Here is a 115,343-nt window from a genome sequence, read left to right on the forward strand (position 1 = left end):
TGCACCAATTTTGGCTCAATTGTCATCGAGGCCTTGTGCGTATCCACCACGACCAGCAGGCTGTGCTCGGTCATCAACTGGAGCGACTGCTCCGGTGTCATGAGCGCTGCCGACAGATTCTCGTCCTTGTTCACCTGCTCCATCATCCGGTCGATGGACGGATTGGATTTATCCAGCACGATGTGCGCCTCTACGTTGTAGAGCGCTGCCGCCTTCCACACCCCGATGGCTGCTCCCAGTGCATCCATGTCCGGTATTTTGTGCCCCATGATCAGCACGCGGTCGCTCTCCTGCATCAGGTCACGCAGCGCATGCGCAATGACCCGCGCGCGCACCCGTGTACGCTTTTCGACAGCATTGGACTTGCCGCCGTAAAAAGATAGACGCTGTCCGGCCTTCACCGCCGCCTGGTCGCCACCCCGTCCGAGCGCCATATCCAGACTGGACTGAGCCAGCTCACCCAGCTCCTTGATGCTCTCCGCGCCGAAGGACAAACCGATGCTCAGTGTCATCGGCACTTTCAAATCGGCAGTCATTTCCCGCACCGTATCCAGAATGACGAATCGACTTTGCTCCAGCTCCTGAAGCGCCTTGTGATTCAGCATGATGAGATAGCGCTCGGATGACAAACGACGCAAATAAATATTGTACTGGTTCGCCCATGCTGTAATCTCGCTCGACACCTTCGCAATAAGCGCGGTACGTTGCTGATCGTCCATTCCCTGAGCAGCTTCATCCATATTATCAAGCATAACGATGCCGAGCGCCAGCCGCTCGTTCTCATACTGCTTGCGCAGCACCGCCAACTCCGTTACTTCATACAAATAAATCAGACGCTCATCCAGCACGATGAGGAACTGATAATAGCGCTCATCATGCTGTAGCTCTACCTTTAGCTCACGCACAGGCTCCTTCGTTTCCTTTTTGGCACCCAAAGCTCCTGCCAGCTGGGGAAAAAGGTCCTGGAGCGGCTCGCCTATCAGTGACTGGTCCTCGAACATTTCCCCAGCGAACCGATTGTGCCATTCTACCGTTCGATTTTCGCTGTATAAAATGATGCCAAACGGCAGTGAGCTGACCGCTTCCCCTTCCACCCGCTTGATGCGAAAGGAAAGGCCGCTGATATATTGATTCAGTTCCCGACGGAAATCCAATTCCGTCTTCAGCATCAGCCCGCCGAGCAAGAATGACAGCACCAGTCCCATCACACCCAGTTCCCAGTTATACATGGAAATACATATGACAAGCACCAGCAGCAGTAAAAACGCCCAGACAGTCTGATAGCCGTGCCAGCGTTTTTGTAGAAATTTAGGCATGACTGTTCACCCTATTTCTTTGATCTTGTAATAGCTTCACGCAGCGGAAAGGCCAAATCAATAATACCGATAATGCGGAGTGGCTGGAACACCAGAACGACGAGCGATAGCAGCACCGCGATCACAGGGCTCATGTTACGGCTATGCGTCCAGAAGTAAATAAATCCGATCGTCTGGATAATAAAGCACGCATGAATCAGCGGCAACATACTAACAGAAACCGCCTGAACCCAACTGCTGTCAGAGGACATGGCCACCCACTCAAACACAATCGCCAGCAGGTAATACCAGATGAGCGCGCGTGGCAGTCTCCATTCTCGGGCAGGCTTCATTTTGCGTACAGGCACATCAAGGCTACTCAATGCCGGACGCGTCAGAGCGTGCGTGATCACAGCCAGTAAAAACGAGGTCAGGATCAGCACATATGGAACTTTGCCGATCATCATCGTACCGAGTCTCTGTGTATCTTCTGCTGTCCAATTCATGCCAGGAAGCATCGGATTGCCATTTAGGATTTGCTGTACCAGATTTGCCGATATAGCAGCCTGATCACGAAGATACTGCGAAAGATCAAACCCGAAGGTATACGTAGCGATGAGCAATACAACCAACAACTCGGCTAAAATCACACCCGTTCCGGTCATCAACGCCTGAAAAGCAGGTGCTCCCTTTTTATATACCCGTCCCATTAACAAGGCGGGGATCAGAAAATAAATCGCGGGAAGCAGCAAATATACATCTTGTAGCGCTATAATCAACAGCACCGGTATGACATGAATCAGAAATCCCTTGAAAGGCAGCGATGAAAACAATACAACGCCAGGCACAATCAGCAAAAATACGGTAAAGATTCTTAAGGGTGTCAATAGAGACAGCAGCAGAAGCAAATAAATAACGCTCCATGCTACAGTTGCCAAGCGGAATTTCAAAGTTTTCACCTCTTACGCATATGTTCTTCCAGTGCGGATATGTCCTGATACCAATCCTCCAGCTGGTGTCCTTCTTTTCTGTGCTTTCTTAGCTTGTCGATGAGGAGATCATCCAATTCACGGTAAGGCACCCCAAGACGTCTTCCCAAAATATAACTGCTCATCATCAGACTCGCCAGACAATCGCCAATGCGGGCTGTACTGCCCTCCCACATCGCTTTAAACAGACGGGAAACCTGATCAAGTACCTCTGTTTTGAGCCATTCAATCACCTTGGCCCGTTTAACTACATCCATTTCTTTAGGCATATGATGAAGAGTCACACCCCTCTGAAAAAGCTTTATTCTCCATTATAGCATATCCTATTTTGAAAATAACTGTTACCCCATAGGATAAATAGTTATTTTCAAAGCAGCTATGCTGCTTGCTTTAGGATGACGAGTTAAGCGATTCTCTCGACACGAATTTTTCACAATATTCAATAATCTGGCTACGGCGGACAATGCCAATAAACCGTTCCATATCATCCACCACAGGTACAAAGTTCTGCACCTTAGCCAAATTAATTAAATCCTCCATATTGGCATCAATGGACACCGGCTTTATCGAAACCCGAAGCGGGACGTCCTTGAGCATAAACTTCGAAGCGTTTTCAAAGGTTATTTTCCCCTCAGATTCCTTCATATGCCACAGCAGATCACCCTCTGTAACCGTGCCGGTATATCTACCTTCCTTATCCAAAATCGGAACCGCCGTGAAGCGGTGATGCTCCATTCGCTCCAACGTTTGCCGTAAAGTTGCATCCGCCGTGACAAAAGCAACCTCTTGTTTGGGAAGCAAGAAAAAAGCGATATTCATGAGAAAAGAATCCCCCTCAAAATCAATTGTAAAATCAAATGATTACTCACTGAATGTCCTGCTTGTCGGGAAGCTTCAGCGTCTGCGGGGTTGTGCCAGAATCCAGCCAGTTTGCGATCATAAGTCTGGCGTATTCGAGTTCCTGTTCATTGGCCCGGTCATAATACAGGCCCTTTTTCTTGAAACCTTCCCCTGTAATCGTAAAGCTCGAAATTTGTGGTTGCCCCTGCGAAATGGCCTGCTTGCCAAGTCCTGTAATAAAAGTAGGCTCCATGTCCGTCTTGAAATTGGCTCCCATAATATCGAGCAGCTCCGGAATCTTGGAGATTCCGTTGATATTCAGCAGCTTATCCGCCATTGCATTCAGAAAAATTTGCTGCCGTTTGGTACGGTTAAAGTCGCTGTCTTCCCTATATCTAACATAATACATCGCTTCTTCGCCATTATAAAGCGGCTTGCCCGCCTCGATGCGGAACTTGATATGCAGCGGATTTTTATTCTCAATCGGCTTATCGATGGGAAGCTCAACCCCGCCCACCGCATTTACAGCATCCTGAATACCCTGGAAATTAATCGTAGCATAATAATCGGCCTTATGCTCCATCAGCTTCTCTACCGTAGCTATGGACATATCCTCGCCTCCGAACGCATAAGCATGCCCCAACTTATCAAAATCATCCTCACCGTCATGATTTGGATCATGTCCGACAATCTGGACATACGTATCCCTTGGAAGGGAAACCAGAAGCACACGCGATTCCGCAGGCCGTACAGCCGCATAAATAACCGTATCCGAGCGGCCACGCGCCTTCTCGTTCGGCCTTTGGTCCGTACCGAGCAGCAGCACCGAAAACGGCTCTTTCCGATAAGCAACCGGCTCCGACTGCTTCTGTCCCTCCGATTGGCGCGGCTGAAAGGACTTCTCCAGCTTGCTCTCCAACGTCGGAGATACGAACCAGTCAAAGGCCACCAGCGTCAGCTGTTTACGGAACAGATATCCTCCCACCGCAATCAGAAACAAAACAATACATGAAATATATAGAGCGGTAAACCTTTTTTTATTCTTAGGCTTGCCGCCTGTCCTTCTCCTATGTCTTCTCTCCATAACAGGTTCCTTCCTTCTTTACTTCGATAAATCCCATCTCTTCATTAAACCGAATTTGGCTCTTATGAAGCGGAAACTTCCCCCCACAGCATAAAAGGTCTGCTACCTTGTTGTCAAAAAGCGTAACATACTGAAAAGTACACATACAGAAAAACCATCTATCGCTCCTCTTGAACTGTGACCCTATTTGTGGACACATAAAAGAAAAGAGTTAGATTATGCTGTTAATAGATGGTTCCTGTATTCATCAGGAGTCATCTTTTTTAATGTCCATTGATACCGATCGGTGTTGTAGTAATCCATGTATTCATTAATGCGTGCCCGTAATTCCTGGAGAGTAACGCTGTCCCTATACTCGAGTTCATCCTTCATATGACCGAAGAAAGACTCCATGGAGGCATTGTCCCAGCAGTTACTCTTTCGCGACATGGACTGCTGGAAGCCTATCTCTTTAACTCGAGCTTGGAACCTCGGATTCGTGTAGTGAAAACCTTGGTCAGAATGGATGGTGGCTTCGGGGTGAATGTTGCCATCCAGTCGTTGAATCAACCTGTCCAAGGTTCGATCTACGATCGTCATTTCTAAGGACGAGGATACATAATGAGCAAGAATCTGTTTGCTTGCACCGTCCTTTACACAGGACAAATACGCACATTGCCCCTGACCATAGTGCAGGTATGTGATGTCTGTGAGAAAGACTTTCTCCGGCTCGCCCTGGTCAAACTGACGCTTAAGGTGATTAGGGAGTGTCTGGTGCTCTTGTGTGGCCTTTACAAGCTTACGGTACGGATTGGCCTGGCGTATCTTGGCCACCAACCCGTATTTACGCATGATACGGCGAATTTTCTTATGGTTCATGATGACGCCACTCTTATGCTCCAAGCACATTTTTAAAACAAGTGCTCCCACTTTCCCATTACGTTTTTCAAAATGTTCCCTGATGAGTAACAGATCCTGTTCGTCTGCTTCTTCTCTCAGCTGTCGTGCTTGTTCAGCGGCTAACCACCGGTAGTACCCGCTTTTACTGACATTCGCCATTTTACAAAGATGATGAGTCATCTTCTCAAGTTGATGCTTACGGATGGTACGATGGATGAGTTCGAAGCGCTCAGAGGGTGTCAGCGTTGGTTCTGCTGGGCTTGTCTCTCGAGCGCCTCGAGCTTTTTTAGGAAGTCGTTCTCCGCTTCCAGGAGCTTTATCCGTGCCTCAGCTTGTGCAAGCTTCTTCTCCATCGACTGTTCTGCTGCGGGCCTTCCCGTGCTGCCTTTTCCTCGTTGCTCTTCCAGAAGACCTGCTTCACCTTGAGAAGCAAAGGTTCTTCTCCAACGTTTTAAGCATCTATTCGGATTCTCCCGTCCGATCATATCTAAGTTGAATCCTGCCTCCCTGAAGATTTCCGCAGGAGTTTTCCCCTCCTGATAGGCCTTTAGAGCTGCCAACTTGAATGTGGGTTGGTAAGCAATAGAACGCTCTGTAATATGCAATACGTTAGTATTATCCTCCATCTGGCGGATCTGACTTTCACTAAACCTTTGCTCACCGGTAGACCAACGGTTCCCCATTTTGTATCCCCAACCTTTCGTGTATACCGATTATAAACGCAAAGAGACCCGAGAGAGGTCACTTTTTTTCAAAGTGTCCATCTTTCGGGTCACAGTTCATCTAAAGGGGTAGATGGTTTTTCTGTATGTGTATAATTAAATGGAGCCTGCGCCTAATCCGAGTACCTTGTCCAGATAACGCAGTGCTGCTTCTTTATTGCCGGACACTTCTGTCTCCCGCCGCTGGTCCTGAGCATATTTCAGCCTCGCTTCTTCAGCCACCTGCTGCTCCATCCCCTGTGGAACAACCACGACGCCGTCAATATCCCCGACAATCCAGTCTCCGGGTTGGATACTTACTCCGCCAACCGATACGGGTACATTCGTTTTGCCTCCACCATATTTATTGCCCGAGGCAATCGTAGTCCCTCTGGAAAAAATGGGAAAGTTCAGCGTTCGGACCCCCTCAATATCGCGAATCACGCCGTCCACTACAATCCCCTGCAACCCCAGTGTCTGCGCTAATCCTGCCACAAAATCACCCGCCACCGCACGGCTGGTATCTCCCTTGGCGTCAATAACCAACACATCGTCGGGGTTAGCTTCCCGAATGGCCCGAAGCACGGCCAAATTATCTCCCGCAGGTATAGTCACGGTAAATGCTCTGCCTGCAATCTTGCAGTGCCCGTGTATCGGCTTAATATCATAATCCAGATTGGTTAATCCGCCCAGAACATCTGAAATACTGGTTGTCGGAAGCTCCTTAAATGGTTGGTCTATGCTCGACATATCGTTCTCTCCTCTTGGTTGCTTTTGGTTGTTTATGGTGAAGCCACGCGTGTATGGCGGTTTACCGGGACAGGTAAGCCCAGATGCTCCCGCAGCGTGCTGCCCTCGTACTCTGTCCTGAACAACCCGCGATTCTGAAGTTCAGGGATTACACCGCCCACAAATTCATCCAATCCACCCGGTACATAAGGCGGCATAATATTAAACCCATCGGCGGCATATCCCACGAACCATTGCTGGATGTGATCTGCAATTTGCAGAGGCGTGCCCGTCACAATGCGGTGCCCACGCGCTCCGGCAACCTCCTTGTACAGCTGGCGCAACGTGTACCCCTTATCGCGTGCAAGCTTGAGCAGCAGTTGAGGACGACTCTTTCGCCCGTCCGCTTCCGGAATATCCGGAACCGGTTCATCCAAAGAATAAGCCCTCATATCATACTGAAATCTCTCTGACAAGGAGTCGTAAGCGAAGGAGTCATCAATAAAGCTTTGCAAATATTCATATTTTTCATGAGCTTCCTTCTCTGTGGCACCGATAACCGGAAGCAATCCTGGCATGATGTGTAGATGCTCAGCGGTACGACCGTATTTGGGCAGTTGTGCTTTCAGATGACTGTAGAACTGCTGTGCATCCTCCAAGGATTGCTGTGCCGTAAACACCACTTCACCAATCCGGGCAGCGAGATCCTGGCCCGGGCCAGATGATCCTGCCTGAATAATGACTGGATGGCCTTGAGGACTTTGCGTGACATTAAGCGGCCCTTTTACGGAGAAAAATGTGCCTTCATGATTCAGCTCATGCAGCTTGCTCTTGTCGATGTACTCTCCCGTTTCTTTATTCACAATGTAGGGCTGCTGTTCCCAGCTATCCCACAGCCCTTTGACGACCTCGACAAACTCCGCAGCGCGTTCATACCGCAAATGATGATCCGGGTGATCTTCCCGCGAAAAGTTTTTGGCCGCTTCAGGTGATGAGGTTGTGACAACATTCCATGCTGCTCGCCCCTGGCTCAGTTGGTCCACAGATGCTAACAAGCGGGCGATATTAAAAGGATCGTAATATGTCGTTGAGGCTGTGACAGCAAGACCGATCCGGCTGGTGACCGTAGATAAGGCAGCCAGCAATGTAATCGGCTCAAAACGGGCGATGACGGATGCCGCAGCATCGGGAGACGTGATCAGACCATCAGCGAGAAAAACCATATCCAGTTTGGCCCGCTCGGCTGTTTGAGCCAGTTGCTTGATTAATTCAAAATTTTCACTTCCCGATTGGGCATCTTTGTGCCGCCAGCCCGATGTATGGTGACCGGCAGCCTGAATGAACAATCCGAATTTCAGTTTTCTTCCTTCGCTCATGTATGAAGAACTCCTTTCCCCTTCTGTAACTTGGCAGCAAATTGATTCGTCGGCCGAGATAGACCGAGATTCTCACGCAGGGTTCTTCCCTCATACTCCGTATGGAATAATCCTCTGCGTTGGAGCTCAGGCACGACAAGGCGAGCAAAATCCTCCAGCCCGGTCGGCAACTGCTGCGGCCGGATTACAAAGCCGTCACAGGCTCCCTGACTGAACCATTCCTCCATCTCGTCGGCAATCTGGACAGCCGTCCCGGCAAAGGTACGGTGGCCATTGCCCCCCGGAAGCCCTTTCGATCAATTGGCGAATCGTCAGCTTTTCGGTTTCGATCATATTTTTCATTAATTCAAACCGACTCCGGTTCTCATTAATGGTGGCAGGGTCAGGCAACTGCGGAACCGGACCATCCAGCGGATAGGCGGACAAATCCACCTTCAGTCGGTTAGACAACCGCTGTAGCCCAAGCTCGGGTATAACCGACTCGCGCAGCTCAGCCTCCTTCTCTCTCGCCTCAGATTCGGTAGCTCCGACGATCAAGCTAAAGCCCGGTACGATTTTGACATCCTCCGGATTACGTCCGTATTTCTCCACTCTCGATTTCACGTCAGCATAGAACGCCTGTGCATCCTTTAACGTCTGCTGGGCCGTGTAGATCATTTCTCCCGTCCGGGCGGCCAGTTCCTTCCCATCCTCCGACGAACCCGCCTGTGCCAGCACCGGATAGCCCTGCGGAGGGCGTGGAAGATTCAGCGGACCTTCGACCGAGAAGCGCTCGCTTTTATGGCGAATCGCATGGATTTTGTCCGTATCGGCATATAGTCCCTCGTCTTTGTTAAACAGCAGCGCATCGTCTTCCCAGCTATCCCACAGCTTGGTCGTCAACTGTACAAATTCCAAGGCCCGTTCATAGCGCTCCGTATGCTCAAAATTCTGCTCTCTGCTGAAATTCAGATGCGTGTTGCCGATGCCTGTCGTCACAATGTTCCAGCCTGCACGCCCCTGACTCAAATGATCCAGCGAAGCAAACAGACGGGCTGTGTGAAAAGGTTCTGTATAAGAAGTAGATACCGTAGCCACCAATCCTATGCGCTCCGTTACCGCAGCTAAAGCCGCCAGCAGCGTATACGGCTCCAGACGGTTTAATGCCTGATGCTTGACTTTCTCGCCCAACTCGTAAGAATCTGCCAAAAATATCGTATGGAATTTGGCTTGTTCTGCAATAAGCGCCATCTTCTTATATAAAGAAAAATCTGTTACCCCCGCCGGCTCTGCCAGAGGATGCCTCCACGCGGTTTCATGAAAGCCTGTACTATTCATAAAAAAATTCAAAATCATTTGACGTTGATAACTCACTTTCCCTCACCTCACACTCTGGTTCATTTGAGTTTCCGCATTTGTTCCTGTATGTGTTGCTTACATCGTCACTCACATTGGAAAATGGCAGGCTACGCCATGCCTGTCTTTATGCTGCTCGAAGACTGGAATCTGACTTTTGCAAATATCCTGAGCCATTGGACAACGAGTATGAAAGCTACAACCGCTTGGCGGGTTGATCGGACTTGGAATGTCGCCCTTCAACAAAATCCTCTCCTTGGTTTTCCGTGGATGAGATACAGGAATGGACGACAGTAATGACTTCGTATACGGGTGCTTGGGGTGAGCAAACAGCTCATCCCTCTGCCCCATTTCAACGATCCTGCCCAAATACATGACAGCTATATGTTCACTGACGAATTTAACGGAGGCAAGACCGTGAGCAATGAAAATATACGTTAGCTGATATTCCTTTTGCAGCCTTTTCAATAGATTTAAAATCTGAGCCTGAATCGAAACATCGAGCGCCGAAACCGCCTCGTCACAAACAATCAGCTTTGGATTTAGCGATAATGCCCGGGCGATTCCGATCCGCTGCCGCTGTCCACCACTGAATTCGTGCGGATACCGATTCAGGTGATGCTCTCCCAAGCCGACAATTTCCATCAATTCGCTAATTCGCTTTCTTAACTGCAATCCTTCTGTTTCCCCGCGAATGATCAGCGGCTCTGCGATAATATCCTTAATTTTCATTCGTGGATTCAGAGAAGCGTAAGGGTCCTGAAAAATGAGCTGCAAATCGGCACGAACATGACGCAATGTCTTACCGCTCATCCCTGTCAATTTACGCTGGTCGAACCAGACTTCACCGCCTGTCGGCTCCTGCAATTGTAAAATCATCTGTCCCAGCGTCGTTTTCCCGCTACCTGATTCACCGACAATACCCAGCGTCTCCCCCCGGTTAACCGAAAAGCTAAGACCGTCCACCGCTCGAACATAACCGGTTTTGCGTGATAACCATCCTGTTTTTACTGGGTAATATTTTTTCAAGTCCTTGACCTCAAGCAAAGGCTTCTCTTCCGAAATGGCCAAGCTCATAGCACCTCCCCTTTAGCGCCGGGATAAAAGCAACGCACGACATGACCTGCCTCCACCTGTTCCAGCTCTGGCTTGTCCAACATACATCTGGTTGTCGCCACAGGACAACGTGATTGAAAGGCACACCCTTTCGGAAGCTGCGACAGTTGAGGTACTGTCCCGGGGATCGAATATAATTCCTCCTGATATCCATCCATTTGGGGTAGCGAATGCATCAGACCTATCGTATACGGATGAAGCGGACGGTCAAACAAATCAACTGCATACGCTTCCTCCACAATTTCACCGGCATACATTACCGCAACCCGGTCTGCCATTTCAGCCACCACGCCCAGATCATGAGTAATCCAGATGACGCCCATCTCCAGCGTGTCGCTCAGTTGTCCGATTAGATCCATGATTTGCGCCTGAATGGTTACATCCAGTGCCGTTGTAGGCTCATCCGCAATGAGCAGCTTGGGGTGGCAGGACAAGGCGCTCGCAATCATGACTCGTTGTCTCATACCGCCCGATAATTGATGAGGAAAATAATGAATGACCTTTTCGGGATGGGAAATGCCGACCAGTTTCAGCATCTCGATGCTTTTGAGCCTGGCCTCCTGTTTACTCAATCCCGTATGAGTTCGTAGTGATTCCGAAATTTGGCTGCCGATCGTAAACACGGGATTCAGCGAAGTCATAGGCTCCTGAAAAATCATCGAGATTTCGTTACCGCGAATTTTACGCATTTCTTTGGGCTTCAGCTCCAACAAATTACAGCCTTCCAGTACAATTTCGCCGCCTACGACCTTCCCCGGCCGATCTATCAATCCAATGATGGACAACGAGGTCACGCTTTTGCCGCTGCCTGATTCACCGACAATACACAGCGTTTCTCCCTTGGCTACATGGAACGATACCCGATTGACTGCCGGGACCACACCAGACTTCGTCATGAACGAGGTCTGTAAATCCTTGACCTCCAGCAACATTTCCGGCATTCTATCTCTCCTTTCCTGCCTATGCCGAACCATCAACTGACCTGCTATACATCCAGCTTGGGATCAAGCCAATCCCTTAGCCAATCTCCGACAAATATAATGGCGAGCACGGTAATCGTAATAGCAATACCCGGAAAAGTAGCCACCCACCAGCTTGTAGCCAAATACTGGCGCCCGTCACTCAACATTCCTCCCCACGATACGGCAGGCGACTGAATGCCCAATCCAAGGAAGCTCAAAGCCGCCTCGGAAATAATCACCCGGCCTATGCTAAGCGTAGAAATGATAATAAAAGAAGAAATCACATTAGGCAGCACATGTACTCGTATGATTCGGAAATCATCAGCACCGGCCACTCTTGCCGCGCGTACATAATCACGTTCGCGTACACTCAGAACCTCACTCCGTACCATTCTTGTATAGCTCACCCAGCCCGTTATCCCAATGACAAAAATCAGCGTTCCCACTCCCTGCCCGAGCACCAGCATGAACAACATCATAAACAGGATCGTGGGTATAGCCAGAAAGGCATCTACAATCCGCATAATGAACGCATCCACCCAGCGGCCGTAATATCCCGAGATCAGTCCTAGAGTAATGCCAATAGCACCCGAAATACCTACGGAACAGAAACCCACGATTAGCGAGACACGCGACCCGTACACGATTCGGCTCCAAATATCTCTGCCCAAACTATCTGTCCCCAGTAGAAATTCAGTCGTTCCTCCTGCTATCCATGCCGGTGGCAACAACTTCCGCGCGATGTTGGTCTGAGCCGGATCATGAGGGGCAATCACGGGTGCAGCCACAGAAATAGACACAATAATGACAAGAACAATCAGGCCCAGAATGCCTGTCTTGCTCTGAAACAGATAGCTCAGACCCCTCCTCAGCAATCCTTGTGTACCCACGCTTTGTACGGGCAAAGCAAGAGCAGCCTTGGATTGTACAGATTCAGACATACTCATACCACCCCATTTCCTTTTTATCCGACTATTCTTTCAGCTTAATATCATCTGCATAGAACATCTCGTCCACACGTGGAGTAAGCTCCACCCGGTTACTGACACCATAATTGAACTTGTTCTGGTACAAGAAAATTCGAGGGCGATCCACCGCCAGAATCTCCTGTGCTTTTTGGTACTGCTCTGCTCTCTTCTGATCATCCAGATTGGTAGCAGCGTCTTTCAGAAGCTTGTCGACCTCCGGGTTGCTATAATCGGTCTGGCCTTTGGCATTTTCCGTTGTAAATACTTCCAGCGGAAGTGGTGACTCAAACATGGAGTTGCCTTTACCCTGGAGCGCCAGTTCCTTAAAGGTATTGGAGTTATCCCGTTGTTTATATTGCGTCTGTTCCAGAATTTCAAGCTTCACCTTGAAGTTGACCTCTGTCAAATATGCAGCGATCGTCTCAGCGACCTCCTTCGTACTGGCCGGACTGCTCAACGTCAGCTCCACCCCATTCGGATATCCTGCTTCCACCAATAATTGCTTGGCACGTTCAGGATTATAGACATTCGTATTGAACAGCTTGGGTTCATGTCCCAGGATACCCGGGCCAATCGCCTCCTGTGTGGGAACTCCTGCCCCACCAAGTACATTGTCTACGAGTCCCTTCTTATCAATAGCCAGTTCAATAGCTTCCCGCACTTTGGGATTAGCGGTTACGACTCCGGGTGTCTGACGCACCAGCAAGCTTTGGACCCGCGCGCTATCCTTATCAGTATAGTAAGTTGATCCGCTATCCTGTACACGCTGGATATCCCCCGGCGGGATGATGACAGCAATATCAATAGCGCCTGTCAACAGCTCGGATATACGGGTCGTGGATTCAGGAATCGTACGGAACACCAGACGATCCCATTGGGGCTTGTCTCCGTAATAGTCTGTATTTTTGACCAACTCCACACGGTCGTCCTTAATCCATTTATCCAACTTGTACGGGCCTGTGCCCACCGGATTTCGGATGAATCCTTCTACACCCTGTTTTTGAAAATAAGCTGCTGGCAGGATCCCTGAGCTAATTCTGCTTAAGCGACCCAACAGAATCGGGTCAGGTCCTTTCGTAATGATGTCCACAGTATAATCATCAATAACGTTCACCTGCTGGATACCGGAATAAGATGAATAATCCACGAGCGATTTATCTTTGGCTACGCGCTCCAGTGTAAACTTCACATCTGCGGCGGTGAATGGATCTCCGTTATGAAACTTGACTCCCTTCCGCAGCTCGAATCTCCATGTCTTGTCATCCGTCCGCTTCCAGGATGTAGCGAGCCCCGGTAGTTTTTTTTGTGGATCATTGCCATCCTTCTTCACCAAATATTCAAATATATTGACATGAATTGATTCTGTCTGCGTATTTCCATGATCATGGATATCGAACGTTACGTTATCAATCGTGTTGCCGATCGTCAGCGTCTTTTCCTGTACCGAACCGTTCGTACTGGTGCATCCCGTCACCGCCAAAACTAACATCAGCCATACCCAAGCTATTTTCCGCATCCTCTTCTACCTGCCTCTTCTATTTTTCTTCGAGTTCCCCGAAAACTTATTTTTTCCACTTGTTTAGTTGGTTTAAAATTTAAAAAAATAGAGCCTTCGCTATTATTCATTGTACTTAATACGAGGATCCAGAACTTTATAGGCAATATCCGTAATGACCGTGATCAGAATGACCATAATGGCTACTACGAATACCGAAGCCTGAATGATCGCCATATCATGAGTATTAATTGCCTGCACAATCAGTTGCCCCATGCCGGGCCAGGAAAATATAGTCTCGGTCACCAGTGATCCACCCACCAAATTAGTGAATTGCAGCCCGGTTATCGTCACCACCGGAATTAATGCATTGCGGAGGGCATGCTTGTTAATCACGATCATTTCCCTAATTCCTTTGCTTCGAGCGGTTCGGATATAGTCCTGTCCGATGATTTCCAGCATACTGGAACGGATTAATCGGGTCATTTCCGCTGCTATCCCTGTCCCCAATGTAATCGCCGGTAAGATCAAATGAGACAAGCCCCCTCTTCCAGATACCGGAGTCCAGCCCCAATGAACAGCTACGACCAGAATCAGCATGATGCCTACCCAAAAATTCGGCATGGCTTTACCCAGTACGGATACACCCGAAATGAAGATATCAATGAAGGAATTACGCTTCACCGCAGACCATATCCCCAGAGGAATAGCGAGACAGCAAGCAATAATCATCGATGCAACCGCTAACTCAAAGCTGGCAGGCAACCTCTCCAGAACGATAGGCAACGCAGGTTCACTGTAACGGAAGGAAGTACCAAAATCCCCTTGTACCAAATTAGACAGAAAAATATAATACTGCACATACAGCGGCTGATCCAGACCAAGCGCCTCCGTCAATATCCTCCGATCCTCAGCTGTTGCCGTATCTGGTAGCATCATCGCCACCGGATCACCTGTTACATGCACAAGAATGAATACAATCAGTGTGATAATAAAAAGCACCGGTACCACTTGCAGCAACGTTTTTCCAATATACTTACTCACGGATTCACATCCTCTATCAACTAATTCCGGCCTTCCTTCTCATTCGCCTCCATCGAATATAAAAATATTAAATAAACTTTACTCATAGGTTTAATGAGATTTTAGATTAAAAATAACGCCCTATTCCAGCCGACTGTATAGACGGTCAAAATAGTGCTGCCTCCGTTATGCTTACTACTACTGTAATATAGAAACCATATCCGTTAAAATCGAATTTTCTGATGCCCCGCCATATCAAATAGCTATGACAGTTCTTATCCATCACCGTATGTTCTGAAAATCCAGATCTTTGACAAAGCTCACAAAAGCCTTCACCACGTTCAATTGCAACGACTCCCCATGGTAAAACATCCACGTATTGCGGTGGACAGGCTTCCCTTCCTGATTCTTCATTTCCACCTTCGTAATATCCTCTTCATCAAAATACATACTCGGCATAATCGCATAGCCCAGACCATTCATGACCATCTCCCGACAGGCGTCCACCTGATCTACTTCCATACCTACCAAGGGAGGCACCGAATAATTCTCAGCCCACCAGTTGTCTATGGATGCTTTCAATACATAATCCGTACCATAGTCAATTCGGGGTCGATTGGGCAGATCGCTCAGATCAATTTCACTTTTAGAAACAATGCACAGGGTGTCCTGAAATAAAAAATGCTTCTCATCTTTCCATGAATAACCCCCCCCGGATAAAGCCAATATGAATATCTTGATTAAAAATCAATTGATGGATTCTTTTACTCTGCCCCGCTATGACTTTGAATTCGACATCAGGATAACGCTCCTTGAACATTTTCAGAACCTTGGGCAGCTTATTTTTAGTGAAAAAGAAGCCCGCTCCCAGCCTTAACGTCCCGGTAACCTTCTCTTCCATATTGAGCAGATCATCTTTTATCTTTTGATATTTTTTCAACATTTCTTCGGCAGTCAGCGCCATATATTCCCCTTGGGGAGTGAAATTAACCCCCCGCCTTCCCCGCTGTACAATCGTAATGCCGAACTCCTTTTCAATATGCTGGAGCCGACTGGTCAAAGCAGGCTGTGACATAAACATGCTCTGGGCTGTTTTCGTAATATTTTTATGTGTATATAAAGCCTGTAATAGATGCCAATCCCGGTCTTCCATACCCATTCCCTCCTTCTCCCATTCTACTTCCAGTGCCCAATCGTATGTATTCTTCCTCCTCTGCGACATACGCTTTTTCCCCACACTATACCAAACCGTCATTCCGAAAAACAACAAAAAGACCCTCCTACACTGAATCTGCAAAAGGGGCTTCTACTCTAGTTTTCATTTTTGGGGTCATTGGGTGTGCAATCCCATCATCAATCCGAGGTTCCCCCTATGAAGCTTTTAAAGTCGTTCCTTACCTTAGCGCGAAGTCAGCTTAGCCAAATTTTGCAGTCGTACCGGGAAAGAGGTAGACAGAGCGAAACCATAGTCGAACAGCTTCCGTGTCTGCTCGAAGCGTTCCTCCTTGCTCGGTGCCCCCAGCACTACAGCAACCAGCCTTCTGCCATGCTGTTCGGCTGTACCGGTGAAGCAATATCCAGCATCGCTGGTGTATCCCGCTTTCAGTCCATCCGTTCCTGCGTAAGAGTAGGGTCCCGCCAAGGAAGGCAGCATCCAGTTCGTATTACTAATATAGATGCCCTTATCCTTCAATTCCATCTGCGTACGGCTGGACGTTCTCAAAATCTCCGGATGCGACGTAATAAGGTAGGAGGCCAGCTTCGCCGTATCGCTTGCCGTCATTTGCGTTTCTCCCCGAATATTCTCGGGATGGTTAGGACCCAACTCACTCTGCCCCGCTCCTGACGCATTGCTGAATTGGCTGTAGGACGTCAATCCAATCTTAGCCGCCTTATCGTTCATACGCTTCACAAAAGCCGGTTCACTGCCTGCTGAGCGCTCCGCCAGTGCCACAGCCGCGTCATTAGCCGAATACACAACCATGCTCTGGAACAGTTCGGACACCGTCAGCCTTTCACCATATCGGAGTGACAGATTTACACCACCTACTGTACTTGCGTAACGGCTGATTTTCACTTCATCATTCCAGCCCAACCGCCCGGCACGAATATCCTCCAGCACCAGCAGCTCGGTCATGAGCTTGGACATATTTGCGGAAGGCATAGGCGTATCGCCATTCACATCCATCAACAATTCTCCCGTCTGCATGTCCATCAGCACCGCAGCTCCTGCATCCACATCCGGCTTACCGACCAGCAGCCTTGGTCCAAGTGTAATAAAAATCAATATAATAAGTACCGGGACAACAATAGCCCAACGTAACCAGTATTTTTTCATCATCGTAATAACCCCCATACTTTATTAGACGATGAAAAATCCATTTTGTCTGCAACTTTTCGAAAAAAAGATACAATTTTTTTGTCTTTTACATTCCACAGCAAAAAACCCGCCAATTCCTGCTTGCAGGCTGACAGATTTTTATAAGTCAAATGATTCAAAAAGGCTTTCTACTATGTTTCTAGGCAAAATGACAGGCCACAAAATGCTGATCGCCCGCATCCCGATACGCTGGAATTTCCGTTTTACAACGGGCCTCCGCCATAGGACAACGTGTATGGAACTTGCAGCCTGACGGCGGATTCGCCGGGGAAGGAATGTCCCCTTTTAGCACAATCCGTTGTCTCTTGATCGTAGGATCGGGAATGGGAACCGCCGACAGCAGCGCCTTCGTATACGGATGAAGCGGATTGCGGAAGAGCTCCTCTTTGGAAGTTAACTCCACCATCGAGCCTAGATACATCACACCGATACGGCTGCATAGATGCTCGACCACACTCAGATCATGCGAGATGAACAGATAAGTCAACTGCCGTTCCTGCTGCAAATCACTTAACAAGTTAATGATCTGAGCCTGAATAGACACATCAAGTGCAGATACTGGCTCGTCAGCCACGATAAAATCAGGATTCAAAATCAAAGCCCGCGCAATCCCGATCCGCTGACGCTGACCGCCAGAGAACTCATGCGGATACCGATCATAGTGATAGGAGGATAGCCCGCAGATATCCAGCGTCTCGTTCACCTTTTTCCGCAGCTTGCTACGGTCAATCAATCCGTGATCCAGCAGTGCTTCCCCGATGGCTTCACCTACCTTAATTCTCGGATTCAATGAGCTAAAAGGGTCCTGAAAGACAATTTGCAGCTTCGGACGAAGCGCACGAATCTGCTCCTTGCTTAACGCATGCAAGTCCTCTCCCTTGTATCGCACTGATCCCTCTGTCTTATCCATCAGTCTGAGAATCGTACGCCCAATCGTGCTTTTGCCACAACCGGATTCTCCTACCAGACCGAAGGACTCTCCCTTATGGATGTTAAAAGACACATCATCGACCGCTTTCACATGTCCCACGGTACGCTGAAAAATCCCGCCTGTGATCGGGAAATATTTTTTCAGACCTTCCACTTGAATTAAAGGCTTGCTCATACCCGTTGCCCTCCTTCTTCCTCATATAGCCAGCAGGCAACCTTATGACCGTTCTTCTTTTCGTGCAGGGGAGGGGCCTGATCCTTACAGATTTGCATACAATGCGCACACCGATCATGAAAATGACAGTTTTCCTCCAGCTCAATCGGGTTGGGAACCTGACCAGGGATCGAATACAGCCGATCAATCTTCTGATTAATGACGGGCTTCGCCTTCAATAACCCTTGCGTATATGGATGCTGCGGATTCTTGAACAGCTCAATGACGGGGGCCTCTTCAATCACGTTCCCGGCATACATGACGACCACATAATCGGCCATTTCAGCCACTACACCTAGATCATGCGTAATCAGCATAATAGACGTTTTGAGTTTATCCTTCAAATCCCGCATCAGATCGAGAATTTGCGCCTGAATCGTAACGTCCAGTGCCGTTGTCGGTTCATCCGCAATGAGCAGCTTCGGATTACAACTCAGTGCGATAGCAATCATGATCCGCTGGCGCATACCACCACTCAGTTCATGCGGATACGAATGAAATATTTCCTTCGGACGCGAAATACCAACCAGATTGATCAGCTCAATCGCCCGGTTATGTGCTTCCTTTTTACTCATTAATGTATGCATCAGCAGCGGCTCGGTAATCTGTTCTCCAATGGTGAGCACTGGATTCAGCGAAGACATCGGCTCCTGAAAAATAATTGAAATGTCATTGCCGCGAATTTGTTGCATCTGACCTTTATTCAGCGTTAACAGGTTTTTGCCCTCAAACCAGATTTCACCGTCCGAGGTGTGTGGGGAATCAATCAGCCGCATCATCGTCATGGCTGTTACACTTTTGCCGCAGCCGGATTCGCCTACCACACAGAGCGTTTCACCCTCACGTATTTTAAAACTGACGTCATTGACCGCTTTGACAGTTCCGCTAGAGGTATGAAAGTGGGTTTTCAGGTTACGAAATTCAATCAAAGCATTTTCCATAAACGTTCGTCTCCTACTTCTTCATTTTAGGATCCAGTGCATCGCGCAAACCGTCGCCAATCAGGTTAATCGCTACAACCGTAATCAAAATACACATTCCTGGTGGAACCCATATCCAGGGCCGTTTGCGGAAGTCGATCAGATTGTTCGCAGCCGAAATCATATTTCCCCACGAAGGTGTGGGCGGCACAACGCCGATCCCCAGATAACTGAGCGCTGACTCCGTGATAATCGCCCCGGCCACCCCGAGCGTAGCTGTAACTATAATAGTAGGAATCGTATTCGGCAGCAGATGACGGAATATTTTGCGGCGGTCTCTCAAGCCGAGCGCTTCCGTCGCTTGCATGAACTCCTGTTCACGCAGCGTAAGAATCTGTCCCCTGACCAGACGGGACAAGCTCGTCCAGCTCAAGACCCCGATAATGAGCATCAGAAAATAAATCCGGTTCGCTGGATCAACCTTTAAATCGGACAGAACGGCACCTAAAATAATCAGCAGCGGCAATGTAGGCAATGCCATAAAAATATCGGCAATCCGCATAATGATCGTATCCACGCCTTTACGATAGAATCCTGCCAGTGCACCCAACGTCGCACCGATCACAACCGAAATAAACGTGGCCACCAACCCCACCGTCAAAGAAATACGGCCAGCCAGCATCGTACGCAGCAAAATATCTCTGCCAAACTTATCCGTACCGAGCCAGTATTGGGCATTCGGGGCTAAATTTTTGTCAGATAGCTTGTAATCATCCAGATGATAAGGTGAAATCATCGGCCCAAATATGCAAATGATCACCATAAGAATCAATATAATGAGTCCAGCTAAAGCCAAATGGTTCTGGTTAAAACGGCGAACGGCGATTCTCCATGGAGACGCTTCAGGACGGATCGCCGCCTTTTGATTGGTTTCAATCGTGACTGTTTCTGCGGGCAATAGTATCCCTCCTACTTCAAGCGAATTCTTGGATCTGCCATGCCATACAATACATCCGAGAGCAAATTACCAATGAGCGTAAGGACCGCCAGGAAAATAGTGAAGCCCAGCATAAACGGATAATCCCGCATACTGATCGACTCCAGATAAACCTGACCCACACCTGGCCACACAAACACCTTCTCCAAAATCATCGCCCCGCCAAATAAGGCGGGAAGCTCAAAGCCAAGCAGCGTGATAGCTGGAATCAGTGCGTTGCGCAGAGCATGCTTGAAAATAACCGTCCGTTCCTTCAAGCCCTTAGCGCGTGCGGTGCGAATATAATCCTGACGAATAACCTCCAGCATACCTGTACGGAAATACCGGGTTAGACTGCCTGTGCTCAGCATCGTAAGAACGAGCGTTGGCAGGAACATGTGCTTGAGAACATCCACGATATAAGCCCATGAGCCTGGCTCCATTCCTGCAGTTGTCATGCCGCCAACCGGAAGAATGCCCCATTCCAAAGCAAATATTTTGATCACCAAAAGACCGATAAAGAAGGACGGCAGCGACATACACAAAAATATGAATAGCGTGACAAACTTATCGAATAACGAGTATTGGAACTTGGCTGAAAATACCCCGGCAACAACTGCAATCAGCCAGCTAAAAATAAGACTGAAAAAAGCGATAATAAAAGAGTTCCATACATAATTGCCAATGACCTTCGTTACCGGCTGCTTATGCTGTAATGAATCCCCCATATTACCCTTCAGCATATTACCCGCCCATATAAAATAGCGTTGGTACTCCGGCTTATCCAACCCGTAGATATGTCGTAGCTGCTGTGCCTTTTCGGCGGTCATATTCGGGTTCTGCTTGGCTGTAATATAATCACCCGGCACCATGGCTGAAATCGCAAATACGATAATGGATATGCCAATGAGTGTGGGGATGAGTTGCAGCAGTCTTCGAATAATATACTGCTTCATAATCATTCCTCCAGACAAATAAAGAATTGATATGCCCAGCCCGTGAGAGCTGAGCATACGATTGGCAACCCTTATTGAGCGAGCTGAGCGTTATACAGACTGAATTCAAAATCTTTGTATGGTGTAATTTCTAAGCCAGATACACGCCCATTAACTGGCCACATATCTCTGCGCTGATACATAAAAATGGCAGGCAAATCTTTGTTCAGCTCTTGATACAGCTCCTTGTAAATCACTTTACGTTTCTCTTGATCCAATTCCTTTTTACCCGCAATCGTCAGCTCATCGACCTTTTTATTGGAGTAGCCAACATCATTTTGTGAGCCGTTGGTCAGGTAGACCGTTGTATCTGGATCAGGTGTCAATCCCCAGGCGGCAAAGAACATATCGAACTTGCCCGTATCTTTTTTATCCATAATCGCGTTAAAATCCAGTGTTTCAGAATTCAGCTTAATGCCTAGTTCCTTGTAGTTGTTGGACATAATCGGCAGCAAGGCCTCTACTACTGGATTATCCGCAGTCGCTGAGAAGTTAATGGTAAACTTTTCACCATCCTTCTCACGGATACCGTCCGCTCCAACCTTCCAGCCAGCCTCATCCAGCAGAGCCTTTGCTTTAGCGGTATCAAACTCATATTTGTTAATGCCTTCATTCGTATAAGACCAGGCTTCTGTAGACTGTGGAATGTTAATGACGTTCGCATACGGACCGTACACCCCTTCCACAATCTCCTTCCGGTTCAAACCAATGGTCAGAGCTTGGCGCACCTTAGGGTCCTGAAATTTCTTTTCTTTGTGATTAAATGCAATATATCCGTAGCCGTTGGTCGGCATAATATTCACGTCCAGGAAGCCCAGAGATTTCAATTCCTCTACGTTATCTTCTGTAACCGTAACATTGTCTATATCGGTCTCACCCGTTTGCAGCATAGACAAGTTGGTTTCGTCTGTCGTGGTTTTGAAAATAACCGATTTTACCTTCGGTGCGCCCTTGAAGTAGTTTGGATTGGCTTCAAGTACGACTTGTTGACCCGGGGAGAAGCTTTTCAACACATACTGCCCGGAGCCGATTGGCTTATTATTAAGCGCCTTGATGCTGTCCAGGTTGCCCTTTTTGAAACCTTTTCCGTAATAAGCTTCTGGCATGAAGTATTGCTCACCCAGAAAATCCTTTGTATAAGCTGTTGCTTCTGTAACGGTTACCTCTACCGTATTATCATCAATAACTTTAATACCGGAGATATCATTCGCCTTGCCATCATGATATTCCTTGCCGCCTTTAATTTTGAAGGACAGAATATCGGTTTCTCCATCGTAATTCGGATCATGCAGTACCTTCAGGACAAAAGCATAATCCTTCACCGTTACTGGTGTCCCGTCACTATACTTCACACCTGGCTTCAGGTGGAACGTGTAATTCAAGCCATCCTGAGATACATCAATCTTGTCAGCCAAGCTATTTTCGTATGTACCATCCGCTTTCACCTGTAAAAAGGAATCAAATAACGTTCTGACTACATATAGATCGTAAGTTGTTTGCCAGAACAACGGGTTAAATACCCCTTTAGGTGATACCATACCTACCACAATGTTATCCTTCCGGTTCGTAGCACCAGGCGGATTTTGCGTCAGATCACTTGCTTTAATAACACCCTCCGTGACTTGTGGGCTGCTTTCTTTACCCTCTGTTTTATTATCCGTATTGCCCGGCTGTGCTTCATTAGCACCTCCGCTACATCCTGCAAACAGAACACCAACGATCGTAAGCACCATAAGCAAAGAAACCCATTTCTTCGTTTGCACCATTCTATTCATCCCCCTTAGTCGGTTCTTTTATTTAACAGCCTGTCTCTTTCCTGCGTTGGTTCGTTAAAGCTTGAGGTTTGAAAATGATATCTGTGCATCCTCCTTACCGTTACCAATGATAGCGTAAACACGTGTTTTAGACCTTTGGTCAATTTAGGGTTCTGATAACCATTATATTTTTATTAAGGCTTATCTTAAGTGTAAATTAATATCACGTCAATATCTTTTTTTGTGTAATGTAAAAATGCAAACTATCTATTTTTGTAAAGTTTATGAATTTTATTTCAAAAAATTACCGATAATATTAGTTACCATGTAATATAAAATAACATTTCAGAAATCTAAATGTATACTCTGGCGAGTTGGGGGAACATGCGATCACAAATGCGACTAGAAAAGCCGAGCTAAGCATAATGGTTAAACATGGATTGTATTATTAGTAAGTTACAATACATGGGACTTGTTGTCAATAAGAAAAATCATAAAAGAGGCGCTCCCGAAATCGGGAGCGCCTCTTTTTCTCTTCCATGAAACTACTATTCAGTAGTGTAAGGAAGCAATGCGATTTGACGGGAACGTTTAACCGCGATTGTCAACATACGTTGATATTTCGCGCTTGTTCCAGTCACACGACGAGGAAGAATTTTTCCACGTTCGCTGATGAATTTTTTAAGCAGGTCTGTATCTTTATAGTCAATGTGAGTAATTTTGTTCACAGTGAAGAAACATACTTTACGACGTTTGTTGCGACCACCACGACGAGCTGGTCTTTTGTTATCGTCTCCGCCTTCTCTTTGTCTGAAGCCCATTCTTTGTCAGTCCTTTCCCAATTAAAATGGTAGATCATCATCCGAAATATCGATCGGTTTTCCGTCATCGGAAAAAGGATCCTGATTGTTTCGCGAGTTATTATTCCCGCGTCCACTATTGCTGTTACCGCCTCCGAAAGGAGACTCCTCACGCGCAGCTCCACCGCTATTGCCGCCACCGTTACCGCTATCGCGGTTAGATTCCAGGAAACGCACATTATCAGCTACAATTTCAGTCACGTATACACGCTTTCCTTCATTGTTCTCATAATTACGCACCTGAACACGGCCTTCAACAGCCGTTAAACGACCTTTGCGAAGATAGTTAGCGCATGTTTCAGCAAGCTGACGCCAGGTTACGATCGGCAAGAAATCCGCTTCCCGTTCGCCGCCTTGACTCGTAAACGGACGGTCTACAGCCAGGGTGAACTGGGTTACTGCTACACCAGACGGTGTATAGCGCAGCTCCGGATCTTTGGTCAAACGACCGATCAGAATGACACGGTTCAACAATCCAATCCCCTCCTTTGAGCGTTGTTCATTACATAATCACGTACAATAATTAAGCTACGTCGTTCGTAATGAGATAACGAATTACTTCGTCAGAAATTTTCATGATACGCTCAAGCTCAGCAACTACAGCAGGTTCTGCTGTGAAGTTTACCAGAACGAAAGAACCATCACGGAATTTCTTAATCTCATACGCAAGACGGCGTTTAGTTACATCGTGACTCGTAATTTCGCCACCGCCGTTGGAGATGATACCTTGGAATTTATCGACTGCCGCTTGAACAGCTTCTTGTTCAATGTCAGGACGAATAATGTACATCACTTCATATTTGCGCATTCTTTACACCTCCTTATGGACATAAGGCCCTCAATCTCGGTTGAGAGCAAGGAACGAGCCTAAACTCGCACTAAAACAGTTTACCAAATCGAGCAGCTGATTGCAACCTGCAATTGAGTTCATGTGTTGTACATCAGCTAAATCAGCTTCATACATTCCATTCTTCACGATTTTATATGTACAGTAAGATTTATCTATATATAGGAAAGAACTCGGTTTTTTTCTGACATTCAGTGTGCTTGTTCCCGGATGTTTCTGCTCATATCGGCGCACAATAACCGTTGCAGTTCAATCCAAGTAGTAAAGGAGGAACAACCTTATGGGTGAAAAAACCGAATTTGAGCCAGGTGACAAAGCACCAAATGACGGCGTGTATATGGAAGTGGGCGAGAAAAGCTTTCATACCGAAATTCAAAACCCGCAGCAAGTGACACTGGAAAGAGGCGAATCTTTTCCGGAGACGACCAACCATAATCGCAAATGGAAGAAAAAAACGAAAGCCCGCGTTCATTAATGTATATTTTCTCGACATTCGGGCCATATTATAATCAGGCGATACAACAGAGAGGTGTGGTTCCGTTGGATGACGTAGCCGAACAAACTGTTAGGAGATCCATTCCGGGCATTAGAAGCGTTAGGTTTGTGTAAAAGGACTCTGTCTTTTCAACACTGGTATTGCTTGTCAGTACACCGAGTTTCGTGATGTGATTGGACAGATCGTATCCTGTTAAAAATGTATCGCCTACGATGGAGGACCTTTGAGGTCCTCCTTTGTTGCATTATCGGACTTTTTGCATATACTGGTAAAATGCAGATTAATCCGGCTCCTTCTGCTAGAATATATCCAAGTACAAAGACCTACTTTTACGGAGGTTTTAAGATGAGTTATTCTCGAATATTAAAGTGGATATCAGGTATATTCGAATTGGTGCTTGCCGTACCGATTGTAGGAGGAGCTATTGTCATGGGGACCGGTTACTCGGCTCTGGGATTCATGCTTATCCTGCATGCAGTAACACTCATCCTGTCGTTACGCAATCAGGAAGCGATCTACGGCTCTGTATGGGGGATATTGACCTCTTTGCTGGCCTGGATCCCCGTAGTGGGCTGGATACTACATTTGATCGCAGCCATCCTACTGATGATCTCCGGCTCGAAAAAAACAAAACGCTATAACTACCCGCCAAACCAGCTATAACAACAAAATATGCTCCTGACGGTACTTATTTTCCTGCTGTCAGGGGTATTTTTTTGCTGTAATGACACCTCAGAAGAACATCCTAACCCTTGTCTTTTACAAGATTCAGTTGTATGTCTCCCCTTCCTTGTAGACACAGTAATTCATCGAACAGAAAAGTAAGCCCGCTCTTGTCCCTCCAGCTTCTGATGATGTCAGTTACTACCTCCATCAAATCACGCCGAATCCCCACTGCCAGTTGTAGTCCTGCACTATCTCCATCGATGAACAATTGTGTATGCTCCGGCTGACCTAACTTGCGAACCTGACGCAGGCATAGCACACCATTGTCCAGATAGAAGAAGTAGCATCCTTTATAAAGTACTCCCTCGAATATCTCATACATATGCGGCAAATCATACGGCCCGTATACCATCGAAGCCCATTCCAATCCCAACGATTTACTCATACATCCGTCCTCCTTTTCTTCCTCTAAACGCCTTAGCTCCTAAAATAATAGGGACTATTTTTTTAATTCGTACGCTTATACGTACAACATTTATCTTTATTATATTGTACGCTTATGAGTACAGTCAACGGGTTTTAAAATAAAATAGGAGTGTGTGGAATGAAGGTAAAGATAATGCTCGGCGAGTTAATCAAAGCAAGAGGGATTTCCCTAAACGAATTGTCTCACAAGACTGGTGTCCGTAGAGCAGCTCTATCTGAACTGGCGAATGAAAAGAGAGAAAATATAAACTTCAAACATATCGAGGAAATCGCAGATGCATTAGGCATTACAGACATTCGTGAAATAATCACACTCATAGATGAGGAATGATATAAAAGCCCCGTCAAATTGACGAGGCCTATCCTTTGAAAATTAGTTAAAATCTTCTCCATCCCTTTTAAGACCGCTTGGGCGTGTCGGTTGGGTGTTCCGACCTCAGCAACTAATTTTATTATATATAGAAAAACATTTAAAAAGTTAACGTCGCCCCCAGCTAAAAATTCAAACCTTGAGTGTCCAATTATAATGTGAACTACTCCAACTCCTATATCATCATCGTCTAACCTATGGGATACGTGATTTTAACGTTAAATTAGGTCCTGATCTGCGGTTGAAATTACGGTAAAAGAACACTTAATAAATAGGTATACGCTTTGAATGAAACCCCTCCACCGAGTTATATCCATACAATCTGAGCAACTCAGTTATAAAAGCATCGACAACTTCAGGAGCCCCACTCGCCACTCTTTTCACACTCCCATCCTCGTATACAATGGCAGCATAGGAAGTGTTGTAATGGATGATTTTATTTCTCAGCTCAGTTAATTCTATATATGATTTTTTATTCTTCTTGGTATATTTTTGATTTAGTAGTCGTTCGACCGTTGTAATTTTACTTCTAATTGTCCTGAAGCTCTTTGGCGGGGGTGCATTAAAGTCATTAAGACTCTTCAGCAAATCAATGTCATAGTGCTCCAAAGAATCTTCATTCTGTCTAAGATGATTATGTACTATTTTTGATACCGCTGCTTCAGCCGAGGCACAAAAGTTTATAATTGCAGACCTATAAAATCTATATTGCGCAAACTCATATTCCGCAGCTTCACCTTCTTGAAGATAATAAAGAGCATCATTAAACATTTCGGCCATAAACGATCTAGTACTGAAAAACGCGGCTTGTTCGAGGGCCACTTCGTCAACTCCTTCGCTTTTTAATCTCTCATTACGTATACAATCCGCCCAACAACCCAGAATCCCCCCTTCATCTCAAATTTACCTAAATAATACCATTGTACTAGTCCATTGTCACTAAAAGAAAACGCAGAAAAACGGACCCATCTACGTTCCTCACACGAAGGGGTAAGCGATTATTTTGAATTCCTATCATTCTGTCTCAAACGATGAAGACACGTTGTTAGGCAAACATATAAGTAAATATAATAATAATCCTGTTGTATCATTAAGCAATTAGCTGTAAAATATAATTGACAAAAGAAAGAAGCCGTAGTGACAAGACGCACGGCCTTTCTAAATTAATTTTTGTGGAAATAACCTGGTCCGGTAAGATGCAGGTTATTTCCTTTTTATCTATTCTCTTTTTCTATCCTGCTTTTGGTTCAATCTAACGATAGAAATAATTATAGCAATGAGACTTAAGATAAGCATTCCAAATTGGACAAGCAAAGACAACGATTCAAATTTACTCATTACGCCTCACCAATACCGTGCGTCTTGCTATGGAATGTTATACAACAAACTACGCTCTAATCCTACTTTTTGCAAACATAAATTCCTTTCATTTCCGCAGTCTCGATAACGGAGAATGCTTCCGGTGCTCATCCGCTAGACTTCCCTCGCTAATCTGTACATACTTCCGCATTGTTGCAATATCTGCGTGCCCCATTAACTTCTGTAGATGAAATATCGACATTCCATTCTCAGCCGCCATAGTAGCGAAATTATGCCTCAACACATGCGGCGACATTGACCGTCCTAGCTTCGCCTTCTCCGCGTATTTATCGAACGATTTCTGTATCGTCTTTTCACTTAATTACTGTCCGTAATTGGTTGTGAATAAGTATGGCGTGTCAAAATGCTCTGCTGTCTCTGTGGACAACTGTTTTAGTAGCCGAATTGTAGTTGTGGACAACGGTAAAATACGCGACTTACGGTTCTTATTCTTCACCGCTGGTAGCAAATTTGCTTTTTCACGTAATTAATCTCAGTGTTCTCTAACACGCACGCACATTTCACCTCAACAACAATGTCCAACGCTTCCTCAAGCGTGTTTGATGATAGCCCCACGTCTGCAACGGTTTACGCGCGCTAATTGTCTTGCGGCCCATACGTTTATCCATACTAAAAAACCTCCTACGCGTGTTTAGCGTAAGAGGTTAACGGAATCATTTATTTAGGTATATCGGAATCATCTAGCTCAATTTTCGTGTAAAATCGTATAGCTTTCGACCCATATATCGTACTGAAAACGTTGATACAGTGCGATTTATTATAGTGGCGGAAAGAGTGGGAGTCGAACCCACGCACGCCTTGCGACGCCTAACTGATTTCGAGTCAGCCCCCTTAGACCTCTTGGGTACCTTTCCGCAGCAAGGTTTATTATATCATCATTGTGCCCATGATGCAAGTTCATTGCTGTCCAAAATCACTCAGCTCCCCCGGCTCAGTTCGTTTCCGAATTTTGCCCGTCAGCGTTGGATTTTGAACGCAGCACCTTCTTCATATTCTTTTCGAACTTGGCACGCGGAATCAGCACACTGTGCTGGCAACCGACACATTTGATCCGAATATCCATACCCATACGGATAATTTCCATTTCATTCGTTCCGCAGGGATGGGGCTTCTTCATCTGCACAATGTCCCCCAGTTCAAACGACTTACGCTCCACCCTTCTCTCCCCCTTTTCTTTCTTGCTCGTCTTCCTTCTCGAGGGTTACCGCCGTCTCCAGCGCGCTCTGACGATGTTCCTCATCCTCTAGTGCCTTCTTGATGTTATTCTGAATATCACGTTCTACCGCAGCCCCTGTATTCGGCATACACTCCGCCACAACACGCACAATATACTCTGATGTCGTCATGGACTGAACCCCCAGAACATCCGGTATATTCAGCATCTGCACGTTGGACTCTTCAATGCCATGGATCGCTTGCTTTACCAAACCAACAGCTTCCTCCAGAGTACGCTCGGCCTTCATCGGTACATCCACCACCGCCAACGAATTGGACATGGAAAAGTTCGTAACCGCCGTAATCGAGCCGTTAGGTAAAATATAAACTTCCCCTTTCCAGCTCACCAGCCTGGTTGTACGCAGCCCAATCACTTCTACTGTACCTTTGAAGGTTCCTGTCTGAATGACGTCTCCTACAGCAAACTGATCCTCGAAAATAATAAAGAACCCGGTAATCACATCCTTAACCAAGCTCTGCGCCCCAAAACCAACGGCCAACCCAAGCACTCCGGCTCCGGCAATCAGAGGCCCGAGATTAATGCCCATTTGAGACAATACCAGCATAATCAGAATAAAATTGAATACGATATTTGTTACATTTTTCAGCAGTTCTCGGACGGTTGTTAGCCGCCTGGTATTCAATTGAAACCTGCTGTTCTCTCCCTTTTGCTGCATCGACTTATCTATAATTTTATTAATAACGCGAATAAAGATACGTGTGATGATGAAAATAATGGCAATCTTCAAAACCACAAACAACAAAGTCGACCACATCGCACTATCTGAAAGCCATTCCCATATAACATCCTTCCAGTGCATCGCATCCTTCACAACAGCAGTCGTCCCTGTATTGTTCTCCAACCAACGCATTAAGGTCATTCTGTTGCTCCTCCTTACACAAGGGACACTCTTCTGGTTTCCCAAATTCTATTGTCTACTACATAAGCCCATCTACTGGTTTCATTCATTTTGCTATGAATAATCTACTTCGCCGAGTATAAAACCCCAAACTTATCCATATACTATCTACTATCTTGAGAATAATTGTTACCCGCAGGCTAATTGTCATTCTCTAAGGCAGTTTACTGCTGGTTTTCATCTCTGATCAATGCTATGCCAACAGCTAACGGTCTATAAAGCGAGCGCAATCTGCACACTCCATTACAGAGCGAAAGGAAGATTCCATGACTCATCCATCTGACTTCATTCCGGAGCAAGAACCCCTTAGCTTAAAAATATCACACACCGACCCCGGGATCCAATCAGCCATCAGCCATCGTTTGCTGTTCCATTTGCACCAGGCGCCCAGTCTGCAAAATATCGTTATTATTTGCATCGGCACCGACCGTTCTACTGGAGATTGTCTCGGCCCGCTCGTAGGTACCCAGTTGTCACGTTATAAAAGCCCGCTCTTTCACCTTTACGGAACATTGGAGGAGCCTGTACATGCTATGAATCTGCAAACAACATTGGACGGCATACACACCCGGTACGACCAGCCCTATATCATCGGCATAGACGCATGTCTTGGACAAACCTCCAGCGTCGGATGCATTCAGGTTGCGGACGGGCCTTTGAAGCCTGGAGCGGGGGTAAATAAAGAATTACCGCCGGTCGGCGATATCCATTTGACAGGAATCGTTAACGTCGGCGGCTTTATGGAATACTTTGTGTTGCAAAATACAAGACTAAATCTGGTAATGAAATTATCAGATATCATTGCTGGCAGCTTATACTCCGCGATTAAGGAGTGGCATTACCGTTCCGTCCTGCTTGCTGCGCAAGAGTAACGGCTTCTTTCTCTTCAGGAGATAAGGAATAGGATGACTGCCCCGCTTCCAGGGGCTTGGCATACACATAAGAGCCATCCCGGTTATAAATACCGGTTAATACGATACCATCCTGATTATCATCTACAATGGCCATGGAGAAGCTTAAATCGCTCCCTCGCTCGCCAAAGGCATTATAGCGTTTGATACCTATATGTCCCTTCAGGCCAGTCAGTTTACTGCGTAGAGATTCCATACTTGCACGATGGGCTTCCTGCTCATCCTCAATCGTATCCATTTGCACCTTCAAATCAATCAGCAGCGTTTCCAAATTTTCGACACCGCTGCCTGCCATCATGGTTTCATACTTTCGTCGCATCTTCTTCAACTTTGCACCCTGCACAATGATAACAATCATCAGGATGAGCAAAATAAGCACAATCCCTGCAACGATTCCGGCAAGCTGTTCCATGATTAGTCCGTTCAATTCAGCCATATGCTTGCTTCTACTCCTCCACCTCAAAAATCATGTCACTGCATACCTCTTATTTTATACGTTTGAGGACAGCGAAACAAATAACAAAAGGCTATTAGTTTATCCATCCAGACCATTCTGATTCCTTCACTTCCAGACAAAGCAAAGACATATCTCACTTCCCATTTCGATCAAGGAGACATGTCCTATTTCGTACAGACTACTGCAATAGTTCCAGTAATCTTTCCAAATCCTGCTGGCTGTAATAATTCAATTCGATTTTACCTTTATCCTTGTTATGCTTGATTTTCACAGTTGTTTTAAAACGTTCACGCAAGGACTCTTCCATATGATCAATAAAAGGGTCCTTTTTTCTCACCTTGGACTTGGCCTTCGCTTCACCAGGCTTATGATCCAACTGCTGTACAGCTTCTTCCAGCTCCCGAACACTCCATTGTTGCTCAATACATTGTGTCGCCAATTGCTTCACCATATCGGGATTTTTAAGCCCAACAATCGCTCTGGCATGTCCCATAGATAATGTTCCACGTGAAACATGATCCTTAACTTCCTCCGGCAATGCAAGCAAACGAAGAAAATTCGCAATATGAGAGCGCGACTTACCCACTTTCAAGGACAATTCCTCTTGAGTTAACGAGAACTGATCCATTAATCCCTGATAAGCTACTGCTATTTCCATAGCGTTCAGATTTTCACGCTGCAAATTCTCAATCAGGGCAATCTCCATTACCTGCTGATCGGTAAAATTGCGAACAACCACAGGTATCGTCGAATTCCCACAATATTGAGAAGCCCGAAATCTTCTTTCACCTGCAATAATTTCATAGCCTCTTAATACACTACGCGCAATAATAGGTTGGATAACACCGTGCTGACGAATGGATTCTGCCAGTTCTTTAATCGATTCCTCATCAAACGTTTTTCGAGGCTGGTACGGATTTGCACGCAACTGGCTAAGTGGAATGTCAACAACCTTGTCCTCATCATTGACTGTAAGGGAGGGAATGAGTGCATCCAGCCCTTTTCCCAACCGTTTACTCATAAGATGCCACTTCCTTTGCCAACTCAATATATACCTCTGCCCCACGGGAGCGGGGATCATACGTAATAATGGACTGGCCATGTGATGGTGCTTCACTGAGTCTCACATTGCGTGGAATAATCGTCTGATAAACCTTGCTTTGAAAATACTTTTTCACTTCTTCAATCACCTGAATACCCAAATTAGTGCGGGCGTCAAACATCGTCAACAATACGCCTTCAATTTGCAGCGAGGTATTCAAGTGCTTTTGTACCAATCGCACCGTATTCAGTAGCTGACTTAATCCTTCCAATGCGTAATATTCACATTGAATAGGGATAATGACCGAATCAGAGGCTGTTAAAGAATTAAGTGTCAAAATCCCCAACGACGGAGGGCAATCAATCAATATATAATCGTACTTATGCTTGACGAGCTGGAGAGATCTTTTTAACCTGAGTTCACGAGAAATGGTCGGTACCAGCTCAATTTCCGCTCCTGCCAGCTGAATGGTGGCCGGAATAATATCCAGTCCCTCAATCTGTGTACTGACAATCGCTTCGCTAGGATCAACCTCATTAATGAGTACATCATAAATGCAATTTGCCACATCCGCCTTATTGATACCCACACCGCTGGTTGTATTACCTTGCGGGTCGATATCCACGAGCAATACCCTTTTGCCGAGGGAAGCAAGTCCGGCGCCCAAATTCACGGAAGTAGTTGTTTTGCCCACTCCGCCCTTTTGATTGGCTACGGCTATTATTTTTGACACTTCATTCACCTCATAATTTAATCGGAATCCTGCTATATTTCTTGAACAGCATTTTGCATCATTCGATTCCCAACGCTTAAAAGTACAATAGATAGACAAACTAAACCGTTTGGATCTATATATTGCTGATTTAAAATCGCTCTTGCGATTGATGCAAAATGCTTATATTGCAAAATCCTCTAGTAAGACGATTCTCCATCATTAGCTTACGGATAACGGCAATTTTTAAAATAGAATACGAGTATGCTGCGGTTTTATTCGGCGTTAGACAGAAAAAGCGGCAATTGCTGCCGCCTGTACGCTTCATCCCTTACTTACGTTTGGGAATTTGAATGACAATCTCATAGTGATCCTCATGATCGGATTCCTTGGTCTTGATATCCAACCCTGAGCCAGACACCATATCAATGGATTGACGAATCGTATTCAGCGCAAGCCGGACATCCTTAGTAAAGGAAATCCGCTTGGATTTCTTCATCGTGGACACTTGTTTATAAAAGGCGACTCTCGCCTCTGTCTGTTTCACATTGAGTTCCTTAGCGATGACTTCATCCAAAACCTTATACTGTAGCTCTTCAGTCTCTAATGACAATAACGCACGGGCATGACGCTCGGACACTTTGCGTTCCATTAGAGCACCTTTCACTCTCTCTGGCAGGTGAAGCAGCCGTATCTTATTAGCAATAGTGGATTGGCTTTTGCCAAGTCGCTGAGCGAGACTTTCCTGGGTGAGCTGATGCAGATCAATCAGCTTCTGGTAAGCTACAGCCTCTTCAATCGCTGTTAGCCCTTCCCTTTGAAGATTCTCAATCAACGCGATGGACGCAGCTTGTGAATCATTAAACTCACGAACAATGGCTGGAATGGTATCCATCCCCAGCTTGGTAACAGCTCTCCATCGACGTTCCCCTGCTATAATTTCGTAATGTCCATTACGGAAACGAACGACAATCGGCTGAATTACACCATGCGTCTTAATGGTCTGGCATAGCTCATCAATCTTCTCGTCGTCAAATATGGTGCGGGGCTGATAAGGACTGCTGACAATATCCCCAACTGGAATTTGTTTTATTTCGTCCCCAGAGGATCGCTCCGTCAAACCAAATAGCTTGGAAAATTGTTCTTTCATTCCGTATAATACCACCTAATTTCATAATAGCACCATACTAACAGCGCTTCGTGAAAAACAGTTCCTTACGCGGATCGTAGCCCCTTTTATATGAGACAGCGCCGTAACCGGGTACACTCCACGTATTCTCCCTGGCATTGTTGTCCCGCTCCCCCTTATGTATATCTGAATTGAACGGTACGGGAAGCAGTCAACTTACATCAAAAACGATTATCTCTATTCTATCACTTTTCCAGCCATAATCCTATCGTCTCTACCAGCTTTTCGGAAGGATCAGAGAATAAATTGTGTACCCGATCAGATGCCTATTTATCCATGTTCCTCTGCGTCGTAAGTAAAGACCTTCTGCATCTTACGTTGTTTATGTAAAGAGCATCGCAAGCCATAAAAAAAGTGAATGTTTCACGTGAAACATTCACTTTCTTTCAATTGGTTACACTAACGGTGTTTTTAAAGGCATACCCGGCTTACGCGGATATTTCCGTGGTGTAGCTGCTCTTTTTTCAATAATAATCATATGTCTAGCTGCATCCTCTACAGGTAACTGAAAAGCCTGAATATGCTTAATTTTTCCCTTAAGCTCTTTCAAGCTGTAGGAAGCTTCCTTGATTTCCTCTGTCGGGTCACTGCCCTTCATCGCAGCAAAGTGACCTCCTTCACGGACAAAAGGCAAACAAAATTCATTCAGCACCGCAAGACGGGCAACGGCTCTGGCTGTGACCAGATCATAGCTGTCCCGGTATCCCGTTTTACGACCCAATTCTTCTGCCCTGCTATGAATCAGCTCCACGTCTTCCAATCCCAGTTGTTCTACCACATGCGCCAGAAATTGTATGCGTTTGTTCAACGAATCCACAATGGTCAACTGAATCTGCGGAAAGCATATTTTCAAAGGAATACCGGGGAATCCTGCACCCGATCCGATATCTGCCAAGCTTTCCACATCATTTAACGGAACATAAAAAGCCAGCGAAAGAGAATCGTAAAAATGCTTGGTGTACACCGCATCACGCTCTGTAATGCCTGTCAGGTTCATCTTTTCATTCCACTCAACCAGCACACGGTAATACATTTCGAACTGCTCTAACTGACTGTCATTAATCACAATGCTATGCTCTGCCAGTCGCTGCTTAAATTGCTGTTGTATCGCGTCCATTATGATCCCCTTGCTGCCGTTACGCGGTTATAATGCTCCAGATAAACGAGCAAAATGGAAATATCCGCAGGAGTCACACCCGAAATACGGGATGCCTGACCAATCGACATCGGACGAATTTTCGCAAGCTTCTGCTTGGCTTCAATCGCCAAACCCTGAACCTCATCGTATATGATATCCTCTGGAAGTTTTTTCTTCTCCATTTTTTGCAGACGTTCTACATGCATCAGTTGTTTCTCGATGTAGCCCGCATACTTAATCTGGATTTCGACCTGCTCCTGTTCCTCCTCAGTCAGAGCTACAGGTGAAGGTGAAATTTGTGCCACTTGTGTATAGCTGATCTCTGGTCGACGCAGCACGGTTAACAAATTACTGCCGTCCTGTATCGGTGCAGATCCACCCTGCTCCAGCATCTCATTTACATCAACTGGACGAACCTTCGCCAGACGCAAACGCTCAATCTCTTGCTCTACCTTTTGCTTTTTATCCAAAAAGCGCTCGTACCGTTCATTCGTAATCAGGCCAATATCGTGTCCGATCGGAGTCAAACGCAAATCTGCATTATCATGACGCAGCAACAGGCGGTATTCCGCACGGGACGTTAGCAAGCGGTAAGGCTCATTCGTCCCCTTGGTCACCAGATCGTCGATCAGAACCCCGATATAGCCTTGGGAGCGGTCCAACACGACAGGTTCTTTGCCCTGTACCTTACGAGCCGCGTTAATGCCTGCCATAATCCCTTGGCCCGCAGCTTCTTCATAACCGGAAGTGCCGTTAATTTGACCCGCCGTGAACAGGCCGGGTACTCTTTTCGTTTCCAACGTAGGCCACAATTGTGTAGGCACCATGGCATCATACTCAATCGCATAGCCGTTACGCATCATTTCTACCTTTTCCATCCCCGGAATCGAGCGCAGCACAGCTAATTGCACATCCTCAGGCAAGCTGGTCGACAAGCCCTGAACATAGTATTCAGATGTGTTTTTACCCTCAGGCTCCAAAAAGATTTGGTGCTTCGGCTTATCACTGAAACGCACCACTTTATCTTCAATAGATGGACAATAACGCGGTCCTGTTCCTTCAATCAGACCGGAGAACATCGGCGCACGATGCAAATTATCATTAATAATCTGGTGGGTTTCTACTGAAGTATAGGTCAGCCAGCAAGGAAGCTGCTCATTATCCGAAGACTTCGTTTCATACGAGAAAAACTTCGGTTGATCGTCCCCCGGCTGAATTTCCGTTTTGCTAAAATCAATCGTGTCCTTATGCACGCGCGGCGGCGTACCTGTTTTGAAGCGGACCAGATCAAAGCCCAGCTCACGCAAATGCTCAGACAATCTCAACGAAGGCTGTTGATTGTTCGGGCCACTTTCATACATCAGCTCACCCATAATGATTTTCCCGCGTAAATAAGTGCCTGTAGTTAAAACAACCGCTTTGCTTCGATACTCTGTCCCCGTCTTTGTGATGACACCCACGCAATGACCGTTTTCAATAATCAGCTCTTCCACCATTCCCTGGCGTAAGGTCAGATTTGGTTCCTTTTCCATCGTTTCCTTCATCGCATGCTGATAAGAGAACTTGTCTGCCTGTGCGCGCAATGCGTGGACTGCAGGCCCCTTACCTGTGTTCAGCATCCGCATTTGGATAAACGTCTTGTCGATGTTCCGGCCCATTTCGCCGCCCAAAGCATCAATTTCACGCACCACATGCCCCTTGGCAGGACCGCCAATAGACGGGTTGCAGGGCATGAACGCGACCATATCCAGGTTAATCGTAATCATCAACGTACGGCAGCCCATCCGGGCTGCTGCCAAGGCGGATTCTACACCCGCATGGCCTGCGCCTACGACAATTACGTCATAGTCGCCTCCTTGATATCCCATACCTTTCTTACCTCCTTATGCACTTCGGTCTTCGCGTACCGAATATGCTCTTGTATATCTATAACGATAGTAGGGCTTAACCCAGCCATACTCGAATGCCCTATTTGCCCAGACAGAATTGTGAAAATATTTGATCGATTAAGGCATCATGCGCCGTATCGCCCACAATCTCGCCCAAATGCTCCCACGCCAGCCGTACATCAATCTGAATCATGTCAATCGGAACAAATTGATCAGCGGCTTCATAAGCATCTACCAACGATTGGCGAGCCTTCTTTAACAAAGCAATATGCCGTACATTGCTGACATATGTCATATCGGCTGATTCCAGCTTACCGCTAAAGAACAATTGTGATATGGCCTGCTCCAACCGATCTGCTCCCTCATTTTCCTTTACAGACATCGGTACGATAAGCTCTTCAGGAACATAACGCAGCAACAAATCCCGGTCTACTTGGGCCGGTAAGTCCATTTTATTCATAATGACAATCGCTTGTCTACCGCGGATTTGTTCCATTAATGCCATTTCATCCTCATGCAGTGGTTCGTTAGCGTTAATCACGATGAGCAGCAGATCCGCTTCACTAACCGCCGTTCTCGAACGCTCTACCCCGATCCGTTCCACTACATCCATCGTTTCCCGAATGCCAGCCGTATCCAGCAGTTTCAGAGGAATGCTGTTAATCGTCACATATTCCTCAATAACGTCACGGGTAGTGCCCGGAATATCGGTCACAATCGCCCGTTCGCCCTGAGCCAGTGTATTCAGCAGCGAGGATTTCCCCACATTCGGTCTTCCGACAATCGCTGTGGTTAGGCCCTCACGTAAAATTTTCCCCTGCTCCGCTGTATGCAGCAGCCGATCAATTTCCGCCATGACCTGACTGCTCTTATCCTTGATTAACTCAGACGTAAAAGATTCCACATCATGCTCAGGATAATCAATGTTCACTTCAATATGAGCCAGTGTCTCTACCAGAACATGACGCAAACGGCGGATATTCTGTGACAGTTGTCCATCTACTTGCTTCAAAGCTACTGAAAAAGCTTTATCCGACTTCGAGCGAATCAGGTCAATGACTCCCTCCGCCTGACTCAGATCAATACGACCATTCAGAAAAGCACGCTTCGTGAATTCGCCCGGTTCGGCCAAACGTATATTTTGCAGCAATAGTAAATCCATCACCCGTTTGACGGCTACAACCCCACCATGGGTACTGATTTCTACGACATCTTCTGTTGTAAAAGAGCGCGGTGCTCGCATGACCGTAACTAGAACTTCCTCCACCTTTTCCTGGCTTTGAGGATCTATAATATGTCCATAGTGTACCGTATGAGATGGAGCCTTGCTTAGAGGCGTTTTGCTTCGGAACAAAGCTTCCACTTCCGTAACGGCTTCCGGGCCGCTGACCCGTACAACCGCAATGCCCCCTTCGCCGACAGCCGTTGCAATAGCAGCTATGGTATCGCTCAGCATATGGTTTCTACCTCCTATCAAGTAGAAACGGCATTGCCGTCCTTGATCAAGGACGGCAACCGTTTCAGCGAGAAATATAAGAACAAATAGAGTGAAACTTATAAAGTCTTATGTTTAAAAAAAAGCAATGGCTTCTGCACCTTGCAGAGAGCCATTGCGTCGGATTATTTTTTAGCAATGACGACGCGCCGATTCGGCTCGTCCCCCTTGCTGTATGTTCTAACCAGCGCATGCTGTTGAAGCTTGGCGTGAATCAGCTTCCGCTCCTGTGACGGCATTGGCTCCAGCACTACTTCCTTGCCGTAACGAATAGCTTGGTTGGCCAGCCGATCCGCCAAATCCTCCAGCGTTTTTTGCCGACGTGCGCGAAATTGCTCGGCATCCAGCACAATCCGGATGAATTTGTCAGAATGACGGTTAGCAACGATATTCGTCAGGTACTGCAATGCATCCAGCGTCTGTCCCCGGCGGCCGATCAGCATGCCGAGCGACGGACCGGATATATCCAGTATGCTTTCATCCTTGCGGTGACGAACATCCACTTCCACATCCAGTCCCATTCCCGCTGCTGTTTCATGAATAAAACGCACAGCTTCTTCATAGGGATCTGCATGGCCCGTGGAGGCTTCCTTGCTCGTACGTACTTCCTGCGTAACAGGTTCAGCTTCCGTAACAACAGCCTGTCCCACGATTGGCGTTTGTGTCGATACATAATGTTCAGCCGCGTGTGTGGTTTCGGGAGACGGATCAGACAGCAGAGTAAGCTCTACCTTCGCCTTCTTGACCCCGAGCCACCCCAGGAATCCTTTTGACGGCTGTTCCAACACGTTTACGGTTACCCGTTCACGGCTTACTCCCAGCTGGGAGAGTCCTTGTTTTACAGCATCTTCAACGGTTTTTCCTGAAGTCACGACTTTGGTCATCTCGACTTTTTAGCCCCCTTCGAGTTTCTGCCACCTTTTTTCTTGTTATTGCTATTGGAGGAACCTGTTTTCGTAAGACTGGCTGTTTTCACATTTGCCAGCGCAACTTCTTTATCCTTATTCCGATAAAGGAAATAGTTTTGAATAATCGTGTAAATATTACTGTAGAACCAGTATAACGGCAAAGCAGATGGGAAGTTATACGACATGAACAGAATCAGCACCGGATAGACGTACAGCAAAAATTGCATCGGTCCCTGCTGCGGAGTCGGATTCATTTTCATCATCATCCAGGTTTGGACGAATGTTGTGATTGCCGCCAGAATTGGCAGGATAAAGAAGTGATCCGGTTTACCTAACTGGAGCCACAAGAAATCATGATCCCGCAATGCCGAGTTATAGTAAATGGCATTATAGAGCGCGATGAAAATCGGCATCTGAACGACCAAAGGAAGACAGCCCGCCATCGGGTTGACCTTGTTTTCCTGGAACAGCCTCATCGTCTCTTGCTGGACTTTCTCAGGCGTATCCTTGTATTTCGCTTGAATTTCTTTTAATTGCGGCTGAATGGCCTGCATTGCTTTAGAACTGCGTACTTGCTTGAGTGTAAGCGGCAAAATAATGGTACGCACGATAATCACCAGTATCAGTACGGCCAGGCCATACTCTCCAGAGAACCATTGGGCAAACGTATCCAGCGCATACGAAAACCAGTAAACGACATATCTTTGCCACCAAGATCCATTGGCCAAATCTGCCGTCGTGTAAGAATTGTGGACTGTCGGAGCACATCCAGACAGCACAGCAACAAGTGCCAATAAGGCAATCAGGAGGAACCATTTCCCCCGTTGAGTCTTCAAACGCGACACTTCATAACCCCTTTCTTAACCAATCCATTCCAACGTAAATCATACCATATCCTGTAGGACAAAGATACTGACTATCGGCGTGAAGACTTGAGCAGCGAGGCTTTGCGCAGAACGTGCAGCACGCTTTTCTCCAGCTCCTGATACGACATTGTAACCGCTCCCTTGCGGACGATAAAAATCAGGTCAATTTGCTCCACCAATTCATGCTCATGATGGCGCATAATTTCCTTAACGATCCTGCGCATCCGGTTGCGGACAACTGCGTTGCCGATCTTCTTGCTGGCCGAAATTCCAACGCGGAACTGCTCTACCTCTCTGCGGCGGAACCAGTACACCACAAACTGATGGTTGGCAAAAGATTTGCCATGGCGGTATACTCGCCCAAAGTCCGCCCGGTTTCGTAGACGCAATTTTTTTTGCACGGCGCTTCTCCTTGCTCATCTCTTTTACACATGCCGGCATGCCAATCCTTACCCCTTATATAGTAAGAAGTATGGACAACATTCCCCCATGGTAATCTCGCTTATTTTACATCCATTTTCAAAAGCTTCATCTAATATAGAGCAGGTTGCGGTGCTCCTCCCTCTTTTTTCACTGCATTTCTGCAGACACAGGGAAAGCGATCCGCCCCATAAATACCTCCATTATGAAAAAAAAGACCACCGTAGTGGTCTTTATGCACGCATTACGCACTCAATACTTTTCTGCCTTTTTGGCGACGAGCTGCCAAAACTTTACGGCCATTCTTTGTGCTCATTCTTTTACGGAAGCCGTGAACTTTTTTACGCTTGCTGACATTCGGTCTGAAAGTCGGTCTCATTGTACTGCACCTCCTTACAAGGAATACGTTTTATATGGAATATACCTAACATAGCAATCTCCACAAAAAACACCTTTGTACATTTAACCACAAATAGCGGCCAAAGTCAATGTACAGCTTAATCCCCTCCCCCAAAATCACGCAATCCTCTCCCTCTTTTTCACGCCCAGAGATTTTGCTCCTTCATCCAGTTCACTTATCCCACGCTCTTTTGTCCTTTTTTATCGTGGATTTTCTTTGACCTTCCTTCTTCAATATCAGCTTGTCTACATTTTGCGTTCCTTCCACCACTCCTATTCCTTACTGTTTGCTCTTCCTTCCTATTCCTTCACACCGTCTCTATTTTGAGATCGGCATATTTCCAAGCATCATGACCATATCATTAAAAATATTGTCGGAAACGTTACCGGAAATTTTCAACAGGAAAAACGCCTCCTGTGACCAAAAGGCAACGGCTGTTATGCACAGATCCACAAAAAAAGCTGAATTGTGATTTAAATGGTCATAACCTGTGCATAACATTTTGAGACGATAAAGAGTTATTGTCGAAAACTGAACAAATTATAAACAATATCTTGTGTTGTGAATAAAAATTGTACACAACAGATTGAATTTGTGGATAAATAACCATGAGTCATTGAAATACAAGGCTTCTTTTGCTATGATGATATTACTTTTGAATGTGAATATGTTGTTTTACCCTCCATATTATCAACACCCTGTGGATAAAGTTGTGAACAAGTTCAATTTATCCATCTTTTTATTTTTGTGCGGATTCGGGATTCTGGGGATATATTCTACATTTTTCATTTGATTTCGACATATTGCAGTCCCGTTTTGGCCTGCGGGATCAAGAGAACGGATCGTGCCGCACATACCCTCCTGAGAAATATCGCCTTCTTCTGCCGATCAGCAGCGGATTTTTCCATTAGCTTTTTTTCAGGACCATTTTGTGCTGCGTTCTCTCATCACACTGCCGCATGATTTAGGCGGCGGTATGTCTTTTTATGGCCTTCAACAACATTTTTGGGATTTTAGGCGTTTTGCCGAAGCGCCGGGAGCAGCTCTCTGCAGCTTAAACGGCAAAATGTCAGGATTTAAAAGGAGTGACGTCTGTGGACAGCCATACCTCTGAACTATGGCAGCAAATTCTATCCATCATACAAACCAAGCTGAGTAAGCCGAGTTACGACACTTGGTTTAAGGCTACCAAGGCAGCGAAACTGAATGACCACTCCATTGTGATTTCCGCACCGACAACTTTTGCCGTGGAATGGCTTGAAAGCCGCTATACCAAGCTAGTCGGGGCAACGGTTTATGAAATTTTGGGCAAGCAGCTGGAGGTCAAGTTCGTCATTGAGGAGAACAAGCCCGCCGAGTTCGATCTCCAGCAACAACCTCAGCAGCAGCCGGTCGTACATGAAGAAGCCGTGTCCCATATGCTGAATCCCAAATATACATTCGATACGTTTGTCATCGGATCGGGGAACCGTTTTGCCCATGCAGCATCGCTGGCCGTCGCCGAGGCGCCGGCCAAAGCTTACAACCCGCTGTTTCTGTACGGCGGCGTAGGTCTGGGAAAAACGCATCTGATGCACGCCATCGGGCATTATATTTTGGAACACAACCCGGCCAGCAAGGTCGTGTATTTGTCATCGGAGAAGTTTACGAACGAATTTATTAATGCCATCCGGGACAACCGCGGGGAAAGCTTCCGGAACAAATATCGTAATATTGATATTTTACTCATTGATGATATTCAGTTTATTGCAGGCAAGGAGTCGACGCAGGAGGAATTTTTTCACACGTTCAATGCGCTTCATGAGGAACGCAAACAAATTATTATCTCAAGCGATCGTCCGCCTAAGGAGATCCCAACGCTGGAAGAACGGCTGCGTTCCCGCTTTGAGTGGGGATTGATTACAGATATTCAGCCACCGGATCTGGAAACGCGAATTGCAATTCTCCGGAAAAAGGCGAGAGCGGAGAACCTGGATATTCCTAATGAAGCCATGATGTATATCGCCAACCAGATTGATACGAACATCCGTGAGCTGGAAGGGGCGCTGATTCGCGTTGTTGCCTATTCCTCGCTGACCAATCAGGATGTGACAAGTCATCTCGCGGCCGAGGCGTTAAAGGACATTATTCCTTCCAGTCGTCCCAAAATGATTACCATTCAGGATATACAGCATCAAGTCGGGGAATTTTACAATTTGCGCCTGGAGGATTTCAAAGCACGCAAGCGGACGAAGGCTGTGGCTTTTCCACGGCAGATCGCCATGTACCTGTCACGCGAGCTAACCGACTATTCGTTGCCGAAAATCGGAGAAGCCTTCGGTGGACGCGACCATACAACCGTCATTCATGCGCACGAAAAAATCTCCAAATCCATTCAAGTGGATCAGGAGCTGTTCAAAGTTATCAACAGCCTAATCGAAAAAATCAAAAATCCAACCTGAACAAGTTCAGAGCCTATACACAACTTATACACATGTGGATAGGCTTGATTTTATTAGGCTTACACCGACTTATCCACATATTCAGTGCGCCTATTACTATTACTAATAGATTTTAAAGATATACATCACCTAAATAAGGCCCGCGTCAACGCGTGCTTGAAGGATTAAAACCCGTAGGAGGAACTTATGAAGATCAGCATTTTGAAAAACGTATTGAACGAGGCTATACAACATGTATCCAAGGCCATATCAAGTCGGACCACGATTCCGATTTTGAGTGGTATTAAGCTGGATGTGAATCATCAGGGAGTAACGTTGACTGCCAGCGATACTGACATCTCCATTCAATCCTTTATTCCGATGGAGGATGGTGACCAAACCGTCGTTCAGGTCGAACAACCGGGAAGTGTTGTACTGCCAGCCAAGTTCTTTGTCGAAATCATCAAGAAGCTGCCGTCTCAGGAGATCCGCATGGAGGTAAAAGACCATTTCCAAACCTTCATCTCATCCGGTGCAACCGAAATTCAGATTGTGGGTCTGGACCCTGAGGAATTCCCGGTGCTTCCGAGCATTGAAGAAAATCAGGTTATCTCTGTACCAGGTGATTTGCTCAAAAACATGATCAAACAGACCGTTTTCTCCATTTCCACTCACGAAACGACACCTATTTTGACAGGGGTATTGTGGAATTTGGCTGAGGGCGAATTAAAATTTGTAGCAACGGACCGCCACCGCCTCGCCACCCGTAGCGCCCGTTTGGAAACGTCCGAAGGCTTGCGCTTCAGCAATGTTGTCATTGCAGGTAAAACGTTGAACGAACTGAGCAAAATTATTCCGGATCAAAATATGCTTGTGGATATCGTCGTAGCAGACAACCAGGTACTATTCAAAATTGACCGGGTTCTGTTTTATTCCCGCATTTTGGACGGAACGTATCCGGATACTTCTAGAATTATTCCAACCTCCTACAAAACAGAACTGATTGTGGATACAAAAAGTTTGAGCGAATCCATCGACCGTGCTTATTTGCTGTCCCGTGAGGAAAAAACGAATATTGTAAAAATGCAGTCGCTGGAAAACGGTGGCTTGGAGATTTCCTCCAGCTCCTCCGAGCTGGGTAAAGTACGTGAGGAAGTCACAGTCTCCAAATTTGAGGGAGAGCCGCTCAAAATCTCGTTCAACTCGAAATATATGCTTGATGTGCTGAAGGTGATTGACAGTGAGCAGCTGACGATTGCTTTTACCGGCATTATGAGCCCGATCATTTTAAAACCGGCGGACTCCAGCAATGCACTGTACATCATCCTGCCATATCGCACCACCAACTAACGTCTAGCGTCACCCACCCGAGAACAAGCGAAAGGATGAACAAGCCTTGAAACGGATATCTATACAGACCGAATACATCAAGCTCGATCAATTTTTAAAATTAGCCGATTGTGTTTCTACAGGGGGAATGGCCAAAGCTCTGTTGCAGGAGGGGCAAGTTCGTGTCAACGGTGAGCCGGAAGAACGACGCGGAAGAAAACTGTACCCGGGCGATACCGTAGAAGTAGAGGACAACGGAAGTTTCGAGATCACGGCAGGAGCATGATCGCCTGGTCGGCAAGGACTCCTTTTAGGTGCGGAGTAACAAGGGGGACCCTATGTGTTTGTGAACAATATTGTTTTGCAGCAATACCGGAACTATGAACAGCTGGAGCTGAATGAATTTGGGCCCGTTAATTTGCTGATCGGACAAAATGCGCAGGGCAAAACGAACCTGGTAGAGGCGATTTTTGTTCTGGCTCTGACAAAAAGTCATCGGACGTCGCGCGACAAGGAGTTGATCTCTTTCGGAGCTACCTCCACTCACCTTGCTGCGGATGTGGATAAAAAATACGGAAAAATCAGGCTGGATCTGTCGTTATCCACACAAGGAAAAAAAGCGAAGATCAACGGACTGGAGCAGCGAAAGCTGAGCGATTTTATCGGTTCGCTGAATGTCGTTATGTTTGCACCTGAGGATTTGGAAATCGTCAAGGGAACACCGGGGGTACGTCGCCGGTTTCTTGACATGGAAATTGGACAGGTTGCTCCGGGATATCTGTACCATTTGCAGCAATACCAGAAAGTGCTGGTCCAGCGTAACAACCTGCTCAAACAAGCTTGGGGCAAAGATATGGCTTCCGTACAGCTCATGCTGGAGGTATGGAATGAGCAACTTGTTGAGCACGGTGTTAAAATTGTTAAAAAGCGGAAACAATTTATAACAAAGCTGCAAAAGTGGGCTCAGGCCATTCATGAAGGGATCGCGGGAGGGACTGAGGAGTTAAAATTAACCTATGTTCCCTCCTTCAGCGAGCCGGAGGAAGAAGATGAAGCTGTCTTATTGGAGCGATTTATGATAAAGTTATCCCAAATGAGGGAACAGGAAATCCGCCGTGGTATGACTTTGGCAGGACCCCATCGTGATGATTTGGCCTTTGCCATTAACGGCAGGGAAGTGCATACGTATGGCTCTCAGGGGCAGCAGCGGACGACTGCCCTGTCCTTGAAGCTGGCTGAAATTGAATTAATCCATGAGGAAATTGGTGAATATCCTGTCCTGCTGCTGGATGATGTTCTATCCGAACTGGACCCCTACCGTCAGACCCAACTGATCGAGACCTTCCAGAGCAAGGTACAGACCTTTATTACGGCAACTGGTATTGAGACCTTGAATGCAGAACGGCTCAAGGATGCCAGTATTTATCACGTCCACGACGGGCATGTGGAACACTAAGGAGTGAGTGACCGCTATGTATATTCATCTGGGTGGAGAAAAAATCATCCGCTCGTCAGAGCTTGTGGCTATTTTCGATATCTCGATTGAAAAATCCTCTAAAATCTCCAAGCAGTACGTGAACCACGCCCAACAGCAAAAGCATGTCGAGATGATTGGTGAAGAGGAAGCCAAGTCCATCGTGGTGACTCAAAATACGGTGTATTATTCCCCCATCTCCTCAACAACTCTCAAAAAGCGGGCAAACCAGTTTGTTGCCAATGCTTAACCATAGAATCTATAGAAGTAGGTGAAAGGCATGTCTATGAATCAACCGTCTTATGATGCGGGTGAGATTCAGGTCCTGGAGGGCCTGGAGGCGGTTCGGAAACGTCCCGGGATGTATATCGGTTCCACCAGTGCCAAAGGGCTCCATCATCTGGTCTGGGAAGTTGTGGACAACAGCATTGACGAAGCGCTGGCAGGCTATTGTGACAGCATTCAAGTTGTCGTTCACGAAGATAACAGCGTTACCGTTACAGATAACGGACGCGGTATTCCAGTAAGCGAACACGCCAAAATGAAAAAATCTGCGCTGGAAGTCGTTATGACTGTGCTTCACGCAGGTGGTAAATTCGGAGGCGGAGGGTACAAGGTATCCGGCGGTCTGCACGGTGTTGGTGTATCCGTAGTGAACGCCCTCTCCAGCAAAATGGTCGTTCACGTCAAACGGGATGGGCATATGTACGAGCAGGAATACCATCGCGGTGCTCCGCAGTATGATGTCAGAGTCATTGGCGATACGGACGAAACCGGTACCCAAACGACGTTCTACCCGGACGATCAAATTTTTACAGAAACGACCGTATATGACTATGAGACGCTCCAAACGCGGATTCGTGAGTTGGCTTTCCTGAACAAAGGAATTGCGATTAGCTTGACCGATGAACGGACTGGCGCCAGTGATACGTTCCACTACGAGGGCGGAATCAGTGAATACGTGCAATTTTTGAATCAGAAAAGAGAAGCACTTCATGAGCAACCGATCTATGTCGAAGGCTCACGCGATATGATTCAGGTCGAAGTTGCGCTGCAATATAACGACAGCTATACCGAAAATATTTATTCTTTCGCCAACAACATCAACACCCATGAAGGCGGCACCCATGAATCTGGCTTCAAGAGCGCATTGACCCGGATCATTAACGATTATGCACGCAAAAATGGCTTTATCAAGGACAACACCGCCAACTTGACGGGTGACGATGTGCGTGAAGGACTGACAGCGATTATCTCCGTCAAAATCCCGGAACCTCAGTTTGAAGGTCAGACCAAAACGAAGCTGGGTAACAGTGAGGTGCGCGGGATTGTCGAATCCCTGTTCGCAGAGAAACTTCAGGAATTTCTGGAGGAAAATCCGTCTGTCTCCCGTCGCGTTGTTGATAAATCATTACAAGCAGCCCGTGCTCGTGAGGCTGCACGTAAAGCGCGTGAGCTGACTCGTCGTAAAAGTGCGCTGGAAATCAGCTCCCTCCCAGGTAAGCTGGCAGACTGTTCTTCCAAGGATGCGTCGATTAGCGAACTGTACATCGTCGAAGGCGATTCAGCGGGCGGATCGGCCAAGCAAGGCCGTGATCGTCACTTTCAGGCTATTTTGCCGATTCGCGGTAAAATCCTGAACGTCGAGAAGGCACGTTTGGATCGTATTTTGTCCAGTGATGAAATTCGGTCAATGGTAACGGCTATGGGAACGGGGATTGGCGACGATTTCGATATTGCTAAAGCTCGTTATCACAAGGTCATTATTATGACCGATGCGGACGTCGATGGAGCCCATATTCGGACGCTGTTGCTGACATTTTTTTATCGGTACTTGCGTAAAATTATTGACGCCGGCTATGTCTATATTGCTCAGCCGCCGCTGTTTAAGGTAGAGCGCAATAAGGTCGTACGTTATGCAAACTCTGAAGCCGAACGTGATGCTATCATCAGTGAATTCGGAGAAAATGCGAAGTACAACGTACAGCGTTATAAAGGTTTGGGTGAAATGAACGCAACCCAGTTGTGGGAAACGACAATGGACCCAGAGAGCCGTACAATGCTTCAAGTTACCATCAGTGATGCAATGCTGGCTGATACGATGTTCGATACCCTAATGGGCGATAATGTTGAACCGCGTCGCGACTTTATTCAGGAGCACGCCAAGTACGTGAAAAATCTTGATGTTTAAATTTACACTATTCCATCATGGACGGCTGTATTAACTGCTTTCATTGATGGATTTTGCCAAGGGGCGCTCAGATTGAGCGTCCCTTTTCCTGTCATTAACCCGTCGGGGAGAATTTGAATATTTAATATCAAAGCTTTACGCCTTTTTCTTAGTGCGTGCAGGTTTACCCGTGGATGCTGTATAACGGCCGTAGCCTACAGCATACCTGAATATTTTATGATATAGGCTTTTGTTGGGCAGGGAAGAGAACACTTTAATGGCTGGTCTCGTATTCACTTCCAAAATCCACGGATAGATTTGCTGATCCAGTCCTATATCCAATCCAATTTCCCTCAAACGAGGATATCTTTTTTGTAGCTGCCAAGCTACCCGTTCGCCCATTTTCGATAGTTTTTGCTCCAGTCGTACCGCTTCCTTTACATCCAGATATGGGGCTACTAGTTCATTGAAAAAGCGCACTGTGCCCCCGCTGTGGTGATTGGTGACGACTTTGTCAGGAGCAGCTACACGTCCTATGATGAGCGTTGTCTCCCATTGCTTTCTCAAGTTCATCTGTGTTAATACCCGTAGATCAAAGGGACACGCATCATGATGAAGAAGGGGGATTCCTCGTTGAATTAGATAAGGGCGCTTCCGTATGCGATGAGAAACTGCTTTATGCAGGTCTTCCGGATTTTCGAAGGTGTGGGTCTCTACCTCATAACGAAGGATGTACCACGTTCTTTCCCCGATAATTCCCTCTTCAGTCGGCGGAAGCGGTTCAGTGAGTCTTTCTGCGCGCATAACCCCTTTCCCATAAGTACCGTTATCCGGCTTAATATAGACGGTTCCGTACACTGCCAACATTTCATTCAAGTGTTCCATTGCATACAAACGTGTTTCTGGTACATAAGTGGACAACGACGGATTGGGGAGGATGACATTTGTTTTGGTCCACTTACTGGATACTCGTTGAATAGACAAGTATTCTCATCCCTTTCTTTTGAAAATGTAAGTCACGTTCCATGGAATTCAAAACGCTTGAACAAAACAAGGGAAACTAAAGGACAAGTGCTTAAAACAATGATATAATAGAGAAATACGGCGTTTTTTCGGAATTGTGCTCAGTTAACCCTGACCGTATACGTATTGTATGTGGAAAAGGCCTTCAGGGTGGGGGCTAATCCCCAGTTCGGGGGAATTTGTCATGATCAGGACCTGTGAGCCGTACGATGCATTAGCCATCTGCTGCTCATAGAAGGGCAACTTCTGAGGGTTTTACGCTGTAAAGCGGACAGATGTGTTTAATTGTGCTCTTTTTGTGAAAGTAATATAATTATACAGATGAGGATTTCAGCCAAAATCCTGCGCACAGAGCGGAGTATATAGGCAGTGTCTTGTTAGGCTTTTCACATAGAGAGCAATGTATTGAAGGATGAGAAGGAGGACCAGCATGGCGGATCAAAAAAACTCGCAAATCATCAACAGGGATATCGGAGTGGAAATGCGCGAATCCTTTATGGATTATGCCATGAGTATTATTGTTAGCCGTGCCTTGCCTGATGTGCGGGACGGACTGAAGCCGGTACACCGCCGTATTTTGTTTGCGATGTCCGAGCTAGGCATGTCGCCAGACAAGCCATACAAAAAATCGGCAAGAATCGTCGGTGAAGTTATTGGTAAATATCATCCTCATGGTGATACGGCTGTATACGATACGATGGTTCGGATGGCGCAGGATTTTTCTTTGCGTTATATGCTGGTGGACGGACACGGTAATTTTGGCTCCGTTGATGGAGATATGGCGGCTGCGATGCGTTACACGGAAGCGCGATTGTCGAAGATCGCGATGGAAATGCTGCGTGATCTGAACAAAGAGACCGTTGATTTTATGCCGAACTACGATGGTGAGGAGAACGAGCCAGTCGTGTTGCCTGCACGTTATCCTAACTTGCTAGTGAACGGCGTCGGCGGGATTGCGGTCGGAATGGCTACTAATATTCCTCCGCATAACTTGGGAGAGGTTATTGACGGTGTACAAGCACTGATTGAGAACCCTGACATTACACCGATGGAACTGATGGATTATATTCAAGGGCCGGATTTCCCGACAGCAGGTTATATTTTGGGACGCTCGGGCATTCGTCAGGCATACCAGACTGGCCGCGGATCTGTAACTATGCGTGCGAAGACCACCATAGAAGAGATTGGCAATAAAGCACGGATTATCGTGCATGAGCTGCCTTACCAAGTAAATAAGGCTCGTCTGGTCGAAAAAATTGCTGAATTAGTACGTGATAAACGTATTGAGGGCATCACCGATCTGCGGGATGAATCGGACCGTACAGGCATGCGTGTCGTTATGGAGTTGCGCAGGGATGTGAACCCGAACGTTGTTCTGAACAATTTGTTTAAGCATACGGCAATGCAGTCCACTTTCGGTATCAATATGCTTGCAATTGTAAATAACGAGCCGAAGATTCTGAACCTGAAAGATGTCTTGTATCATTACCTCAAGCATCAGGTTGAAGTCATTCGTCGTCGTACAGAATTTGATCTGAAAAAAGCCGAGGCCAGGGCACACATTCTGGAAGGTTTGCGCACTGCCCTTGACCATCTGGACGAGGTCATTGCATTGATTCGTTCCTCACAGACCGCAGAAGCAGCGCGTGAAGGACTGATTGAACGCTTCTCGCTGTCTCTTGAGCAGGCTCAGGCCATTCTGGATATGCGTCTGCAACGTCTGACTGGCTTGGAACGTGAGAAGATCGAGAACGAATACAATGAGTTGTTGCAAAAGATTGCGGAATACCGCGAAATTTTGGCCAACGAGCATCTGGTGCTTAACATCATCAGCGAAGAGCTTAATGAGCTAAGAGGGCGTTTCGCAGATGAACGTCGTACTGAAATTACAGTGGGTGAAGAGAGTATTCTGGATGAGGATCTTATTCCCCGTGAGGATGTTATCATTACTGTAACCCATACCGGATATATTAAGCGTCTTCCCGTGACTACTTATCGTAGTCAAAAACGCGGCGGTCGTGGTGTAGTGGGGATGGATACCAAGGATGAGGATTTCGTAGAGCATCTGTTCATTACGAATTCACATCATCATTTGTTATTCTTCACCGACAAGGGTAAAGTATATCGGATTAAGGCCTATGAGATTCCTGATCTGAGCCGGACAGCCCGGGGGACACCGATCATTAACCTGATTCAGATTGAGCAGGGCGAGTCGATCAATGCGGTTATTCCAATTGAGGAATTTGTAGAGGACAGCTATCTGTTCTTTGCTACTCAGCAAGGGATTATCAAGAAGACACCGCTCGATAACTACGCTAATATCCGTAAGGGTGGCTTGATTGCCATCAACCTGCGTGAGGATGATGCCCTGATCGAAGTGAAGCTGACCGATGGACAGCAGGAAATGATCATTGGTACGGCGCAGGGCATGTCTATCCGCTTCCCTGAGAGTGATGTACGTTCCATGGGTCGTAGTGCCACTGGGGTTAAAGGTATTACTCTCGATAAGAGTGACGCTGTAATAGGCATGGATATTGTTGATACCAGCCTGGATATCCTGATCGTAACAGCCAAAGGATATGGCAAACGTACTCCTGTACTGGATTACCGTATCCAAGGCCGTGGAGGTAAGGGGATCAAGACGATTAATGTCACGGATAAAAATGGTCCAGTTGTTGGCCTCAAGGTTGTAAAAACCGAAGAGGATCTGATGATCATTACAGCCAGTGGAACCTTGATTCGGACCAGCATGGAGGAAATTTCGACGATGGGTCGGAATACACAAGGGGTAAGGCTGATCAACATCCGCGAAGATGATTCGGTTGCTACCGTTTGTCGTGCGAACAAGAATGAGGAGCAGGATGAATTGCTCGATGAATTGCTCGAGGAGCAGGATACTAACCTAGAAGTTGGTGAGGGTGCATCTCCATCACCAGATGATTCAGCACTTAGTACGGATGTAGAAGGTACACAAGGTAACGATTCGGAGCCTTCTGAGGACGAGTAACAATCCACCGATATAAACAGTGGTATTGGTTTTTAAATGACGGGGAAGACTCCTTGGCCATTGGTCAGGGAGTCTTTTTTTATTGCCGACAGATGAATACAGCAAGTATGCTAAAAATCATATAAAATGAATGTACAGGATCAGGTTCAAGTAATATAATGACATAATAAAAACTGACAGCTAGAGCTGCTGTTATGAGAACAGAGAGGTTGACCATGACAACAGTACCCGTATCCGAATTAAAAGCAGGACTTAGATTGCAAAGCGACGTATTTACTGAAATGGGCAGCTTGCTGCTCCCGAAGGGCCGTATTTTGCTACCGCGTGATTTGGAGATTTTACAAGCATTCCTGATCCAGCAAGTAGAAGTAGGGCCTGATGGTTCGACAAAAGCTGGTGAAGATCATGCTACTGCTCGAGTTGGGGCTCCTGAAGCGCAATCCCCTTCGTTAGAGGAGCGGGATGAGTCCGTTTTATTCCAGGAAGAGTACGACAAAATGGTGATGCTCGTGAAAAATGCATTCCAATCGGTACTCGTATCTAATCTATCTATATATGAGTTGCGGGGGCAGTTGGAAGCCTTACTGGTATACATCCAGCGCTATAATGTAATGACGTTTACTCCGCGTGTCATGATTGAAGTTGATTATATTTTTCATAATGCGGTACTAACCTCTCTGACTTCGTATTCTATTGCTCAATGGATTGGCTTGCCCCAAAAGGACTGGATGCAGGTTGCTTTTGCCGGATTACTCCATGATATTGGTAATGCTAAAATGGACCCGGCCATTCTGTACAAGCCCTCTAAATTAACGTGGGAGGAGCAGGAAGAAATTCGTCAGCATACTTCATTAGGCTACCAATTACTCAAAAATGTGAAGGCCATTAATGAAGGAGTACGTCTGGCAGCTCTTCAGCATCATGAGAAAGTGGATGGTACCGGATATCCATTGCGACTCAAAGGGGAGCAAATTCATATTTACGCTAAAATCGTTGGAGTGGCTGATGTATTCCATGCCATGACACTGGAGAAGACCTACCGACCAGCACAATCCCCGTATCTGGTACTGGAGCAAATCAAATCAGAATCATTTGGTAAGCTGGACCCGGGTGTTGTACAGGTTTTCATCCAAAAGCTCACTCAATTCAATAACGGAACCAAAGTGCGTCTCAATGATAACCGTACAGGGGAAATTATATTTGCTGATCGAGACCATCCGACTCGTCCGTTGGTGCAGGTAAACGGGGAAATCATTAACTTAATGGTTCAAAGAGAGCTATATATCGAGTGTATTGTTACTTAAGTAAGTTTTTTTAAAAAAACAGTTGCGTAATATAATAGAAGTATGATATATTATTTCTTGTCGCTTCAAGTGTTATCAAGTAGAGCGAAAAACACTTTTGAAAAAAAGTGTTGACACAACTGAGAGATACATGATATACTATAAAAGTTGCTGAGGGGATGAAAGAAACCCTGAGGCGAAAAAGAAATGTTTGATCTTTGAAAACTGAACAACGAGTGAGTACGGATTTTGCTTGCAAAATCCAACGCTGAGATTTTGGTACATGCCGTCAGGCTGTATAAAATGGAAGCGAACAATGAGATATTTTATCTCGTCAGTTTCAAAATGAGCATATCGCTCTTTCTATAAACCAGCTTTGGTTGGTCTTTAATGGAGAGTTTGATCCTGGCTCAGGACGAACGCTGGCGGCGTGCCTAATACATGCAAGTCGAGCGGGGTTGTTTTAAAAGCTTGCTTTTAAAACAACCTAGCGGCGGACGGGTGAGTAACACGTAGGCAACCTGCCTATCAGACTGGGATAACTACCGGAAACGGTAGCTAATACCGGATACATCCTTTCCCTGCATGGGGAGAGGAGGAAAGACGGAGCAATCTGTCGCTGATGGATGGGCCTGCGGCGCATTAGCTAGTTGGTGGGGTAAAGGCCTACCAAGGCGACGATGCGTAGCCGACCTGAGAGGGTGATCGGCCACACTGGGACTGAGACACGGCCCAGACTCCTACGGGAGGCAGCAGTAGGGAATCTTCCGCAATGGGCGAAAGCCTGACGGAGCAACGCCGCGTGAGTGATGAAGGTTTTCGGATCGTAAAGCTCTGTTGCCAGGGAAGAACGTCTTGTAGAGTAACTGCTACAAGAGTGACGGTACCTGAGAAGAAAGCCCCGGCTAACTACGTGCCAGCAGCCGCGGTAATACGTAGGGGGCAAGCGTTGTCCGGAATTATTGGGCGTAAAGCGCGCGCAGGCGGCTCTTTAAGTCTGGTGTTTAATCCCGAGGCTCAACTTCGGGTCGCACTGGAAACTGGGGAGCTTGAGTGCAGAAGAGGAGAGTGGAATTCCACGTGTAGCGGTGAAATGCGTAGATATGTGGAGGAACACCAGTGGCGAAGGCGACTCTCTGGGCTGTAACTGACGCTGAGGCGCGAAAGCGTGGGGAGCAAACAGGATTAGATACCCTGGTAGTCCACGCCGTAAACGATGAATGCTAGGTGTTAGGGGTTTCGATACCCTTGGTGCCGAAGTTAACACATTAAGCATTCCGCCTGGGGAGTACGGTCGCAAGACTGAAACTCAAAGGAATTGACGGGGACCCGCACAAGCAGTGGAGTATGTGGTTTAATTCGAAGCAACGCGAAGAACCTTACCAGGTCTTGACATCCCTCTGATCGGTCTAGAGATAGATCTTTCCTTCGGGACAGAGGAGACAGGTGGTGCATGGTTGTCGTCAGCTCGTGTCGTGAGATGTTGGGTTAAGTCCCGCAACGAGCGCAACCCTTATGCTTAGTTGCCAGCAGGTCAAGCTGGGCACTCTAAGCAGACTGCCGGTGACAAACCGGAGGAAGGTGGGGATGACGTCAAATCATCATGCCCCTTATGACCTGGGCTACACACGTACTACAATGGCCGGTACAACGGGAAGCGAAAGAGCGATCTGGAGCGAATCCTAGAAAAGCCGGTCTCAGTTCGGATTGCAGGCTGCAACTCGCCTGCATGAAGTCGGAATTGCTAGTAATCGCGGATCAGCATGCCGCGGTGAATACGTTCCCGGGTCTTGTACACACCGCCCGTCACACCACGAGAGTTTACAACACCCGAAGTCGGTGGGGTAACCCGCAAGGGAGCCAGCCGCCGAAGGTGGGGTAGATGATTGGGGTGAAGTCGTAACAAGGTAGCCGTATCGGAAGGTGCGGCTGGATCACCTCCTTTCTATGGAGAATCGTTTCCTGCAACGGAAACATTCAAATATGAAGCGTAAGCTTCAAAACTCAGGTTTAGGCCTGTTACTCACTCGTTGCTCAGTTTTGAGAGCTCAAACTCTCAATATACTGCATGAATATCATCCACTCGGTTGAGTTGGACCGATATTCACACAGGCTACAGTTTCGATGAAACTGTATTGCACCTTGAAAACTGGATACCGAAACGAAATTGCGTTTTAGAATATTCCTTTACTCTGATCTTGTGTAAACAAGTGAAATAAAGGTAGCAGGTAAGGAAAGATATTTTGCCTTTGGTAAACATCATTCTTTATCGAACATCGATATTTTCTTTCTTTGAAAGAAAAATCTAGGTTAAGCTACAAAGAGCACACGGAGGATGCCTAGGCGCCAGGAGCCGACGAAGGACGTGGCGAACAACGATAAAGCCTCGGGGAGCTGTAAGCAAGCTTTGATCCGGGGATGTCCGAATGGGGAAACCCGGCTGTCTTCATCGACAGTCACTTTCTGCTGAATACATAGGCAGAACAGAGGCATACCAGGGGAACTGAAACATCTAAGTACCCTGAGGAAGAGAAAACAATAGTGATTCCGTCAGTAGCGGCGAGCGAACGCGGATTAGCCCAAACCAAGGAGCTTGCTCCTTGGGGTTGTGGGACGTCTCACATGGAGTTACAAAGGAACCGGTTAGATGAAGAGGTCTGGAAAGACCCGCCAGAGAAGGTAAAAGCCCTGTAGTTCAAAACCCGTTCCCTCCGAGACGGATCCCGAGTAGTGCGGGGCACGTGAAACCCCGTATGAATCCGGCAGGACCATCTGCCAAGGCTAAATACTCCCTGGCGACCGATAGTGAAGCAGTACCGTGAGGGAAAGGTGAAAAGCACCCCGGAAGGGGAGTGAAATAGATCCTGAAACCGTGTGCTTACAAGAAGTCAGAGCCCTATTGATGGGTGATGGCGTGCCTTTTGTAGAATGAACCGGCGAGTTACGTTCCCGTGCAAGGTTAAGGTGAAGAGCTGAAGCCGCAGCGAAAGCGAGTCTGAATAGGGCGAGTTAGTACGTGGACGTAGACCCGAAACCGGGTGATCTACCCCTGTCCAGGGTGAAGGTGCGGTAACACGCACTGGAGGCCCGAACCCACGCATGTTGAAAAATGCGGGGATGAGGTGGGGGTAGCGGAGAAATTCCAATCGAACCCGGAGATAGCTGGTTCTCCCCGAAATAGCTTTAGGGCTAGCCTCGGAATAAGAGTCGTGGAGGTAGAGCACTGATTGGGTGCGGGGCCCGCAAGGGTTACCAAGCTCAGTCAAACTCCGAATGCCATAGACTTGGTTCCGGGAGTCAGACAGTGAGTGCTAAGATCCATTGTCGAAAGGGAAACAGCCCAGACCATCAGCTAAGGTCCCCAAGTGTGTGTTAAGTGGGAAAGGATGTGGAGTTGCACAGACAACCAGGATGTTGGCTTAGAAGCAGCCACCATTGAAAGAGTGCGTAATAGCTCACTGGTCGAGTGACTCTGCGCCGAAAATGTAACGGGGCTAAACACGCCACCGAAGCTATGGCTTGATATTTAGGTATCAGGGGTAGGGGAGCGTTGAATGCGGGTTGAAGGTGTACCGTAAGGAGCGCTGGACTGCATTCAAGTGAGAATGCCGGTATGAGTAACGAAAAGATCTGTGAGAATCAGATCCGCCGAAAGCCTAAGGGTTCCTGAGGAAGGTTCGTCCGCTCAGGGTAAGTCGGGACCTAAGGCGAGGCCGATAGGCGTAGTCGAAGGACAACAGGTCGAAATTCCTGTACCACCGTAATCCGTTATGAGCGATGGGGTGACGCAGTAGGGTAGTGACGCGGACTGATGGATGTCCGTCTAAGCAGTGAGGCTGGTGTGTAGGCAAATCCGCACATCGTAAGGCTGGGCTGTGATGGGGAGCGAAAATTACAGTAGCGAAGGTCATGATCTCAGACTGCCAAGAAAAGCCTCTAGCCAGGAGAAGGTGCCCGTACCGCAAACCGACACAGGTAGGCGAGAAGAGAATTCTAAGGCGCGCGGAAGAACTCTCGTTAAGGAACTCGGCAAAATGACCCCGTAACTTCGGGAGAAGGGGTGCCTCGGTAGGGTGAATAGCCCGAGGGGGCCGCAGTGAAAAGGCCCAAGCGACTGTTTAGCAAAAACACAGGTCTGTGCGAAGCCGCAAGGCGAAGTATACGGGCTGACGCCTGCCCGGTGCTGGAAGGTTAAGGGGAGTGGTAAGTCCTTTGGGGCGAAGCTATGAACCGAAGCCCCAGTAAACGGCGGCCGTAACTATAACGGTCCTAAGGTAGCGAAATTCCTTGTCAGGTAAATTCTGACCCGCACGAATGGCGTAACGACTTGGGCGCTGTCTCAACGAGAGATCCGGTGAAATTTTAATACCTGTGAAGATGCAGGTTACCCGCGACAAGACGGAAAGACCCCATGGAGCTTTACTGCAGCTTGATATTGAATTTGGGTACGATCTGTACAGGATAGGTGGGAGCCTAAGAGACTTGAGCGCCAGCTTGAGAGGAGGCATCCTTGGGATACCACCCTGATCGTATCTAGGTTCTAACTTGGTACCGTGATCCGGTACGAGGACAGTGTCAGGTGGGCAGTTTGACTGGGGCGGTCGCCTCCTAAAGAGTAACGGAGGCGCCCCAAGGTTCCCTCAGAATGGTTGGAAATCATTCGAAGAGTGCAAAGGCAGAAGGGAGCTTGACTGCGAGACCTACAAGTCGAGCAGGGACGAAAGTCGGGCTTAGTGATCCGGTGGTACCGCATGGAAGGGCCATCGCTCAACGGATAAAAGCTACCCTGGGGATAACAGGCTTATCTCCCCCAAGAGTCCACATCGACGGGGAGGTTTGGCACCTCGATGTCGGCTCATCGCATCCTGGGGCTGAAGTAGGTCCCAAGGGTTGGGCTGTTCGCCCATTAAAGCGGTACGCGAGCTGGGTTCAGAACGTCGTGAGACAGTTCGGTCCCTATCTGTCGTGGGCGTAGGAAATTTGAGAGGAGCTGTCCTTAGTACGAGAGGACCGGGATGGACGTACCGCTGGTGTACCAGTTGTTCCGCCAGGAGCACCGCTGGGTAGCTATGTACGGAAGGGATAAGCGCTGAAAGCATCTAAGCGTGAAGCCCCCCTCAAGATGAGATTTCCCAAATAGTAAGACCCCTTGAAGACGACGAGGTAGATAGGTTGGGGGTGGAAGTGCAGTAATGCATGGAGCTGACCAATACTAATCGGTCGAGGGCTTATCCTAAGTATAAGACGCAATGGAGTTTCGGATCCAGTTTTCAGGGTGTAACACCTTGAAGGTATGTAGAAGATACATACGATAAGCGCATGGCTATTCATTTACACGATTAGTGATGAACTGAATATCCATACGGAAGAATTTGTTTTACAAATTCATGTTTGGTGGCGATAGCGGAGGGGTTCCACACGTACCCATCCCGAACACGACCGTTAAGCCCTCCAGCGCCGATGGTACTTGGACCGCAGGGTCCTGGGAGAGTAGGACGTCGCCAAGCAAAAGAAAGAAGGACCATGATCTCCTTGAGATTGTGGTTCTTTTTTTGCGTACGTATATTTTAGAAATGCTCTTACAAAAGGAAGGTAACATTTTTGTTACGGAATGTTATTGGAAACCCGGTATAATATAGGTACTGAATCCCATATACACACGCTGCGTTCTTGCAGAATTATGCAAATTCTTGAATTGGGTTTGTATAGTGAATCAAGCTGGTAAGGAGGGAAGATCATGCGGCGAAATAAATGGCTTGCTCTATTGGTGCTATTCAGTGTCGCTGTCGCGATCCTTACCGGGTGCGGGACAGAGGAGCCTTCTTGGACATCGTTTGAGGGTGCAGCGAACGAAAAAACGTTTCCTGTCCCTAAAGAAGCGAGTAAAACTGATCGGGCTAGCAGTAACTCAGACATGGACTATGTACGCTATGCATTACCGGCTTTGAAGGAAAGTGATAGCTTGCCTGCTCCCTATCTGGAGGAAATTGCAGCCTGGGGCTGGACGGAAGAACCGAATCTATCAACTTTTAATCAAAAAGTATTCCTGAAAAATAAACTTATGGTGCACTTGTCTGTGCATGATGGTTCTTTTACTGTATTGGTCCCGAAGGATGGTAAAGCTGCTGCGAAAAGCAAAAGTGTAGATCTTAATTAGTAATTCGCGGTTCTCGACCTGGATACAGGGGGCTACGGACATAGGGCTGCTTTAGGTAAGTCACAAGCGACCTCGAATGTAGCAGATAAGATGCTGTGTATAATGAACGATAAAGCTGGATATAAGGAAGCACTCAAAACTGCTGTTAAGTAGATGGGGCTTCCTTTTTTATATTGATTGGTATATTAGAGTGTTAAAGATGGTAGTGTGGAATGGTGAGGGAAATAAAAAGGAACAACCTTATAGGGCTGCTCCTTTTTTAATATGCGGTTCTAGCTCATCGGAGATATGCCAGATCAGGTATAAGCTTCTATCTGATAGATGAATGGCTAGTCTACTGCTGATAATATGAGGCATCTTCATCGGTGAACTTCAACATGCCATCTTTCCTTTCGCCTGTAAGACGGCTCAGGATGTATAGGCGCGGTGCAATAAGCCACAGATGCCAAAAGAGCAAGGATACAGTAAAGGCTGGCGGAGACCAGAGAATGAATACAGCGGACAAGCAGATGCCGATCCATAGCGTATGTATATGCACACGGCGAAAGAGGCCGTAGCCTATGTACTGGTCTGTCATATAACCCAGCCAAGGCAGCTTGCGGTGAAATGCCCAGCGCTTGCGGAAGGATGTTTTGCTTATGAACAGTACAGATCGGGAGATCACGAAGTGTACCCATAAGGTCAGGAAGAAAGCTAGAGCAAACAAAAACAGGCTAGTCCATGAAAAGGCAAGAAGCAGGAAAAGAAGCATAATAACAGGCAACGAGATGTGACTCCATATCAGCTGACGCGGAATACTGATTTTTTTAATGAGCTTGTAGTGATAGTAGGTAGCTTTGGTTCCGGTTTCCTCTGTCATGCAAACAGTCCTTTCATTAATCTACTGCATCACAAATGGCTTCTCGACCGCCCACAGCCGGAAAAAGGGACGGTGCTGCGCTCATGCGGCTCTGACAAGCACTAAATTGCTTGGGTAAGGCTATAGAATGATCGGCTTCTAGTGTGAGCCAACCTATTCTATAATTACAGGGAAAAGCTATTACGAATGAAGTATGAAACGGCTCCAATGAAAGGGTATCCATATGTAGGAGCTTTTCTTATTATATCGGCATAGAAGGCTGTTTTTTAAACATGTCGGTACAAACACCATAAGGGCTCACGTGGAATATATATAGAGTATATCGTCGAGCTGGGCTATGAAAAGGTTTAAAATAGTAGAAAGTGCCCCATACTAATAGTAAAAGAAACAAGGGTGGGATGGATATGCATGATCAAGGCGGCCACCGCTGCATTATATGCGGACAACACAAGCATGAAGGCATCTATATCGTTTCCGAGTTTATCTGCGATGCGTGTGAAGCTGAAATGGTACGCACGGATGCGACAGACGCCAAATATCATTTTTTTATTGATCAACTAAAGCAAATTTGGGTACAGAAAAATGCATAATATCCTTTGTCAGCAAGTCTTTAAAGGGTTAGTATTCCAAGGCCTGTCGGTACGGGCTTTTTTTTCTGTGAGTAAAAGTAGGATTCCGCTTGATTTTACGATAAAATAGGGAAGATATAAAGCTTTGTTTCGGAAGGATTGCAGAATGATGGGGAAAAAGGCTTCACACGCACCATTAATGGAAGCTCTATTACGTTACCGGGCTCAAAGCAATGCTTCTTATCATGTGCCTGGCCACAAAAATGGACAAGTATATGAAAATGAAGATATTGCATCTCTCTTGAAAGAAGTAATGTCTATTGATGCGACCGAAATTACCGGACTGGACGATTTGCATCACCCTGAGGATGTGATCCGTGAGGGTCAGGAGCTGGCGGCGATGTGCTTTGGTGCAGAGGAAAGCTTTTGGCTGATTGGAGGAAGTACAGTCGGTAATTTGGCAATGATTTTGACCGTGTGTACGGAACCAGGGGATTTACTGCTAGTACAGAGAAATGTACACAAGTCAGTCCTGAATGGTCTTATGCTGTCCGGGGCAGCTGCGGTGTTCTTGGAGCCGGAAATAGATACGACCAGCGGGCTTGCGGTAGCTCCGTCGCCGGATACGATACAGACCGCATTAAAAGCCTATCCTTCCGCCAAAGGCGTACTGCTTACGATGCCTAACTACTACGGGATGGGACATGACCTGACAGCGACGGCCAAGGCTTGTCATGCGGCCCATGTGCCTCTGTTGGTGGATGAGGCGCATGGTGCCCATTACGGGCTTCATCCCCGTTTGCCGGCTTCTGCTTTGTCCTGTGGGGCTGATGTGGTCGTCCAGTCAACACATAAGATGCTACCAGCCATGACTATGGGGGCCATGCTACACGTGCAGGGAGGACGGATCAATCGGGAGCTACTTCGTCAGCGGCTGGCAATGGTACAAAGCTCCAGCCCTTCGTACCCGCTCATGGCTTCGCTTGATTTGGCAAGGCGGCATATTGCGGTTCATGGGGCGAATGCTTTTACGGAAGGCTTGGCGGCAGCAGATACTTTTAGAAAAGCTCTGAAGCAGCTTCCACGCTTTCGTCTCGTAGAGCCTATTCAGCAAGCGCCTCAGGGGAATGAAGCCCAAGGGGGCATTACAGAGCGCTTGGAGAGGGATGGGGAGAACGCGGGCGGATATTCGACCCATGACCCTTTTAAAATGGTGCTGTACGATGCATTTGGTGTACTGGATGGCTTTGGCTTAAAGCATGGGTTGGAAGCGTATGGCTGTATTCCGGAGATGAGTGACGAAAAACATGTTGTTTTATTGTTTACGTTAGGCTCCACGATTAAAGATGCTAATCACCTGTTGCAGGCTCTTGTGCATATAAATGATGATATACGGTTTAAGGAGACGGCTGGTGGGCCGGGTTCTATGCAGAAGGAGCAACGCGGACCAGATTTAGATTTTTCCACGTGGAACAATGATGGTGCGATGGTTTATTCTAGTCCGGTGCAGTTTGGGCTTCAACCGGTTAAACCGGATCAGATGGAGGTAGTAGCTGTTGAGGACTCTGCGGGCAGGGTGGCTGCGGAAATGATTATCCCGTATCCTCCAGGTATTCCACTGTTATACGCAGGAGAAACAATCACGGAATCAATAGCTAAACGAATGAGACGTCTCCGTGAGCTGGGAGCCAAATGGCAAGGGGCAGCAGATGATAGGTTGTTTACAATTCGGGTATTCCGTTTAAAATAAAGATTAGATGTTGGAGACTTAACCAATAAAGAAGACTGAATAAAAGAAGCATACGAGCCTGTAGGTGACTCTTATTTTTCAGGCTGGAAAGCAGGGAATGGCATGAATCGCAAAGGAATTTTTATTACGCTGGAGGGGGGAGACGGCTCCGGTAAAACAACGATGATCCAACGGCTGGCCAAGTTTATGGAGGAAGAAGGCTATCCAGTTATTACGACGAGAGAACCGGGTGGTATCGAAATTTCGGAAAAGATCCGCTCTATCATTTTGGACCCTGCCCATACAAGTATGGATGCCCGGACAGAAGCGCTTCTATATGCGGCAGCCCGGCGTCAGCATCTGGTTGAGAAGGTAAAGCCAGCTATTGAAAAGGGAGCTATCGTATTATGTGATCGTTTTGTGGATAGCAGCTTGGTCTATCAAGGGTTTGCGAGAGGGATCGGGATGGAGGAAGTGGCTTCGATTAATCGTTTTGCGGTGGATGATTGGGAGCCGGATGCTACATTTTATCTGGATATCGAACCTGAATTGGGATTGGCCAGAATTCATGCGTCCCGTGGAGAGGGAATGGATCGCCTCGATATGGAGAGTATATCTTTTCACCATAAAGTACGAGAGGCGTACCTGGAGCTGGCCCGCAAATTTCCGGAGCGAATTACGATTGTGGATGCATCTCCCGCAACGGAGCAGGTAGAGCAAGTATTGAAGGATTTGCTGAAAAAGCGATTTATTCAAAACTTTAGCATGTAATTGTCGATGGATATACGGTAAAATTGAACTAGGGACTAGCTTGTTCCTAATATGGCTTGAAGGAGGAATACAGGGTGAAGCTGATTATTGCGATTGTGCAGGATAAGGATAGTAACAGATTATCCAGCGGACTGGTGAAAGCTAATTTCCGTGCTACCAAATTGGCGAGTACAGGCGGATTTTTGCGAGCAGGGAATACGACATTTATGATCGGTGTCGATGACAATCAGGTGGACTCGTTGATGAATGTCATTCGCAGCAGTTGCAAGGTACGTGAACAGCTAGTCACACCCGTTACCCCTATGAGCGGTACGACTGACTCCTATCTGCCTTTGCCTGTTGAAGTACAGGTGGGCGGAGCGACGGTGTTCGTGATGCCTGTAGACCGTTTTGAGCACTTCTGAATCTACACAAAAGGACCTATTCTGCCGATATGATAGGGGAATTACTTGTTTCTTGCCCGTATCATGGGAATAAGGAACAGATCCACTATAACGGTAGCGCCAAGGCGCAGTCCCTGGAAAGCCGCTATGTTCCCCCAGTTCTATGTTGAGCTGTTCATTAAAAGGGATAAGCGGAAGTATTCGGGGGGAAAGCAGGTTTATATGAAAATAAATCCGGGCTATCGCCCTTTACAGAGTACGTTGTCTACAAATGAAATGAATACGAAGCCGATCCAGCCCAAGAGCTTTTCCGATGTTATGCAGCAAAATGGGGAGCGGGCTTCGCATGAGGAACTGAACCGTCGCTTCAAAGAAATTCAGATGCAGGGAGACCGTCTGGCACGCTCGATGACGATTCGTGAGCTGAAGGCTTATAAGATGCTGGTTAAACGGTTCCTGGAGGATACGGTTCGGCGCGGTGTGTCTATGAAGGACACAAAGGGCTGGATCGCCGGGGACGCAGCAAGCGGTATAAGCTGATTGATGAAGTAGATGAGCTGTTGCTCAAGATGGCAGATGATCTGCTCGAAACCGAGCAAGGCAAAATTGAGCTTTTGCAAGGAGTCGGTGAAATTAGAGGGCTGCTTATTAATTTCTCGTTTTAAATGTAGACTTCTGCCATAAACGAATACAAAAGGGCTGTCGCCACGAAGGAATAATCTGCTTGCTGCTGATGCTGGCAGATTATTTTTGACTATATTCATGTAGGTAACGGTTGGGAATATGGAAAAATAGCAGCAGAATAGGTGAGGAAATATGTCTTTCCAAAAGATAATGGGTCAGGATATAGCTAAAAAAATGCTGCAAAGCGCACTTCGGAATGAGGCGGTCAACCATGCCTATGTATTTAGCGGGCCGCCGGGAAGCGGACAGATGAAGATGGCGCAGACCTTTGCCAAAGCATTATTTTGTGAGCGAATGACGGATGATGCATGTGGCGAATGTCTGTCCTGTCGTAAGGTAGAGCATGGCAATCACCCGGATCTGTTTATCGTAGAGCCGGATGGAGCTACGATTAAAATTGACCAGATTCGCGGACTTCAGCGCATATTCTCTTACAAATCGGAAAGCTCCAAACCGAAGGTATATATTATCCAGCAGGCGGATACCATGACAGTGCAAGCTGCAAACAGCCTGCTTAAGTTTCTGGAGGAGCCTCAGGTTCCAGTGGTGGGTATACTCATTTCGGAAAATGGACAGGCATTGCTGCCTACGATCCAATCACGGACGCAGCAGGTCCCTTTTCATGCTTTGCAGCCTGAAGTGATGATGCAGGCCTTAATCGGGGAAGGATATACGGCAGGACTTGTCCGGTCGGCGGTTCACATTGCCTCGGGACTGGAATCATGTAGAGAAATTCTCCAGCAGAATTGGTTTGCAGAAATTAGAAACGTAGTGTTACAATTAGTGAAGGAGTCCATGAGCCGGGGAAGTTCGTCCATTATTCTCGCTCAACAGAAGATTTTTAAAACTGGACTTTCTGAACACCTGGATATTCTGTTTCATCTGTTTCATTTGTGGTTCAAGGATATGCTTCATTTCCGTTACGGAAGGCACGAAAGCATTGTTTTCATAGATCATTTGGAGTCCGTCTCCAAATTGGCAATCACCCGCAGCACGGAACAATGGGTCTCTTATATGGATTTGGCCGCGAATTGCAGGAAGAAGCTCCGTTTTCACGTCAATGGTCAATTGTGTGTAGAGCAGCTTCTGATTGGGTTGTCCGATACAAGCGGTTCCATCACCGGCTAACAGGAAGGCGCGCTTGTTCCACTCTGCACAATCCGCGACGCCAGGTTCCCGGTTTGTGCGACAGTGAGACTTCAATTGCGGCCATTCGTAACATGTCGGCTTCAAATGAGGTTTAGTGGCATACAAGGGGGTTAATTTTTGTATAGTGTAGTGGGTGTCCGTTTCAAGAAGGCGGGCAAGACTTATTATTTTGATCCGCTGGACCTTCCGGTGGAGAAAGAAAACTGCGTTATTGTAGAAACCGCACGCGGTATTGAATATGGCAAGGTTGTGGTGGGCAAAAAAGAAGTAAATGATTCGGACGTTGTCCTGCCCTTAAAGAAAGTCATCCGTATTGCCGGAGATGATGACGCTCTTGTTGTAGAAGAGAATAAACTGGCGGCCAAGGATGCATTCGGTACGTGTTTAAATAAAATCAAAGACCATGGCCTAAAAATGAAGCTGGTAGACGTGGAATTTACATTTGACCGCAATAAGATCATTTTTTATTTTACGGCAGAGGGCCGCGTGGATTTTCGGGAGCTTGTAAAGGATTTAGCCAGTATTTTTCGTACACGGATTGAGCTGCGGCAGATCGGAGTACGGGATGAGGCTAAAATGCTGGGCGGGATCGGTCCTTGCGGACGTATTCTGTGTTGCTCTTCGTGGCTGGGAGATTTTGAACCGGTATCCATTAAGATGGCGAAGGATCAGAGCTTGTCGCTGAATCCGACGAAGATTTCCGGGTTGTGTGGAAGATTGATGTGCTGTCTCAAGTTCGAACATGATAACTACGAGAGCATGAAGGAAGAATTGCCGCAGGTTGGCAAGATGGTCGTCACCTCTCTCGGAGAAGGCAAAGTCGTAGGCGTAAATGCTGGACATCGCACAGTACATGTTCAACTATTTGAGATTAGCAAGGTCAAGGAACTTCCAATGGACGATGTAGTCGTCAAGTAAACCATTAGGTTGCTTCGGGGTGGAAACTTGGATAAATTAAATGTTTTTGCGCGTATTCACGAAATGGAAACCCAAATGGGACAGTTGCATAGCGATCTGGGTGAATTGAAACTGGCAGTAAAAGAGCTGCTGGAGGAAAATCAACGACTAACGATTGAAAACGAACAGGTGCGCAAGATGCTCAAACGTGAAACCTCCAGAGAAGAAAAGACGGCAAAAAGGCCGAAGCTTTCTCCTCCGATCGTCATTAAGGATGAAGAGGAAACGGGTGAGGTTGTGGGCGAAGGCCACGACAATCTGGCAAGGCTGTATCATGAAGGATTTCATATATGCAACGTGTATTACGGACATTTGCGAACGGAAGGCGATTGCCTTTTCTGTCTATCATTTTTGAATAAATAAAAACAAGCCGTAGGAGCAAGGTGCCTACGGCTTTTTTGTAAGGAAGTATGGATTCAGAACGATTTGGGGTAAAAAGATGGGAGAGCGCTATGTACGAAAATGAACAGAAGTCTGAACGAATTGACGATCTATTGTCACATAATCTGCGTATTATCCAAAGTGATGAGGTGTTCAGCTTCTCCATGGATGCGGTTTTGCTAGCACGGTTTGCTGGTATTCCACAGCGTGGAAAGATTTTGGATCTATGTACAGGTAATGGGGTTGTTCCCCTGCTGCTAACGACACGAACCAAAGCAGCTATCGAAGGAATTGAAATTCAACCGCGTTTAGCAGATATGGCTAGACGCAGCGTCAGCCTGAATGGACTGGAGGCAGCGATTCAGATTCGGGAAGGCGATCTACGTGAGTTGGTTCAAATCACGGGACATGGTGTATATGATGCAATTACGGTAAATCCCCCCTATATGCCGCTAAACGGTAGCGATATTAAGCTAAACCCTCATCAGGCGATTGCACGTCATGAGGTGCATTGTACGCTGGAAGAGGTCATTCAGGCGTGTACCCGGCTTGTCCGTAATGGTGGTAAAGTGTCGATGGTTCATCGTCCGCAGCGGCTAGGTGAGATTATAACACTGATGCGTGCCAACAGACTGGAGCCAAAACGGATTCGATTTGTCCACCCACGGGCTCATATGGAGGCGAATATGGTGCTCATCGAGGCGCTATGTGATGGTAAGCCGGAGGTTCGTCTGTTGCCGCCGCTCATTGTATATCAGGAGAATGGGAATTATACTCAGGAAATAAGGGATATCTATGGAGAAGTAAGCAAGGGGGATTTACAGTGAAGGCAGCGGTGCAAAAAAGTTTTATAACCGGCGGAGAAGAACGGGGCAAGCTGTATCTCGTTGCGACACCGATTGGTAATCTGGACGATATGACCTTTAGGGCGATTAACACCTTAAAATCGTGCAGTATTATAGCAGCAGAGGATACGCGGCAGACGCGCAAACTGCTCACACATTTTGATATCACGCCGGAAATGCTATTCAGCTATCATGAACATAATAAAGCTGCCAGTGGGCCTGAGCTGATACGTTATATAATAGAAGGAAAAAATTTGGCACTGGTTAGCGATGCAGGTCTGCCGGCCATTTCGGACCCGGGTTCGGATCTGGTCAAGCTGGCGCTGGAAGCGGAAATTAGCGTTATTCCCATCCCTGGGGCAAACGCAGCATTGTCAGCTTTGATTGCCTCCGGACTGGGTACCGAAAGATTTACATTTGCCGGATTCCCTCCACGGGAGAAAAAGGATCTCGAGAGGCTGCTACAGTCATTTCAGGTATCACATGGCACGATCCTGTTTTATGAATCCCCTCACCGTATTGTGCGGACGTTGACGGTATTGAAGGAAACACTGGGGGAACGCAGAGTGGTGCTTGCACGTGAGTTGACCAAGCTGCATGAGGAATGGATACGAGGAACGGCGGAGCAATGCCTTGCCAGACTGGAGGAGCATCCACCGCTTGGTGAATATTGTCTGGTAGTTGAAGGGAAAAACGAAGCAGAAGAGGAAGAGGAGCGACAGGCATGGTGGCAGTCCTTATCTTTGGAGGCCCACGTTGCGCATTATGAGACTGAAGGGCTGACACGCAAGGACGCTATGAAGCGTACAGCTACTGATCGCTCCATTTCCAAAAGGGATGTATATAACGCTCTTTTATGAAAACTTCCATAAACAAAAAAGGGCCTTCCGACGGTTGGGTTCAAACCGTGGAAGGCAACAAGGAGTATATATGAAAAAGGTTAGAATTAACAATCTCTTATAAGTCTATTATATACTAAAAATCTTAGTTTGTCACAGGTGTTGGAATTTCTGAGATGCAATCTTGGCAAACAATTTTTCCTTTGAAGTAAATTACGTTCTCGGCATTACCGCAGAAGATACAAGCAGGCTCGTATTTTTTGAGCATAATGCGTTCGCCATCAACATAAATTTCCAAAGCGTCTTTTTCGCCAATACCCAATGTGCGGCGCAATTCGATTGGAATAACAACACGTCCGAGCTCGTCAACTTTTCTTACAATACCAGTGGATTTCATCATAATAAATCAGGCTCCTCTCGCCTTTAAAATAATATAAGTGTCATGATTCGACAAAATATTCTCTTTTCTGATATTTACTATACCAACGATTCCCAAAACAGTCAACCTTAAATATTTGCTAACAGGTTAATTATGCAAAAGTATTTAGAATAAAGAGCATGATGCGTGTGTATTACCTTATTTTATTGATGATTTTAGCCATTTGTCGATTTGGAAATGTCGAAAAGCTATAATTCGACATATTACGACAAGCGATGTCGAATGAAGGAGATCGTTTAGGATTTTATTGTATCTTAATCCATTATTCAGAATATTAAAGGAGCTGATATCTTGCACCAGCCACTCAGTGAAGAAAAAGTTTTTAAGGACCCGGTACATAACTATATCCATGTTCAGGATACAGTGATATGGCGTTTGATCAATACTCCAGAGTTCCAACGCTTGCGCCGCATTCGGCAGTTGGGTACATCTTATCTTACTTTTCATGGAGCGGAGCATAGCCGTTTTTCGCATTCGCTAGGTGTGTACGAGATTACACGGCGTATTATTTCCCAATTTGAACGCGGCGAATTTTCGGATTGGCCGAAGGAAGAAGGTTTAGTCGCGCTGTGTGCGGCTTTGTTGCACGATGTGGGGCATGGCCCGTTTTCCCATTCTATAGAAGAAGCCTTTCATATGAACCACGAGGATTGGACATGCCGGATTGTATTGGGGAATACGGAGATTAACGCTGTGCTGAGGCAAGTCGATGAGGAGCTTCCGGCGAAGGTGGCTGCGGTCATTGCCAAAACGTATGACAAGCCAATTCTCGTTAACCTGATCACAAGCCCATTGGATGCGGACCGTATGGATTATTTGCTGCGGGATGCCCACTCGACGGGGGTCAATTATGGCACCATTGATCTGGATCGTATTTTACGGCTGCTGCGTCCTCATAATGGAAGAATTGTTGTGAAGGAGTCAGGTATGCATGCGGTAGAGGATTATCTGATGTCACGCTATCAGATGTATTGGCAAATTTATTTTCATCCTGTAACGCGCAGCTCGGAAATTTTATTGCGTAAGATTTTCAAGCGGGCGAAGGAGCTGTTTAGAAACGGATATGAGTTTAGTTTTCTGCTGGAACCGTTGCCGGATCTCTTTCGGGGGGAGCTTACGGTGGAACAATATTTGATGCTCGACGAGTCTTTGATTCAGACAGTATTCAGTCAGTGGAAACAGGAAAAGGACGAGATTTTAAGTGATTTGAGCGCCCGTTTTATGGATCGCAAGCTGTATAAATATGTAGAGATTGAAAATATGGATACAGATACCATTGACGACATTCGGACAGCGCTGAAGCAGGTTGGTTTGCATCCCGAATATGATCTGGAAATTGATTTTCCGACGGATCTTCCTTATGATGTGTTTCGGCAGGGTGGCTCGACGGACAACCAGATTTTACTGCTTGGACGTAAAGGAGAAGTGAGAGAAATTTCCGAAGTATCGGAAATTGTGCGCTCCATTAGCGGTATTCACCGGGGTAAATATCACATGTACTATCCCCAAAACAAATTGGATGGGGTAAAGGACAAGCTTCCTGCCGAAATAAGGAATTATTTTGTCAAACAATAGACAAATGTATGCCAATAAAAGTAAATAAGGGGACATGAATTTTGAATTTATTTGACACTCATACCCATCTGGATGCGCCGCAATTTGACGAAGATCGGGAAGAAGTTATAGCACGTGCTGTCGAAGCGGGAGTAACCCGCATGATTAATATCGGATTTAATCGTGAGACGATTCCATCCACGATGAAATTAGCTGAGACGTATGATTTTATTTATGCGGCGATTGGATGGCACCCACAGGATGCGATTACGATGCAGGAGGGAGATATGGAATGGATTGTATCGTTATGCAGTCATAAGAAAGTCGTGGCGATCGGGGAGATTGGTCTGGATTATTATTGGGACACATCACCGAAGGATGTACAGCATCGGGTGCTACGCAACCAGATTGGACTGGCTCGTGAGCTGAACATGCCAATTGTCATCCATAACCGGGATGCGCATGAAGATATTGTTAAGATTTTGCGTGAAGAAAAAGCGAGTGAGGTTGGCGGAGTCATGCATTCCTTTTCCGGAAGCTGGGAGACGGCTAAAATGGTGCTGGATATGGGCTTTCACCTCTCTTTTGGCGGGCCAATAACGTTCAAAAATGCCAAGCAGCCAAAGGAGGTACTCGCACAGGTGCCGCTGGACCGTCTGCTCATTGAAACGGACGCTCCCTACCTAACGCCTCATCCGTTCCGCGGGAAGCGAAATGAGTCCGCACACGTGGGACTGGTCGCAGAGGCGGCTGCCCAAATCAAGGGAATTACGGTGGAGGAATTAGTGTCAATAACGACCCAAAATGCCTTGGAACGATTTGACATTAAGTGAAAAAGTGAAGAAATCGATCAAAATAAAGAGATAGACGAAGCTAATCATGAATTTGTTGCAGGAAACTCAAGAATATTACAATATTTTAACCGAATATTTTGAAAAATGTACTTGAAACCTGCTTTACAACATGCATAGAAACAGGATATCATCTTTTCAGTGAATTGTTGTTTGAGTGTAAACATCAACAGCTCATTTCATGAACCAGTCTCGCTGAGTCCCTTTTACAGGGAACGGGGGAACCGATATGGCTTACAGTACGTCCGGCGTATGGCAAGAAGGGAGCGTCTCTTCCGCCAGCCGGCTCGACCGAAATCCTTTCCCGGATGGGATTGAACAGGTGGAGGGGCCGTATTTCGATTTCTTTCTGGGTCTTCGGGGTGAATGTGAAGGCGACCGCCATGAGCGGTTGACCCAAGCTAGGGCGTCTCTCTACGTCCGAACCCGACAGCTAACCCCGTAAGCGTAACAAGAGAGAAGCCATCTCGTGCATGATTTTTCCGCATATTCGCACATGCCGGAAGCCACGAAAGAGCTCTCTAGTCTCTTTCTCTGGCTTTTTTTGTTGTGAATAAAAGAAAATCTGTCATCATACTGTGATTAAACAGGGGAGGACAGCATGCCGCGAAGACGGGTACATGGTGCAGGACAGTCGCATTACGGGCTTGTCTTGTAGAAAATCTGTTATAGTCACGTCAATCTCAACTATGTCTTACTCCAGACGGCGGGCTATGTAAGGAGGACGGAGGAAATGGGCATTTTCCAAAAAGAGGAGACCCATGAGTCACGCTCATCCAGCATGTCTTACGTATTGCGTTGGAAGCAAGAAAATGTGCGCCAGGCTGCTTTGGTTGCTATTTTTCTAATCGCACTAACGATTATGATTTCAATTCTGGTGTACACTGAATCTAAAAAACAGGTTTTTTTTGTCATCGATGGTAAGGCATCTGCGGTAGAAACCCGACAATCCCAGCTCCAAGATTTGCTCAAAGAGCATTCTATTTCACTTCAGCCGCATGATACGGTTTCGATGCCGCTGAACGGAGCAGTACAGGATGGGGATCGCGTAGTCATCAAACGTGCCAATCAGGTCAAAGTATCCTTAGCCAATGAGACGAAAAAATTGTACACAACAGAAAATACAGTAGAGGGTGCCATTCGCACCTCGGGCTATAAATTATCGTCAAATGATAAAGTTTATCCTGCTCTGGATGCTTCTGTTTCGTCTAACATGGACATAAAAATCATCCGTGTGAAGAAACAGCAGGTCGAACAGAAGCAACAGGTACCTTATCAGGTCATCAAAACGGCCGATCCAAGTCTCTATAAAGGCGATAATCGGGTCATCCAAAGCGGTAAAACGGGTGTTGTGGTCCAGCATGTTCAAAAGGTATACCATGACGGAAAATTGGTATCCAAGCAGCTGGTAAACAAGGAAGTCGCGCAGAATCGTGTGGATAAGGTGATTGCGGTAGGAACGAAGAAAAAGCCGGTCGTTCTGGCTGCTTCCGTCGGTCCTGAAGATGCCGTTAAGGCAACACGGGTTAGTTCGGACAATGCTGTCCGTAAAGCAGGTGTGAATTTTAAATATAACAAAGTATTACAAAACGTCTCCATGACGGCGTATTCGTCACAGGAGCCAGGTATCGGTACACGTACCGCATCCGGCACGCGTGTCACGGAAGGACGCACCATCGCTGTCGATCCGAGTGTGATTCCAATCGGCTGGTGGGTGTATATTGAAGGGGTGGGCTTCCGCCGTGCGGAGGATACCGGTGGCGCAATTAAAGGCCACAAAATCGATGTGTATTATGAGAGTTTGAGTCAAGCCAATCAGTTTGGTCGGAAGCACGGTAAAACCGTATATGTGATTGGACCAGTGAAGCCTGAAATGAACTAAAAACGTGTTGTATATGTTTAGGGCAATGCGATAGTATTAACATCATAGTTATGCATGCTAAGAAGAGGATACCCTCTTCTTATTTTGTTTTCAAAAGCTGGGAAAGATGAATATAGCTGACTGTGTAGCAGTGGAGGGAAACGCAAATGATCAAGGAAGTGATCGTGGTAGAGGGTCGGGATGATACGGTGGCTATTCGCCGTGCTGTCGAAGCGGATACGATAGAAACGGGCGGCTCCGCCATTAATAAAATGACGCTGCGCAAAATTGCGCTGGCGCAGGAGCGGCGGGGTGTCATTATTTTGACCGATCCCGATCATGCAGGGGAGCGTATCCGCAAAATTATTGCCTCCAAGGTGCCCGGCTGCAAGCAGGCCTTTATACCAGAGGCAGAAGCGACGCGTAAAGGGGATATTGGCGTGGAGAATGCCTCGCCTGAAGCGATCAGACATGCTCTCGCACGGGTGCATACGACGGTGGAAGGGGCCGATCCGCTAATTGATTGGGCGGACCTGATTGACGCCGGACTTATCACCCACCCGAATGCTGCTGCACGACGTATGACTTTGGGTAATGTGCTGGGCATTGGTTACTGTAACGGTAAGCAGCTACATAAACGGCTCGCTGTGTTCCAGATCAGCCGTGAGGAATTTGCCGGTGCGCTGGCACAAATTGAAAGTGAAGGATTGTGATATCCGTATGACAGGGATTCAAGATATAGCAACACCACGGCGCACGAAGGAAATTATTCAGCGGCACGGGTTTTCGTTCAAAAAGAGTTTGGGACAAAATTTTCTGATTGATCAAAATATTCTGAACAAGATCGTGAATGCTGCGGGATTGGACGAAACGAAGGGCGCACTTGAGATCGGTCCGGGGATTGGCGCTTTGACTGAGAAGCTGGCGCAAACGGCCAAGGTAGTTACTGCTGTGGAAATTGACCAGCGGCTCCTGCCTATTCTCGAAGAGGTGCTGGCCCCTTATGAGCATGTGAAGGTACGCCATGGGGATGTGCTAAAGCTGGATTTGCGAGAGGTGTTCGCTTCCGATTTTGCCGGGGTTAGTAAAGTGAGCGTCGTCGCTAATCTGCCGTACTACGTCACTACACCGATTCTGATGAGGCTGCTGGAGGACAAGCTCCCTCTGGAGAATATCGTCGTCATGATCCAAAAGGAAGTGGCTGAGCGTATGGCTGCGTCTCCTGGGACGAAAGATTACGGCAGTTTGAGTATTGCAGTGCAATATTACAGCGAACCCGAATTGGTCTGCATCGTACCGAATACGGTATTTATTCCCCAGCCGAATGTAGAATCGGCGGTCATCCGTTTGCGTGTGCGGGAAGTGCCTCCGGTAGAGGTGGTGGACGAGCAGCATTTCTTCGAAGTCGTACATGCTTCATTTGCCCAACGTCGCAAGACCATTTCGAATAACCTGAAAAGCCGCTTCTTTACCAAAGAGAACAGGGACACGCTGGAGCCGCTGTTGCTTCAGGCAGGCATAGAGCCTTCCCGTCGGGGCGAGACGCTGAGTATCGAGGAATTTGCGCGTCTGAGCGCTGTGTTGCTGGAAGCCGGGATTTCCTGATCTGACGCAAGAGCTATCGCTTAGCAGCAGTCAGAGAGTCTCTGGTTGCGCTTTACACGGTTGTGGCTGGTTTGTATTAGCTCCTGAGCATGATAAGGAACCAAACTGTGCATTCACCCATACGATATGGGAGGGGTGATACAGTGTGATGATTTTAGGAGACTTGGTCGTTCGAAAATCGTATGGCGGAGATGTCACGTTTCGCGTTGAGGACATCCAGCGGGATAAAGCGATCATTAAAGGGACGGAATTTCGGCTGCTTGCCGATTCCCCTGTGAACGATCTGGTCAAGGTGCCTGCAGACCAGATTAGCGGGAAGACACGGCAGGCCCATATTAAGGCGGATGAGTCTCTCAATCTGTTGCAGCAGGCACGGCAGAAGCAAGCAGCCCGCAGTCAGGCGGCTTTGATCGGGGAGTGGAGTGATCCGGTGGAGTCGACGTATTTTGAAATGCCCGGCAAGGTACTTCATCTGGATGGGGACCCCGGCTATTTGAAAAAATGTCTCAGCTTATATGAGCAGCTTCGCGTTCCTGCAGAGGGACATCATGTTCACGAATCAGCTATGGCCGACACGTTGTATCGGCTGCTTCCCCGTATTCGCCCGGATATCGTAGTCATTACCGGACATGACGGGGTATTGAAGCAGCCGCAGCCTTATGATTTATATAGCCTGAAAAGCTATAAAAATTCGCAAAATTTTGTGGCGGCGATCCAGGTAGCGAGACAATATGAACGTCATCTGGATTCATTGACGATTGTGGCGGGAGCGTGTCAGTCCCATTTTGAAGCGCTGCTGCGTGCAGGAGCGAACTTTGCCAGCTCACCAGGGCGTATCCTGATTCACGCGCTGGACCCGGTATATGTGGCTGCCAAGGCTGCCTTTACGTCGATCCGTGATACAGTCAACATGGGCGACTTGTTTCATCAGACGATCAGTGGCAGCCGTGGAGTGGGTGGTATCGAAACCCGGGGAAGCTATCGTATCGGTCTGCCGAAGCTGGAAAATTTGTCGACTCTTAAAGTAACGCCTTCTGCAATCTAAGGTTTGAACCTGTTAAATAGGATTTATCTGGATAAAAAGCCTCTGGGCACAGGGGCTTTTTGGCATTTTTATACGCATTATTCCTGTTCGCAAAAAATTAAATTGACAACTTATTTTTCGGGTTGATATAATATTTAGCTTGATTTGACATTGTCTCTAAAATTCGTTATAATGGACAAGGAAAGAGGTGGTCGTTAGGCAATGGCTAAAAATACGCTGTTGGAAATCAAACGCAGTCTCGACGCACATGTAGGGCAAAAAATTTTGCTGCGGGCTAACGGCGGACGCCGTAAGACCGTCGAACGAACTGGTGTCTTGGAAGAAACGTACCCTTCTGTTTTTATCGTCAAGCTGGATCAGGAGCAACAAACGTTCAAACGTGTCTCCTACAGCTATGCTGACATTCTTACCGAGTCGGTGGAAGTTACCGTCTATGATCCCGACTCCCATACAAGTGTCGAATGTTTTGACACACCTTAATTGATTTTATGTAATCTATACCGGCTTTGCAGGTTTAACGGCGGCTTCGTCATTCCAAATGACGGGGCCGTTTTGTATATATGGGGCAGGATGAAGCATCGCGTCTTTGCGCATACTAAGGCGGGAATGATCTTCCTTATTCCACTGCCGAAGGAGGCGTATGCATGAGTCGGAGAAGACGAGGTGTCATGTCGGAAGAGCTTAAGTATGAGCTGGCTAAGGATCTTGGATTTTACGATACGGTCAAGGAAGAGGGCTGGGGAGGCATTAAAGCCAAGGATGCGGGCAATATGGTGAAGCGGGCCATTCAGCTTGCAGAGCAGGCAGCTTCCCGCAAATCGTAGCCATCGTTAGTGCTTCGGTAGTACTGATGAAAAAGCGGGGATCTCCGGTTTTATACCGGGTGGTCTCCGCTTTTTTGAACCTCATGACTTGACACGCTGAGTCTGATATAATATGTTAAGCTGTCTTGAGGGAAAAGTTGAAGGTGGGTGAACGCCTTGAAAATATACGAAAAAGCACCGGCAAAAATTAATTTAATGCTTGATGTATTACGCAAACGGGATGACGGATATCACGAGGTTGAAATGATTATGACCATGGTCGATTTGTCTGATCGTTTGACCATGTCCGAGCTACCACGTGATACCATTATCATTTCAAGCCAAGCCGGGTACATACCGCTAGATGAGAAAAATCTGGCTTTTCAGGCCGCGCGTCTGATTAAGGAACGTTATGATGTCTCTACGGGCGTGCATATCCATTTGGACAAGCATATCCCGGTAGCTGCAGGGTTAGCAGGCGGAAGCAGTGATGCCGCGGCAGCGCTGCGTGGGCTAAACAAGCTGTGGAAGCTTGGCATTTCGGATGCTGAATTAAGAGTACTGGGCGCTGAGCTTGGTTCTGATGTGCCCTTCTGTATTACAGGTGGTACGGCTTTAGCGAGTGGACGCGGGGAATTGCTTAGGCCACTTCCGAATCCACCCCAATGCTGGGTAATTCTCGCGAAGCCGCCGATTAATGTATCGACGGCTGAAGTGTACGGACGCGTTAAAGCGGATCAGATCACGCATCACCCGTCTGCCCGGCAGATGGAGCAAGCGATCCGCAACGCTTCTTTTACCGATGTATGTAATGCGCTCGGGAATGTACTGGAGGATGTCACACTTAAGCTGTACCCGGAGGTGGAGCATCTTAAAAACTCTATGATTCGATTAGGAGCGGATGGGGTGCTGATGTCAGGTAGTGGTCCTACGGTGTTCGGGCTGGTGTCGAAGGAAGTCAAAGTACCGCGCATTTATAACGGACTCAGAGGATTCTGCAAGGATGTGTACGCAGTACGACTTCTGACCTGATTATGGTTATTTATTTCTAATTTTAGTGGTATTTGTTGTACAAATACGTACGAAGATGATATATTTACTATTAAATATTCGGATTTTACTATATCACTTGCATTCCGCCAGCAGCCGGCCAGTCCGCCGGTGCTTTTACTGTACGAAGCGGGCGGCAGGAGAAGAATAGATCGCGAGGAATTGTTGTGAAAAAACTTAAAAGAAGCTCACGATTGGTGGAAATGACACAATTTTTGCTGTCACGGCCGCATACCCTGGTGCCTCTTACGCATTTTGCGGATCGTTATGGGGCGGCTAAATCGTCCATAAGCGAAGACCTGGCTATTATCAAGGAAGTATTTGAGGATGAAGGCATTGGTGAGCTTCTGACGTTGGCGGGAGCGGCAGGAGGCGTCAAGCTGATTCCAAGACTGTCCAAGCAGCATGCACTCACATTTGCGAATGACCTGTGTGCACAGCTGGAGCAGCCGGATCGCATCTTACCCGGAGGATATCTGTATCTGTCGGATCTGCTGGGTCAACCGGCGATGATGAATGAGGCTGGTAAAATATTCGCTACTGCATTTGCCAACAGACAGATCGATGTAGTCATGACGGTAGAGACCAAAGGGATTCCGCTTGCCTATGCAACCGGGGCACAGCTGAACTTGCCCGTTGTCCTCGTACGGCGTGATCATCAGGTAACGGAGGGCTCGGCAGTGAGTATTAATTACGTCTCAGGGTCACAAAAGAGCCTGCATACGATGTCATTGTCCAGACGGGCGATGCGCGAGAAAGCGCGTGTACTCATCGTGGATGATTTTATGAAGGCAGGTGGCACGATTCAGGGGATGGTTGACTTGCTGGCTGAGTTTGATGCTGAGGTAGCCGGAGTAGGTGTGCTGGTAGAATCGGGCGAGGTGGAGAATGGAGAACGCTTGCTGCACGATTATATTTCACTGGCGAATCTGACCGCGGTCGATTCTCGAAGCAAGCAAATTACAGTCAAGCTGGGGAATTATTTTGATGAATCTACAGGTCAGTAAAATGTCACATTTCATCAAAAAATACCTAAATATGTCGAAAAGAAATCTTTTCAAAAAAATTACCTGAATTTAGGATACGTTTTGTCCAAAAAAAGAAGGAATTCGAAATGCTGTGTGGAATGTATACACCAAGTCCTATTTGGAAAAAGGTGGTGAAACACACATGCAGATTACGGATGTTAGACTCCGCCGAGTGAACTCAGAAGGAAGAATGAAGGCGATTGCATCCATTACGATTGATAACGAGTTTGTAGTTCATGACATCCGGGTTATCGATGGTAATAACGGGATGTTCGTGGCTATGCCTAGCAAACGCACCCCGGACGGAGAGTTTCGCGATATCGCTCATCCTATATCTTCAGGGACCCGGGAGAAGATCCAGGCTGCTGTACTAACTGAGTACGAACGCGCAGCGGTGGATGAAGAAGTAGCTATTGAAGAAGGCGCTTAATTCGCCTAAAGCAAGATTGGGGTACAAAAGAAAAAGAGGGCCACAAACTGTGGCTCTCTTTTCTTTTTGTCTGGAATGAGATATATTCTTTAATGAGTTAACAGTCAGTTTTAAGGCAACTTGGAGCCATCCGGGCTGCCGAAGCGACTTTTTCATAAGACAGGGATCAAGCAGCAATGCATCCCGGGGATGAATGTCCAGCACAAGCTGGCCTGAAAAAATAGCCATTAACTAAAGGTTCGCCGTTATTTTTCAGGAGGATGTGAAAAGGTAAGAAAAATCTGATCTGGAAATTAACGTTTTAGCCAAAGGGAAATTGTTATTTTCAGGATAGGAGGTTGGACTTGTTGGAAAGGTTGGCAGTCATTCTTGCCGCAGGGCAGGGAAAACGTATGAGATCCAAATTATATAAAGTTCTGCATCCGGTATGCGGGAAACCGATGGTCGGTCATGTACTCGACACGGTTCGTGACATTGGAGTGTCCCGCAGTGTGGTGATTGTGGGTCACGGTGCGGAAGCGGTACAGTCTTATTTGGGACCGTCGGCAGAATATGCGCTTCAGGCTGAGCAGTTGGGAACGGGGCATGCTGTCAAGCAGGCCAAAGACTTGCTCGGTCAGGAGAACGGTACGACCATTGTCATCTGTGGAGACACCCCCTTGATTACAGCGGAAACACTGGAGGGCTTGGTGCAGCTACATGAGAGTCGGGGAGCGGCCGCAACAATTCTGACCGCTGAGCTGGACGACCCTAAGGGATACGGCCGGGTCATCCGTGATGCTGCGGGAGCAGTGCTCAAGATCGTGGAGCAGAAGGATTGCTCACCTGAGGAAGACGCTGTTCGGGAAATCAACACGGGAACGTACTGCTTTGATAATGCCAAGCTGTTCGCAGCGTTGGACAAAGTAACCAACACCAATGCACAGCAGGAATACTACCTGACAGATGTCATTGGTATTTTGCATGGCGAAGGCGAGAAGGTTGAGGCATATTTAACAGATGATGTGTCGGAATCCATCGGTGTGAATGACAGGGTCGCTTTATCAGTGGCTGAGGGATACATGCGAGAACGCATTGTGCGCAAGCATATGCTGAACGGTGTGACCATCATTGATCCGTCCTCTACCTACATCGAGAGCGAGGTTGTCATTGGCTCCGATACAGTGCTGTATCCAAACACATGGCTGCGAGGTCAAACACAAATCGGTGAAGATTGTGTGATTGGTCCGCAGACTGAGATTCAGGATACCCTTATTCATTCGGGCGCAACGGTGAAACATTCGGTGTTGAACGAAGCTGAGGTGGGCAGCAGTACATCTGTGGGTCCGTTTGCCTATCTGCGTCCGGGTGCGAAGCTGGGCGAGCATGTGAAGATTGGTGATTTTGTTGAGGTGAAAAATGCGACCATTGGTGATCATTCCAAGGTGTCCCATTTGAGCTATGTCGGTGATGCCAAGGTAGGTACAAACGTTAATATCGGTTGTGGGGCAATAACGGTTAATTATGATGGGTATAATAAATCTATTACAGAAATTGAAGATGATGCCTTTATTGGCAGTAATGTGAATCTGATCGCCCCGATTAAGATCGGAAAAGGTGCTTATGTCGTAGCAGGCTCCACCGTAACACATGCTGTCCCTGATAACGATCTGGCCATTGCCAGACCGCGTCAAGAGAACAAAGCCGGATATGCGGATAAAATCCGCGCGCGTGCCAAAGCGAAGAAGAAAAGATCGGAATAACCTTAATCAGCAAGCTGTTGGATCTGTAATGAATGAATCAGCACGGAGGGTTTCTATAAATGACTTATTGCGATTCCAAACTCAAAATATTTACTTGTAACTCCAATCCGAAGTTGGCCCACCAGATTGCGGACTACATCGGAATTCCAATGGGGGAATCCCATACCACATCGTTTAGTGACGGTGAAATTCAAATCAAACTGTCTGAAAGCGTGCGCGGTTGCCACGTATACATTGTGCAGTCGACTTGTCTGCCGGTTAACGACAACTTGATGGAGTTACTGGTTATGATTGATGCACTCAAGCGGGCTTCCGCCAAAAGCATTAATGTCGTTATGCCATATTACGGCTATGCCCGTCAGGATCGGAAAGCACGTTCACGTGATCCGATCACGGCGAAGCTTGTCGCTAACCTGATTGAAAAAGCGGGTGCTCACCGCGTAATCAGTATGGATTTGCATGCGATGCAAATTCAGGGATTCTTTGATATTCCGGTGGATCATATGTTCGGCGCGCCAATTCTGGCCCAGTATTTCCGTTCGAAGCAGATTGAAAACCCGGTTGTCGTCTCCCCTGACCACGGCGGTGTTGTGCGTGCGCGGAAGTTAGCGGATTTCCTGAATGCCCCGCTGGCCATTATCGACAAACGTCGTCCTGAGCCGAATGTTAGTGAAGTAATGAACATCATCGGAAATATTGAGGGTAAAACCGCTATTCTGATTGATGACATTATTGATACAGCGGGAACCATCGTGCTGGGCGCGAATGCGCTCAAGGAAGGCGGCGTAACGGACGTGTATGCGTGCTGTACGCATGCCGTGCTCTCCGGGCCTGCTATGGAAAGACTGGAGAATTCACCGTTAAAAGAGGTGGTCGTGACGGATACCATTCCGATCGTTCACCCCAATCCGACAAGCAAGCTGAAGGTATTATCTGTGGCTCCATTAATGGGAGAAGCCATTATCCGTGTGCATGAGGAATTGTCAATCAGCAAACTGTTTGAAATCGAATAAGCGCTGGCTCATTAAAAAAGGGGTTGCCTTTTCCAACTGGAAAAGGTAACCCCTATCAGCATGTCAGGCTAAAAGCCCGGTCTGGATATAAATGTGAAGCGCTGACGATTGTATAGCGTGTCCTCCATTTCGACAAAATGCTCGTTAAAACGCACAATGATGCCAATCTGGATATGTACATTCCCGTCATAGACTTGGACAGGAACCGAATGTTTTAAATGATATAGAAAATGGCTGTCATATAAGAGGATATCACCCTGATTGAGCATACCAGCACGCACCTTCCTGTTCAGTATAACTATTTTACCAAAAAATCAAGACTTCGAAAGAGGGTGTCACGGTTTATGAAGTGGATTGTAGGATTGGGCAACCCCGGTCCCCAATACGAAAAAACGAGACATAATGTTGGATTTATGGCGCTGGATGCTCTGGCCGCCCGTCATAACATCCAGATTAACCAAAGCAAATGCAAGGCATTGATTGGAGAAGGACATATTGGCGGAGTAAAAACCGTGCTGATCAAGCCGATGACCTATATGAATCTCTCAGGCGAGTCTCTGCGTGCTTATATGGACTATTACAAAGCGAATATAGATGATTTGGTCGTAGTTTATGATGATCTGGATACAGAGGTCGGAAAAATAAGACTCCGGTATCAAGGCAGTGCAGGTGGTCATAACGGGATCAAGTCGATTATCCAGCATACGGGCACACAATCCTTTAATCGGGTTCGTATGGGCATTTCCCGCCCTGAGCCTGGCTACGCCATCGTGGACTATGTTCTGGGAACCTTTCCGAAGAAGGAGAAGGAATTGCTGGCTGGAATGATAGAGGACACGTGTGATGCTTTGGAATACAGCTTGGGTCATCCTTTTGAACGGACCATGGCTGAATTCAATAAGTAAGGTCCGTAGCAGGCAGGATGGGCTTAAATGGAAGTTTGTTGGACATACTGAAAGGTATAGAAAACTTTCAGGAGGCATATACATTACATGATTGTGAATTATGTATGCAGACATTGTCGAACTTTCTTGGGACGGATTGATTCCGCAGCAATAACCGAAGAAAGGTTGGGCTTCCATTCCTTGACCCCTGCCGAACGTAGAGATATAATAGCGTATAATTCGGGCGGTGAAGTGACCGTCAAAGTCATTTGCGAGCATTGCAACCAGGCGCTGGAAAATAATCCGGAGCTAAGCCTGCTCGTAAATCCGCTCCAATAACAGGTATTCAACTGGTCTCATGTACCAGCTTGAGAGGTGAGGCGGTAATCCCGCTTATGGAGCCTTGGCAGCCTTGCTGAGGCTTCTTTTTCAGTTTGCTGCTCTCTCCCAGAGTAAGCATGTAATACCTGTTGCTATTCAGTTACATGCCGTTATTGTGAATAAATTTACATGCAACTATTTATAAGCATAAAGGGGTGCCTTTTTTGTTACAAGCACTTATTCAGGCTTTTACCAAGGATGCTGACTATGCATCCATTGCAGCAGGTATTTCATCAGGCATGAAGGAACAGCTCATATCTGGTTTATCGGGCTCTTCCCGACAGGTACTGATGGCCGCGCTTGCCGAAGATACCGGACGACCGATTCTGGTCATGACGCACAACATGTTTGCCGCTCAAAAAATAGCAGATGATTTGCAGGAAGCGCTTCCTCCAGAACGGGTTTTGTTGTACCCCTCGAATGAGCTGGTAGCTGCTGAGGCCGCCATATCCAGCCCGGAGACGCTATCCCAACGAATTGAAGTATTGATACGATGCGCCCAGGGTTTTCGTGGGATTGTTGTCGTGCCGTTTTCTGGTGTCCGGCGTTTGCTGCCGCTTCCAGAGACATGGCGTGAAGCCCGAATCGAGCTGAAAGAAGGCGAAACGATCCAACTGGAGCCGTTTTTGCTGCATATGGTCGAGATGGGGTACCAGCGGGTGGAGCGTGTAGAATCACGTGGAGAGATGAGTGTCCGTGGCGGGATTATCGATTTTTATCCGATGACAACCCGTTGGGGCTACCGCGTGGAGCTGTTCGATGATGAAATTGACTCCATCCGTATGTTCGACCCGCAAGATCAGCGTTCGGTGGAAAAGGTGCAGGAAGTTACCGTAACGCCGTGCAAGGAAGTCATAGCGGATAACGCTCGTATGGATCAGGCGGCAGATGCCGCAGCGATTCTGTTGGAGGAGCAGCTCGGCAAAATGACAGACCGTCAGGCCAAGCTGCATCTGAAAGAAGAGATTCACCGCGAAATTGAGCTGCTGCGTGAGCATGTGTATTTTGACGAAATCTATAAATATATCTCGCTGTTGTATCCCGAACGCAAAACCTTGGCAGATTACATGCCGGAAGACACCATTCTGATTATTGATGAACCGGCGCGGATGCTGGAAACAGCCAAGCAGCTCGAACGGGATGAGTCCGAATGGAATCTGCATTTGCTTCAAAACGGTAAAACGTTACCGCAGCTGGAGCTGTCGGATAACGTGGACAATCTGCTATATAACCGGAGATTCCAGACGTTGTTCCTGTCGATCTTTCTCCGTCAGGTTCCGCATACGCAGCCGCAAAATATTTTGAATTTCATCTGCCGGGGCATGCAGGATTTCCACGGTCAAATGAATGTGCTCAAGGCAGAAATGGATCGCTGGCGCAAGGCGGGCACGCAGGTTATGATGCTGGCGAGTGGAGACGAGCGGCTGGATCGGATGCGCCGGGTGCTTCAGGATTACGGTATTGATGAACCAACGATGGCTATTGGCAATTTGCAAAGCGGTTTTGAGATGCCATCTATTCATTTGGCAGTGATTACTGAGGGCGAAATGTTCTCGCAAAAGCAACGCAAAGCACGCAAGCAGGGCCGCCATGTGGACAACGCAGAACGGATTAAGAGCTATAGCGAGCTGAAGGTGGGCGACTATGTTGTACACCAGAATCACGGGATCGGGAAGTACATGGGGATCGGTACGCTGGAGGTTGGCGGTATCCATAAGGATTACATGCACATTCTCTATGCGGGCGGCGATAAGCTGTCTGTACCGATTGAGCAGATTGACCTGATTCAGAAGTATGTCGGCTCAGAGGACAAGGAACCTAAGATTTACAAGCTGGGCGGAAATGAATGGACACGGGTGAAGAGCAAGGTTCGCAGCTCGGTTCAGGACATTGCTGATGATTTGATCAAGCTGTATGCAGAAAGGCAGTCAGCGCCGGGTTTTGCCTTTGAAAAGGATTCACCGGAACAGCAGGAATTTGAGGATATGTTCCCGTATGAAGAGACACGTGACCAGATTCGGGCAATTGAAGAGATCAAGAAGGACATGGAGCAGAGCCGTCCGATGGATCGTTTGCTGTGTGGTGATGTGGGCTACGGCAAGACAGAGGTTGCCATTCGCGCTGCGTTTAAGTCGGCTATTGAGGGCAAGCAGGTGGCTGTGTTAGTACCGACGACGATTTTGGCACAGCAGCATTATGAGACGTTCCGTGAGCGCTTTTCCGGGTATCCGTTCAACATTCAGGTGTTGAGCCGTTTCCGTTCACGCAAGGAGCAGAATGAGACGATTAAAGGGGTTCGTCAGGGGACGGTCGATATTGTCATTGGCACCCATCGCTTGCTGTCGCAGGATCTGGTGTTTAAGGATCTGGGGATGCTCATTGTCGATGAGGAGCAGCGGTTTGGCGTGACGCACAAGGAAAAGCTGAAAAAGCTGAAAACGAATGTGGACGTGCTGACGTTAACGGCTACGCCTATCCCGCGTACGCTACATATGTCTATGCTCGGGGTTCGCGACTTGTCGGTCATTGAGACACCGCCAGAAAACCGCTTTCCCGTGCAGACTTATGTTGTCGAGCACAGCCAAACGTTGGTGCGTGAGGCGATTGAACGCGAGATGGCACGCGGAGGACAGGTGTACTACCTGTATAATCGCGTACAGGGTATTCAGGAAATGGCTGCCGAGATCAATGCGCTTGTGCCGGATGCCAAGGTGGGCGTGGGTCACGGCCAGATGTCCGAATCCGAGCTGGAGAAGACCATTTTGGACTTCCTGGACGGTGAATATGATGTACTGGTCAGCACCAGCATTATTGAGACCGGGGTGGATATTCCGAATGTGAATACACTCATCGTGCATGATGCCGATAAAATGGGGCTGTCCCAGCTTTATCAGCTGCGTGGGCGTGTAGGCCGTTCCAACCGGATTGCCTATGCTTATTTTACGTACCAGCGGGATAAGGTGCTGACGGAAGTGGCAGAGAAGCGTCTTCAGTCGATCAAGGAGTTTACGGAGCTGGGCTCCGGGTTCAAGATCGCGATGCGCGATTTGTCGATTCGTGGAGCGGGGAATTTGCTTGGTGCAGAGCAGCACGGATTCATTGCATCCGTCGGTTTTGATCTTTACTCGCAAATGCTGGCTGAGGAAATTAATAAGCGCAAGGTTAGCGTGCTTGGAGAAGAGGATCTGTCGAATCGAAATTGGAGTACGTCCATTGATTTGGGCGTGGATGCTTACCTGCCAGGAGATTATATTTACGACAGTATTCAGAAGATTGAGATTTATAAAAAGGTTGCAGCAGTCAGCACGTTTGACGAGGCAATGGAGCTGGAGGATGAGCTGGTTGACCGCTTTGGTGATTTGCCGGAGGCTGTGCGTCATTTGTTGGCTGTAGCCCGTCTCAAGGTATACGGACGCATGTATGGCATTGAGTCCATTGTCCAGCGGGATGACAACATCGTGTTGAAATTCCACGAAGGGCGCCAGCAGGCGGTACAGACCGCCAAACTTGCGGAGATTGGCAATCGCTTTGAAAGACGTGTACAATTTGAACAGGGCACTCCTATGAGCGCACGCATCAAGGGCAAAGGTCTGGATGATCCACAGATACTAGAGCTGCTGGAGCAATTTTTGAGTGCACTAAAAGATGCATTCACATTGAAGGAGGAACTGCAAAATGTCACAACCAAATAAAAGAAAACCTTGGAGAATGCTATCGGTGGCCATTGCCGCGGTGCTGGCTATATCGGTGCTGGCAGCATGTACGAAGCAAGCCGAGGAGAGTAAGGTCAAGGACCAACCGAAGGACAGCAGTAAGGTTGTCGTGACCTACACTGGCGGAACCATTACGGAAAATGAGTTTAACCAGGAAATCAGTATGATGAAATTCCTGTATCCGGAATATGGAGCGATGCTTGCTTCGGATCAGGTGCGGGAGCAAATTGCCAAGCAAGAAGTGGTGTACAAGCTTCTGGCTGAAAAAGCAGACGATAAGTCCAAGGAACAGGGCGCCAAAGAAGGAACCGAACAACTGGAGCAGTATAAGAAGTCGGTCGGAGATGCTAAATTCAAGACATTTTTAAGTGATCAAAAGCTGACTGAGCAGGGTGTGAAGGATTACTTTACCCGTGTGATGACGGTGATCAACAGTGAGACGAACAAAGTGACGGACGATCAGCTGAAACAGGAATTTGAGAAAAACAAAGATCAATTCACGACAGCAACCGTGCGTCATGTACTGATTAATTTCCAGGATCCAAAAACGAAAAAAGAACGCAAAAAAGAAGATGCTCTCAAACTGGCCAAAGAAGTGAAGGCGAAGCTGGATGGCGGGGCTGATTTTGCGACGATTGCCAAGAAATACTCAGAAGATCCGGGTTCGGCTTCCAATGGCGGTTTGTATGAGAATGCATCCGTAGCTCAATGGGTGCCTGCATTCAAAGAAGCAGCTGAGAAGCAGCCGATCAATAAAATCGGAGATCCGGTGGAAACAGAATACGGATATCACATCATCAAGGTGGAATCCCGCAATGAGCCTACGTTTGATAAATTGAAGGACAACGAGAAGGCTGCGCTGAAAAACAAGCTGGCTGGTGAAAGTATTCAAAACTTTACCGAGAAGGATTTGGCCAATCTTGATTTGAAAATTAATCTGCCGAAGGTACCTGCCACGCAAGAGAAAAGCGGCACCACACCGGGCGCTGGAAGCACAACTACGCCTGAGGGCACTACAAATGGCACCACTGATACCAAAGCAGGAACAGCCAAGGACGGAGCTACAACCGAAGGTAAATAACTGAACATGCATAAGGAATTGGGAACAGATGAATACTATGGTCAGATATCACCATAAACACCATGACCGTGACGTTCTTCGTGACCGCTTCCGGGGGAGCGGAAGCGTCTTTCGATACCGTCAGTAGTTTACTAAATTCTTCTTGAGAAAGTGGGGCAACATGTGAAATGAAAGCTACTGGTATAGTTCGCCGTATTGATGATCTGGGGCGGGTAGTTATTCCTAAGGAAATTCGCCGCACCTTGAGAATTCGTGAAGGAGATCCGCTTGAAATTTTTGTGGATCGTGACGGAGAAGTCATTTTGAAAAAGTATTCACCTATCGGTGAACTTGGTGATTTCGCCAAAGAATACGCTGAGTCCCTGTTTGAAAGCACAGGCCATATTACGATGATTACCGACCGGGACACCATTATTACGGTGGCCGGAGGCTCTAAAAAAGAGTTTCTGGACAAGCCGATCGGCAGCATTATCGAAGGTAGTATGGATAATCGCAAAACGGTACTGGAAACAGCCAGCGGCTCCTATGAGCTGACCCGAGACCACGAAGAAACACTCTCGTCCTTTGTGGCGGCTCCCATTGTTTCGGGTGGTGATCCTATTGGTTCCGTTGTGTTACTGAACAAGGACGAAAACGTGAAAATGGCCGAAATGGAGATCAAAATGGCTGAAACAGCCGCTGGTTTCCTCGGTAAACAAATGGAACAGTAATCCCCCGGTCCGACCCTGTAAGACGTACTGAATGGTGAAAGCCGTCTGTCGTCTTGCAGGGCTTTTTTTCTTTCCAGAGAAAGAGGCGGTATAATAGGACTCGTGAAAGATGCATATTTTAGGTAGGAGTGGGGAACGGACGATGCAGGAAAATCGCGCCGCTTCGCGGCTGCTACGGGGTGCTGTCATTTTGACACTGGCGGCGGTAGCGAGCAAGCTGATCGGTACATTGCAAAAAATCCCGCTGCAAAATATCGGCGGTGACGGCGTTTTCGGTATTTATAATACGGTTTATCCTTTTTATACGCTGTTGATTACCATTGCCGCTGCTGGATTTCCGGCAGCGATATCCAAATTTGTAGCTGAGTATGAGGCGGTGGGAAACCGGGCCGCAGGGCAACGTGTAGCCCGGTTATCCTCCCTTGTATTGGGCATGTTTGGTGTGATTCTGGGTGTGCTGATGTATACGTGCGCACCGCTGATCGGTCAGTGGATCGACAATGCTCATGTCATTCCCTCGGTGAGGGCGGCGGCTTTTGCCTTTTTGTTCGTGCCGGTTATGGCAGGGCTAAGGGGATATTTTCAGGGCTTGCAAAATATGATCCCGACCGCTGTCTCCCAAGTGACGGAGCAGACGGTACGGGTGGGTGTGATGATCATGCTGTTGCTGCTTATGCTGTCGCAAGGAGCCGGACCCGATATGATTGCTGCCGGGGCTGTTTTTGGTTCTGCGGCTGGCGGGGCAGCGGGTCTGGTCGTCATGCTGCTATTCTGGCGCAACCACAGGAAGAAGCTCAGAAGGCAAGGGAGGCTGTCTGAGCAGGCTTTGCAGGTCGCTGGGAAGACAGAACAGATGGGCATACAGGAGACTGCGTCTGGACGTTCTGGCGTCATAGAGAGAACGACGGACGATTTGGTGAGTGGCAGTCGTGCTGTCGTATCAGGTGTGCTAGAGAGTGCAGCCGGGACAGCGCAGGAGCAGGCTGGAGGAGCCTACCGGACAGAGAGCTACGGTGCTTTACTAAAGGCATTGCTTCGTTATGCCCTGCCTGTTTGCCTGGGAGCGCTGGCCGTTCCGCTGATTAGTTTGGTGGACACGTTTACGGTACCTCGCTTGTTAAAGCAGGAGGGATTGGACGATACAGGAGTTATGGTGGCCTTCGGTGTCTATAACCGCGGTCTGCCGCTTGTACAGCTGGTGATGATGTTTGCCACCACGCTGTCGGCATTGTTCATTCCGTCGTTAGCGGAAGCCCGGGTAACGGGCGGCACGGAGCTGGCGCGCCGCCAGTGTGAGCAATCGCTGCGCTGGTTCTGGCTGTTGGGACTAGCGGCCGCGACAGGCTTAATTGTGCTGGCGGTGCCCGTCAATGTGATGCTGTACGCGGATGACACCGGCAGCGGAGTCATGCGCTGGATGGCGCTGACTGCCGTAGGCGGCACGCTCAGCATTATCTCGGCGGCGCTGCTGCAAGGGCTGGGGGCAGTTCGCGCCCCAGCCTTGGCGATGCTCGCCGTAGCCGCAGCCAAGGCGTTGCTGAACTGGCTGCTCGTGCCGCAGCTGGGCACGGCTGGCGCAGCCATCGCGGGAGCCGCCGCCTATCTGCTGGCAGCGGCGATCAACATCGCGCTGCTCGCCCGCCTGGCGGGGCTGCGCTGGAGCTGGTCCGCCAGCGTGCTCAAGCCGGCGGTACTGCTTGTCGCCTTGGCCTGCGCAGCTGCGGCGGCGATGTGGGGCACCGGCGCCGCGCTGGGTGCCTTGGGGTGGGCCGCCGGAGGCCGTGCCACGGCGGCGGCGGAAAGCCTGCTGGGCGTAGCCGCAGGCGCCGTGGTGTTTGTGATCGGCCTCGCACGCTTGAGGCTGATCACGGAGGCGGAGCTTGCGGCGGTGCCCAAGCTCGGACGCCCGCTGGCAGCCGTGCTGCGCAGACTGCGCGTGCTGGCGTAGCCCGTAGCTATGCCGCTTGCGGTTGCGCGGCGGGGTAGCCATTTTATGAGCCTGTATATACTTTGTGGTATAGTAGTGCCAAAGCAAAGGAAGCGGAAGCAGGCAACGCGCCGTATATTTACGGAGTGTGTGCCACGTTTCTGCGGAACGGAGGATTGGACATGAGCGCAATACTAACAGTCGTAGGATTAGGCTCGGGAGACCCGGATCAGCTTACGATAGGGATATTGAACAAAATGCGGGGCGCTTCGGCGCTGTATCTGCGGACGAAGGAGCACCCGGCAGTTAAGGTGCTGGATGAGTTTGGAGTGGCCTTCGAGTCGTTTGACACCGTGTATGAGACCAAGGAATCTTTTCCAGAGGTATACGAGGAAATTACCATTCAGTTGATAGCAGCGGCCGCTAAAGCTGCCGACGGAAGCGAAATCGTCTATGCGGTTCCGGGTCACCCGATGGTAGCGGAAGCGGCAGTACAATTGCTCAAAGAGCGTTGCCCTGCGCAGGACATTAAACTGAACATCCTTGGCGGCGAAAGTTTTCTGGATGAAGCTTTTGTGCGTCTTGGTTTTGACCCGATTGAAGGTTTCCAGTTGCTGGACGCAGGTACGCTGGATGCGAGCTGGCTTCAACCTCAGTTGCACACGCTGATCGGACAGGTATATGATACGTTTACGGCTTCAGATGTGAAGCTGTGTTTAATGGAGCGCTATCCTGATGACTATGAGGTCTACGTTGGTCATGCGCTTGGCGTGGAGGGCGAGGAAGCGGTGCATAAAGTGCCACTGTACGAGCTGGATCGGGTGGAGGGCTACGGAAACCTGTCTCTGGTGTACATACCGCGTAGTGAGGATGATGCGCTGAAACGGCGTTCTTTTGACCGCCTGCATGAGATTGTTGATATTTTACGCAGTCCGGAAGGTTGTCCATGGGACCGGGAACAGACGCATCAGTCGATCCGCAAAAATCTGATCGAGGAAACCTATGAAGTCATTGAAACGATAGATGAGGACGATCCTGATCACATGAAGGAAGAGCTGGGCGATCTGCTGCTGCAAATTTTGCTGCATGCCCAGATGGAAGAAGAAGTTGGAACCTTCAATGTGTATGATGTGATTCAAGGACTGAATGACAAGCTCATTTTCCGCCATCCACACGTGTTTGGAGACAATCAGGCGAAGGATGCGGAAGAGGCGCTGCAAAACTGGGAGCAGATGAAAGCCGAGGAAAAGCGGATGAAAGGCACAGCTTCAGCACAGCCTTCCGTACTGGATGGTGTCCCTCGTGATTTGCCTGCGCTCATGAAGTCGTACAAGCTCCAGAAAAAGGCGGCGAAAGTAGGCTTTAACTGGGATGGCATTGAAGGCGTATTCGACAAATTGGACGAAGAAGTGGCTGAGCTGAAGGAAGCGGTCCGCGAGGGACATTCCGTGGAGGCGCAGTTGCTGGAGTTGGGCGACGTGCTATTCGTTGCTGTGAACGCGGCCCGTTTTATGGGAGTTGATCCAGAAGAGGCACTGTCCGCCACCAACCGCAAATTTATGGACCGATTCCAGTACATTGAGAAAAGATTACGCGAGCAGGGACGACGTCCCGAGGATAGTAGCGTGGATGAGATGGAGACGTACTGGCAGGAAGCGAAAAAACTCTTGGCAGATCTTAGGCCGTAAAGGCGGCAAATGCCCGTGTGGAGCGTGTCCATTTGAGGAGACTTGCCAATGGGGAGGCTTTTGTAGTAGGATGTTGGCTTAACTGGGGTCGAATTAAAAAACGACTGCCATTGCAGGATTTTTAAGGCCAAGCCAGAATAACTTGTAGTAATTCTGAAAATAACTGTAGTCTACGGGCAACCGTACACCAGTTGTGTTCAGAGCGGCTTCGGCCGCAGTTTGACCTCACGTCTGCCCCATTTTATGGACATGCAGCGTGATGATTATTTTTTGACATTTGGGAGGCTTTTAACTTATGAACAAGACAGATCTGATCAACAATATTTCCAGCAAAAGCGGTTTGAGCAAACGTGACGTTGAAGCTGTATTGAATGGCGTTCTTGGTGAAATTACAGATGCACTCGCCAGCGGCGACAAAGTGCAACTGATCGGCTTTGGTACTTTTGAAACGCGCAAGCGTTCCAGCCGTACAGGCCGCAATCCACAAACCGGCAACACGATTGAAATTCCAGAATCGACCGTTCCTGCTTTTAAAGCCGGTAATAAGCTTAAAGAAGCCGTCAACTAATGCGTCTTGATAAATTCTTGAAAGTCTCGCGGCTGATTAAGCGGCGTACGGTAGCCAAGGACGTCTCCGAACAAGGGAGAGTCGTGGTGAATGGACGCGAAGCCAAGCCGAGCAGTGCGGTCAAAGTGGGCGATGAAATCACCGTCCAGTTTGGCCAGAAGCTGGTGACTGTGCGAGTGGAACGGCTCGCCGACACTACACGCAAGGACGAGGCTGCAAGTATGTACACTTTAGTGAAGGAAGAGCCCATTGCCAGAGACAATGGTTTGAACTGGTAACTGGAATCTAACTTTCTAATATGCTGTACATTAAAGCATCCCTTCATATTCTCATGAAGGGGTGCTTTTTCTTATGCAGTTTCTTTCGTGCAGTTCTAAATCCTGTTGTCCCCTTCATAAGCTAAGAACAGAAGGAGGGGTACATGCCATGATTGAACAAGGGAAGCCCAAACACCATGACCTGCGCATGCAAAGCCGAAAGCAGCTCGACATTTCAGGCGTCAGCAATGTGGAGAGCTTTGACAGTGAAGAGTTCCTGCTTCAGACCGAGCTGGGTCATCTCACCATTCGCGGACAGCATTTACATATCAAAAATCTCAGTCTGGAAGAGGGGCTGCTGTCCATTGAAGGTCTGATTACTTCCCTCGTCTACCTGGAGCCCGGGGCCCCGGCCAAAAACGGAAAAAGCCTATTCGGCAAGCTCTTCAAATGAACCCTCACACACAATGGCTGACATTGACGTGGATGCTGCTGTCGGGCATAGCCATGGGAGTGGTGTTCGACAGCTACCGGGTGCTGTCCATCCGCTTTCATTTTGCCCGTTGGAGCATTCATATGTTGGACGTGCTGTATTGGGTGGCCTCGGCCCTGTTTATTTTCCGTGTGCTGTACGCGAGTAATCGCGGTGAGCTGCGGTTTTATGTCTTTTTAGGACTACTTTTGGGGGGTTTGGCTCTATTTTTGGGCCTTTAGTGTTACAACCCAACGTTTTGTGGTAATGTTATTAAAGATAGTCCGCAGACTGACGTTGATCGTGAACAGCATACTGCGCATCCTGATTGTTCATCCGGTGTTGGCGCTGTATCGGCTGGTACGCAAGCTGGTCGGATGGACATGGGCACTTATTGTGCTCCTGGGAAGGATGCTGATATACATCTTGATGCCGGTTTGGAAGCCGCTCGTCTGGCTGATCGGTCCGCTTAAAGCGCGCTGGAGGACTCCAGAATTGCTTGTAAAGCTCGGCATCAGACTGAAAAACACAGCAAAAAGATGGTTTGGAAGGAGGTAGTATCATGCGTAATTCGTCTGTAGATCGCCATTCATCTCCTACGTCCAAGTCCAACGCGGGCGGGCGCAGGCGAATCATGATTTGGTTGCTATCGCTTGCCGCCTTTGGTAGTTGGGCTATTTTTACCTTTTTTTCTCAAGGTATGATTATGGCCGATCGAAGTGAACAGCTCACCCAGAAGGAAAAACAGAAGCAAGCTGCTACACAAACGGAACAACAGCTCCAAACTGAAGTGAATCGTCTTAAGGACCCCGAGTATATCGGAGAAATCGCCAGAAGCAAGTACGGTCTTTACAAACCGGAAGAGACGCCAATCATCGGGGAGCAGAAATAGGCGCATCATTGGGTCAATGCTTAGTTGACCTTGGTTCCGCCATTTTGTATAATCAAATCACCACAGCGGGATTTTTTTGCAAAAAAATCGGTTGTATATTTTAAGGGAGGATCATTTTATTCTATGGCAATTGAAGTGGGCACCAAGTTAGAGGGCAAAGTGACAGGCATCACGCATTTTGGAGCATTTGTGGATTTGTCTGGAGGTGTCACGGGTCTCGTTCACATCTCGGAAATCGCCGATAACTACGTTAAGGATGTTAACGATCACCTGAAGATTAATGATGTCGTGACGGTGAAAGTCATTAATGTTGACAAAGACGGCAAAATCGGACTTTCCATTAAGCAAACGATTGACAAGCCGGCAAGTGAAGCCCGTCCGCCAAGAGCTCCAAGACCGGAGCGCACAGGAGGACCAGGCGGAGGCGACCGTTTCGGCGGTGGAGGTTCAGGTCCAAGTCAAGGACGCGGTGGTGGTGGTTTCAACCGCGATCGTGGAGGCCGTTCGTTCAAGCCTGCACCGGGTAAACCTTCATTTGAGGATAAAATGTCACGCTTCCTGAAAGATAGTGAGGAACGCATTTCGTCGCTGAAAAAGAACACCGAAGGTAAACGCGGAGGACGCGGCGCGAAGCGTGTTTAATTCACTTTGACAACCGTATCAACCATACACGGAAAACCGTACAGTCGAAAGACTGCTACGGTTTTTTTGCGTTCTGCCGACAATAGCTGAAATATATGAAGAGCTATGGGAGCGTGGGAGATCCATCCGGCGGTAATTTTGCATGCGTTTTATGGTATTCAAGATTTGTTGAAGAAAAAGCAGGGCGATCAAGCTGAAAAGTGGACGTTTTTTTTGTCGTGTGGACTTAATCGTCCGACAAACTCCAACGGTTTTCCGTCTATCTTCTGGGCTAATCGCTAGTCTAAGCGAAAGTGTGGGCGACAGGAAGGGGCTTTGTAGGGAGAGGGCGCTCGTAATTACCATACGCTTCCAAGCGGACGTAGCTTGGCATTGAGGCCGATGCTCTGTGCTTTCGCGCAGAACGTTTTTTTGTCGGAAATTTCTTGGAATAAGACGTGAGGTTCTGACAAACTTTCTCAGTCGTTCCGGTTTAAGATGGGAACATCAAATTGATGAATGGGGTGCCTGACGCATGATGGAGAAATGGAACGTGGTACATTTTCCAGGGTTGAAATCCAGAAAGTCCAAATCTAAAGAACGTACGGAAGGTTGGTCTTCCAGACTCAAGAAGCGGCTGGATTCACATAAAGCAGTGCAATGGGTAACGGCGCAAAGATGGATGCTGCTATTGTCTGCGATGGGATTTTTACTGGGACGCGCCACCATTTTGGACGAGCTATCCCCTTTTGCCCTCGCTTATTTTGCAGTCATCATGTTCCTGCGGCGTGATCTGATGCTGCCTGTAGCTGTATCGGTCGTGTTGGGCAGTCTGCTTGCCCCTTATCCATCCTTATTCATGATTGGCGGCGAGCTGCTTGTATTCTATCTCCTGTATCGTGGGCTACGAACCTTTGATCGGCTGGAATTATCTTATGCCCCGCTTATGGTTTTCCTGTCTGTGTTTATGGTCAATTTATTTTACGCGGTGATGGCCCCGTCCTTCACATGGTATGACCTTATCATCGTAGGGACGGATGCGGTTCTCAGCTTTATGCTGACACTTGTTTTTACGCAGGCCATTCCATTGTTTACGTATCGCAAAAAGACAAGCCAGCTCAAAAATGAGGAAATTTTGTGTCTGATCATTTTACTGGCCTCTGTGATGACGGGAGCGGTAGGATGGACGATTCACTCACTGTCTGTCGATCATGTGCTATCTCGCTATTTGGTCTTGGTATTCGCCTTGGTGGGAGGCGCTTCGTTGGGTGCTTCGGTCGGTGTGATTACCGGTTTAATTTTAAGCTTGGCCAATATGTCTGCGATTGTGCAGATGAGTTTGCTCGCATTTGCCGGTTTGCTGGCAGGGATGCTGCGTGAAGGGCGAAAAGGCGCTGTGGCGCTCGGGATGTTGCTAGGTTCCTCAATTCTGACGATCTATTTGGACGGAACCGGGGATGTGCTAACATCGACCTGGGAGAGCTGTGCGGCGATTCTATTATTCTTAATGACCCCAAAAAGCTTCTTTAAAGCGGTTTCCACCTATGTTCCTGGTACGCAGGACCACGCCAAATCCCAGCATGAGTATGCCAAAAGGGTCCGTGATCTCACTGCCGAGCGGGTGACGAAATTTTCCCGCGTATTCAGTCAGCTATCCCGCAGCTTTCACCAGATATCTGCGAGTGAGAGCGCGAAGCCGGAAGGTGAAATCGAGCATTTTATGAACGCTGTGGCGGAGGGAACGTGTGCCTCCTGCTTCAAGTGCGAGCAGTGCTGGGACGGCAAGTTTATGCAAACCCATCAGTATATGACGGAAATGATGAGTGCTATTGAGGATAATCCGAATTTGATGCCGGAGCAGATGCCGCCGCAGTGGAGCAAGGCATGCGCCAAGACGGGCGCGGTGCTGCAAGTGATGAAGCAGCAGTATAGCCTCTACCAGCATAATATGCAGTGGAAACGCCAAGTATACGACAGTCGTCAGCTTGTTGCTGATCAGCTATCGGGCGTATCGCAGATTATGGAGGATTTGGCGCGGGAAATTCAGCGGGAAGGGCAAACCATGCATCGGCAGGAGGAGCAAATACGAGAGGCGCTTGATCGGCTGGGCTTATCCATACAATCTATTGAGATTATTAATTTGGATGCGGGCCAAGTAGAAATTGAGATTGTCCATGCTTATACAAGGGGATTTGACGAATGCCGGAAAATCATTGCTCCACTGCTGTCGGACATATTGGACGAGCATATTGCTGTGATGCGCGAAACGGCGGCAGATCGCCGCCAGGGGTTGGCTACAGTCATGTTTGGCTCCGCCAAAACATATGAAATTGCCACGGGAGTAGCAAGCGCTGCCAAAGGAGGGGATTTTTTCTCGGGAGACAGCTACAGCATGATGGAGCTGGGGAACGGGACCTTTGCAGTCTCTTTGAGCGATGGTATGGGCAATGGAGAGCGGGCGCAGCAAGAGAGCAGCGCGGCGCTTCAAATTTTGGAGGAATTACTGCAATCCGGCATGGATGAGAAGCTGGCGATCAAGTCGGTCAACTCTGTTCTGATGCTGAGATCACCCGAGGAGATGTATGCTACGGTTGATATGGCGCTAATTGATCAGTATACGGCCCGGACGACATTCATGAAGATTGGGTCAACACCGAGCTTTATTAAAAGAGGGGAGGAGGTCATTCCCGTATCTGCCAGTAATTTGCCGATTGGCATTATACAGGATATTGAAATTGATCTGGTGTCGCTTCAATTACAGCCGGGTGATATTTTGATCATGATCACAGATGGTATATACGACTCGCCGGGTTATGCGGTAAACAAGGAAATATGGATGAAGCGCATGATTCAGGAAATTGAAAGCGATGACCCGCAGCAGTTGGCCGACTGCCTATTGGAACGAGTTATTCGTTACCAGCAAAATCAAATCTATGATGACATGACGGTAGTTGTTAGCAAAATAGATCATTTCCGCCCAGAATGGGCCACGCTTCATGTACCGGGTATGAGCTGGAAGGAGCGCCCGCGTACGGTTAGCTGAATAGACATTGCCCGGGAAATTCCGCATCCTTTTAAAAAATCCGCACTCTTCGTTTGAATCGTTCGAGATTCGGCAAAGATAGAATCTATCAGGATAGATTACGAGGAAGCGGAGGTCAAAAAGCTATGAAGCAAATTTTGATCATTACAGACGGATGCTCTAATGTGGGTGTCAGCCCGGTCATGGCGGCGGCTCAGGCTTTACAGGAAGGCATTACGGTGAACGTAGCCGGAGTCATAGATTACGGGACGATTGGCGAGCTTGGAAGTACAGAGATTCAGGAAATCGCTAAAGCGGGAGGAGGTTTCAGCCAAATCGTAGGCACGAAGCAGTTGGCACAGACCATGCAGATGATGACCCGCAAAACAGTGGTTCAAACGATTCAGCAGGCGGTTAATAGAGAGTTAACGCATATTTTGGGTGAGGGGGGCGCTCGACATATCGGTGAACTGCCGCCGGCCAAACGGGCCCAGGTGGTCGAGGTGATGGATGAACTGACTGAAACCAGCGCTTTGGAAATTGCTTTGCTCATTGATGCCAGTGCGAGCATGAAGCCCAAGCTGCCTGCTGTAGAAGACAGTATTCGGGATTTGCTGCTCAGTTTACAGTCCAGAAGCGGGCCTAGCCGTATTTCTGTCTTTCATTTTCCTGGGGGACGGATGGGTGAAGATGCGGTAATGGATATAGGTTGGACCTCTGAACTTAGCCAGGTTAAGTCGATATTTGGCCGTTTGCGGATGAAGGGGGCGACGCCAACAGGTCCAGCCATTTTACAAGTGATTGATTATTACCGATATGTTACACTAGGGGAACAGAAAGATATGGAAGAATCCTATGGCAAAGGAGAAGGGATGCTCGGTGACTACGTCGTCTGATCCCGTTCTTGCACCCGGAACGGTCATCAAGGGCAAGTGGAAGCGGAGCAGCTATGTCATTCAGCGTCTGCTGGGCCGTGGGGCGAACGGAACTGTATATTTGGTAAAAGAGGCACAGGCAGATCGACAATTTGCTCTGAAAATGGGGAAGAACACGCTTGATCTGCAATCGGAGATTAACGTGCTGACCACATTGCAGTCGCAGGGAACCCAATCCGCTCTCCAGCAAAACGGACATCCATCCTTTTTGTTCGAGGTGGACGATGTATCCTTGCGTAGCGGTGGGGAAATACCCTTTTATGTCATGCGATACGTCAAGGGAGACCCGCTTCACCGTTTTGTGGCGCTCAAGGGAGCGGAATGGTATGGTGTGGCTGGAACTGGCATATTGAATCGTTTGGCTGATCTGCATCAGGCAGGATGGGTATTTGGCGATTTGAAGCCTCAAAATATTTTGGTCAATGCCTATGGAGAAGCCGAGTTGATTGATTATGGCGGGGTGTCACTTGCGGGACGGAGCGTCAAGCAATTTACAGAATGGTATGACAGGGGATTCTGGAATGCGGGCAGTCGAAATGCCGATTCTCAGTATGATCTGTTTGCCTTTGCCCTTCTGACTATTCATATATTGGAGGGCGAATCGTTAAAAGTAGCGGCGGGCAGGCTACCACAGCTGCGTAATACGGCGGAATTAACCATCATCATTCGTCGTAGCCGTGTATTACGACCCTATGCCGAATGGCTGATGGGTGCAGTGCGTGGAGAATATCCCGATACCCGTGTGGCGGCTCGTTCCTGGTCGCGTCTGGCTGCTGCGCATGTCAGGCAATCGTCCGTGAAAAGAGGAACTCCACGCTGGCTGGGATATGCTTTCACTCTCTCGCTTTTGCTGCTTGCCGGAGCGCTCTGGATTGCGCTAAGGTAGCGGCAGGACTTACATAAGATAACAGAGGATCATCATTTTTCGGTCGGCAGAAAAGAGGGTCGTGAATGGGAACAACAAAACCGACCGGTGTTGTACAGGAAGTGCTCGCCCTCGCGCGGGATCATTCGCTGTGGAGCCCCGGAGACCGCATTGTGGTTGCTGTATCCGGCGGGCCGGATTCGGTGGCCCTTTTGCACATTTTACATGAAATATCCGTTGTACATATGTCTTTGCAGTTGATCTGTGCTCACGTCCATCATGGCTTCAGACCGGAGGAATCGGATGCGGAGGCTGAAGAGGTACGTCACATGGCCCTGAAACTTGAGGTTCCGTTTGAAATGATTCGCGTTGATGTGCCCGCTTATATGAAGGAGAGCGGCAAGGGACCGCAGGAAGCGGCTCGCGAGCTGCGCTATACCTTTTTGCATGATACGGCTGCAAAGTGGGCGGCACAGCATATTGCGATGGCTCATCATGGGGATGATCAGGCCGAAACCGTTCTTCTGCACTTGCTGCGCGGTAGTGGCCCGGCGGGTTTGGCGGGTATGCGGCTGACACGCAAGGAAAAAAATGTGCAACTCATTCGCCCGTTGCTTCGTATGTACAAGGCTGACCTGATCGAGTTCTGCAAGTATCATGACCTTTCCTATGTAACGGATAGCAGTAATTTATCATCGAAATACCGCCGCAACTCCATTCGTATGGATGTGCTTCCTTTTTTGGGGCAATATAATGAGCAACTGACACCTTCTCTAAATAGGCTGGCTGAAACCATGGCTGACGAAAATGATTTTATGGAGGCATCCACGCTGGCGGTATATGAGGAATTGGTGCACATAGATAACAGCAGGTATATGTTTTCCATCGCTTCCTATCGTAAGCTATCCGTTGCTTTACAACGGAGGTTGATTAAACTAATATTAAATTATCTGCCTTCGGACAGTGAAAATTTAGATTTTCGTAAAATTGAGACCGTTCGACTGAGGCTTCTCCAGGAACGACCATCCACGTGGAGTCTGGACTTGGGCGGCGGTGCAGTTGGAGTCCGCGAATATGACCAAGCGGTTTTGTTTGACCGTACGCAAGGCGTTATGGGCGAATGGTGCTATGGACTGGACGTATTGCCTATTTCCGGTGAGCTTGAATTGCCTGAGGCGGGGGGGATACTTCGGTGGCGAAGAACTTCTTATCCGGTTGGACAAAATCCGGCGAATGAGGAGGAAGCATGCTTCGACGCAGATGAATTGGTTCTGCCGTTGACAGTACGCTCGCGATTACCTGGAGATACCATGTATGTAATGGGATTAAACGGAAGAAAAAAGGTTAAAGATATTTTCATTGATGAAAAAATACCTCCTTCGCTGCGTCCCGTTATTCCCGTCGTCTGCGACCGTTCCGGGGCTATTCTCTGGATTCCGGGCGTGCGGCGTTCTGTACATGCCGCGGTGCAAAAGCACACGTCTTCGGTTATATACATGTCATGGCAAAGACAGGAGAGTCCAGGGCATCGGTAATTGCGCAGGAACGGCTTTCATAGTATAAACTTAGGAGGTTTACACCGTTGCAAAATGATATTCAGGAAGTATTGATCAGCGAAGAAGAAATTCAGAGTAAAATCAAGGAATTGGGTGCACAGCTCAGCGTGCAATACGAAGGAAAGAATCCGTTGGTGATCTGCGTGCTGAAGGGTGCGTTTATCTTTATGGCGGATTTGGTTAAAGCTATTACAGTACCACTTGAGCTTGATTTCATGGCTGTATCCAGTTATGGTGTGTCCACCAAGTCATCAGGCGTCGTTAAAATTATTAAGGATTTGGACGCTTCGGTTGAAGGACGCGACGTTCTGATCGTCGAAGATATTATCGACAGTGGCCTGACGTTGACTCATTTGATTGAATTGCTTAAGAACCGTAATGCCAATTCGGTATGTGTCGTAACCCTGTTTGACAAACCTGCCCGCCGGACGGTTAATCTTGAAGCTGATTATACCGGATTTACTCTTCCGGATGCGTTTGTTGTGGGTTATGGTCTGGATTATGCCGAGCACTACCGGAACCTCCCATACATAGGGATTTTGAAGCCGGAAATCTACACCAGCTAATCTCAGCCTCCAGTCCTAGGACTAAATAGCGTCCTTTGTTGAGAAGGGCTTATAGGCTATGGTAAAATAACTTAAGTGTTTCGAGAGGAGGTAGGGGATGAATCGGTTCATCCGGAATTCTGGTTTTTATTTGATTCTTTTTTTAGTTGTGGTGGGTATCGTTCAGTTTGTCAGCAACAGTAACGAAGCCTCCGATCTCCCTAGATATGACCAATTACGGCAAGAGGTTAAAGCAAATAATATCTCTAAAGTAACGGTCCAATTTGACGGTTACGCCTATCTTGTAACCGGTGCATATAAGAAGCAGCCGGCTAATGCCAAATCCACCAATTTTTCTGTGTATGTTCCGCCAACGGACTCTGCTTTAACCGAACTGGTTAATGCTAGTGAAACGAACGGATTTGAATACGTACAGAAGAAAATGGAAGGCGAAAGCATTTGGCTGACGTTCTTGACTTCTATTGTTCCTTTGGTGATCATGTTCCTGTTGTTCTTCTTCCTGTTTAATCAGGCGCAGGGCGGTGGCGGCAAAGTTATGAACTTCGGTAAGAGCAAAGCCCGTCTTTATAACGAAGAGAAGAAGAAAGTCACCTTCGAAGACGTGGCAGGGGCCGACGAAGAGAAGCAAGAGCTTGTTGAAGTCGTAGAATTCTTGAAGGATCCGCGTAAGTTCGCAGCTGTGGGCGCCCGTATTCCAAAGGGTGTTCTGTTAGTGGGCCCTCCGGGTACTGGTAAAACACTCTTGGCGAGAGCTGTTGCAGGCGAAGCTGGAGTACCTTTTTTCAGCATCTCGGGTTCTGATTTTGTAGAAATGTTCGTCGGTGTCGGCGCTTCCCGTGTACGGGATTTGTTCGAAAACGCGAAAAAGAACGCACCATGTATCATTTTCATTGATGAAATTGATGCTGTCGGACGTCAACGTGGCGCTGGATTGGGTGGCGGACATGATGAACGTGAGCAGACGCTTAACCAATTGCTCGTTGAGATGGATGGATTCGGAGCGAACGAAGGTATTATCATCGTAGCTGCAACGAACCGTCCGGATATTCTGGATCCGGCATTGCTTCGTCCGGGACGTTTTGACCGTCAAATTACAGTTGATCGCCCAGACGTTAAAGGTCGCGAAGCTGTGTTGTTTGTACATGCACGCAACAAGCCATTAACTAAAGATGTTAAAATGGATGTTATTGCGAAGCGTACAACAGGCTTTACAGGCGCTGATTTGGAAAACCTGTTGAACGAAGCTGCGTTGTTGGCAGCCCGTCGTGACCGTAAAGATATTTCGATGCGAGAAGTGGATGAAGCGATCGACCGTGTTATCGTAGGTACAGAAAAACGCAGCCGCGTAATCAGTGACCGCGAGAAACGGATTGTAGCTTATCACGAAGCAGGCCACACGATTATCGGCTTCTTCCTGGAAAATGCCGACATGGTTCACAAGGTAACGATTATTCCACGTGGACGCGCAGGCGGATATGTCATCATGCTTCCGAAGGAAGATCGCATGCTGACAACCAAGCAGGAATTACTGGACAAAATCACTGGTTTGCTGGGTGGACGCGTATCCGAGGAACTGTTTATTGGTGAAATCGGAACAGGTGCCTATAGTGACTTCCAACAAGCAACAAGCATCGCACGCAGCATGATCGTGGAATACGGTATGAGTGAGAAGCTCGGTCCAATGCAGTTCGGCACTTCGCAAGGCCAGGTATTCCTTGGACGGGATATCGGTCATGAGCAGAACTACAGTGATCAGATCGCTTATCAGATTGACCAGGAGATGAACCGTTTCATCACCGAGTCTTATGAGCGTGCCAGAGAACTCCTGACCAAGTATTCCAAAGAGGTTCATTTGATCGCCCAAACCTTGCTGGTAGAAGAAACTCTGGAACTTGAGCAAATTAAACGTTTGATCGAGACAGGTTCTTTGGACGGTAGCACGAATGAGGGAGAAGGAACACCACCGGAAAATGGTGAGCCTGTGATCGACAACATCGGAGACGTTCGTGTACGTATTCAAGGCAAGGATGACGAGCCAAAGAATACAACGGATCAACCGAATGATATTCCTAATCTGCAAAAGCCAGAGGACGGTAATAATTCGGGCAACTCTGGTGGCACTCCACCGACAACAACCTGATCATCGGGTTGACAGTTGAATAAGCGTAGATGAAAGCTCCGGGGAACCAGTAACGATTGGTTTTCCGGAGCTTTTTAAATACTGGAGAAATAGCTGAGGCGATTTGACAGACGAAGGAACGTTGTGTACATTTATTGTTAAATAAACGGCTGTTCGTGTTCTTAGCTTATACAAGCTGTCAGCCGCTGTAACCGACTTTCAATCCTTTTGAACATATACCTTGAGCGCATACTGTACAACCTATGGTGTGCGCTATTCTTCTGTGAAACAGGTGAAGGCATGATTCCAAGATATCTGGTTGATTTTGATGTAGCGGAATTACCCAAATTCGAAGCCGACGTGATGATTATCGGCTCCGGCATTGCGGGCTTATATACGGCCATTAAGGCTGCGGAGAATCGGCGGGTGTTGCTAATTACCAAGAAGGCATTGTTGGAAAGCAACACCAAGTATGCGCAAGGCGGCATCGCCGCTGTCACTTCGGCTGAGGATGCACCAGCTTATCATATTCAAGATACTCTGATTGCAGGTGCAGGTTTGTGTGAACCTGAAGCGGTCAGGGCTCTTGTTCATGAGGGTCCAAGCGGTGTACAGGAATTAATACGTTTAGGAACGGCTTTTGACCGGGAGAATGGCGAATTTGCGCTGACACAGGAAGGCGCACATAGCCATCGGCGCATCTTGCATGCAAATGGGGATGCCACTGGGTATGAAATTGTTCGTGCATTGTCAGAGAAGGTCGCTGATCATCCCGCTATCGAGGTATGGAACGAGCATATGGTGATCGACCTGCTGACCGAGCATGGCGAGTGCATCGGCGCTCTGGTTCAAAAGCCGAATGGCGAACGATTATATGTCACTGCGAATGCAACGATTTTATGCTCCGGGGGCGGCGGACAATTATATCGATACACGACCAATCCCGATATCGCGACCGGGGACGGGGTTGCTATGGCATATCGCGCTGGCGCAGCTGTGCGGGATATGGAATTTATACAGTTTCATCCGACAGCTTTGTGTCATCCGGGTGCTCCAAGATTCCTGATTTCCGAAGCCGTGCGGGGCGAGGGGGCAGTGCTGCGCAATATTCATGGAGAGCGATTCATGGAGCAGTATGATTCCCGACAGGAACTGGCACCAAGGGATATTGTAGCTCGTGCCATCGTTCATGAGATGGAACATACCCAGGCTGCGTTTGTATATCTGGATATTACACATGAGCCTTCTGAACGGATCAAGCAACGGTTTCCAACCATTTATCGAACATGTCTGTCCTTTGATCTCGATATAACGACGGACTGGATTCCTATAGCGCCCGCTGCGCATTATATGATGGGCGGCATCCAGACCAATTTGCATGGAGAAAGCACCCTTGCACGCCTGTTCGCTTGTGGTGAGGTGTCTTCGACGGGTGTACACGGGGCTAATCGGTTGGCGAGTAATTCGTTATCTGAGGCGGTCGTATTTGGCAGCAGGATTGTCGAGCGGTTACATTCTTTACCGCCGCTGGCTGGTCATACGCTGATATCCTACAACGACAACCGCGTGGACTCTCTTGCTTCGTCTATCATGGAGCAGCAGCTTAAGCTGCAAGAAACAATGGTTCATTATGTCGGAGTCCGTCGGAATGGGGAGGGGCTGCAAGCAGCACTGGATCAGCTACGGGGGCAGATGTCCGTTTTGAGCGCTGTCCTGACCAGTCGGGAAGAGATTGAGTTTGCCAATTTGCTCACCTGTAGTTTGCTGGTCACGGATGGGGCGTTGCTGCGTGAGGAAAGCAGGGGAGCACATTACCGTGACGATTTTCCTACAGCAGACGATGGCGTATGGCGCAAGCATGTCCAGCAGCGACGTGAGCAAGGGATAACGGAGGAGTGCGTTCATGACATCTAACAGCGAGCATTACGGAGAGTTTAGCGGGTATCAGGAAGAACTGACAGCACAAATTCGCAGCTGGCTGCGAGAAGATACAGGATCGGGCGATGTGACCACGCGCTGGACCATCGAGCCGAATCATCAATCCAAAGCGGTAATCCATGCCAAGGAATCCGGTGTTGCTGCGGGCTTGCCTGTGGCAGAACTCGTATTTCGGGTCGTAGACCCCTCGCTGTCCTTCACTCCACTGGTGACCGATGGGCAATGGATCGAGCAGGGGACCGTTCTGGCAGAAGTGACAGGGAGTACCCATGCGATTCTGACTGGAGAACGTTTGGCTCTAAACTTGATTCAGCGGATGTCCGGCATTGCGACGCGAACAAAATCTTTTGTCGACCAGCTCCACGGACTTTCGACGCGCTTGGTGGATACACGGAAAACAACACCAGGGCATCGGCTGCTTGAAAAATACGCTGTTCGTGTGGGTGGCGGTTCCAATCATCGGTTTGGCTTGTACGATGCCGTTATGATAAAGGATAATCATATCAAGGGTGCCGGTGGGATTATGCAGGCAGTGACCCGGGCACGTACTCATATTCCGCATACGATGACGATTGAAGTAGAGACGGAAAATATGGAACAAGTTCAGGAAGCGCTGAATGCCGGAGCGGATATTATTATGCTGGATAACATGTCCGTTCAGGAGATGAAGGAAGCAGTTCGTTTTATTCGGGAACAGGCTCCACATGTCAAAACGGAAGCTTCAGGCAATGTATCGCTGGAAACGGTGCGTGCGATGGCTGAGAGCGGCGTAGATGTGATTTCTGTAGGCAGGCTGACTTACTCTTTTCATAATCTGGATATCAGCCTTGACCTTAACGCAAAGAAAGATAGGTGACACCGATTGATTCTTGTAGTGGATGTGGGCAATACCAATATTGTGCTGGGGATGTATCAGGGGCGCGAGCTGCTGCATCATTACCGGATTAGCACCTCCAGACAGGCAACCGCAGATGAATACGGCGTGCTCATACATAATCTTTTTAGTATGGGCGGTGTATTTAAGGATGATATTGAAGGGGTCATTATCTCCTCAGTCGTTCCACCGCTGGTTCATGTATTGGAGGAAATGTGCGACAAATACATAGGCAGAACGCCCCTAATTGTCGGACCGGGAATCAAGACCGGTCTTAATCTGCGTTATGAAAATCCGCGTGAAGTAGGGGCTGACCGGATCGTGAACGCCGTTGCTGCTGTCGAGCGGTATGGCGGTCCTCTGGTTGTGGTGGATTTTGGAACAGCGACGACGTTTGATTGTATTGATGACAAGGGAAACTACTTGGGTGGAGTCATTGTGCCAGGTATCGGGATATCGACGGAGGCGCTGTATCAACGAGCTTCCAAGCTGCCTCGCATTGAGCTGGAAAAACCCAAGAAGGTCATCGGCCGCAATACGGTTCATGCTATGCAAGCGGGGATCATTTTTGGTTATGCAGGGCAAGTGGACGGTATTGTGGAGCGCATCAAGGAGGAAATGCAGGCAGAGCCTACGGTTATTGCTACCGGGGGTCTTGCCGAGTTAATTGCCTCGGAGACACGGAGCATTCAGAAAGTGTTGCCGATGTTGACGCTGGAAGGCTTGCGTATCATTTACCAACGTAACGCTGAATAAAAAATGGATATAAGCTGCCGCCGAGGCCAGCCGGAGATGAAACCGGTTTGGATTGGCGGCGTTTTTCGTCTATACTGAAATATGTTACGTTTTTGAACGATTCGCGTGATCTGTCGATGCAGGTTGTTTATATAGCAGGAATCATGCTTTAGTTATGCGGAAAAAAACATACACTAACGAAAATAACATCATATAGCTGCTCTGAGCATAGGGGAGGAAATCAATTTGGAAAAGAAACAGGATCGACTTATTCGTGGTACAGCTATGGATGGAAGGGTCAGAGCCTTTGCGGTCCGGACAACAGAACTGGTGGAGGAACTGCGGAGAAGACATGATACGTATCCTACCGCCACCGCTGCTTTGGGACGAACACTTACAGCGGGTGCCATTATGGGCTCTATGTTAAAAGGTAAGGAGCGACTGACCGTTCAAGTTAAAGGTGACGGTCCAATCGGACAAATCGTCGTTGATGCCAACGCTGTAGGTGAGGTGCGGGGCTATGTGTCCGAGCCGCATGTGCATTTGCCGAGCAACAGTATGGGCAAACTGGATGTAGCAGGTGCTGTCGGAACAGAGGGCTTTATTCATATCATCAAGGATTTGGGATTAAAAGAACCGTATCGTGGCAGTACCCCGATTATTTCCGGCGAGCTGGGTGAGGACTTCACCTATTATTTTGCTAAATCGGAGCAGACACCTTCGGCGGTGGGCTTGGGCGTGCTGGTGGATACCGATAACTCGGTTATCGTGGCGGGCGGATTTATTATTCAATTGCTTCCGGGCTTGGATGATGATGAGATTACGGCCATCGAAAATGCAGTCGGCTCCATTCCGCCAGTTACAGCTCTGTTGGATCAGGGCTTGGAGCTTGATGAAATGCTGCGCTGGATGCTGCCGGACGTTCGGATTCTCGACGAAATGGATATTCATTTTCAATGTGAATGCTCGCGAGAGCGTGTGGAAAAAACATTAATCAGCTTGGGAGAAAGCGAATTGGAGCAGCTGATTGAGGAAGAGGGACAGGCCGAGGTCGTGTGCCACTTCTGTAATGAGGCTTATCAGTTTAATAAAGACGAATTGCAAAATCTGTTAGATCAAGCCAAAGCCTAACCGGATGGGCGGTGCGAGCGATGACTACACGGGAGAAAGGATTATGGACGACTGTCATTATCCTGACCGTCAGTGTCGCCGCCTTGGGTGGTTTTATCATGCTTCGCGGGCTGTTAAAGCCGGGTGATGTAACCAAGGACGACGGCGATCATACTGTGGCGGAGATGGGTCAGGAAGGCATATCTGAGGAACAGTGGATTGCAGAGCTGAAAAAACGCTATGGAGCCACTACACTGTTGCAAATGTTAAACCGCAAAGTTGTGGAGGCGGAGGCTGGGCGTCTCGGTATCAAGGTTACCCAAGAGGATTTGCAGCAGGTGCTGAAGCAGGATAGTAAAGGGTATGCCTCGGATCGCGCCTATTTTGATGAAATGCAGCAACAGTTTGGATTAAATCCGGATGATTTGCGGAATGAGGCGGAATACCGGATTGGGTTGGAGAAAATAGCCACACAGGGTATTCAAGTTCAGGAAGCTGAGATTGACCAGTACTGGAAGCAACATCCTGAGGAATTTGCAGTCGGCAAGCAGATCAAGTTGGCAGCCATATACCCGACCCAATCGGAGGAGGCTGAGAGGCTACTTGAACGGGTTAAGCAGGGAGAAAGCTTTGATACACTTCTTCAAGAACATTCCAGTCATCTTGACGGCAAAAACAAAAGCGGACAGCTGGGATGGGTGGATGAGTATGATCCTTTTCAGCCGCAAGAGATTATGGAGGCAGCGAGAGAGCTAAGCTCCGGTGATGTTGCTGGTCCCATCGCTGTTAACGAGGGCTACGCCGTCATTTTTGTACAGGATATCCGCTTGGAAGCTCCCCCGAACGAACAACAGATTCGACAGCAAATTCGCCGCTCGCTTGCACTCGCTCAAGCTGCCCCTCTGGAAGAGGTAGAGAAAAGCTTGCGTGATAAATATGGGGTACGCATTTTGCCTGGAAAAGATATGCCCTCCATTTCTCTATAAACAGAGTGAGCGATCCTTGATTTGAAGGAAGCGCGATGCTGAAAATCAGAGCTGGAGGCATCGTGTTTTTAATGGCTCGTATTGACAATGGATTTGAAGATTGTTATGATTATCGTGAAAAACCTACCTTTTTTATCGGAAATTAAAACCAGGATTGATTAACAATGTGATTTTGCAAAATTTAATATAACATTCAATGTCAGGGAGGAACTTATCATGGCTAAAGTTGTCAATAGCGTTACCGAACTTATCGGTGAAACCCCTCTCGTCCGTCTTAACCGGATCGTACCGGAAGATAGCGCAGAAATTTATTTGAAACTGGAATACCAGAACCCAGGGTCCAGTGTAAAAGACCGCATCGCGATTAGTATGGTGGAAGAGGCTGAGCGTGAAGGACTGCTCAAACCAGGCGGTACGATTATTGAAGCTACCAGCGGTAATACAGGAATCGGCTTGGCTATGGTTGCAGCTGCAAAGGGCTACAAGGCAGTAATCGTTATGCCAGAAACAATGAGCTTGGAGCGTCGCAATCTGCTGCGCGCTTACGGAGCAGATCTTGTGCTGACACCCGGATCGGAGGGCATGAACGGCTCTGTTAAGAAAATGGAAGAGCTGCTGAGTGAGAATCCGGAGTATTTTGCTGCCGAGCAGTTCAAGAACAAAGCCAACATCAAGATTCACCGTGAAACGACAGGCCCTGAGATCGTTGAAGCCATCCGCTCCATCGGTGGTAGCTTGGACGGTTTTGTAGCCGGGATTGGTACAGGTGGTACTATTTCTGGTGCAGGGGAAGTGCTTAAGAAAGAATTCCCTGAAATCAAAATCGTTGCTGTAGAGCCCGCTGCTTCTCCAATCTTGGCTGGTGGCAAGCCAGGACCCCACAAAATTCAGGGGATTGGTGCCAACTTCATTCCTGAAATTTTGAACCGTGACATCTATGATGAAATTATTCATGTAGAAAACGATGAAGCTTTCGAAGTTGCGCGTACAGTAGCCAAGGAAGAAGGCATCTTGTCGGGTATTTCCTCCGGTGCGGCTGTTCATGCGGCTTTGAAACTGGCTAAAGAATTAGGCAAAGGCAAGCGTATTGTTGTCATCGTTCCAAGTAATGGTGAACGTTACCTGAGTACGCCACTGTATAATTTCGAGCTGTAATTACGTCGTAATTGTGTATACTATATGTAAGGAGTCCCTCATTTCCCTGTTCCCAGGGGGGTGGGGGGATTCTTTTTAAAAATAGCTTATAGACTTTGCGCAAAGTAGGGGAAGGGGAAGCACACACGCATGAAATCGACAGCTAGAGTATCGGAGGCACAGTGGCAGGCTTGGCAGAAGGAAGGATGGAGTATGCTCCCATATATCGCTGAGTATCAGTTACCTGCGGACGGTTTACCCTTATCATGGCAGAAGGCATGGGAGGATTCGTCCCCATATGCCTTTTTACTGGAGAGCGCTAAAGGCGGGAGATACACCTATCTGGGCTTAAATCCGGTTGCTATATTGGAAGGTAAAGGGGAACAGGCAGTCTGGACCGATCTAAAAAGCGGCAAGCGTGATCTTATACACGGACAGCCCCTGATAGCCATGAACGACTGGATCGCTCCCTACCGTTCGCCGCGCGTACCGGGCATCTCTTTTTTCACTGGAGGCTTTGCCGGTTATTTCGGCTACGATGTAGCTCGCTCACTGGAGCGTCTACCGATACAGGCAGCAGACGATACAGGCATACCGGACTATGTATGGATGCAAGTGAACGAGCTATGGATCTATGATCATGAGGAAGGCCGTATTTATTGCACTGTTCATACGCCCACACCTGTTCACCTGGATACCGTCAGTAGTAACACCGCCAGTGTCGATGATGTCGCTTTGGATCAGCAGAAAGCCATACTTTCCGAATATTACGCAGAAGCTGTCCAGCGTGCAGAACGTATGCTGACCCAGTGGGAAAACATCATACAAGCCGGAGCATCTGACCCTGCTTATATTCGCCGTTGCGCAAGGCTTGCCGAAGAAGAGCTGTTCGTTGCTCATCATGAAGCAGAAGGCTGGAAAGCAGCTTTCAACCAAGATGACTTTGAACACGCCGTAAAGCGCGTGCAGGAATACATTGCACAAGGTGACGTGTTTCAGGTGAACCTGTCGATTCGTCAGCAACGTACGCTGGCAGCCCAACCTGAGGATATCTATGAGTGGCTTCGCCTGCTGAACCCTTCCCCTTACATGGGCCTGCTGCGGATGCCGGATTTACGAATCGTCAGCGGTTCACCGGAATTACTGGTAAAGCTGGAGGATGGACGCGTCAGTGCACGTCCCATTGCAGGTACGAGAAGGCGAGGACTCACACCGGAAGAGGATACTGCCATGGCTGCCGAGCTGCTATCGAGCGAAAAAGAGCGCGCCGAGCACATTATGCTCGTCGATCTGGAACGCAATGATATCGGACGGATTGCTGAATACGGAACGGTGCATGTGCCGGAGCTGCTGACAGTGGAGTATTATTCGCACGTAATGCATCTCGTTTCTCAAGTAGAGGGCAAGCTGGCCGCGGGTCGTACCGCTTTAGATGTGATCGCCGCCACTTTTCCTGGGGGAACCATTACCGGAGCGCCCAAGGTGCGCACTATGGAAATCATTGAAGAATTAGAGCCTGTCCGGCGTGGTCCCTATACAGGGTCCATGGGGTGGATTGACTATAACGGCAATATGGAATTAAATATTATAATAAGAACACTAGCTGTCAAAGGCAGCACGGCCTACTTACAGGCAGGTGCAGGCATTGTCATTGACTCAGACCCGTACAGGGAATATCGCGAGTGCCGAAATAAGGCAAGAGCCGTCATGAAGGCAGTACAATGTGGTGAAGAAGAAGCCGCTTTGAGCAAAAGCGGTATCACAGGAGGGTGAGTCGTATGATTTTGGTGATTGATAACTATGATTCGTTTACCTACAATCTTGTTCAGTATTTGGGTGAGCTAGGCGAGGAAGTAACCGTAAGACGGAACGATGAGATTGATCTGAAAGGCATAGAAGAGTTGGCGCCGGAGCATATTCTGATTTCACCGGGTCCATGCACGCCGAATGAGGCGGGAATATCGCTGGACGTGATTAGCCACTTTAAAGGGCTGATTCCGATCTTCGGCGTTTGTCTCGGTCACCAGGCCATCGGACAGGCGTTTGGGGGTAATGTCATCCGGGCTGAACGACTCATGCACGGCAAAACCTCACCGATTCTCCACCATAATACATCGGTATTTGAAGATTTGCCTTCCCCGTTCACAGCGACCCGGTATCATTCTTTGTTGGTGGAGCGCGAGAGCCTGCCTGAATGTTTGGAAATTACTGCTGAAACTGCAGAAGGTGAAATTATGGGCTTGCGGCATAAAGAATTTGCCGTGGAAGGAGTTCAGTTCCATCCTGAGTCCATCATTACGGACTACGGGCATCGACTGTTACGCAATTTCCTGAAACGCAAGGTAGGCGTCTGATTGATGAAATACATCGGAGTCAATGGCGCCCTCACGGAAGCCGCAGATGCCGTGATTCACGTAAGTGATCACGGCTTTTTGTACGGAATGGGCCTGTTTGAGACCTTCCGTACCTACAAGGGAGTTCCGTTTCTGCTCGATCGTCATTTGCACAGACTGGCAGAGGGCTGCCAGATGCTGGGCATTCCTTTTCAACCGGACAAGAAACAGCTTACCGCGCATATCCAAAGTCTGATGGCCGCGAATGGTCTGAACGAAGCATATATCCGCTACACCGTGTCAGCGGGCGAAGAGGTACTCGGCTTGCCATCTGGTGACTATACGCGCCCTAACCATATTTTGTTCGCCAAGCTGTTACCAGCTACCCATACAGAAACCATGGGAACAACCGCCGCGTCGGCGCTTCAGTTGTTGCGGACCCCAAGAAACACGCCCGAGGGTGAGGTTCGTTTAAAGTCGCTCCATTATATGAATAACATTCTCGCCAAGCGGGAGCTTCAGCAGTACGCTGCTGCTGTCCAGCATAAGGCTGAAGGGATGATGCTTACGGCAGATGGTTTCCTGGCAGAAGGAATGGTCAGCAGCCTGTTTTTTGTCCGAAATGATACGCTGTACACCCCGGAGCTGTCTACAGGTATCCTGCCGGGTATTACCCGCGGACTCATTCTGGAGCTGGCGCAAGCGAGAGGCATCCACTGTGAGCAGGGTCTATACCGTTGGGACGAGCTGCGGCTGGCTGATGAAATATTTATGACGAATTCCATACAGGAAATCCGGCCTGTGAACCTGCTGCTGGAGCCGGATGGAACGACGCACCAGTTATCCGATGCCTGGACACAGGCCGGTTCCGTAACAGCTCTGCTGTTACACGATTACA

105 protein-coding genes, 1 tRNA gene, 3 rRNA genes, 4 pseudogenes and 1 riboswitch (2 of these 114 running past the window's edge) are annotated in these 115,343 nt (G+C 47.9%); of the genes and pseudogenes, 67 read left to right on the top strand and 46 right to left on the bottom strand.

The window, feature by feature from the left end; translation table 11 throughout:
- The 24 genes and pseudogenes from QMK20_RS26660 to rpsF all read right to left on the bottom strand — a co-directional run.
- Nucleotides 1-1,316 carry the 5' portion of a DHH family phosphoesterase gene (locus QMK20_RS26660; protein WP_014278977.1) on the bottom strand. The gene continues 673 nt to the left of window position 1, outside the view, so 1,316 of the gene's 1,989 nt are visible here — the first part of the coding sequence; it begins with the start codon at nucleotides 1,314-1,316; its stop codon lies off the left edge, out of view.
- Nucleotides 1,317-1,327: 11 nt separating this feature from the next.
- The gene (locus tag QMK20_RS26665) at nucleotides 1,328-2,245 is read right to left on the bottom strand and encodes a DUF2232 domain-containing protein (protein ID WP_044648131.1); all 918 of its coding nucleotides are present in this window, start codon (nucleotides 2,243-2,245) and stop codon (nucleotides 1,328-1,330) included.
- 5 nt (nucleotides 2,246-2,250) lie between these two features.
- Complete coding sequence (locus QMK20_RS26670; protein ID WP_283653998.1) at nucleotides 2,251-2,553, bottom strand: MazG-like family protein; 303 nt, start codon at nucleotides 2,551-2,553, stop codon at nucleotides 2,251-2,253.
- A 121-nt stretch (nucleotides 2,554-2,674) separates the two neighbouring features.
- Entirely contained in the window at nucleotides 2,675-3,103 is a 429-nt protein-coding gene (locus QMK20_RS26675; RefSeq protein WP_283653999.1) for a CBS domain-containing protein, read from the bottom strand.
- 46 nt (nucleotides 3,104-3,149) lie between these two features.
- Nucleotides 3,150-4,208 carry an LCP family protein gene (locus QMK20_RS26680; protein ID WP_283654000.1) on the bottom strand — a complete coding sequence of 353 codons (1,059 nt, stop codon included), beginning with the start codon at nucleotides 4,206-4,208 and terminating at the stop codon, nucleotides 3,150-3,152.
- Between the two features lie 216 nt (nucleotides 4,209-4,424).
- Nucleotides 4,425-5,770 (bottom strand): IS3 family transposase gene (locus QMK20_RS26685; protein ID WP_283654001.1). Its coding sequence is split into 2 segments (ribosomal slippage): nucleotides 4,425-5,386 and nucleotides 5,386-5,770, totalling 1,347 coding nucleotides; the frame shifts between segments, so codons are not numbered across the junction.
- Between the two features lie 135 nt (nucleotides 5,771-5,905).
- Complete coding sequence (locus QMK20_RS26690; protein ID WP_283654002.1) at nucleotides 5,906-6,538, bottom strand: RraA family protein; 633 nt, start codon at nucleotides 6,536-6,538, stop codon at nucleotides 5,906-5,908.
- Between the two features lie 32 nt (nucleotides 6,539-6,570).
- Entirely contained in the window at nucleotides 6,571-7,893 is a 1,323-nt protein-coding gene (locus tag QMK20_RS26695; protein ID WP_283654003.1) for an LLM class flavin-dependent oxidoreductase, read from the bottom strand.
- Nucleotides 7,890-9,228, bottom strand: a pseudogene (locus QMK20_RS26700) (LLM class flavin-dependent oxidoreductase). The gene QMK20_RS26695 and the pseudogene QMK20_RS26700 overlap by 4 nt, the downstream one beginning before the upstream one ends.
- A 90-nt stretch (nucleotides 9,229-9,318) precedes the next feature.
- Nucleotides 9,319-10,305 (bottom strand): ABC transporter ATP-binding protein, encoded by a 987-nt coding sequence (locus QMK20_RS26705; RefSeq protein WP_283654004.1) that lies wholly within the window; start codon nucleotides 10,303-10,305, stop codon nucleotides 9,319-9,321.
- Nucleotides 10,302-11,285: an ABC transporter ATP-binding protein gene (locus QMK20_RS26710; RefSeq protein ID WP_283654005.1), complete on the bottom strand. Its 984-nt coding sequence runs from the start codon at nucleotides 11,283-11,285 to the stop codon at nucleotides 10,302-10,304. The genes QMK20_RS26705 and QMK20_RS26710 overlap by 4 nt, the downstream gene beginning before the upstream one ends.
- A 44-nt stretch (nucleotides 11,286-11,329) precedes the next feature.
- Nucleotides 11,330-12,247: an ABC transporter permease gene (locus QMK20_RS26715; RefSeq protein ID WP_283654006.1), complete on the bottom strand. Its 918-nt coding sequence runs from the start codon at nucleotides 12,245-12,247 to the stop codon at nucleotides 11,330-11,332.
- A gap of 31 nt (nucleotides 12,248-12,278) precedes the next feature.
- A complete protein-coding gene (locus QMK20_RS26720; RefSeq protein ID WP_283654007.1) occupies nucleotides 12,279-13,790 on the bottom strand; it encodes an ABC transporter substrate-binding protein in 1,512 nt (503 codons plus the stop codon).
- Between the two features lie 102 nt (nucleotides 13,791-13,892).
- Entirely contained in the window at nucleotides 13,893-14,813 is a 921-nt protein-coding gene (locus tag QMK20_RS26725) for an ABC transporter permease (RefSeq protein WP_283654008.1), read from the bottom strand.
- A 261-nt stretch (nucleotides 14,814-15,074) separates the two neighbouring features.
- Nucleotides 15,075-15,945 (bottom strand): annotated as a pseudogene (locus QMK20_RS26730) (LysR family transcriptional regulator).
- 246 nt (nucleotides 15,946-16,191) lie between these two features.
- Nucleotides 16,192-17,133: a D-alanyl-D-alanine carboxypeptidase family protein gene (locus QMK20_RS26735; protein ID WP_283654009.1), complete on the bottom strand. Its 942-nt coding sequence runs from the start codon at nucleotides 17,131-17,133 to the stop codon at nucleotides 16,192-16,194.
- A gap of 178 nt (nucleotides 17,134-17,311) precedes the next feature.
- The gene (locus QMK20_RS26740; protein ID WP_283654010.1) at nucleotides 17,312-18,277 is read right to left on the bottom strand and encodes an ABC transporter ATP-binding protein; all 966 of its coding nucleotides are present in this window, start codon (nucleotides 18,275-18,277) and stop codon (nucleotides 17,312-17,314) included.
- Nucleotides 18,274-19,257, bottom strand: a complete 984-nt coding sequence (locus QMK20_RS26745) for an ABC transporter ATP-binding protein (protein WP_283654011.1) — start codon at nucleotides 19,255-19,257, stop codon at nucleotides 18,274-18,276. The genes QMK20_RS26740 and QMK20_RS26745 overlap by 4 nt, the downstream gene beginning before the upstream one ends.
- A 13-nt stretch (nucleotides 19,258-19,270) precedes the next feature.
- Complete coding sequence (gene opp4C, locus QMK20_RS26750) at nucleotides 19,271-20,194, bottom strand: oligopeptide ABC transporter permease (RefSeq protein ID WP_283654012.1); 924 nt, start codon at nucleotides 20,192-20,194, stop codon at nucleotides 19,271-19,273.
- Between the two features lie 11 nt (nucleotides 20,195-20,205).
- Complete coding sequence (locus QMK20_RS26755) at nucleotides 20,206-21,168, bottom strand: ABC transporter permease (protein WP_149096159.1); 963 nt, start codon at nucleotides 21,166-21,168, stop codon at nucleotides 20,206-20,208.
- 71 nt (nucleotides 21,169-21,239) lie between these two features.
- Complete coding sequence (locus tag QMK20_RS26760; RefSeq protein WP_283654013.1) at nucleotides 21,240-22,973, bottom strand: ABC transporter substrate-binding protein; 1,734 nt, start codon at nucleotides 22,971-22,973, stop codon at nucleotides 21,240-21,242.
- Between the two features lie 536 nt (nucleotides 22,974-23,509).
- Entirely contained in the window at nucleotides 23,510-23,782 is a 273-nt protein-coding gene (rpsR, locus tag QMK20_RS26765; protein ID WP_013312800.1) for a 30S ribosomal protein S18, read from the bottom strand.
- A gap of 21 nt (nucleotides 23,783-23,803) precedes the next feature.
- Nucleotides 23,804-24,295, bottom strand: coding sequence for a single-stranded DNA-binding protein (gene ssb, locus QMK20_RS26770; protein WP_283654014.1), 492 nt, complete (start codon nucleotides 24,293-24,295; stop codon nucleotides 23,804-23,806).
- A 49-nt stretch (nucleotides 24,296-24,344) separates the two neighbouring features.
- Complete coding sequence (rpsF, locus tag QMK20_RS26775; protein ID WP_014278989.1) at nucleotides 24,345-24,629, bottom strand: 30S ribosomal protein S6; 285 nt, start codon at nucleotides 24,627-24,629, stop codon at nucleotides 24,345-24,347.
- Nucleotides 24,630-24,948: 319 nt separating this feature from the next.
- On the opposite strand from rpsF, the gene QMK20_RS26780 reads away from it, so the two are divergent.
- Together QMK20_RS26780 and QMK20_RS26785 are read left to right on the top strand one after the other, a co-directional pair.
- Nucleotides 24,949-25,143, top strand: coding sequence for a YjzC family protein (locus QMK20_RS26780; RefSeq protein ID WP_283654015.1), 195 nt, complete (start codon nucleotides 24,949-24,951; stop codon nucleotides 25,141-25,143).
- Between the two features lie 366 nt (nucleotides 25,144-25,509).
- Nucleotides 25,510-25,827, top strand: coding sequence for a hypothetical protein (locus tag QMK20_RS26785; RefSeq protein WP_283654016.1), 318 nt, complete (start codon nucleotides 25,510-25,512; stop codon nucleotides 25,825-25,827).
- A gap of 82 nt (nucleotides 25,828-25,909) precedes the next feature.
- Here the strand turns inward: QMK20_RS26785 and QMK20_RS26790 are convergent, their stop codons facing one another.
- Nucleotides 25,910-26,275 carry a hypothetical protein gene (locus tag QMK20_RS26790; protein ID WP_283654017.1) on the bottom strand — a complete coding sequence of 122 codons (366 nt, stop codon included), beginning with the start codon at nucleotides 26,273-26,275 and terminating at the stop codon, nucleotides 25,910-25,912.
- A 159-nt stretch (nucleotides 26,276-26,434) separates the two neighbouring features.
- Here QMK20_RS26790 and QMK20_RS26795 point away from each other — a divergent pair, with 159 nt between their 5' ends.
- Complete coding sequence (locus QMK20_RS26795; protein ID WP_192513185.1) at nucleotides 26,435-26,647, top strand: helix-turn-helix domain-containing protein; 213 nt, start codon at nucleotides 26,435-26,437, stop codon at nucleotides 26,645-26,647.
- Between the two features lie 303 nt (nucleotides 26,648-26,950).
- Here the strand turns inward: QMK20_RS26795 and QMK20_RS26800 are convergent, their stop codons facing one another.
- The 6 genes from QMK20_RS26800 to QMK20_RS26820 all read right to left on the bottom strand — a co-directional run bounded on the left by QMK20_RS26800 (nucleotide 26,951) and on the right by QMK20_RS26820 (nucleotide 30,162).
- The gene (locus QMK20_RS26800; protein ID WP_283654018.1) at nucleotides 26,951-27,508 is read right to left on the bottom strand and encodes a hypothetical protein; all 558 of its coding nucleotides are present in this window, start codon (nucleotides 27,506-27,508) and stop codon (nucleotides 26,951-26,953) included.
- Between the two features lie 396 nt (nucleotides 27,509-27,904).
- On the bottom strand, nucleotides 27,905-28,024 hold the full coding sequence (locus QMK20_RS27840) for a putative holin-like toxin (protein WP_404521407.1): 120 nt from the start codon (nucleotides 28,022-28,024) through the stop codon (nucleotides 27,905-27,907).
- 88 nt (nucleotides 28,025-28,112) lie between these two features.
- Complete coding sequence (locus QMK20_RS26805) at nucleotides 28,113-28,352, bottom strand: tyrosine-type recombinase/integrase (protein ID WP_349361981.1); 240 nt, start codon at nucleotides 28,350-28,352, stop codon at nucleotides 28,113-28,115.
- A gap of 477 nt (nucleotides 28,353-28,829) precedes the next feature.
- A tRNA-Ser gene (locus QMK20_RS26810) sits at nucleotides 28,830-28,920 on the bottom strand.
- A 77-nt stretch (nucleotides 28,921-28,997) separates the two neighbouring features.
- Nucleotides 28,998-29,222 carry a DUF951 domain-containing protein gene (locus QMK20_RS26815; protein WP_283654020.1) on the bottom strand — a complete coding sequence of 75 codons (225 nt, stop codon included), beginning with the start codon at nucleotides 29,220-29,222 and terminating at the stop codon, nucleotides 28,998-29,000.
- Nucleotides 29,212-30,162, bottom strand: a complete 951-nt coding sequence (locus QMK20_RS26820; RefSeq protein ID WP_283654021.1) for a mechanosensitive ion channel family protein — start codon at nucleotides 30,160-30,162, stop codon at nucleotides 29,212-29,214. The genes QMK20_RS26815 and QMK20_RS26820 overlap by 11 nt, the downstream gene beginning before the upstream one ends.
- A 305-nt stretch (nucleotides 30,163-30,467) precedes the next feature.
- On the opposite strand from QMK20_RS26820, the gene yyaC reads away from it, so the two are divergent.
- Nucleotides 30,468-31,073: a spore protease YyaC gene (gene yyaC, locus QMK20_RS26825; protein ID WP_283654022.1), complete on the top strand. Its 606-nt coding sequence runs from the start codon at nucleotides 30,468-30,470 to the stop codon at nucleotides 31,071-31,073.
- On the opposite strand, the gene QMK20_RS26830 is transcribed toward yyaC, so the two are convergent.
- The 11 genes from QMK20_RS26830 to rpmH all read right to left on the bottom strand — a co-directional run bounded on the left by QMK20_RS26830 (nucleotide 31,027) and on the right by rpmH (nucleotide 41,607).
- A complete protein-coding gene (locus QMK20_RS26830; protein ID WP_283654023.1) occupies nucleotides 31,027-31,548 on the bottom strand; it encodes a DUF4446 family protein in 522 nt (173 codons plus the stop codon). The two genes, yyaC and QMK20_RS26830, sit on opposite strands and share 47 nt — an antisense overlap.
- 199 nt (nucleotides 31,549-31,747) lie before the next feature.
- Entirely contained in the window at nucleotides 31,748-32,590 is an 843-nt protein-coding gene (locus QMK20_RS26835; protein WP_283654024.1) for a ParB/RepB/Spo0J family partition protein, read from the bottom strand.
- Nucleotides 32,583-33,344, bottom strand: a complete 762-nt coding sequence (locus QMK20_RS26840; protein WP_025683689.1) for a ParA family protein — start codon at nucleotides 33,342-33,344, stop codon at nucleotides 32,583-32,585. The genes QMK20_RS26835 and QMK20_RS26840 overlap by 8 nt, the downstream gene beginning before the upstream one ends.
- A gap of 310 nt (nucleotides 33,345-33,654) precedes the next feature.
- On the bottom strand, nucleotides 33,655-34,473 hold the full coding sequence (noc, locus tag QMK20_RS26845) for a nucleoid occlusion protein (RefSeq protein WP_283654025.1): 819 nt from the start codon (nucleotides 34,471-34,473) through the stop codon (nucleotides 33,655-33,657).
- A gap of 433 nt (nucleotides 34,474-34,906) precedes the next feature.
- Entirely contained in the window at nucleotides 34,907-35,629 is a 723-nt protein-coding gene (rsmG, locus tag QMK20_RS26850) for a 16S rRNA (guanine(527)-N(7))-methyltransferase RsmG (RefSeq protein ID WP_283654026.1), read from the bottom strand.
- The gene (mnmG, locus tag QMK20_RS26855) at nucleotides 35,629-37,518 is read right to left on the bottom strand and encodes a tRNA uridine-5-carboxymethylaminomethyl(34) synthesis enzyme MnmG (RefSeq protein ID WP_283654027.1); all 1,890 of its coding nucleotides are present in this window, start codon (nucleotides 37,516-37,518) and stop codon (nucleotides 35,629-35,631) included. The genes rsmG and mnmG overlap by 1 nt, the downstream gene beginning before the upstream one ends.
- 100 nt (nucleotides 37,519-37,618) lie before the next feature.
- Nucleotides 37,619-38,995, bottom strand: coding sequence for a tRNA uridine-5-carboxymethylaminomethyl(34) synthesis GTPase MnmE (mnmE, locus tag QMK20_RS26860; RefSeq protein WP_283654028.1), 1,377 nt, complete (start codon nucleotides 38,993-38,995; stop codon nucleotides 37,619-37,621).
- Nucleotides 38,996-39,159: 164 nt separating this feature from the next.
- A complete protein-coding gene (jag, locus tag QMK20_RS26865; protein WP_283654029.1) occupies nucleotides 39,160-39,918 on the bottom strand; it encodes an RNA-binding cell elongation regulator Jag/EloR in 759 nt (252 codons plus the stop codon).
- Nucleotides 39,915-40,787, bottom strand: coding sequence for a YidC/Oxa1 family membrane protein insertase (locus QMK20_RS26870; RefSeq protein ID WP_283654030.1), 873 nt, complete (start codon nucleotides 40,785-40,787; stop codon nucleotides 39,915-39,917). The genes jag and QMK20_RS26870 overlap by 4 nt, the downstream gene beginning before the upstream one ends.
- 71 nt (nucleotides 40,788-40,858) lie before the next feature.
- Nucleotides 40,859-41,209 (bottom strand): ribonuclease P protein component, encoded by a 351-nt coding sequence (gene rnpA, locus QMK20_RS26875; protein WP_283654031.1) that lies wholly within the window; start codon nucleotides 41,207-41,209, stop codon nucleotides 40,859-40,861.
- A 263-nt stretch (nucleotides 41,210-41,472) separates the two neighbouring features.
- On the bottom strand, nucleotides 41,473-41,607 hold the full coding sequence (rpmH, locus tag QMK20_RS26880) for a 50S ribosomal protein L34 (RefSeq protein WP_007433250.1): 135 nt from the start codon (nucleotides 41,605-41,607) through the stop codon (nucleotides 41,473-41,475).
- Between the two features lie 1,115 nt (nucleotides 41,608-42,722).
- Here rpmH and dnaA point away from each other — a divergent pair.
- From dnaA to gyrB, 6 genes are all read left to right on the top strand, one after another.
- Nucleotides 42,723-44,069, top strand: a complete 1,347-nt coding sequence (gene dnaA / locus QMK20_RS26885; protein ID WP_014279007.1) for a chromosomal replication initiator protein DnaA — start codon at nucleotides 42,723-42,725, stop codon at nucleotides 44,067-44,069.
- A 186-nt stretch (nucleotides 44,070-44,255) separates the two neighbouring features.
- Nucleotides 44,256-45,398, top strand: coding sequence for a DNA polymerase III subunit beta (gene dnaN / locus QMK20_RS26890; RefSeq protein ID WP_025683682.1), 1,143 nt, complete (start codon nucleotides 44,256-44,258; stop codon nucleotides 45,396-45,398).
- A 46-nt stretch (nucleotides 45,399-45,444) separates the two neighbouring features.
- Nucleotides 45,445-45,663, top strand: a complete 219-nt coding sequence (gene yaaA, locus QMK20_RS26895; protein ID WP_014279009.1) for a S4 domain-containing protein YaaA — start codon at nucleotides 45,445-45,447, stop codon at nucleotides 45,661-45,663.
- Nucleotides 45,664-45,717: 54 nt separating this feature from the next.
- The gene (gene recF, locus QMK20_RS26900) at nucleotides 45,718-46,833 is read left to right on the top strand and encodes a DNA replication/repair protein RecF (protein WP_025683680.1); all 1,116 of its coding nucleotides are present in this window, start codon (nucleotides 45,718-45,720) and stop codon (nucleotides 46,831-46,833) included.
- Between the two features lie 16 nt (nucleotides 46,834-46,849).
- On the top strand, nucleotides 46,850-47,101 hold the full coding sequence (gene remB, locus QMK20_RS26905) for an extracellular matrix regulator RemB (protein ID WP_007433255.1): 252 nt from the start codon (nucleotides 46,850-46,852) through the stop codon (nucleotides 47,099-47,101).
- A gap of 30 nt (nucleotides 47,102-47,131) precedes the next feature.
- On the top strand, nucleotides 47,132-49,042 hold the full coding sequence (gene gyrB, locus QMK20_RS26910) for a DNA topoisomerase (ATP-hydrolyzing) subunit B (RefSeq protein WP_283654032.1): 1,911 nt from the start codon (nucleotides 47,132-47,134) through the stop codon (nucleotides 49,040-49,042).
- A 135-nt stretch (nucleotides 49,043-49,177) separates the two neighbouring features.
- Here gyrB and QMK20_RS26915 read toward each other — a convergent pair whose 3' ends face one another.
- Nucleotides 49,178-50,005: a YheC/YheD family protein gene (locus tag QMK20_RS26915; RefSeq protein WP_283654033.1), complete on the bottom strand. Its 828-nt coding sequence runs from the start codon at nucleotides 50,003-50,005 to the stop codon at nucleotides 49,178-49,180.
- Nucleotides 50,006-50,474: 469 nt separating this feature from the next.
- On the opposite strand from QMK20_RS26915, the gene gyrA reads away from it, so the two are divergent.
- From gyrA to QMK20_RS26945, 6 genes are all read left to right on the top strand, one after another.
- The gene (gene gyrA, locus QMK20_RS26920; protein ID WP_283654034.1) at nucleotides 50,475-53,051 is read left to right on the top strand and encodes a DNA gyrase subunit A; all 2,577 of its coding nucleotides are present in this window, start codon (nucleotides 50,475-50,477) and stop codon (nucleotides 53,049-53,051) included.
- 215 nt (nucleotides 53,052-53,266) lie between these two features.
- Nucleotides 53,267-54,355, top strand: a complete 1,089-nt coding sequence (locus QMK20_RS26925; protein WP_283654035.1) for an HD-GYP domain-containing protein — start codon at nucleotides 53,267-53,269, stop codon at nucleotides 54,353-54,355.
- Between the two features lie 366 nt (nucleotides 54,356-54,721).
- Nucleotides 54,722-56,279 (top strand): 16S ribosomal RNA (locus tag QMK20_RS26930).
- A 363-nt stretch (nucleotides 56,280-56,642) separates the two neighbouring features.
- A 23S ribosomal RNA gene (locus tag QMK20_RS26935) occupies nucleotides 56,643-59,570 on the top strand.
- Nucleotides 59,571-59,724: 154 nt separating this feature from the next.
- Nucleotides 59,725-59,841: ribosomal RNA gene (gene rrf, locus QMK20_RS26940) — 5S ribosomal RNA — on the top strand.
- The 16S, 23S and 5S rRNA genes sit together here, the layout of an rRNA operon.
- A 230-nt stretch (nucleotides 59,842-60,071) precedes the next feature.
- The gene (locus QMK20_RS26945; RefSeq protein WP_283654036.1) at nucleotides 60,072-60,491 is read left to right on the top strand and encodes a hypothetical protein; all 420 of its coding nucleotides are present in this window, start codon (nucleotides 60,072-60,074) and stop codon (nucleotides 60,489-60,491) included.
- Between the two features lie 334 nt (nucleotides 60,492-60,825).
- Here the strand turns inward: QMK20_RS26945 and QMK20_RS26950 are convergent, their stop codons facing one another.
- A complete protein-coding gene (locus QMK20_RS26950; RefSeq protein ID WP_283654037.1) occupies nucleotides 60,826-61,350 on the bottom strand; it encodes a hypothetical protein in 525 nt (174 codons plus the stop codon).
- Nucleotides 61,351-61,754: 404 nt separating this feature from the next.
- Here QMK20_RS26950 and QMK20_RS26955 point away from each other — a divergent pair, with 404 nt between their 5' ends.
- The 10 genes and pseudogenes from QMK20_RS26955 to rsmI all read left to right on the top strand — a co-directional run bounded on the left by QMK20_RS26955 (nucleotide 61,755) and on the right by rsmI (nucleotide 69,678).
- Nucleotides 61,755-61,940 (top strand): sigma factor G inhibitor Gin, encoded by a 186-nt coding sequence (locus QMK20_RS26955; protein ID WP_283654038.1) that lies wholly within the window; start codon nucleotides 61,755-61,757, stop codon nucleotides 61,938-61,940.
- Between the two features lie 145 nt (nucleotides 61,941-62,085).
- Nucleotides 62,086-63,669, top strand: coding sequence for an aminotransferase class I/II-fold pyridoxal phosphate-dependent enzyme (locus QMK20_RS26960; protein WP_283654039.1), 1,584 nt, complete (start codon nucleotides 62,086-62,088; stop codon nucleotides 63,667-63,669).
- 102 nt (nucleotides 63,670-63,771) lie between these two features.
- Nucleotides 63,772-64,419, top strand: coding sequence for a dTMP kinase (tmk, locus tag QMK20_RS26965; RefSeq protein ID WP_283654040.1), 648 nt, complete (start codon nucleotides 63,772-63,774; stop codon nucleotides 64,417-64,419).
- Nucleotides 64,420-64,493: 74 nt separating this feature from the next.
- Nucleotides 64,494-64,823 carry a cyclic di-AMP receptor DarA gene (locus QMK20_RS26970; RefSeq protein ID WP_007427998.1) on the top strand — a complete coding sequence of 110 codons (330 nt, stop codon included), beginning with the start codon at nucleotides 64,494-64,496 and terminating at the stop codon, nucleotides 64,821-64,823.
- Between the two features lie 201 nt (nucleotides 64,824-65,024).
- Nucleotides 65,025-65,467: pseudogene (locus QMK20_RS26975) on the top strand (YaaR family protein).
- A gap of 151 nt (nucleotides 65,468-65,618) precedes the next feature.
- On the top strand, nucleotides 65,619-66,614 hold the full coding sequence (holB, locus tag QMK20_RS26980) for a DNA polymerase III subunit delta' (RefSeq protein ID WP_283654041.1): 996 nt from the start codon (nucleotides 65,619-65,621) through the stop codon (nucleotides 66,612-66,614).
- Nucleotides 66,615-66,752: 138 nt separating this feature from the next.
- The gene (locus QMK20_RS26985) at nucleotides 66,753-67,553 is read left to right on the top strand and encodes a PSP1 domain-containing protein (RefSeq protein WP_014279023.1); all 801 of its coding nucleotides are present in this window, start codon (nucleotides 66,753-66,755) and stop codon (nucleotides 67,551-67,553) included.
- Between the two features lie 27 nt (nucleotides 67,554-67,580).
- Nucleotides 67,581-67,955 carry a DNA replication initiation control protein YabA gene (gene yabA / locus QMK20_RS26990; protein ID WP_014279024.1) on the top strand — a complete coding sequence of 125 codons (375 nt, stop codon included), beginning with the start codon at nucleotides 67,581-67,583 and terminating at the stop codon, nucleotides 67,953-67,955.
- A gap of 89 nt (nucleotides 67,956-68,044) precedes the next feature.
- Entirely contained in the window at nucleotides 68,045-68,800 is a 756-nt protein-coding gene (locus QMK20_RS26995; protein ID WP_283654042.1) for a tRNA1(Val) (adenine(37)-N6)-methyltransferase, read from the top strand.
- Nucleotides 68,797-69,678, top strand: coding sequence for a 16S rRNA (cytidine(1402)-2'-O)-methyltransferase (gene rsmI, locus QMK20_RS27000; RefSeq protein ID WP_283654043.1), 882 nt, complete (start codon nucleotides 68,797-68,799; stop codon nucleotides 69,676-69,678). The genes QMK20_RS26995 and rsmI overlap by 4 nt, the downstream gene beginning before the upstream one ends.
- A gap of 124 nt (nucleotides 69,679-69,802) precedes the next feature.
- On the opposite strand, the gene QMK20_RS27005 is transcribed toward rsmI, so the two are convergent.
- Nucleotides 69,803-70,057, bottom strand: coding sequence for an AbrB/MazE/SpoVT family DNA-binding domain-containing protein (locus tag QMK20_RS27005; RefSeq protein ID WP_007428005.1), 255 nt, complete (start codon nucleotides 70,055-70,057; stop codon nucleotides 69,803-69,805).
- 330 nt (nucleotides 70,058-70,387) lie between these two features.
- Between QMK20_RS27005 and QMK20_RS27010 the strand changes: the two genes are divergently transcribed.
- The 13 genes from QMK20_RS27010 (at nucleotide 70,388) to QMK20_RS27070 (ending at nucleotide 83,078) form a co-directional block, all read left to right on the top strand.
- Complete coding sequence (locus tag QMK20_RS27010; protein ID WP_283654044.1) at nucleotides 70,388-71,671, top strand: HD domain-containing protein; 1,284 nt, start codon at nucleotides 70,388-70,390, stop codon at nucleotides 71,669-71,671.
- 41 nt (nucleotides 71,672-71,712) lie between these two features.
- Complete coding sequence (locus tag QMK20_RS27015) at nucleotides 71,713-72,483, top strand: TatD family hydrolase (RefSeq protein ID WP_283654045.1); 771 nt, start codon at nucleotides 71,713-71,715, stop codon at nucleotides 72,481-72,483.
- Nucleotides 72,484-72,684: 201 nt separating this feature from the next.
- Nucleotides 72,685-72,965, top strand: a riboswitch (cyclic di-AMP (ydaO/yuaA leader).
- 269 nt (nucleotides 72,966-73,234) lie between these two features.
- Nucleotides 73,235-74,383 carry a resuscitation-promoting factor gene (locus QMK20_RS27020; RefSeq protein WP_283654046.1) on the top strand — a complete coding sequence of 383 codons (1,149 nt, stop codon included), beginning with the start codon at nucleotides 73,235-73,237 and terminating at the stop codon, nucleotides 74,381-74,383.
- A gap of 146 nt (nucleotides 74,384-74,529) precedes the next feature.
- A complete protein-coding gene (gene rnmV / locus QMK20_RS27025) occupies nucleotides 74,530-75,075 on the top strand; it encodes a ribonuclease M5 (RefSeq protein WP_283654047.1) in 546 nt (181 codons plus the stop codon).
- A 7-nt stretch (nucleotides 75,076-75,082) separates the two neighbouring features.
- Entirely contained in the window at nucleotides 75,083-75,967 is an 885-nt protein-coding gene (gene rsmA, locus QMK20_RS27030; protein WP_044646030.1) for a 16S rRNA (adenine(1518)-N(6)/adenine(1519)-N(6))-dimethyltransferase RsmA, read from the top strand.
- Between the two features lie 148 nt (nucleotides 75,968-76,115).
- Entirely contained in the window at nucleotides 76,116-77,012 is an 897-nt protein-coding gene (yabG, locus tag QMK20_RS27035; protein WP_283656357.1) for a sporulation peptidase YabG, read from the top strand.
- Nucleotides 77,013-77,213: 201 nt separating this feature from the next.
- On the top strand, nucleotides 77,214-77,492 hold the full coding sequence (veg, locus tag QMK20_RS27040; protein ID WP_044646031.1) for a biofilm formation stimulator Veg: 279 nt from the start codon (nucleotides 77,214-77,216) through the stop codon (nucleotides 77,490-77,492).
- Between the two features lie 164 nt (nucleotides 77,493-77,656).
- Complete coding sequence (locus QMK20_RS27045; protein ID WP_283654048.1) at nucleotides 77,657-77,836, top strand: small, acid-soluble spore protein, alpha/beta type; 180 nt, start codon at nucleotides 77,657-77,659, stop codon at nucleotides 77,834-77,836.
- 156 nt (nucleotides 77,837-77,992) lie between these two features.
- On the top strand, nucleotides 77,993-78,847 hold the full coding sequence (gene ispE / locus QMK20_RS27050; RefSeq protein ID WP_283654049.1) for a 4-(cytidine 5'-diphospho)-2-C-methyl-D-erythritol kinase: 855 nt from the start codon (nucleotides 77,993-77,995) through the stop codon (nucleotides 78,845-78,847).
- Nucleotides 78,848-79,032: 185 nt separating this feature from the next.
- Nucleotides 79,033-79,872, top strand: a complete 840-nt coding sequence (purR, locus tag QMK20_RS27055) for a pur operon repressor (protein ID WP_283654050.1) — start codon at nucleotides 79,033-79,035, stop codon at nucleotides 79,870-79,872.
- A gap of 163 nt (nucleotides 79,873-80,035) precedes the next feature.
- Entirely contained in the window at nucleotides 80,036-80,323 is a 288-nt protein-coding gene (gene spoVG / locus QMK20_RS27060) for a septation regulator SpoVG (RefSeq protein WP_007428016.1), read from the top strand.
- Between the two features lie 344 nt (nucleotides 80,324-80,667).
- Complete coding sequence (gene glmU, locus QMK20_RS27065) at nucleotides 80,668-82,065, top strand: bifunctional UDP-N-acetylglucosamine diphosphorylase/glucosamine-1-phosphate N-acetyltransferase GlmU (protein ID WP_283654051.1); 1,398 nt, start codon at nucleotides 80,668-80,670, stop codon at nucleotides 82,063-82,065.
- 59 nt (nucleotides 82,066-82,124) lie between these two features.
- Nucleotides 82,125-83,078, top strand: coding sequence for a ribose-phosphate diphosphokinase (locus QMK20_RS27070; protein ID WP_014279037.1), 954 nt, complete (start codon nucleotides 82,125-82,127; stop codon nucleotides 83,076-83,078).
- Between the two features lie 68 nt (nucleotides 83,079-83,146).
- Here QMK20_RS27070 and QMK20_RS27075 read toward each other — a convergent pair whose 3' ends face one another.
- Complete coding sequence (locus QMK20_RS27075; RefSeq protein WP_283654052.1) at nucleotides 83,147-83,347, bottom strand: hypothetical protein; 201 nt, start codon at nucleotides 83,345-83,347, stop codon at nucleotides 83,147-83,149.
- A 75-nt stretch (nucleotides 83,348-83,422) separates the two neighbouring features.
- On the opposite strand from QMK20_RS27075, the gene pth reads away from it, so the two are divergent.
- The 28 genes and pseudogenes from pth to QMK20_RS27220 all read left to right on the top strand — a co-directional run.
- Nucleotides 83,423-83,983: an aminoacyl-tRNA hydrolase gene (gene pth / locus QMK20_RS27080; protein ID WP_283654053.1), complete on the top strand. Its 561-nt coding sequence runs from the start codon at nucleotides 83,423-83,425 to the stop codon at nucleotides 83,981-83,983.
- A gap of 87 nt (nucleotides 83,984-84,070) precedes the next feature.
- Nucleotides 84,071-84,301 (top strand): anti-sigma-F factor Fin, encoded by a 231-nt coding sequence (fin, locus tag QMK20_RS27085; protein WP_025682476.1) that lies wholly within the window; start codon nucleotides 84,071-84,073, stop codon nucleotides 84,299-84,301.
- Nucleotides 84,302-84,507: 206 nt separating this feature from the next.
- Nucleotides 84,508-88,035 (top strand): transcription-repair coupling factor, encoded by a 3,528-nt coding sequence (gene mfd, locus QMK20_RS27090; protein WP_283654054.1) that lies wholly within the window; start codon nucleotides 84,508-84,510, stop codon nucleotides 88,033-88,035.
- Nucleotides 88,019-89,137 carry a peptidylprolyl isomerase gene (locus QMK20_RS27095; protein WP_283654055.1) on the top strand — a complete coding sequence of 373 codons (1,119 nt, stop codon included), beginning with the start codon at nucleotides 88,019-88,021 and terminating at the stop codon, nucleotides 89,135-89,137. The genes mfd and QMK20_RS27095 overlap by 17 nt, the downstream gene beginning before the upstream one ends.
- Nucleotides 89,138-89,304: 167 nt before the next feature.
- Nucleotides 89,305-89,847: a stage V sporulation protein T gene (spoVT, locus tag QMK20_RS27100; RefSeq protein WP_044646039.1), complete on the top strand. Its 543-nt coding sequence runs from the start codon at nucleotides 89,305-89,307 to the stop codon at nucleotides 89,845-89,847.
- Between the two features lie 142 nt (nucleotides 89,848-89,989).
- The gene (locus tag QMK20_RS27105; protein WP_283654056.1) at nucleotides 89,990-91,795 is read left to right on the top strand and encodes a putative polysaccharide biosynthesis protein; all 1,806 of its coding nucleotides are present in this window, start codon (nucleotides 89,990-89,992) and stop codon (nucleotides 91,793-91,795) included.
- A 161-nt stretch (nucleotides 91,796-91,956) separates the two neighbouring features.
- The gene (yabN, locus tag QMK20_RS27110; protein ID WP_283654057.1) at nucleotides 91,957-93,462 is read left to right on the top strand and encodes a bifunctional methyltransferase/pyrophosphohydrolase YabN; all 1,506 of its coding nucleotides are present in this window, start codon (nucleotides 91,957-91,959) and stop codon (nucleotides 93,460-93,462) included.
- A 295-nt stretch (nucleotides 93,463-93,757) separates the two neighbouring features.
- Nucleotides 93,758-94,030 (top strand): HU family DNA-binding protein, encoded by a 273-nt coding sequence (locus QMK20_RS27115; RefSeq protein WP_007428028.1) that lies wholly within the window; start codon nucleotides 93,758-93,760, stop codon nucleotides 94,028-94,030.
- Complete coding sequence (locus QMK20_RS27120) at nucleotides 94,030-94,308, top strand: RNA-binding S4 domain-containing protein (protein WP_014599342.1); 279 nt, start codon at nucleotides 94,030-94,032, stop codon at nucleotides 94,306-94,308. Before QMK20_RS27115 ends, QMK20_RS27120 begins: the two co-directional genes overlap by 1 nt.
- Nucleotides 94,309-94,456: 148 nt before the next feature.
- Entirely contained in the window at nucleotides 94,457-94,741 is a 285-nt protein-coding gene (gene yabP / locus QMK20_RS27125; RefSeq protein WP_014279048.1) for a sporulation protein YabP, read from the top strand.
- A pseudogene (yabQ, locus tag QMK20_RS27480) lies at nucleotides 94,738-95,317 on the top strand (spore cortex biosynthesis protein YabQ). Before yabP ends, yabQ begins: the two are co-directional and overlap by 4 nt.
- 4 nt (nucleotides 95,318-95,321) lie before the next feature.
- Complete coding sequence (locus tag QMK20_RS27140) at nucleotides 95,322-95,651, top strand: FtsB family cell division protein (RefSeq protein WP_044646042.1); 330 nt, start codon at nucleotides 95,322-95,324, stop codon at nucleotides 95,649-95,651.
- A gap of 123 nt (nucleotides 95,652-95,774) precedes the next feature.
- Nucleotides 95,775-96,293 carry a S1 domain-containing RNA-binding protein gene (locus tag QMK20_RS27145; RefSeq protein ID WP_235306847.1) on the top strand — a complete coding sequence of 173 codons (519 nt, stop codon included), beginning with the start codon at nucleotides 95,775-95,777 and terminating at the stop codon, nucleotides 96,291-96,293.
- 514 nt (nucleotides 96,294-96,807) lie between these two features.
- Nucleotides 96,808-99,315, top strand: coding sequence for a stage II sporulation protein E (spoIIE, locus tag QMK20_RS27150; RefSeq protein ID WP_283654060.1), 2,508 nt, complete (start codon nucleotides 96,808-96,810; stop codon nucleotides 99,313-99,315).
- 125 nt (nucleotides 99,316-99,440) lie between these two features.
- The gene (locus QMK20_RS27155) at nucleotides 99,441-100,190 is read left to right on the top strand and encodes a vWA domain-containing protein (RefSeq protein WP_283654061.1); all 750 of its coding nucleotides are present in this window, start codon (nucleotides 99,441-99,443) and stop codon (nucleotides 100,188-100,190) included.
- On the top strand, nucleotides 100,174-101,115 hold the full coding sequence (locus QMK20_RS27160) for a protein kinase domain-containing protein (protein WP_044646044.1): 942 nt from the start codon (nucleotides 100,174-100,176) through the stop codon (nucleotides 101,113-101,115). Before QMK20_RS27155 ends, QMK20_RS27160 begins: the two co-directional genes overlap by 17 nt.
- A gap of 65 nt (nucleotides 101,116-101,180) precedes the next feature.
- A complete protein-coding gene (tilS, locus tag QMK20_RS27165) occupies nucleotides 101,181-102,629 on the top strand; it encodes a tRNA lysidine(34) synthetase TilS (protein WP_283654062.1) in 1,449 nt (482 codons plus the stop codon).
- Nucleotides 102,630-102,676: 47 nt separating this feature from the next.
- Nucleotides 102,677-103,216 (top strand): hypoxanthine phosphoribosyltransferase, encoded by a 540-nt coding sequence (gene hpt, locus QMK20_RS27170; RefSeq protein WP_014279057.1) that lies wholly within the window; start codon nucleotides 102,677-102,679, stop codon nucleotides 103,214-103,216.
- A gap of 97 nt (nucleotides 103,217-103,313) precedes the next feature.
- Nucleotides 103,314-105,356: an ATP-dependent zinc metalloprotease FtsH gene (gene ftsH, locus QMK20_RS27175; RefSeq protein ID WP_283654063.1), complete on the top strand. Its 2,043-nt coding sequence runs from the start codon at nucleotides 103,314-103,316 to the stop codon at nucleotides 105,354-105,356.
- A gap of 279 nt (nucleotides 105,357-105,635) precedes the next feature.
- On the top strand, nucleotides 105,636-107,249 hold the full coding sequence (gene nadB, locus QMK20_RS27180) for an L-aspartate oxidase (protein ID WP_283654064.1): 1,614 nt from the start codon (nucleotides 105,636-105,638) through the stop codon (nucleotides 107,247-107,249).
- On the top strand, nucleotides 107,239-108,129 hold the full coding sequence (gene nadC / locus QMK20_RS27185; protein WP_283654065.1) for a carboxylating nicotinate-nucleotide diphosphorylase: 891 nt from the start codon (nucleotides 107,239-107,241) through the stop codon (nucleotides 108,127-108,129). Before nadB ends, nadC begins: the two co-directional genes overlap by 11 nt.
- 6 nt (nucleotides 108,130-108,135) lie before the next feature.
- Nucleotides 108,136-108,903, top strand: a complete 768-nt coding sequence (locus tag QMK20_RS27190) for a type III pantothenate kinase (protein WP_044646049.1) — start codon at nucleotides 108,136-108,138, stop codon at nucleotides 108,901-108,903.
- A 225-nt stretch (nucleotides 108,904-109,128) separates the two neighbouring features.
- Nucleotides 109,129-110,013 (top strand): Hsp33 family molecular chaperone HslO, encoded by an 885-nt coding sequence (gene hslO / locus QMK20_RS27195; RefSeq protein WP_025683055.1) that lies wholly within the window; start codon nucleotides 109,129-109,131, stop codon nucleotides 110,011-110,013.
- A gap of 20 nt (nucleotides 110,014-110,033) precedes the next feature.
- Nucleotides 110,034-110,978, top strand: coding sequence for a peptidylprolyl isomerase (locus QMK20_RS27200; RefSeq protein ID WP_283654066.1), 945 nt, complete (start codon nucleotides 110,034-110,036; stop codon nucleotides 110,976-110,978).
- Between the two features lie 216 nt (nucleotides 110,979-111,194).
- Nucleotides 111,195-112,133, top strand: a complete 939-nt coding sequence (cysK, locus tag QMK20_RS27205; protein WP_283654067.1) for a cysteine synthase A — start codon at nucleotides 111,195-111,197, stop codon at nucleotides 112,131-112,133.
- Between the two features lie 129 nt (nucleotides 112,134-112,262).
- Complete coding sequence (locus QMK20_RS27210; protein ID WP_283654068.1) at nucleotides 112,263-113,885, top strand: anthranilate synthase component I family protein; 1,623 nt, start codon at nucleotides 112,263-112,265, stop codon at nucleotides 113,883-113,885.
- 5 nt (nucleotides 113,886-113,890) lie between these two features.
- Nucleotides 113,891-114,466 (top strand): aminodeoxychorismate/anthranilate synthase component II, encoded by a 576-nt coding sequence (gene pabA / locus QMK20_RS27215; RefSeq protein ID WP_283654069.1) that lies wholly within the window; start codon nucleotides 113,891-113,893, stop codon nucleotides 114,464-114,466.
- 3 nt (nucleotides 114,467-114,469) lie between these two features.
- Nucleotides 114,470-115,343, top strand: partial view of an aminotransferase class IV gene (locus QMK20_RS27220; RefSeq protein ID WP_283654070.1) — the 5' portion only. The gene runs 23 nt beyond the window's last position; the window shows 874 of its 897 coding nt (coding positions 1-874); it begins with the start codon at nucleotides 114,470-114,472; its stop codon lies beyond the right edge, outside the window.

Source organism: Paenibacillus sp. RC334 (assembly GCF_030034735.1).
Classification (GTDB): Bacteria; Bacillota; Bacilli; order Paenibacillales; family Paenibacillaceae; genus Paenibacillus; species Paenibacillus terrae_A.

Bases quoted from the DNA above. Each gene is read 5' to 3' on its own strand.
- QMK20_RS26945 (WP_283654036.1), top strand. From the start codon at position 60,072: ATGCGGCGAAATAAATGGCTTGCTCTATTGGTGCTATTCAGTGTCGCT.
- yabP (WP_014279048.1), top strand. From the start codon at position 94,457: ATGATTGAACAAGGGAAGCCCAAACACCATGACCTGCGCATGCAAAGC.
- gyrB (WP_283654032.1), top strand. From the start codon at position 47,132: ATGTCTATGAATCAACCGTCTTATGATGCGGGTGAGATTCAGGTCCTG.
- QMK20_RS26695 (WP_283654003.1), bottom strand. From the start codon at position 7,893: ATGAGCGAAGGAAGAAAACTGAAATTCGGATTGTTCATTCAGGCTGCC.
- rpsF (WP_014278989.1), bottom strand. From the start codon at position 24,629: ATGCGCAAATATGAAGTGATGTACATTATTCGTCCTGACATTGAACAA.
- QMK20_RS26780 (WP_283654015.1), top strand. From the start codon at position 24,949: ATGGGTGAAAAAACCGAATTTGAGCCAGGTGACAAAGCACCAAATGAC.
- QMK20_RS26690 (WP_283654002.1), bottom strand. From the start codon at position 6,538: ATGTCGAGCATAGACCAACCATTTAAGGAGCTTCCGACAACCAGTATT.
- QMK20_RS26745 (WP_283654011.1), bottom strand. From the start codon at position 19,257: ATGGAAAATGCTTTGATTGAATTTCGTAACCTGAAAACCCACTTTCAT.
- QMK20_RS27210 (WP_283654068.1), top strand. From the start codon at position 112,263: ATGAAATCGACAGCTAGAGTATCGGAGGCACAGTGGCAGGCTTGGCAG.
- QMK20_RS26785 (WP_283654016.1), top strand. From the start codon at position 25,510: ATGAGTTATTCTCGAATATTAAAGTGGATATCAGGTATATTCGAATTG.
- remB (WP_007433255.1), top strand. From the start codon at position 46,850: ATGTATATTCATCTGGGTGGAGAAAAAATCATCCGCTCGTCAGAGCTT.
- rsmG (WP_283654026.1), bottom strand. From the start codon at position 35,629: ATGGACGCGATACAACAGCAATTTAAGCAGCGACTGGCAGAGCATAGC.
- QMK20_RS27075 (WP_283654052.1), bottom strand. From the start codon at position 83,347: ATGCTCAATCAGGGTGATATCCTCTTATATGACAGCCATTTTCTATAT.
- QMK20_RS26760 (WP_283654013.1), bottom strand. From the start codon at position 22,973: ATGGTGCAAACGAAGAAATGGGTTTCTTTGCTTATGGTGCTTACGATC.
- rpmH (WP_007433250.1), bottom strand. From the start codon at position 41,607: ATGAGACCGACTTTCAGACCGAATGTCAGCAAGCGTAAAAAAGTTCAC.
- QMK20_RS26755 (WP_149096159.1), bottom strand. From the start codon at position 21,168: ATGAAGCAGTATATTATTCGAAGACTGCTGCAACTCATCCCCACACTC.
- QMK20_RS26790 (WP_283654017.1), bottom strand. From the start codon at position 26,275: ATGAGTAAATCGTTGGGATTGGAATGGGCTTCGATGGTATACGGGCCG.
- QMK20_RS26715 (WP_283654006.1), bottom strand. From the start codon at position 12,247: ATGTCTGAATCTGTACAATCCAAGGCTGCTCTTGCTTTGCCCGTACAA.
- mnmG (WP_283654027.1), bottom strand. From the start codon at position 37,518: ATGGGATATCAAGGAGGCGACTATGACGTAATTGTCGTAGGCGCAGGC.
- nadB (WP_283654064.1), top strand. From the start codon at position 105,636: ATGATTCCAAGATATCTGGTTGATTTTGATGTAGCGGAATTACCCAAA.
- QMK20_RS26955 (WP_283654038.1), top strand. From the start codon at position 61,755: ATGCATGATCAAGGCGGCCACCGCTGCATTATATGCGGACAACACAAG.
- QMK20_RS27115 (WP_007428028.1), top strand. From the start codon at position 93,758: ATGAACAAGACAGATCTGATCAACAATATTTCCAGCAAAAGCGGTTTG.
- fin (WP_025682476.1), top strand. From the start codon at position 84,071: ATGATTGTGAATTATGTATGCAGACATTGTCGAACTTTCTTGGGACGG.
- QMK20_RS26795 (WP_192513185.1), top strand. From the start codon at position 26,435: ATGAAGGTAAAGATAATGCTCGGCGAGTTAATCAAAGCAAGAGGGATT.
- QMK20_RS26835 (WP_283654024.1), bottom strand. From the start codon at position 32,590: ATGAGTAAACGGTTGGGAAAAGGGCTGGATGCACTCATTCCCTCCCTT.
- QMK20_RS27145 (WP_235306847.1), top strand. From the start codon at position 95,775: ATGGCAATTGAAGTGGGCACCAAGTTAGAGGGCAAAGTGACAGGCATC.
- pth (WP_283654053.1), top strand. From the start codon at position 83,423: ATGAAGTGGATTGTAGGATTGGGCAACCCCGGTCCCCAATACGAAAAA.
- spoVT (WP_044646039.1), top strand. From the start codon at position 89,305: ATGAAAGCTACTGGTATAGTTCGCCGTATTGATGATCTGGGGCGGGTA.
- tilS (WP_283654062.1), top strand. From the start codon at position 101,181: ATGGGAACAACAAAACCGACCGGTGTTGTACAGGAAGTGCTCGCCCTC.
- spoVG (WP_007428016.1), top strand. From the start codon at position 80,036: ATGCAGATTACGGATGTTAGACTCCGCCGAGTGAACTCAGAAGGAAGA.
- QMK20_RS27140 (WP_044646042.1), top strand. From the start codon at position 95,322: ATGCGTAATTCGTCTGTAGATCGCCATTCATCTCCTACGTCCAAGTCC.
- QMK20_RS26705 (WP_283654004.1), bottom strand. From the start codon at position 10,305: ATGAGCTTGGCCATTTCGGAAGAGAAGCCTTTGCTTGAGGTCAAGGAC.
- QMK20_RS27120 (WP_014599342.1), top strand. From the start codon at position 94,030: ATGCGTCTTGATAAATTCTTGAAAGTCTCGCGGCTGATTAAGCGGCGT.
- yabN (WP_283654057.1), top strand. From the start codon at position 91,957: ATGAGCGCAATACTAACAGTCGTAGGATTAGGCTCGGGAGACCCGGAT.
- holB (WP_283654041.1), top strand. From the start codon at position 65,619: ATGTCTTTCCAAAAGATAATGGGTCAGGATATAGCTAAAAAAATGCTG.
- pabA (WP_283654069.1), top strand. From the start codon at position 113,891: ATGATTTTGGTGATTGATAACTATGATTCGTTTACCTACAATCTTGTT.
- QMK20_RS27070 (WP_014279037.1), top strand. From the start codon at position 82,125: ATGACTTATTGCGATTCCAAACTCAAAATATTTACTTGTAACTCCAAT.
- QMK20_RS26710 (WP_283654005.1), bottom strand. From the start codon at position 11,285: ATGCCGGAAATGTTGCTGGAGGTCAAGGATTTACAGACCTCGTTCATG.
- QMK20_RS27020 (WP_283654046.1), top strand. From the start codon at position 73,235: ATGGGCATTTTCCAAAAAGAGGAGACCCATGAGTCACGCTCATCCAGC.
- QMK20_RS27045 (WP_283654048.1), top strand. From the start codon at position 77,657: ATGAGTCGGAGAAGACGAGGTGTCATGTCGGAAGAGCTTAAGTATGAG.
- QMK20_RS26670 (WP_283653998.1), bottom strand. From the start codon at position 2,553: ATGCCTAAAGAAATGGATGTAGTTAAACGGGCCAAGGTGATTGAATGG.
- rnmV (WP_283654047.1), top strand. From the start codon at position 74,530: ATGATCAAGGAAGTGATCGTGGTAGAGGGTCGGGATGATACGGTGGCT.
- QMK20_RS26675 (WP_283653999.1), bottom strand. From the start codon at position 3,103: ATGAATATCGCTTTTTTCTTGCTTCCCAAACAAGAGGTTGCTTTTGTC.
- cysK (WP_283654067.1), top strand. From the start codon at position 111,195: ATGGCTAAAGTTGTCAATAGCGTTACCGAACTTATCGGTGAAACCCCT.
- jag (WP_283654029.1), bottom strand. From the start codon at position 39,918: ATGACCAAAGTCGTGACTTCAGGAAAAACCGTTGAAGATGCTGTAAAA.
- QMK20_RS26820 (WP_283654021.1), bottom strand. From the start codon at position 30,162: ATGACCTTAATGCGTTGGTTGGAGAACAATACAGGGACGACTGCTGTT.
- rsmA (WP_044646030.1), top strand. From the start codon at position 75,083: ATGACAGGGATTCAAGATATAGCAACACCACGGCGCACGAAGGAAATT.
- spoIIE (WP_283654060.1), top strand. From the start codon at position 96,808: ATGATGGAGAAATGGAACGTGGTACATTTTCCAGGGTTGAAATCCAGA.
- rpsR (WP_013312800.1), bottom strand. From the start codon at position 23,782: ATGGGCTTCAGACAAAGAGAAGGCGGAGACGATAACAAAAGACCAGCT.
- yabG (WP_283656357.1), top strand. From the start codon at position 76,116: ATGATTTTAGGAGACTTGGTCGTTCGAAAATCGTATGGCGGAGATGTC.
- QMK20_RS26680 (WP_283654000.1), bottom strand. From the start codon at position 4,208: ATGGAGAGAAGACATAGGAGAAGGACAGGCGGCAAGCCTAAGAATAAA.
- ftsH (WP_283654063.1), top strand. From the start codon at position 103,314: ATGAATCGGTTCATCCGGAATTCTGGTTTTTATTTGATTCTTTTTTTA.
- QMK20_RS27105 (WP_283654056.1), top strand. From the start codon at position 89,990: ATGCAGGAAAATCGCGCCGCTTCGCGGCTGCTACGGGGTGCTGTCATT.
- QMK20_RS27155 (WP_283654061.1), top strand. From the start codon at position 99,441: ATGAAGCAAATTTTGATCATTACAGACGGATGCTCTAATGTGGGTGTC.
- veg (WP_044646031.1), top strand. From the start codon at position 77,214: ATGGCTAAAAATACGCTGTTGGAAATCAAACGCAGTCTCGACGCACAT.
- nadC (WP_283654065.1), top strand. From the start codon at position 107,239: ATGACATCTAACAGCGAGCATTACGGAGAGTTTAGCGGGTATCAGGAA.
- yyaC (WP_283654022.1), top strand. From the start codon at position 30,468: ATGACTCATCCATCTGACTTCATTCCGGAGCAAGAACCCCTTAGCTTA.
- noc (WP_283654025.1), bottom strand. From the start codon at position 34,473: ATGAAAGAACAATTTTCCAAGCTATTTGGTTTGACGGAGCGATCCTCT.
- QMK20_RS26960 (WP_283654039.1), top strand. From the start codon at position 62,086: ATGATGGGGAAAAAGGCTTCACACGCACCATTAATGGAAGCTCTATTA.
- QMK20_RS26735 (WP_283654009.1), bottom strand. From the start codon at position 17,133: ATGATGAAAAAATACTGGTTACGTTGGGCTATTGTTGTCCCGGTACTT.
- tmk (WP_283654040.1), top strand. From the start codon at position 63,772: ATGAATCGCAAAGGAATTTTTATTACGCTGGAGGGGGGAGACGGCTCC.
- QMK20_RS26995 (WP_283654042.1), top strand. From the start codon at position 68,045: ATGTACGAAAATGAACAGAAGTCTGAACGAATTGACGATCTATTGTCA.
- QMK20_RS26720 (WP_283654007.1), bottom strand. From the start codon at position 13,790: ATGCGGAAAATAGCTTGGGTATGGCTGATGTTAGTTTTGGCGGTGACG.
- QMK20_RS26925 (WP_283654035.1), top strand. From the start codon at position 53,267: ATGACAACAGTACCCGTATCCGAATTAAAAGCAGGACTTAGATTGCAA.
- QMK20_RS27840 (WP_404521407.1), bottom strand. From the start codon at position 28,024: ATGAGTAAATTTGAATCGTTGTCTTTGCTTGTCCAATTTGGAATGCTT.
- QMK20_RS27095 (WP_283654055.1), top strand. From the start codon at position 88,019: ATGTCACAACCAAATAAAAGAAAACCTTGGAGAATGCTATCGGTGGCC.
- gyrA (WP_283654034.1), top strand. From the start codon at position 50,475: ATGGCGGATCAAAAAAACTCGCAAATCATCAACAGGGATATCGGAGTG.
- QMK20_RS27200 (WP_283654066.1), top strand. From the start codon at position 110,034: ATGACTACACGGGAGAAAGGATTATGGACGACTGTCATTATCCTGACC.
- QMK20_RS27005 (WP_007428005.1), bottom strand. From the start codon at position 70,057: ATGATGAAATCCACTGGTATTGTAAGAAAAGTTGACGAGCTCGGACGT.
- mnmE (WP_283654028.1), bottom strand. From the start codon at position 38,995: ATGCTGAGCGATACCATAGCTGCTATTGCAACGGCTGTCGGCGAAGGG.
- QMK20_RS26740 (WP_283654010.1), bottom strand. From the start codon at position 18,277: ATGAGCAAGCCTTTAATTCAAGTGGAAGGTCTGAAAAAATATTTCCCG.
- QMK20_RS26950 (WP_283654037.1), bottom strand. From the start codon at position 61,350: ATGACAGAGGAAACCGGAACCAAAGCTACCTACTATCACTACAAGCTC.
- QMK20_RS26830 (WP_283654023.1), bottom strand. From the start codon at position 31,548: ATGGCTGAATTGAACGGACTAATCATGGAACAGCTTGCCGGAATCGTT.
- dnaN (WP_025683682.1), top strand. From the start codon at position 44,256: ATGAAGATCAGCATTTTGAAAAACGTATTGAACGAGGCTATACAACAT.